The following is a 115,343-nucleotide window of genomic DNA, read 5'->3' on the forward strand; positions in this document are numbered from 1 at the left end:
GCGCTTGTGACATCAATCGCGCATGAAGACCCATTTTTGAATCCCCCATTTCACCTTCAATCTCACTTTTTGGCGTCAATGCGGCAACCGAGTCAATCACAATAATATCAATGGCCCCAGACCGGATTAAATTATCTGTGATTTCCAGTGCCTGCTCCCCATTATCTGGCTGGGAGATGATTAAGTTTTCTATATCTACATTCAGGTTTTCTGCATAAAAGCGGTCAAAAGCATGCTCCGCATCTATAAATGCCGCGATACCGCCTGCTTTTTGCGCTTCGGCGATGGCGTGTAAAGTAAGGGTCGTTTTACCAGAAGATTCAGGACCATAAATTTCTATAACCCTACCACGTGGCAGACCACCTACTCCCAATGCAAGGTCAAGCCCTAAGGAACCTGTTGAGATCACCTCAACATCCTGAACCGCATCATCGCCCATTTTCATTACCGTACCCTTGCCATAGGTTTTATCCATTTTATCAAGGGTAAGCTGTAATGCTTTTAGCTTTGCATCTTTTTCTTTGCTCGTGGTTTCTTTGCTCATAGTTGACTTTAAATACTGTAAACCGCTAAATTACCACTTCTTTTCAAGTACAGCAAAGGAATTATGTCCAAAAATTAGGAATTTTTCCGAATTATATCTTAAAATCTAAACAAGCCTGTAGTGGTAAATATGGACTTCATAGCAGGAATCTTCTACCGGGTCTCAATAAAGAACACCTTTGCCCATAATTTTAAAAATATGTAATTTTGCGGAACTTTTAACCTTAATCTAAGTATAGCATGCAACTGTACAATACCTTAAGCGCAAAAGAAAGGGCCGCTCTTATTGATGAGGCCGGTGATGAACGACTTACCCTTTCTTTTTATCAATATGCCAAAATAGGCAACCCCGCACTTTTTAGAAACCACCTTTTTGTTCACTGGGATGAACTGGAAGTTTTGGGCCGTATTTATGTAGCCCACGAAGGGATCAATGCGCAGCTTTCACTTCCTGCACGGCATTTTTCAGCATTTAAAGATTTTCTGGATGGTATTTATTTCCTTGAAAATGTACGCCTCAATATTGCCATTGAGCAGGATGCAAAATCCTTTTTAAAGCTCAAGGTCAAAGTGCGCAACAAGATTGTGGCAGATGGCCTTGAGGATGACTCTTTTGATGTGACCAATAAAGGTATTCACGTAGACGCGAAGACTTTTAACGACCTGATTGAAGATAAGGACACCGTTCTGGTAGACATGCGCAACCATTATGAAAGTGAGATAGGGCATTTTAAAAACGCGATTACGCCAGATGTGGACACGTTTCGGGATTCGCTTGATCTTATTGAAGCTGATCTTAAGGACCATAAAGAAGACAAGAAACTGGTCATGTATTGTACGGGCGGCATTCGTTGTGAAAAAGCGAGTGCCTATTATAAACATAAAGGCTTTAAACAGGTTTACCAGCTGGAAGGCGGCATCATTGAATATGCGCGCCAGGTGGAGCAACAGCAACTGGAAAATAAATTCCGTGGGAAAAACTTCGTTTTTGACCATCGCCGTGGTGAGCGCATCACAGACGAGATCATATCCCACTGTCACCAGTGTGGCAAACCATGCGACACCCATGTGAATTGTGCCAATGAGGCCTGTCACTTGTTATTTATTCAATGTGAAGAATGTGCCAGCGCAATGAAAGATTGTTGCTCAACAAGCTGTATGGAAATTATGGCACTTCCAGAAGAAGAACAGAAAAAACTGCGGCAGGGCATCCCTAACAGTAATAAGATATTCAAAAAAGGAAGGTCTGAAAAATTGAAGTTTCAACGGGAAAATTTGCCTCTAAAAGGTTAGTTTATCACTGAAATGGGGTGTTTTTCAGCCTTAATTGTCCGTTTTTTTATCCTTTTTAAACGTTATTTATTCTAAAAAATACTGCTCCTGAGGTGCCTGTTTTTTTAGATTTGAGAAACACTTCGGTTAACCGGAGAATGGCAAGAATATTTACTATATTTTTGAATCGCTTAATTCTTTGTGATTAAGCTGAATTTTGTGCGAAATCCTTTCGTCTCAAAAGACAACAAATAAAGATCGCGACATACAGATTTAGCGCTGGTTGTTAGCGGTTTTAAAAAATATAAAATCATGGCGTGTGGAAATTGTGGTACGACCGAAAACGGTCAACCACGTGGATGTAAGAATAATGGTACCTGTGGTACAGATGGATGTAATAAACTCACGGTCTTTGACTGGCTTTCCAATATGGATCTGCCCATGGGGCAAAAACCCTTTGATTTTGTAGAAGTCCGTTTTAAGAACAGCAGGAAAGAATTTTATAAAAATACCGAAAACCTCTCCCTTCATATAGGGGATCTCATCGCCGTAGAAGCCGCTTCTGGTCACGATATAGGTATCGTGAGCCTTACCGGCGAGCTTGTGCGCATACAAATGAAAAAAAAGAGGGAGCCCTATAATACGGATACCTTTAGTAAAATTTACCGGAAAGCTTCCCAGCGCGATGTGGATATCTGGACAGAGGCAAAAGCCCGTGAAGATGCCATGAAGGTACGTTCGCGCCAGATTGCGATAAGGTTAAAGCTGGAAATGAAGATTTCTGACATTGAATTTCAGGGAGATGGTTCTAAAGCCACTTTTTATTATACTGCTGAAGAACGGGTTGATTTCAGGCAACTGATCAAAGAATTTGCACAGGAGTTTCATACCCGTATTGAGATGCGGCAAATAGGTTTCCGCCAGGAGGCATCCCGTCTGGGCGGCATTGGCTCCTGCGGCCGCGAACTTTGCTGTTCTACCTGGCTAACGGACTTTAGGTCTGTAACCACGGGCGCGGCGCGATACCAGCAACTTTCGCTCAATCCTCAAAAACTTGCCGGTCAGTGTGGCAAGCTAAAATGCTGCCTCAACTATGAGCTGGATTCGTACATGGATGCGCTAAAAGATTTCCCGAGGACGGAACAAAAGCTTAAAACCGAAAAAGGCACTGCGGTATGTCAAAAAATCGACATTTTTCAGGGACATTTGTGGTATGCTTACGAAGGCGAGTGGATGAACTGGCACAAACTCACCACAACGCAGGCGAATGAAATCATAGAGGCCAATAAAAAAGGTACCGAAGTGGCAAGTCTTGAGGAATATGCGGCAGAGCTGATAGAAGATACTAAACCTGATTTTGGAAACGTTGTAGGACAGGATAGCCTTACCCGTTTTGACCAGCCGCAACGTACCCGCAAAAAGCGAAAAAAACGCAGTAGTAAGCCTAATCCCGGTTCTCAACGGGATAAGAAAACAGCTGTGAAGCCAGATGCAAAGGTATCTGATGACGCTGCCAAAAAAAGCAGACGATCGCGAAAGCCGAGACGTAATAATAATTCTTCGGCAAAGAAGGCACAGAATAAAAACAACGACACTCAGCATAAGCAGTCAGAATAAATGCGTAGTATTTTTTTATTTTTAATGGCCGTATTCTTATGTTGTTCCTGTGATGATGCAGCTTTTCACACCCAGAAAGATCTGCCCAATTCCTGGCATAAAGATTCTGCCGTGGTGCTAAAGGTTGATAAACTTGATAGTGTGAAGCCCTATAATTTATTTATCACATTGCGCAACGACAATACCTATAAATACAGCAATCTTTTTTTGATAACTCAAATTCAGTTCCCTAACGGTAAAACCCTTACGGATACCTTAGAATATGCCATGGCAAATCCTGATGGTACCTGGTTAGGCACAGGTTTTGGTGATCTAAAGGAAAATAAATTATGGTATAGGGAAAATGTACTCTTTAATGAGAAGGGTGTCTATACTTTTTCCGTACGGCAGGCAATGCGACGTAATGGGGATGTGCAGCCCCTTACAACCCTTGAGGGGATTCATGATGTGGGACTGCGCATAGAAAAAACAAGCAATAAGAAATAATGGCCAAAAAAACGACTTCGAAAAAAGGGAAAAGTCCTCAGAACAATTCAAAATACATCAAGATTTTCTGGGGGATTTTTAGTGGTGGACTTCTAATAGTAGTATTGATATTCCTTTTTGCCAGTTGGGGGCTTTTTGGACCCCTGCCCAGTTTTGAAGAACTGGAAAACCCAGAAAGCAATCTTGCTACAGAAATATTGTCTTCTGATGGGAAAACGCTGGGTAAATTCTATAATGAAAACCGTACTCCGATTAAATATGAAGACCTTCCACAAAACCTTATTGATGCGGTTACCTCCACAGAGGATAGACGTTTTTATGATCATTCTGGAATAGACCTGCGCGGTACGATGCGCGCGGTTGTTTATCTGGGGTCAGAAGGTGGTGCGAGTACCATAACACAGCAGTTGGCAAAGCTCCTATTCTCAGACACGCCAAGCAATAAAATAGAACGCGTACTGCAAAAAGTCAGGGAATGGATTATTGCCGCCCGTCTGGAACGCCAGTATACGAAGCAGGAAATTATTACCATGTACCTTAACAAGATGGATTTTCTTTACAATGCCATTGGCATTCGTTCTGCTTCTCGCATTTATTTTGATAAGGAGCCACGTGACCTGAAACCGGAAGAATCTGCCATTATTGCGGGCATGCTTAAAAACCCCAGGCAGTTTAATCCCTATCGTGAAATATCCAAAGATAACGCATTGGGAAGGCGCAATGTAGTCCTGGGATTGATGGAACAAACCGGTAAACTTACCGCGCAGCAAAAAGATAGCCTCGTCGACCTGCCTGTAAAGGTCACATTTTCTCCGGAAGGACATTCTGATGGTATCGCCACGTATTTTAGGGAATACTTAAGGGCCTTTGTAACAGACTGGATCAAAGAAAACCCTAAAGGCGTGGACAAAGACGGAAACGAGGAATATTATAACATTTATCGCGATGGCCTGGTTATCTCCACCACCATAGATTCCCGCATGCAGCAAAATGCTGAAGAAGCCGTTACTGCGCATATATCAAACCTTCAAAAGGAATTTGATAAACAAAATGAAAAAAACAGCACGGCACCTTTCCGAGATATTACCAAGGATGAAGAAGAAAGGATCATTCAGCGAGCCATCAAAAACAGCGACCGATGGCGAAAAATGAGTGCTAAGGATATTTCCGAAGAACAGATCAAAAAATCTTTCGACATTAAAACGGACATGCGTATTTTCAGTTGGCAGGGGGATATTGACACCTTGATGACACCGCGCGATTCCATATTGTATTACAAACGCTTCCTGCGTTCAGGTTTATTAAGTATTACACCACAGACCGGGGAAGTCAAGGCCTGGGTAGGTGGGATCAATTATAAGCATTTTCAGTATGACCATGTTAAAACAGGTAAACGTCAGGTAGGTTCTACTTTTAAACCCTTTTTATATGCTGCTGCTATAGATCAATTACATCTATCGCCATGTGATACGTTATCTAACGTGCCGTATTGTATTCCCGCCGGCGAAATGGGACTTGAAAAAGACTGGTGCCCAGATAATTCTGGTGGGGAATATGGTGGTATGGTCAGTTTAAAAAGCGCCCTTGCACGCTCTATAAACACAGTTTCGGCAAAATTAATGCATAAAGTAGGTCCCAGGCCAGTCATTGATCTTGCAAAAAAATTAGGTGTGGATACTAGAAATATCCCCGAAGTACCATCTATTGCATTGGGTACGGCAGATTTAAGTCTTTACGATATGGTTTCTGCGTATGCTACTTTTGCAAATCAGGGCGTGCATATTGACCCGCAAATCGTTACGACCATTGTAGATAAAAACGGTACGATTTTATATCAAAATGTTCCACAGGCGGCAGATGTACTGAGCAAAGAATCAGCTTATGTAATGCTTAACCTTATGGAAGGCGTTACGCAGTATGGATCTGGGGTACGTTTGCGTACAGGGGCAAACAATCGTTATGATTTTAAAAATGTGATAACAGATTATCCCTGGGCTTTTACTAACCCTATCGCAGGAAAGACGGGAACAACGCAAAACCAAAGTGATGGTTGGTTTATGGGTATTGTTCCTAATCTTGCCACGGGGGTTTGGGTAGGTGGTGAAGAAAGGTCTGTACACTTTTCCAGTATAACCTATGGACAGGGTGCAACCATGGCACTTCCTATCTGGGCCATTTATATGAAGAAGAATTACGCTCAGGATAGTTTGAAAATCTCTAAAGAAGAATTTGAGCGGCCCGAAAAACTTACCATTGCCGTAGATTGTGATTCTATCGTGAAGAAACCTAAAGATCAAGGCTACATACCAGATGAACTCGATTTTTAAAATTTAATTTTTAAGATTCTTATATAAAAGGGCGCACCATGCGCCCTTTTTTTATTTCCTAATTTGAGCACTAAAACACTCCAAATTATATCAAAAAAGTATTCTTTAAAGATTTCAACTTAAGATTTTGATAAATTGATGGTGTAGCGCCGGCATTTTTGTATTTTTCTTAGATAAAACAATATACATGATAAATAAAACCGTATCCTCGATAGAAGAAGCCTTAAGTGGAGTAAAAGATGGGATGACGATGCTATTGGGAGGCTTTGGCCTAAGCGGTATACCGGAAAATGCAATTGCTCAGTTGGTACGGCTCAATGTAAAAGAACTTACCTGCATTTCCAATAATGCCGGCGTGGATGACTTTGGACTGGGTTTACTTTTAAAAAAACACCAGATCAAAAAAATGATCTCTTCTTATGTAGGCGAAAATGCAGAATTTGAACGTCAAATGCTTAGCGGTGAGCTAGATGTAGAGCTCATCCCACAAGGAACGCTTGCAGAACGCTGCCGTGCAGCACAGGCAGGATTTCCCGCATTTTATACTCCTGCGGGATATGGTACCGAAGTGGCAGAAGGCAAAGAAACACGGGAATTTGATGGTAAAATGTATGTTTTAGAAGAAGCTTTTAAGGCAGATTTTGCCTTTATTAAAGCCTGGAAAGGCGACGAAGCGGGTAACCTTATATTTAAAGGTACCGCGCGCAATTTTAACCCAAATATGTGCGGAGCCGCAAAAATTACCGTTGCAGAAGTAGAAGAACTACTCCCGGTAGGATCCCTGGACCCCAATCAAATCCATATCCCAGGTATTTTTGTACAACGCATCGTTCAGGGAAAAAACTACGAGAAGCGTATTGAACAACGTACCGTACGACAATCTTCCTAAACCCAATCCCCCTAACTCCAGTCCCCCTAACCCCCAAAGGGGGAACTCTTATGGGTGGAACCTAAAATATTTAAGAAAGAAATAATAATAGTAATAATACACTAATAACAACAATAAAATGGCACATTTAAGATTAGGCGATACCGCTCCAGATTTTACAGCAGAAACATCAGAAGGAAAAGTAAATTTTCATGAATGGATGGGTGATAGCTGGGCAATACTTTTTTCACACCCTGCAGATTATACGCCAGTTTGTACTACAGAGCTGGGAAGTGTCGCTAGCTATTCCGAAGAATTTAAGCAACGAAACGTAAAACCAATCGCCCTAAGCGTTGATGGCCTGGATTCTCATAAAGACTGGATAAAGGATATTAATGAAACCCAGAACACTACCGTAAATTATCCACTGATAGCAGATGAGGATAAGAAGGTTTCCAACTTATATGACATGATTCACCCTAATGCAGATAGTACCGCAACGGTACGATCTGTTTTTGTGATCGCACCAGATAAGTCAATAAAGATGATGCTTACCTACCCCGCCTCTACCGGAAGAAATTTTGATGAACTGCTACGTGTTATAGATTCCCTGCAGCTTACGGCGTATCATAAAGTTGCTACCCCAGCCAACTGGAAAGATGGTGAAGACTGTGTGATCGTACCTTCAGTTAAAAATGAGGAGATTAAAGAACTTTTCCCCAAGGGACATACCGAAATAAAGCCTTATTTAAGAATGACCCCACAACCCAATAAATAAAATATGCTAGATAAGACCGGAATTGCCAAGCGCATCGCAAAAGAAGTCAAAGATGGTTACTATGTGAACCTGGGAATAGGAATTCCCACACTGGTGGCCAACTATGTACGCGATGACATAGAAGTAGAATTTCAAAGTGAAAACGGTGTGCTGGGAATGGGTCCTTTCCCAATTGAAGGGGAAGAAGATGCCGATATTATAAATGCCGGGAAACAAACCATTACTACCTTAAAAGGCGCGTCTTTTTTTGATTCTTCCCTAAGTTTCTCTATGATACGAGGCAAACATGTAGACCTTACCATTCTGGGCGCTATGGAAGTTGCCGAAAATGGCGATATCGCTAACTGGAAAATACCGGGTAAAATGGTAAAAGGGATGGGAGGCGCGATGGATCTTGTCGCAAGTGCAGAAAATATAATCGTTGCTATGATGCATACAAACAGGGATGGTGATTCTAAACTTCTTAAACGGTGCTCGCTGCCCCTTACTGGCGTAGGTTGCGTCACTAAAATCGTAACCAATTTAGCAGTTATTGAAGTTGTTGCCGATGGTTTTAAACTTCTGGAAAGAGCTCCTGGCGTATCCGTGGAGGAAATAGTAAAAGCAACTCAAGGAAAACTTCTGATTCCGGAGGGAGAAGAAATTCCGGAAATGGTCTTGTAATATCAACTTTTTGCATTTCTGAATATTTTTTCGAATTATAACCCCGATTGATTCAACTGTATCTTAGTCACTTTTAAACGACAAAATGCATAATTAAGCGCCAATAAACGTTATTTAACAAAATAATTAAGAATTTATTTAACTTTATTTTTGGTTTTAGCTTTTATTTGTTATTTTAGCTATCCCAAATCATAATTAACCCTCCATATTCCTCTTGAACTTGGTATTTGAATTTGATTTTGGATAGTTTAATCTAACAAAAACACTATCATGGTTACAAATCACCCTTCTGCCAGAGAAAATTCATTAACACATAAAATCAGACTAGAACTTCGTGCATTCTTAAATTTGATGTATTTAGCAAAAAAGGTTTTTCTCTTCATGTTTTAGATTCCCTTGGGAATCGAAGCTATCAAAACCTTAGTGTAGTCACTCCTGGGATTACTATAAACCGTGTCTGCCTCGCCAGATTCTACGATTTTACCATTTTGCATGACCAGAAGTTGGTCTGCCATAAACTTGACCACCGCAAGATCGTGGGAAATAAAAAGATAGGTAAACCCAAATTTTTCCTTAAGATCGTTCAGTAAATTGAGCACCTGAGCCTGCACTGAGATATCGAGCGCGCTTACAGATTCATCACAAACAATAAATTTAGGTTTTAAGGCAATCGTTCTTGCGATCCCAATGCGCTGTCGCTGTCCACCACTAAACTCATGTGGATAGCGGTAATAGTGTTCGGGGAGAAGCCCTACTTCTTCCAGTAGTTTTATAGCTTCATTGCGACGCTCTTTTCCGCTGGAATATAAACCATGTACCTGCATGGCTTCTGTAATTGCCTTGCCCACGGTCAACCGCGGATTCAATGATGAATAGGGATCCTGAAATATAATCTGAATATCTTTGCGAAGCGCACGCAGTTCCTTTTTGTTGAATTTTGCAATGTCTTTTCCATTGTAAAAAATCTGACCCTGCGTAGCTTGATCAAGTTGAAGAATGACATTGCCCAGCGTTGATTTACCACAGCCCGACTCCCCTACCAGTCCCAGCGTTTCTCCTTCATAAATTTTAAAACTCACGTCGTTTACCGCATGTACAGCTTCGGTTTTTTTGAAAAAACCAGCGTTACTGTAGAAGGTTTTTTCTACATTTTTTACCTCTATGAGTGGCTTTTTTGCATAAATACGTTTGTGATCTTTCTCCCGTTCTGCTGCAGTGACCACCGCTGTAGGTATGGTTCCTTTCATAAAATCAGCAACGGTGGGCAATTTCCGTAGACGCTCTTCCATTTCTGGTTTTGCGTGAATAAGCGCTTTGGTATATTCCTTTTGCGGGTTCTTAAAAACGGCTTCCGCAGTGCCTTCTTCTACAATTTTACCTTTATACATAACCACAACGCGATCTGCAATCTCGCTGATAAGCGCGAGATCATGCGAAATAAAAATGATACTCATATTGTTCTTCGCCTGCAATTCCTTTAATAGAAAAATAATATCCTTTTGAACGGTAACATCCAGCGCGGTCGTAGGTTCATCAGCAATAAGGATTTCAGGCTCACAGGCAATGGCCATCGCGATCATCACCCGCTGTTTTTGACCGCCGCTTATTTCGTGGGGATATGCTTTAAATACAGCTGCGGGCCTGGGCAATTTAACCTGTTCAAACAATTGCAGCACACGCTCTTCAGCCTCATTTTTATCTAATTGAATATGCTGGTTTAAAACTTCTAAAACCTGATCACCGCAGCGCATGGAAGGATTTAAGGAACTCATGGGTTCCTGAAAGATCATTGAAATGGCATTGCCGCGCAATTTCCTGAACTCTTTTTCATTTTTGCCCAAGAGTTCGTCCCCTTTAAAAAGGATACTTCCAGACGAAATCTGGGTGATTTTATGAGGTAAAAGGCCTAAAATGGCCAAATTAGTTACTGATTTTCCTGAGCCAGATTCCCCAACGATACCCAATATCTCATTGGCTTTGAGTTCAAAACTTATATCTGTAAGCACAGGATTGATGCGCTTGTCCTTTTTAAAGCCTAGACTTAATTTTTCTACTGTAAGGATTGTTTTTTGCTCTTTGTTGGTCATTTTTCTTTTTTACTATATGATATATTAGACTGATATCACTTCATTATCATCAAGCAATTCCTCATTCCGAAATCTAAGTATAAGTTGGGCGATTGCCACTACATCGCGTTCACAATAGGAAATGATGCGCTTCGCATCATTTTCCTGATAATAAACATCTCGTACCTGACTGCCATCAATATCTGTTTTTGGAGAAGGAATATTCAAAATTTTGGTCAATAATTTTAAGGATGTGTAATGTTTGTGATCACCAAATTTCCACAATTCCAGCGTATCCAGGTGTTTTACCTCCCAGGGTTTTTTACCGAAAAGATCAAGTTTATTGGGAATTTGTATTCCATGGATGACCATTCTGCGCGCAATGAAAGGAAAATCAAATTCCTTCCCATTATGAGCACACAAGAGATGATGCGGTTTATCAAAATAACCTTCAAGCAATTCCTTGAACTGCGTTAAAAGTTCGTGCTCACCTCCACTAAAGGTTGTTGTCCTGAAGCTACGCTGCTCATCCTTCAGTTTAAAATATCCCACGGAAATACAAACGATCTTACCAAATTCTGCCCAGATTCCCGCCCTGTCGTAAAATTCTGCCGCCGAGAATTCCTCTTTACGCTGATACTTTGTTTTATTACTAAAGAGTTCCTGATAATCAGCATCCAGCTCATTAAAATTCTCGTGCAGGGGAACGGTTTCTATATCAAGAAATAAAATATGTTCAAGATTGATTTTATGTAGCATCTTCAGTCATTTTTAATGCTTTTTGACCTGTTTTCTGTCAAAAAAGCGAGGTTTGCCGTACCGGGCTTTCATGCTCCAGCAGCCATTTTTTACGCCAGAGACCGCCGGCATAACCGGTAAGTGTGTTGTCGCTACCTATAACACGATGACAGGGGATAATGATCCCTATGGGATTTTTACCGTTTGCCGAAGCTGCCGCAAGAATCACCTTTGTATCTCCCAAAGCCCGAGCCATATCCATATAACTTTGAGTTTTACCAAAAGGAATTTTCTCTAATTGTAGCCAAACTTTTTTCTGAAAATCGGTGCCATTTGGATTCAATTTGAGGTCAAAACTGGTGATTTTGCCTTCAAAATAAAGATTTAACTGCGTTACGGCTGGGGCAAGTTCGGGAGGGATTTGGTCTGTTTTGGTTTCTTCGTGGTCATCATCCCTAAAAAATACGGTTGCGAGTCCGTTCTCATCCCCCGTGAGCTCAATTTTTCCCAATGGAGAATTTATAATTGCGGTTTTCATAGATTTGATTTTCCGTTGAACCTTTTAACGTCCAGCTCTTTTTTATCGCTCTCCATATTTATACCACGGCGTTTTGCTCTTTTTTTCCAACTTTCCCGTGCTTGTTCCTGCATATCTGCGACGGTGTCATTTTCGTCCATGATTTCAAGGCCCAGCAAGGTTTCTATAATATCCTCCATCGTAACCACACCTATGGTATTGCCAAATTCATCTGTCACAAGGGCGATGTGCGTGCGCTGCTGTATAAAGTTTTCAAACAGTTCTGGTATGGGTTTGTTTGCATGCACGATCTTAATATCCCGGCGCAGGTCTTGGAGGGTTTTATCTGCATGGTCTTCCACGATTTCTTCCAGAAGATCATCCTTAAGGATAAACCCGGTAATATTATTTGAATTGTCCTTATATACAGGGATTCTTGAAAACTTAAGATGCCTGTTCTGTTCATGAAAATCCCGTAAACTTGTAGATTCATCTTCGGTAATTACCACGGGAAAAGGGGTCATAACGTCTTTTGCCTGTACAGATTTAAATACCAGGAGATTTTTGATAACCACCATCTCATTATCTTCTAACGCACCCTCCTTTTCTGCCGCATCTGCAAGTGCAATAAACTCCTCGCGGCTCATGGTGCTCACATGGGCAGATTTCCCCACCATTTTAGTGACCTGTGTGAGTATCCACAATATGCCGGTATATTTTAAAAAAATAAGTATGATCTGCAATGACCTCGCGGTAAAATTACCAAGGCTTTTCCAGTAGGTGGCCCCTATGGTTTTCGGAATAATTTCAGAAATCACAAGTATCAGGATAGTCATCAAAGTAGAGACTATAGCAACGAAGCTCAAACCAAAAAATGAAACATCCCAGCCACCTTCCGAAGCCATTTTACCCGCTTGATCGCCCACTAAAATTGCACCCACGGTATGCGCAATTGTATTCAAAGTAAGTATGGCGATGAGCGGTTTATCAATATCCTTTTTGAAATTAGATAAGGTTGTGGCGTATTGTTTACCTTCTTTTGTTTTAATGCGAATAAAGCTAGGGGTGATACTCAATAAAACGGCCTCCAGTATAGAACATAAAAAAGAAAAAAAGATAGATATCAGCGCATAGGCTATTAGTAAAAACATAGCGGTTATTTGGTTTTAGCTAAAGATAATACAAATAGGAAAAACTGAATAATATGTTTTACGAACGCTAAATTGAGGTTCATTCTTAATAGTATTATGAATAAAAAAAATCCTGAAAAATATATTCATAAACCTATTTTTACGCATCACAACGCCGATTTTATCTAATTTGAAGCGTTTTAATTTTTAGTGCTATGCAGGTTGAAATTTGTGCCAATTCCTTTGAAAGTGCCCTTGCCGCCCAGCAGGGGGGAGCAGATCGTATAGAATTATGTACAGAACTTTCAGTAGGAGGTTTAACGCCCAGTCATGGCCTTATCGAGAAGGTAACGAGCGAACTACAAATCCCCGTGCATGTATTGATACGTCCCCGTAGCGGTAACTTTACATATAGCCCGGCAGAACTCGATGTGATGCATCGCGATATTGAATTCTGTAAAATGATAGGCTGTGCAGGTGTTGTGAGCGGAGCGTTAAATAGTGACAATACCATCGCAAAAGAAAAGCTTGAACTACTACTTACAGCGGCTGAGGGTCTTTGCTTTACCTTTCATCGTGCCTTTGACTGGTGCCCAGATGCTATTGTCGCGTTAGATGCACTTCTTCAATTTCCCATTAAACGCTTACTTACTTCTGGTAAAGAACAAACTGCTGCAGAAGGCCTGAGCTTGCTTAATCAACTTTTAGAGAAAAGTAATGATCAAATTGAAATTATGCCCGGGAGTGGTATTAATATTGGTAATATTTCGGCTTTTAAGGCAAATAATTTTAAAAGCGTACATCTTTCTGCCGGAAAGAAAATCCAGGTTTTACAGCGCAAGCCTGACGTTGGCATGCATAGCCTCCGTTTATTTGAGGAAGGAATTGTGAGCACTTCACAAAAAGATGTGATTAGCGAAATCGTTAGCGTTTGCAAGCGCTAAGCTAATTTTTAGAACCTATTTCCCTTAACAATATACACACATCATATTTAACATTTATTTAATCCGTAATTGGTTCGTATATTCCCGAACCAAACGTATTTTTGCGCCTTTAAATTAAGAATATTACCATATTTTGAAAAAAAAGGAACATTTAATAGAACGATTGGGAGTATATCTGGAATGTAAAGAGCAGATAGCTCCGCTTGCTGCACGTATTGTTTCAAATTTAATCCTAACCGGAAAAAAGGGAGTTACCTTTGACAATATGGTATGTGGCCTGGGAGCCAGCAAAAGCACCATTTTTACGCACCTGACCAATCTTCAGGCGGCAAAAAAAATATCTTATTATACCAAGCCCGGTGACCGAAAAAAATACTTCGTGATCTCTCAGGATGCCATGCTACTTTCCATGAACGAGATGATCGAAAAGTGGAACACAGAACGGGAACTCCATATTGAAATCATGCAGTACAAAGAAAATATAAACAATACCCTGGCAGAAGAAGACAAGTTAGACGAGGCCTTTGACCTGGAATTTCATCAGGACTATCTAAATTTTTTAGAGCAGGCATCATCTGGTATGAAAAAATTACGCGACAACCTTACCACCAAAATCAAAAATGACTAATTACTACAAGAAAATGAAGAAAAAAACGTACATCCATATTTTACCTGCACTATTAGGCCTCTGCATTTTGCTGACCAGCTGCGGTCAGGATGAAAAAACTGGTCAGGCAGCGGCTGCTCAACAAATACCACAGTTGCCGGTGATCACTGTTCCTACAAAGACGGTTACTGCTTACAGCACATACCCTACAAGCATAGAAGGCATCGTAAACAGCGAAGTACGCGCCAAGATTGCAGGATATATCACAGAAGTTCTGGTAGATGAAGGTCAAAAGGTCAAAAAAGGCCAGACACTTTTTAAACTTGAAACGCAATCTCTCAATCAAGATGCAGATGCTGCAAAAGCCAGCGTGAATGTAGCACAGGTAGAAGTTGATAAATTAAAACCCCTTGTAGAAAAGGATATCATAAGCAACGTTCAATTAGAAACTGCAAAAGCGCAATTACAGCAGGCCAGGAGCAGTTACAATAGTATCAATGCAAACATCAACTACGCAAATATTAAGAGTCCGGTAGATGGTTACGTGGGAAGCATTCGCCTTAGAAAAGGGAATTTGATAAGTCCGTCAGACCAGATGCCACTCACAACGGTTTCAGACATTAGCGAAGTATACGCCTACTTTTCAATGAACGAGAAAGATTATTTTGACTTTATAAAGGAAGCAAATGGAAGCGATATCAGCGAAAAAATCAAGAACATGCCTGAAATTGAGTTGATACTCGCCAATGGAAGCGAGTATGAACAAAAAGGAAAAATACAGACCATAAATTCTCAAGTCAATACAAATACGGGGTCTATACAGTTTCGTGCCATTTTTGATAATCCTACCCAAATGCTTACTAACGGCAACAGCGGTAAGGTAAAAATCCCAAAGACATATGAAAATGCCATTGTGGTGCCCAGTGCATCAACCTTTGAACGTCAGGGAAGCACATTTGTCTACAAATTTGGAAAAGATAGTATGGCAGTAGCAGCACAATTTGCAATTAAAGCACAGGTAGAAAATTTATTTGTGGTTGCTTCCGGTATTGATGAAGGAGAACAAATCGTAGCTAAAGGTCTTGCAAAACTAAGGGGAGAAACCAAGATCAAACCTCAAGAGGTTCCTTTTGATAGCATTGCAAAACCAATAGAACAAGTTTTTAAATAGACCTCAACGCATCCAGAAATAAAATACCATGCTAAATACATTTATAAATAGGCCCGTACTCTCTACGGTTATCTCTATCATTATCGTGATACTGGGAATACTTGGCCTTACAACGCTTCCTATCACGCAATATCCAGATATTGCACCACCTACCGTACAGGTTACCACGACCTATCCAGGTGCAAACGCGGAAACTATTCTGGAAAGTGTCGTTATCCCCATAGAAGAACAAATTAATGGCGTAGAAGGTATGACCTATCTCACCTCTACGGCCTCAAACACCGGTACTGCGGAAATAACCGTATACTTTGAGCAGGGCATAGACCCTGATATTGCCGCGGTAAATGTACAAAACCGAGTAACCCGTGCAAATGCTGTTTTACCTCAGGAAGTACTTCGTACAGGGGTAATAACCCAAAAACAGCAAACAGATGCCCTGATGTTTCTCTCGTTTTACAGTGAGAATGAGGATTATGATGACACGTTTATTCAAAATTACCTGAAAATAAATGTAATACCAGAATTGCAACGTGTTGATGGTGTAGGTAACGTTAGTGTTTTTGGGTCTAAAGATTATGCTATGCGTATCTGGCTCAAGCCAGAAAAATTGGCCGCATACAATTTGATTCCTACAGATATAACAGCTGCGCTTGCAGAACAAAGTTTAGAAGCCTCTGCCGGAGCTCTTGGAGAGAATAATGGTGAAGCTTTTTCTTACACCATTAAATATGGTGGTCGTTTTAAGACTGAAGATCAATATGCCAATATAGTGATCAAAGCATTGGGTGATGGTCAGTTTTTGACTTTAAATGATGTAGCAGATATAGAACTTGGTGCTCAAAGCTACTCCGCATCATCGTTGACGTATGACAATCCTTCTGTAGTTATGGGTATATTCCAGATCAAGGGATCAAATGCACAGCAAATTATAGAAAGCATTAATGAAGAGCTTAATACTATAGAGTCAGAACTACCTGATGGTATAAAAATATTTGTGCCCTTTAATGCAAATAACTTTCTGGAAGCTTCTATAGATAAAGTGGTCGATACTCTGATCGAGGCATTCGTTTTAGTTTTTATTGTGGTATTTATATTTCTACAGGATTTCAGGTCTACCCTGATCCCCGCCATTGCGGTTCCTGTTTCCATCATTGGTACTTTTTTCTTCTTGAATCTATTTGGTTATTCCATTAACCTTTTGACCCTTTTTGCACTTGTACTGGCCATTGGTATTGTGGTAGATGACGCGATAGTAGTGGTGGAAGCTGTGCATGCCAAAATAGATGAAGGAGAAAATGATGCTAAACGAGCCACTAAAACCGCCATGAGTGAAATCTCTGGAGCTATCGTTTCAATTACTCTTGTACTGGCGGCCGTATTCATCCCGGTGACTTTTATATCAGGGCCTTCTGGGGTTTTCTATGAGCAATTTGGAGTCACCTTGATTATAGCCATCTTAATATCGGCGGTAAACGCCCTTACTTTGAGTCCGGCATTATGTGCTTTGCTTTTAAAGGGTCATGATGAAAAAGAAGGTACAGGAAAGAAAAACTTTATACAGCGGTTTTTTGCCGCCTTCAACCGAGGTTTTAATGCAACAGTAAGAAAATATGGACAATCTGTTCATTTTCTTTACAGAAATAAATGGGTGACGGGCGCTATTCTTGTTCTCTCTGTGGTTGTGATCTACTGGTCGTCTTCTGTAGTTAAGACAGGTTTTGTTCCCAATGAAGATCAGGGGATTATTTTTATGAACGTGGAGTTACCGGCAGGTTCCTCCATTGATAGAACGCACGAGGTCAACAGACAGCTTTATGAAAAGACAAGTAAAATACCGGGTGTTGAAGGCGTATTTGTGATTGAAGGGAGAAGTTTATTGAATGGTTCTGGAAGCAACTATGGTTTTGGTATTGCAAAATTAAACGATTGGGGCAAACGGGATGCAGACTCACTTTCCTTAGAGAGCATAACAGCGAAGATGTTTGGTGCAGCATCACAGATACCCGGTGCTAACATTATCTTTTTTGGACGTCCCAGTGTTCCTGGTTTTGGTAACTCTGCGGGAGTTGAAGTGAATCTTCTTGACCGTAGTGGAGGTAGTTTTGAGCAACTTGACGAAGTCAATCAGGATTTTGTAAACAAATTGACCCAGCGACCTGAATTTCAGTTTGCACAGTCACCATTTAACACAAATTACCCACAATATGAGCTCGAAGTAAATGTTCCTTTGGCAAAAGAGAAAGGGGTTTCCATATCAAGTATATTCTCTACGCTTCAAGGTTATATAGGAAGTATATTTGCCACAGATTTTTCCAGATTTGGTAAACAATATCGTGTTTACGTTCAATCTCTTCCGGAAGACCGTGCAGATAAAGAAGCGTTAAATAGCATCTTTGTACGTACCGATAGTGGTGAAATGACTCCTATCACTGAATTTATAAATTTAAAACGCGTTTATGGCCCTCAGGCAGTAACCCGTTTCAATTTATTTAATTCTACTAAAATCACGGCTTCAATGAACCCTGGGTTTAGTACTGGAGATGGTATCGCTGCTGTCAATGAAGTTGCAAAATCCCTTCCGGCCAACTATGGTACTGCATATTCTGGTCTTTCCCGGGAGGAAGTAAATGCGGGAAATCAGGCAATGCTTATCTTTATGCTTTCCATAGTATTTGTATACTTTTTACTGGCAGCGCAGTATGAGAGCTATTTAGTTCCCTTTGCCATTCTCCTATCTTTACCATTAGGGGTTATGGGGGCTTATATTTCTACACAATTTGCGGGATTACAGAACAATATTTACTTCCAGATCGCACTGATTATGCTATTGGGACTTCTCGCGAAGAATGCCATTCTTATCGTAGAATTTGCACTACAGCGTAGAAAACAGGGAGAGTCTATTCTAAATGCGGCCATAGATGGTGCAGAATCTCGATTGCGACCTATTTTAATGACCTCTTTTGCCTTTATCCTGGGTCTTATGCCACTTGTACTTGCCAATGGGGTAGGCGCTGTAGGTAACCGTTCTATTGGGACAGGAGCCGTGGGCGGTCTCCTCATAGGTACCGTGATAGGTGTTTTTGTAATTCCTATTCTCTTTATACTCTTCCAGTGGTTGCAGGAAAAGATTACCGGTGAGCCTGAGGCAGCAAAAAACAAAACAATAAATGAAGAAAACGCTTAATATGAAAACCAATAGAATATGTACCCTTTTGCTTCTCGCAAGCGTTCCCATCTTACTCAGTTCCTGCTTTGCCGCTAAAGATTATGAGCGCCCAAAAGTAGTAAACGAAGCAAAGTTTAGAACAGATCATATAGAAGATAGTATCATAAATACCGCTACACAAGATTCGCTGAGCATGGCTAATGTATCTTGGACAGATATATTCACAGATCCCGTACTTAATGATTACATAAATCGTGGACTGGAGAACAATATTGATATTCGCGTAGCTATTCAGCAAATACTTGCGGCACAGGCCTATTTTAAACAGGGCAAAGCAGGTTTTTTTCCCACATTACAGGGCAATGCTACTTATACACATCAGGAACTATCCGGGAATAGCCAGTTTGGTAGTCTCTTTTCAAAACTTGATCAATATGAGATAAATACGGCCTTATCCTGGGAAGCAGACATATGGGGAAAAATACGCAGCAACAAGCGTGCGTATCAAGCAAGTTATTTGCAATCTGTTGCCGCCCATAAAGCGGTAAAGACACAGCTCATCGCAAATATAGCTTCCACCTATTATCAGTTGCTTTCTATTGACGAACAAATACGTATAACCCAGGAAACAGTATCCAATAGGGAGAATAGCCTGGAAACTACGAGAGCGCTCAAAGAAGCGGGTAATGTTACCGGTGCGGGAGTAAAACAGACCGAAGCCCAACTTTACACTGCACAGGCCATTCTAGTGGATTTACAGAATCAGGCACGGCTTCTTGAAAACACCATGTCTATCCTGCTGGGTGAAGAACCTCATGAGATCGTGCGTACAGACCTGGATAGCCAGGAAATCAATACAGATCTGACCATAGGTATACCTACCACGCTCTTACGTAACCGCCCAGATGTCATTGCTGCAGAATATGATCTTATCAATTCTTTTGAACTTACCAATGTTGCCCGTAGCAGCTTTTATCCCTCTATCACCTTATCAGCGACGGGAGGCGTCCAAAGCCTGGACCTGGACAACCTTTTCAGTTCAGGGTCTTTATTTGCCACGATTATAGGTGGTCTGGTACAGCCTATTTTTAATGGAAGACAAATACGCACGCAGTATGAAGTAGCAAAAGCACAGCAGGAACAGGCAAAGTTGAATTTTAGACAGGCTATCCTCACGGCGAGCAGAGAAGTTTCTGATGCCTTATATACGTATCAAGCTTCCACCAAGCGGATTACCATAAAAGAAAAAGAATACGATGCTTACCAGACCGCTACAGACTATTCCGAAGAATTACTGAACAACGGTCTTGTCAATTACCTTGAAGTGCTCACAGCCAGGGAAAATGCGCTAAGCTCCCAGCTGGATCTCATTGATGCAGAATATGGTCAGCTTAATGCTATGGTAAACCTATACCAGGCTTTAGGTGGAGGCTGGAAATAAAACCCAGCTTAGACATTACTTATAGGTTTTCCCCCTTTGTATTTTACAAGGGGGAATTTCTTCAAACCTCTGTAATTACTTGTATATTTTACAATACTGAATACCTTTTTGCCCCCCAAATCCCCTTTGTTTGATGAAAAAATTACTTTTTCCTATAATCTCTTTGTTGATTTCACCGCTCTGGTCTCAAAGTTCACCATCCACAAAAAATGGTCAAACAAAGATCTGGAAAGATCTCGCCTATGATCTGGGCGTTGTTTTTAAAGGAGTGCATCATGCTTACAAACAACCACTTCATTGGCAAGGGAATGACTATTTAAAATTGGCAGGAGTTGCCGCTGGAACATTGGGATTTTATCTTGCAGATAATGAAATAAACCATGTTTTTACAAGAAATAAAAAAGAGGTGCCCCCAGTTTTACTTAATTATGGCTGGCGGGCCGGTAAGCCCTTAAATAATTATGGCATCACAGGGGCGGTATATCTCACAGGGCTTATATCTAAAAATACAAAACTGCGACGCACAGGGGTATTGCTCATTTCCAGCGCTACAGCAACCGGCCTTTTTCAGCAATTTATTAAAACAGGTCTGGGCAGGGCGCGGCCATCTACAGGTTTAGGCAAAAACCACTTCAAACCTTTTGATCCCAGTTCGGCTTATAGTTCGTTTCCCTCAGGTCATGGCATCCTTACCTTTACAACTGCACACGCAATTGCAAAACAATTTGATAATAATTGGGTCAAAGCAGGGGTTTATGGCATTGGCGTAATCCCAGGCCTGTCTCGTATCGTGGAAGATGCGCACTGGGCCAGTGATGTATTTTTGAGTTGGGCGATGAGTTATTTTATCGTAGAATCAATTGATCGCTACCTGGATTCAAAGTATGATGAGAAATACAACCCTGGTGAACCGAAAGAAACGTCATTAAATCTTACTTTTAGCGGAAATCGGCTGGGTCTACAATTCAACTTTTAACCTGCTAAACCTTGATCAAAAGGTAAAATAAAAAACTTTCAAGCTATTCCTCTATTGATTGCTTTAAACTAAGATTTCACTTTTATCAAAATCTGCCAATAATTACCCGAAAAAGGGTAATAAATACCCATTTTCGTTACTTTAGTCTAAATCTACCACCTATTTATTCCGAATAAATTCAAATTTCTAAGATCATGACTAAAGCAATTACTTCCATCTTCCTTGCGCTACTGGGTATTATTTTATGCTCAACGAGCTGTAAGGAGGATAAAAAACAAGAAAATCCCATCGTAGAAGAGGTAAGAACCGAAGCAAAAAAGGAACTACCGAAGGTCTTGTACGTGATCGCACCCAGCGGACTCATACTAAGAAGGGATGATAACCTGCAAAGTGACCAACTTGCAAAAATGCCTTACGCAACTAAAGTAGAAGTATTGGATAGACCAGATAATAGTGCTATTGAAGTCGCTAATATTTCAGGAAACATGATAAATATAAAGTTTAACTCCATGAGCGGCTTTGCATATAATGGCTACCTGAGCAGGTTTAAAGTCCCCAATGCCAAAGAAAAATCAGAAGATTACGCTAAACGTCTTCAAGTAGAATATCCTGAAGCAACCTTCAGCACAGAAAATAAAGAAGAAAATGGAGCTCCCGCTACTTCTGTACAATTGAGTATACCTGCGGGGAGTTGGAGCGAAGCTTTTTTAGTTGCCAAACAACTGTTTGATATTTCCACGGAATATAATTTTCCAGGTCTCACCGGGCTTAGCGAAAGTAGTATCAAATCACGTCAGGAACATGGGTTTACCTCAACCCTTGATGCAAAGAGAAGCGCAAATGATCTTACTTCCATAAAGTATATAGAACGTGCACAGCGATTATCAAGAATTGTTCACATTACAAAAGAAGACAACTTTTACATATTGCAAGAATCGGTTTCTACAAAGTAAAACAGACTTTTCAAGTTACTAGTTTGTAATAGGTCATAAAAGAAAAAGGCCCAACCAGAAAAACTGGTTGGGCCTTTTTAAAACCGTTGTTTAATGTATTAGTTGATCACGATTTTCTTCGTAACATTTCTACTTCCAGAAGTGATTTTTACAAGATAAATTCCGCTGCTCAGGTTATTAAGAGCAAGCTGTTGTTTTCTGTAACTCAAATCATAATTATTAGAAAAAACCTCTTTTCCGGTAATATTGAATACCTGTACTGAAGAATCACCAAGATCCACGGTAGAGGATACGGTAACGTTACCATCAGAAACTGTAGGGTACATGCTAAGTTCAGAAGCTAACAATGGCTCGTCTAAAGAAAGCGTTTGCTTATTGATAGAACGTATCGCCCAGCCAAAACTGGTTACAGCCCCATCCGTTACAAGTCTAAAACGTAGAACTACATTATCACCTTCTACAAAAACATTCTCTCCAGAAGGAGTTTGCTGCAATAAATCAAGCGTTTGTGTTCTAAACAGATCATCACTGATCACAGGAGTTTCACCATTTAAAACGCTACTGTATACTTGAAGCCATTCGGGGAAACGCTCAGCATCGTATATATCCAAAGCTTCCCAATTTCTCAAATCTTTAGTAGCCTCAATAATAACATAGTCATATATTCCTCCCGCATCGCCTGGTTCAACAATAGCTACATCTTCGTAATTGAATTCTGCTGATTCTGAAGTTATGTTTATAGGTCGCTTTAATATTACCCTGTATTCTTTATTATCAAGATAAGGATGTTCTGAATTGTTCAGGGCATCCTGACCTACCGTTCCGGCGATATCGTCTATCTTGAATTCTCCATCAAAAGTGAATACATCCTGTGGTTCAAAAACATTGATATTCACGAACTCCTCAGGAGTTTCATAATCAACGATCACAAGATCTGCTTCCGCAGGAATAGACTCCTTGTCACCGCTGGTGATCTGAACGCCTATGGTATGAACGCCTTCGCTAAGATCATTTAATATATAGCTGTTCGTTGTACCTGCTGTAAACTCATTTTGCACAGAAGCGTACAATGAATCATCTACAAAGATATTGACGTCATCTATAAATTCCTGATCTGTATTAAAAACAACTACAGCATTTAAATTTTCAATAGATTGTTGATAAACCTCTACAATAGCTGGTGGTGCAAAATAGCTGGGTGGCTCATATCCATTAAGTTCATCAAGAGTCGCAGACCATATGCCACGACCATGTGTTGCAACAACTACCTGATCGTTAACGATTTTGAATTCCCATACAGAAACGGCTGGAAAGCCTTCAACAATAGACCAGCTATCACCACCGTTTTCAGTTTGAAAAACACCAAGGTCTGTACCTACCCAAAGTACATTTTCATCAAAGGGCATTTCAACCAGACAGTGAATAGCAACATCTGGGAAACCGCGATCCTCACCAAGGGAAATCCCTGAAATATCCTCCCATGTTTGTCCAAGGTCATTAGTTTTCAAAACCTTTGCAGCACCCTGCGAAGAGAAAAGTGCATATGCACGATCTGCATTAGTAGGCGATGTTTCTAAACCGGAAATATATAGGTTGTGTGCTCTTGTATCACGGGGATCAACAAAAGGTTCTGTAGGCTGATAGGATAATCCATTGTCCTGGGAAACATGTAAAACATAACTACCTGTTTCGGTCATCGCGTTTCCTGCCCAAACGATATCAGGATTAGCCACGGAAACATTTACATCAAGTGAGCTTGAAGCACCTACTGAGAAATTATTACCAATTGGGGTAAGTTTCCATTGTTCAGCAAAATTTGCAGATCTCCATACCCCGCTTACAGAAGGGCTGAAAACTACATCAGGATTATTATTTGCATTTGAAATTTTAGAATAAAAAGGAGATGTCCCTGAACCACTTTCACCGTGTTGTGCATAAACGCCATTCTGCCCATCAAAGCGCGCAAAATTATTATACTGGGATCCTACGATAAATTTATCGGTATCTTCATAGTTCCAGATAACTTCAAACCCATCACCACCTAAAACCCTGGTGTAGTTTGTAGCGGGATTTGCCCCATCTTCAAAAGTAATATGTGAGCCATTATCCTGTGCCCCTGCGATATAGGAATCAGCACCATTGCGCTTATCAGCTCCATAATACTGTGTGCTGTTATAACCTATGGCAAGAGAAGACCAGTCACCTTCGGTTGTTGCGGGATCAGCAAGGTAATCTGTTGAGTACACCCCACCATCGTTAGAAAGTACTAATTTAAAATCCTCATCAGTATCCCCTTTGATCCAGGCAATACCATGCTGGTCAACATGCACATAATCATTCAGTTCATTATTGTAACCACCAGCGATAGGTATAAATTCATAATTCAAAGAATCTGTGATCGTCACTTTGTGTACTACTATTCCGCCTACGTAAAAAACATTCTCATCATAAGGGTGCGCAGTAACGATGTTATCATACCAGCCCTGGCCTGAAACCAAATTGCCAGAAGAAGGTGTGCCCTCGTAGCCTAAAAGTGTAAAGGTTTCCCCAGCATCTTTAGTTACATAAAAATCAGTATTGACGGCAGATGCTCCAGAAGGAGAATAAACACTCAATACAACCTCATCTGGGTTTGCTGAAGAAACATCAAGTTCAAAACGCTCATTATTAGGATTGTAATCTTTTCTGTTGAAAACAACATCCCATGTATAACCACCATCTGTACTTTTTACAATACCCAGACGATTTACACCACCGTAAATCACATTGTAATTTCCTGGCGTAGCATTAAGGTCTTGCACATTAGTACTTCCTACACTATCCGTAGGTTTAAAATTTTCTACCCCAAAGGTTTTTTCCCAGCTGGCACCACCATCTGATGTTACATATATACCAGTGGCACTTGCTACTGCAAGACTATCAGCATCGTTAGGGTTAATGGCCAAACGACCTATACCGCCAAAGCTTCTGGTATTATCCAAATACTCCCAGCTGGCACCATCATCTGTTGATTTTAAAAGACCTATTCCACCTATGGCGTCCAGGTTATTAAAAGGCTCTCCCGTTCCTAAAAATATAGTTTCGGGCGCGCTTTCACTAATTGCCACTGTAGAGGTAGCAAGGTTTGGCACCTTATAATCGGTAAGGTTGCTCCAGGTACCACCTGCATCTTCGGTAACCCATAATCCACCACCTACTGATCCTGCATACCATTTATCTGGATTGCTGGGGGATACAAAAACTTTACGCGTACGACCAGGTACATTTGCCGGGCCACGCTCATTCCAAACCGCTGCAGGTGCTTTCATTGCCCTCCTTGACGAAGCACCCCTTTGAGCTTTCTGAAACTCGCGCATTAAATAACCTTCTTTATAGGTTGATTCTTTTGCATCAATAGGCTTCATTATACTGGCAATGTACTCTGCTATAAGCTCAATGCCTTTTTTGCCTTCACCATCTTCTTCGCTTTCTTCGTCATGTTCCTTAAGCTGTTTTTTGCCTTGCAGCGTAATTTCTTTTATAGAAGCGAGGTCGTCGACCGCTTCACCTTTCGGTTTATTCTCGCAGGAGGTAATCATAAAGACCCCCATTAAAAGCATGAATAAATGTGTTGTGTACTTGTGTTTCATATAATATTGGAATTTAGTTGGTTAAATAATTAGAAATTGGTTATTGCTTGTTCTAATCCAGACTATCGCTTAGTTTTACGATAATGGGTTTATTTGAAGCTGTTCCGGCCATCGCATCATCTGGATTATCAGATGTTGGTTTGCGCTCCATGCCTATATAAGGTACTAATTGCAGCGAACTATTGTCATACCATCTTACATCTGTTCCCCTGTAGGAATCTTTTTTGATGATGTTTTGGGTTTTCGATTCTAAAACGGTGTAGTTTAATAGGTGTACCGGACTATCAGGTGTACTTATTTTCTCCAGGTACAATACCAGGGTTTTTGAAGGGTTCAAAACTTTCTGCTTAATGGTATCTTGTAATATCAAACTAGGTTTTTGCTCTTTACTCTTATCCACTTTTGATAGTTCCTGACTATCTTGAGCTTTACACTTTACAACAAAACAGCCCAAAAAGGCAAATAAGCCTAAAAAGTAAATGGCCCGTATAGAAATGGGAAGAAAAATAAAAGTGTTTAGTTTCAAAATAGCTATATAAAGTACACAGAATTAAAGCGTTGCTAAATCTATTGAAAATTATTCAAAAAATTGAACGTTTTGATAAAAAAAATAAATTTTTAGAACCAAACAGAACTTTTCTTTCCAGAATCCCTTTTTTTTAAGCGTTACGGCCAGGTTGAAAACGGTCTTTTTCCCAGCTGTGAATTATAATATTTGGCATCCCCGGTTACTTCCGCTCCCAGCCAATCTGGTTTTTCAAATTCTTCATCGGCAGCGTTAAGTTCTATTTCAGCTACTAATAAACCTTCATTTTCGCCAAAAAATTCATCTATTTCAAAGGTTTTATCGCCGGCTTTAAATAAATACCGGATTTTATCAATACTTCCCGGCTCGCTTAAATTCAAAAGTTTTTCTGCTTCCTGAAGTTCAATTTCTTTTTCCCATTCAAAACGTGTGGTACCTCCCGCATCAGCTGCGCCTTTTATGGTCAAAAAGCCCTGATCTCCATATATGCGTACTCTCACCGTACGTGAAGGTTCACTGTTTAAATACCCCTGGGTAATACGTTTATTAGAAAAGGAATTGTCTTTGAAAGAATGGTTTTTTACCAAAAATTTACGTTCTATTTCAAGCATGTTCATCAGCAATTTTTTGAATTTTATCAGATTCTATTAATGGGTCTGCAAAGCCGTTTTTTGCCACAAAACGCATGGTTTTAGCTATTTTTTCGGGTTTTATACTTTTGTATTTTTTTAAAGGACCTACCAGCAATGGGTTGAGGATCTTGAAAACCTTTGTCGCGATTTTTTCTGCCGTTCGGGTTTCTTCACGATCTCCCGCTAACAATGCAGGTTGCATAAAGTAAATATTGGGAATTGAAAGTTTGAAGATATCACGCTGCATTTCACCTTTTGTCCTGTTGTAAAAAATACGGCTCTCAGCATCTGCTCCCATCGCAGATATGGCAATAAACGTCGATATATTATTGTCCTTGCAAAGTTGCGCCGCATCTAGTGGAATACCGTAATCTATAGCTTTATAAGTTTCTTTATCTTCGGTTTTTGCCTGGGTAGTTCCTATACAGCAAAAAACCACATCCGCTTTAAAACGTTCTTTTTCCCTTTTCAGTTCAAAGAGATTTACCACATGTTCGGTGAATTTTGGATGGCTGAGCTCAGACGCCCTCCGGTGAAAACTTATGACCTTTTCATAATCCTCATCTTCAAATAACTGCTTTGCCAAAATACTTCCCGTAAGACCGGTGATACCTAAAATTATTGCCGTTTTTGCCATAAAAAGGGTGATTTTCTCTATTCCGCGATCACGGAAATGCTTGCTATTGCAGCCAATTTACAACAACCTTACCAACTTTCTAAATCAAAATACCTCCGAAAAGGGTATTGCTGCTTTTAGCGTAATTTTGCAGGAGATGAATCCTGAAGAACAGCCCGCACGCAAGATCATTCATGTGGATATGGATGCCTTTTACGCCTCTGTAGAACAGCTGGACAATCCAGAACTGCGGGATAAGCCCATTGCGGTGGGCGGTAGTTCTGACCGCGGTGTTGTCGCGGCCGCCAGTTACGAGGCCCGTAAATTTGGCGTGCGCAGCGCCATGGCCGGCGGTCTTGCACGCAGGCTTTGCCCTGATCTTATCTTCGTGAAATCCCGTTTTGACCGTTACCGGGAAATAAGCCAGCAAATACGGGCCATTTTTCTTGAATATACAGATATGGTCGAACCTTTATCGCTTGATGAGGCCTATCTGGATGTCACTCAAAACAAAAAAGGAAATCCCAGCGCAACGCTCATTGCCAAACAAATACGCCAGCAGATAAAGGAGAAAACAGGGCTGAATGCTTCCGCGGGGATTTCAGTCAATAAATTTATCGCTAAAGTGGCCAGCGACATCAATAAACCCAACGGACAAAAAACGATCAATCCCGAAGAGGTCATTCCGTTTTTAGAGCAGCTTGAAATAAGGAAGTTTTATGGGGTGGGCAAAGTAACGGCCGAAAAAATGTTCCACCTGGGCATTTTTACCGGCGCAGACCTAAAAAAGAAGGAGCTTGATTATCTCACAGATCATTTTGGCAAAAGCGGTGGTTATTATTACAATGTGGTGCGCGGCATTCATAACAGTGCCGTAAAGCCAAACAGAATACGGAAATCCCTGGGGGCAGAGCGCACCTTTAGTGAAAATATCTCTTCGGAAATATTTATGATGGAACGCCTAGAGAACATCACAGAAGAAATAGAACGCCGACTTAAAAAATCAAATGTTGCCGGTAAAACGGTGACTTTGAAGATAAAATACAGCGATTTTACCCTAAAAACACGTAGCAAGACCCTTAATTATTTCATTAGGGATAAATCTATAATCCTGGAAACCGCAAAAGAACTCCTCTTTCAGGAAAAAATGGAAAATAGTGTGCGTCTGCTGGGTATTACTCTGGGCAACCTCAACACAGAACCTGCAAAGGAAAAGATAAATAAACAGGAAATCGCGGTGCAATTAAAGTTTGAATTTTAGTTCTAAAGCATAAAAAACCCTCTAAAATCGGTTGTTTTTAGAGGGTTTTTTAAAGATTTCAAGTATATTTTAGTCACCGGCAATCTCCCGAATACGCAGGGTATTGACCATTCCTTTTTCAGTAATAGGCATGGCGGCAAGACTTATCACCATATCTCCTTTACTAAGGAAACCACGTTTTTTTGCTATGGTATTTATATCGCGCACAGTTTCATCTGTAGAGACAAACTTATCATAGAAAAAGGCTTTAACACCCCATAAAAGGTTGAGCTGCGATACTATTCTCTCATTAGACGTAAAAACAAGAATATGTGCTTTTGGCCTCCAGGCAGAAATCTGGAATGCCGTATAACCACTGTTAGTCAATGTCGTAATGGCGGTCGCAGAAATTTCATTTGCCATAAGTGCTGCGTGATAACAAATGGATTTAGTTATATAGCGCTTTGTGCGAATGTGTGGGGGTTCTTGTGGCACATGAATAAGCGGTGAATCTTCAACACTACGTATGATAGAAGACATGCGTTCTATCACCTGTACAGGATACTTACCTACAGAGGTTTCCCCACTCAACATTACCGCGTCTGCACCATCCATTACTGAATTCGCCACATCATTTACCTCTGCCCTTGTAGGGGTAAGGCTTGAGATCATGGTTTCCATCATTTGCGTGGCAATGATTACGGGAATTCGTGCTTTCTTTGCACTAAGTACCAATTGTTTTTGAATAAGCGGAACTTCTTCCGCAGGGATTTCAACACCCAGATCGCCACGTGCAACCATAAGGCCGTCACTATAGGAAATGATCTTATCAATATTCTTTACAGCTTCTGGCTTTTCAATTTTGGAAATAATCGGGATTTTATGGTCAGAATGTTCTTTTATAAGTTCCTGAAGTTGAATTAAATCGCCTTCGTGACGCACAAAAGAAAGTGCTAGCCAGTCTACATCCTGTTTAATGGCAAAAATAGCATCTTCAATATCTTTTTCTGTAAGTGCCGGTAAGGAGATGTTTGTATTAGGCAGGTTGACCCCTTTTCTGGAACGTAATGGGCCACCCTGTACTACAACCGTTTCAACTTCGGTTTCCATATCTGTTTTGAGCACTTCAAAGATGAGTTTACCATCGTCAAGTAGGATACGTTCCCCTTTTTTAACGTCTTTGGGAAACTGGGCGTAATTCATGTAAACGCGTTCCTTGGTGCCCTCAAATTCTTCTGCGGTAGAAAAGGTAATTATATCACCAGGTTCTACCATTACCTCTTCTTTCATGATACCCACACGTAATTTAGGGCCTTGAAGATCGGCAAGTATAGCGGTGTTATAGCCAAATTCTTTACTAAGCTCGCGAATCATTTTTATACGCTCCTTTACAGCATCGTAATCTGCGTGGGAAAAGTTAATACGGAAAACATCTACTCCCGCTTTAATCATCTCCTGTAAGACACTTTTCTCGCTGGTTGCTGGACCCAGAGTGGCTACAATTTTAGTCTTTTTTGTATTTGGCATTATTCGAATATTAGGTTTCGTTTTGATTTTAATTGGTTGACATCTATGGTATATGCAGTAACCACTTGTGCTATTTCATTGATCTGCGCAAGCATTTTCTTGGGTGTTGGGGTATCTGAATCTATTTTTAAAAAAAAATCTGTTTTTGATAGTTCAGGAATTAGGCTGATCATTTCAAAATTTTCCTGGGTTTTAAAAAGGCCTTCGTTATCTGTTTGCGTACGCTTTACTCTACATTTATTGCCTACCAGGGTGTAAGACCGGTAATTTTTTGAATCCTCAAAATTAAACAAAGAAAACATGGCCTCGCAACCTTCCTTCCTAAAATCCACATCCTTTAGCCTACGTCTTAACTGCAAACCTAAGTACTTGTTCAGGGAGAAGGCAATTCTATGATCTTCTAAAGAGCAGTGAATGGCAATGAGGCTAAAGTCGAATTCAAGTGCATCGCTAAGAACTAACTTGAGAGGTGGCATAAGCATGCTGATAAGCGCTAAAGATAACTAAACTCACAAACAAAACAGAAAATCTAATTTTAATAAAAGGTAACTTATTAAATCTAGTTAAAATCCTGTGTATCTATTTTAGACTGGAATACATAATACGCACGTTTAGCGGCCTTTTCTTCTGCTTTCTTCTTTGATGTCCCACGGGCTTTTGCTACTTGTTTGTTATCAATGGAAAGCCGTACAGAAAAATGTTTTATAATATCAAGGCCAGAATCTTCATAGGTATCAAAGTGAAAGGGCTTTTTATTTTTTTGACACCACTCGATGACCAGGCTCTTATAGCTTATCACCCTGCCTTCCAGCTTTTCAATATCTACGTATGGCTCAATAACGCGATCACTGATAAAACGTTTTGCATAGGCATAGCCCCTGTCACGATGTATGGCACCCACGAGCGCTTCAAAAAGGTTACCGTGAATGTTCACGCCAAAATTTTCTTTGGGAATTGCCGCCCTTGCAAGGTCGAGTAGGTTGAGATCGCGCCCCAGTTCATTGAGGTGTTCACGGCTTACCACTTTAGATCGCATTTTTGTCAGGTAGCCTTCATCGCCACGTCCTACTTCATTAAAAAGATAGGAAGCGATCACGGCACCCAGCACGGCGTCCCCTAAAAATTCCAGGCGCTCGTAATTAAAATTATTGCCGTTTTTACCTTTAAGGTTCAGGGAACGATGCGTAAAAGCTTCTTCGTAACATTTGAGGTCCTTAGGCGAAAAACCAATGATTTTTTTAAGCTGACCAAAAAAATCCCGTCCTTTTCAGAACGGGAATTAAATATGTTGCGCATAGCATTCATAACGCTATTATTGGCTTATTTTTTTAAACAGTACACAAGCATTGTGCCCACCAAATCCAAAAGTATTGCTCATGGCTACGTTAACTTCTCTCTTTTGCGCTTTGTTGAGTGTCAAATTAAGGGAAGGGTCGATGTCGGGATCTACCGTATTATGGTTGATTGTGGGAGGTACAATACCGTGCTTCATCGCTAAAATGGATGCGATTGCCTCAATGGCACCCGCAGCACCCAGCAAATGCCCGGTCATTGATTTTGTGGAGTTGATATTGATATTTTTTGCATGCTCCCCAAAAACATTGGTTATTGCTTTAAGCTCTGCAACATCGCCCAGCGAGGTAGAGGTACCATGTGTATTGATGGCATCTACTTCCTCTGGTTTCATATTCGCATCGCGAAGGCAATTTTGCATGACCCGCTCCACGCCTATTCCATCAGGATGCGGTGCCGTCATGTGATACGCATCACTGGACAAACCACCGCCCACAACTTCAGCATAGATTTTTGCGCCACGTGCTTTGGCATGCTCGTATTCTTCCAGGATAAGTGCACCTGCACCTTCTCCCAATACAAAACCGTCGCGTGTGGCATCAAAAGGCCTGGAAGCCGTTTCTGGACTTTCGTTACGCGTAGACAGTGCGTGCATGGCGTTAAAGCCACCCATTCCTGCCAATGTAACCGCAGCTTCACTACCACCTGAGACTATGATATCACAATGACCCAGCCTAATATAATTAAGCGCGTCTATCATAGCATTGGCAGCAGAGGCACATGCAGAGACCGTGGTATAGTTGGGCCCCATAAAACCATGTTTGATAGAGATATTGCCCGGGGCGATATCTGCGATCATCTTTGGAATAAAAAATGGGTTGAAACGTGGTGTACCATCACCTGCGGCAAAGTTGAGCACTTCGTCCTGAAAGGTTTCCAGACCGCCTATACCGGCGCCCCAGATCACCCCAACACGAAATTTATCTACCGTATCCATATCAAAACCGGCATCAGCGATCGCCTGGTCTGATGAGACCATGGCATACTGAGCAAACCTATCAAGTTTGCGCGCTTCTTTGCGGTCAAAATGTGCCAGCGGATCAAAGTTCTTAAGTTCGCAAGCGAATTTTGTCTTGAACTTTTCGGCATCAAAATAGGTAATTGGGGCGCACCCGCTCTTACCAGAACGCAGACCGTCCCAATATTCATCAATATTGTTACCGATAGGCGTCAACGCTCCAAGGCCTGTTACTACAACTCGCTTTAACTCCATAAAATGCTTGGTTGGCTGTTTACTTTGCGTTTTCGATATAGGTTATTGCTTGACCTACAGTCGCAATGTTTTCAGCTTGATCATCTGGGATCTGGATATCAAATTCCTTTTCAAATTCCATGATGAGTTCTACTGTATCTAGTGAGTCTGCTCCCAGATCGTTTGTGAAGCTTGCTTCTGCTACGACCTCGTTCTCGTCAACTCCTAATTTATCAACGATAATGGCTTTTACTCTTGATGCAATGTCTGACATAATCTTAAATTTTAAATTTTTATTTAGGTGGCAAAAATAGCAAACTTTACCTTACGACCATTCTAAAGGTCAAAAATGTGAGGTAATTTAAGTATTTTAAATTGATTTTTTATTTAAATGTACTTTAAAAACACAATTATAAACTGTTGCTTTGCACTGCAAATCCTACCTATGAGCCCTACTAAACGCATCGTTATATTTGCCTCCGGAAATGGCACAAATGCCCAGCGCATTATTGAGTATTTTAGCTCAAAACCGGTTGAAATAGCCCTTATTTTGACCAATAAACCTTCCGCTAAAGTGCTTAAAAGAGCAGATAATCTCAACATAAGCGCCATTTGTTTTAACCGGAAATCATTTTACGATACAAATCAGGTACTGGCGATTCTACAGGAAATAAAACCGAATTTAATCGTTTTAGCCGGTTTTTTGTGGCTTTTCCCAGAAAATATCCTAAAAGCTTTTCCAGATAAGGTTATCAATATTCACCCGGCGCTGCTACCAGATTTTGGCGGCAAGGGTATGTATGGCGATCGGGTACACCAAGCAGTGATTGCTTCGGCCAAGAAAGAATCTGGCATTACCATACATTATGTTAGCCGTGAGTATGACAAGGGAAATATTATTTTTCAGGCAAAAACAGCTATTGAGGAGGGAGAAACGCCAGAAACCCTGGCAGAAAAAATTCATGCGTTGGAATATGAACATTTCCCCATAGTAATCGAAAAACTGCTGAAAGAGAGGTAAAATGGGTTGCAGGTTGCTAAATATAAAATTTGCTTTTAGCTTTCAACTCGAAAAAGCTTCAAAAGTTCCTCTCCATAAACCTGCATCCCGACGAGTATTCGATAGGAATGCACAATGCCGAGGGCGGAGTGTTTTAACGCAAATTTGATTGAAAGATTTCCGCAGATTGCTAAAAAGGCAATTGGATTTAGAAAACGCTTGAAATTCTGTCAAAATATATCCTGAGTTTGTCGAAGTGCAGAAATGAAAAACTTAAATTATCTATGGCTAAAAAAGAAAAATTCTATGTGATCTGGCAGGGCAAAAAGCCTGGTATCTATAATAAATGGGCAGATTGTAAAGCCATGATCGCCGGTTTTAAGGGTGCGCAGTACAAAAGTTTTTCTTCTTTTGCGGAAGCAAAAAAAGCCTATAATGGCAATTTTTCTGATTTTAAGAGCAAAAAATCACCTAAAACGGTAGATAAAGCACTATTGGCAAAAATAGGCCAACCCAATTATAACAGTATTTCGGTAGATGCCGCCTCTAGTGGAAACCCAGGGATTATGGAATATCAGGGCGTGGATACCAAATCAAAAAAAGTACTTTTTAAACTGGGGCCTTTTCAGCAAGGAACGAACAACGTGGGGGAATTCCTGGCGCTCGTGCACGGACTCGCATTTCTCAAAAAACACGACAGCGATCGTATTATTTACACAGACTCGCGGACGGCCATGAGTTGGGTGCGCAAAAAAACCTGTAGGACCACACTTAAGGAATCTGCGAAGAACAAACCAGTATTTGATCTTGTGCGACGCGCAGAAACATGGCTAAATACAAACGAATATACTACGGTTATCGTAAAATGGGAAACAAAGGTATGGGGGGAAATTCCGGCAGATTTTGGGAGGAAGTAGATTGCCCTTATGTAAATGAACCATTACGTTGTGCTGAATTTATTTTAGCACTGCACAAACCGCACCACCTGTGAATCCCTGAAATAATTTCTTAGTGACGTTCTAAAATTCAACATAAAAACCTGTAAGTTTTGACTTTAAAATCGTCCTAATATTCCCATTACATTATCATATCTTTGCAAAAAATTTCTGGATGAATAAATTAGTGATTGTGGGCACCTGCGCCTTTGATGAGATTGAATCCCCTTCTGGCAAAAGCGGCCGTATTTTAGGCGGAGCTGCAACGTTCATAGGGCTTGCGGCATCAAATTTTGATGTAGATCCCGCCATTGTTTCTATTGTGGGAGAAGATTTTCCGCAGGAAAATATTGACCTTTTAAAGAATAAAGGCATCAATATGGATGGTCTCGAGGTGGTAAAAGGTGGAAAGACCTTTTTCTGGAAAGGTAAATATCACAATGACCTCAACACCCGCGACACTTTAGTTACTGAGCTTAACACATTAGCTGATTTTCAGCCCCAGGTTCCCAAAGAGTACAAGGATGCCGAAATCGTGATGCTGGGCAACCTGCACCCCATGGTTCAGCTTTCTGTTTTACAGCAAATGGATGCCAAACCAAAACTTGCCATTTTGGATACCATGAACTTCTGGATGGACAGCGCGCTTGAAGATCTAAAAAAAGTAATCGCAGAAGTTGATGTGATCACCATTAATGACGAGGAGGCGCGTCAATTGAGCGGTGAATACTCCCTGGTTACGGCTGCAAAAAAAATCCATGAGATGGGACCTCGCTTTGTGGTGATCAAAAAAGGAGAACATGGCGCCCTGTTGTTTGAAGGTGACGACATCTTTTTTGCCCCTGCCCTGCCTTTAGAAGAAGTTTTTGACCCTACAGGCGCCGGCGATACTTTTGCTGGTGGTTTTGCAGGTTATTTGTGCCAGACGGATGATTTATCGTTTGATAATATGAAGCGCGCCGTAATTCACGGTTCCAATCTCGCTTCTTTTTGTGTAGAGAAATTTGGCACAGAACGTATGCAGGACCTCAGCGAAAAAGAATTGACAAAAAGGCTGTTGCGCTTTAAAAAGTTAACACAGTTCGACATAGAAGTATCTTAAACGTTTTCGCCCCAACTTTTTGGGGCGAATTTTATTTATAGCATTATGAGCGATGCCATTAAGCATGAGTGTGGTATATCAGTAATACGCCTACTGAAGCCTTTAGAATATTATAAGGAAAAATATGGGAGCGCCTTTTACGGTGTGAACAAAATGTACCTTATGATGGAAAAGCAACATAACCGTGGTCAGGACGGTGCTGGCTTTGCAAGTATAAAGTTAGATACTGAACCTGGGGAACGGTACATAAGCAGGCAGCGCTCTGTTGCCCAGCAGCCCATACAGGATATTTTTGCGCAGATCAATTCGCGCATCAATGAAACCCTTGCTGAACATCCTGAATATGCAGATAATGTAGCCCTTCAGAAAAAGCATGTTCCCTATATAGGCGAACTTTTGCTGGGCCATGTACGCTACGGAACCTTCGGAAAAAACAGTGTGGAAAGCGTTCACCCGTTTTTGCGCCAGAACAACTGGATGCACCGTAACCTTATTGTGGCCGGTAACTTTAATATGACCAATGTTCACCAACTCTTTGATAAGTTGGTAGAACTGGGTCAACATCCCAAAGAAAAGGCAGATACCATTACCGTAATGGAAAAAATAGGCCATTTTCTGGATGATGCAGTAGCTAAACTTTACAAAAAGCTAAAAAAAGAAGGATATTCAAAGCAGCAGGCCACCCCGCTTATCGCAGAGCGCCTCAACATAAAAAAAATATTGAGAAAAGCCGCCCGTGACTGGGATGGCGGTTACGCCATGGCCGGTCTTTTAGGCCACGGCGATTCATTTGTACTGCGTGATCCCGCAGGCATACGCCCCGTTTATTATTACCGCGATGAAGAAGTAGTCGTTGTAGCGAGCGAACGTCCTGTTATTCAAACCGTATTCAATGCGCCTTTTGAAGAAGTACAGGAACTGGATCCTGGACATGCGCTCATTATTAAGAAAAGCGGGGAATCTTCCATAGAAGAAATACAGGTGCCGCTTGAAAGAAAAGCATGTTCTTTTGAGCGTATTTATTTTTCCCGAGGAAGCGATGCCGAAATTTATCAAGAGCGTAAAGAATTGGGTCGTTTATTAATGCCCGAAGTTCTTAAAGAAATAAACCACGATACGCAAAACACCGTATTTAGTTTTATACCAAACACCGCAGAAACTTCTTTCTACGGAATGGTCGAAGCGGCGCAGGTAGAACTTGACGAACAAAAAACCGCGGAAATTCTGGCCAACAGGGATACCCTGGATAAAAAAGGGCTACAGAACATCCTTAACCTCAAACTGCGTACAGAAAAAATCGCCATTAAGGATGTAAAATTACGCACTTTTATTACTGAAGACAGCAGCCGCGACGATCTTGTGGCCCACGTATATGATGTCACCTATGGCGTGGTAAAACCTACAGACAATCTTGTTATTATTGATGACAGTATTGTGAGGGGTACAACCTTGAAGAAAAGTATTATCAAAATGCTTTCACGCCTTAATCCCAAAAAGATCGTGGTGGTATCTTCTGCACCGCAAATACGCTATCCTGATTGTTATGGTATAGATATGGCAAAATTGCAGGATTTTATTGCATTCCGCGCAGCGGTAGATCTTTTACGGGATAATGACCAACTCGATACTATAAAACGCGTTTATGATAAATGCTGTGAACAGGTAGCATATAAAGATAAAGATGTAAAAAATTACGTCAAAGAAATCTACGATCCCTTCACAGATGAACAGATCTCTGCTAAAATCGCCCAACTACTGAAAACTGAAAACAATGGTCCAGAGGTAAGCGTTATTTATCAGAAGGTAGAGAATTTACACAAAGCCTGTCCTAAAAATCTAGGCGACTGGTATTTTACGGGAGATTACCCTACCCACGGAGGTAATAGGGTAGTTAACAGAGCTTTTATGAATTATTATGAAGGAAACGATAACCGAGCCTATTAAAACCTTTCTAAATGGATTTTTGTGTAGTACAACAAATATTCAGGCAGTTGGTCTAAAATGTTTTTTAACCAGACAAAACCTACATTATATTAGCAACACCATAGCATAAGTAGGTTAAGTTCATGGTAGATTTGGGACAAAAAGGTGGATCTTTCCACCTTTTTTTTGTGCCAAATCGTAATGGGTGGCGAGCAGCTACAATTAAGCTCTATATAAAAATGCCGTGCGAGCCGCTTAGCCAATACCTCAAGATCTTTCCACCTTTTTTTGTGCCAAATCGTAATGGGTGGCGAGCAGCTACAATTAAGCTCTATATAACAGATGCCGTGCGAGCCGCTTAGCCCAACCTCAAGATCTTTCCACCTTTTCTTTGTGCCAAATCGTAATGGGTGGCGAACTTATATAATTACTTTTCGGTTCTTTTATTGTTTTGGGCGTTTCCCTGCGGGTCGGGCTTTACGTTGTAATCTTTTTGCTCGTACCTCACAAAAAGGATTTTCGCTACAATCCCTAACGCAAAATTAGTTTCTTGGTCATAGAGTAGTTTTTTTGAACCATTTCTCTAGGTCTAAAGTATTTAATTTGGGGCTGCACTATACTCCATATCTTCAGATCTTTCCACCTTTTTTTTGTGCCAAATCGTAATGGGTGGCGAACTCTTTAATTGCTCTTCAATTCATTTATTGTTATTGGGCGTTTCCCTGCGGGTCGGGCTTTACGTTGTAATCTTTTTGCTCGTACCTCACAAAAAGGATTTTCGCTACAATCCCTAACGCAAAATTAGTTTCTTGGTCATAGAGTAGTTTTTTTGAACCATTTCTCTAGGTCTAAAGTATTTAATTTGGGGCTGCACTATACTCCATATCTTCAGATCTTTCCACCTTTTTTTTGTGCCAAATCGTAATGGGTGGCGAACTCTTTAATTGCTCTTCAATTCATTTATTGTTATTGGGCGTTTCCCTGCGGGTCGGGCTTTACGTTGTAATCTTTTTGCTCGTACCTCACAAAAAGGATTTTCGCTACAATCCCTAACGTAAATTTCGTTTCCAGATAATAATTTGAATAAAAAGCCTGGAAGAAATAAAAAAGCCTGATCACAAAATGACCAGGCTTTGATATCATAAAAAAAAATTCTTCTTATTTATTATTCGCAAAACGCTTAGAAACTTCTTGCCAGTTTACTACTTCCCAAAAAGCTTCAATATATTTAGGACGCTCATTTTGATAATTTAAGTAATACGCATGTTCCCAAACATCAAGACCTAAAATAGGTGTCCCGCCACAACCAGTATCTGGCATTAGTGGATTGTCTTGATTTGGTGTAGAGCAGATTTCCACTTTACCACCTTCCTGAACACACAACCACGCCCATCCTGAACCAAATCTTGTTCCAGCAGCTTCGGTAAATTTAGATTTGAAATCTTCAAAGGAACCAAAAGCCTTATCGATAGCGGTTGCAAGATCGCCTTCAGGCTTTCCACCACCATTTGGGCTCATTACTTCCCAAAAAAGGCTATGGTTGTAAAAACCACCACCGTTGTTACGTACTGCTTTGTTTTGCATATCCAGGTTCCCAAGGATATTTTCAATTGATTTTCCTTCTAGATCTGTTCCTTCAATTGCAGCATTCAATTTTTTTGTATATCCGCCATGGTGCTTGTCATGATGTATTTCCATGGTCTTTGCATCAATATGCGGGGTTAGCGCGTCAAATGCGTATTTTAATTTCGGTAATTCAAAAGCCATTATAGTATGATTTTGATTAATATTCAGTTGTCATTCAAATTTAAGCAAACACCTGCAAGGAAGCGGGCTATCTTGTGTTATAAATGTCTTAAGGTTTAGCTGGCCGTCTAAATGAAATATTCTGGTTTAGTCTAAATCTGGTTTTTAGTATCTTCGGGCAATGCAAGAACAACATGCCATTTCGGTCTATAATGCTTCGGCAGGTTCTGGAAAGACCTTTGCCCTCGCCTGCAATTACCTGAGTATTTTATTGCGCAGCAGCAGTCCTTTCAAATACCGTCATATTCTGGCCATAACCTTTACCAATAAGGCTGTCGCCGAAATGAAATCCCGGATTATAGAGAACCTCAAGGAATTTGCTCACGGAAAAGAGCTCGAGCAATCTGCTATGTTCCTGGCGGTAAAAGCTAAAACCGACTTAGATAATGACGTTATCAGCACAAAATCTGCCCAGATCCTCCACAATATCGTTCAGGATTACGCTTCTTTTGATGTGGTGACCATTGATAATTTTACCCACCGCATTATTCGCTCTTTTGCTCGTGATCTTAAGATTCCGCAGAATTTTGAGGTAGAGCTCAACACCACCGAAGTTCTGGAGCGTGCAGTTGATAATCTAATAGAACGTGCCGGCACTGATAAACTGCTCACGCCGATACTGCTTGATTATGCCATCGAGAAAATAGATGACGACAAAAGCTGGGACATTAGTCGGGATTTTTACGACATCTCGCGTTTGTTGCTCAGTGAGAACGATCGCTATAATATAGACTTGCTCAACAAAAGATCGCTTCAGGATTTTGCTTCCCTAAAAAAGCAGCTCAATCAAAAAATTGCACTTTGGGATAAAGAAATTATTCAGCATACCACAGAATTGCTAGAGTTTATACATTCAAAAAATCTACTTCCAGAACACTTTACGGGTAAATACCTGCCAAAGGCGCTTGATAAAGTCAAAGAGGGAAATTTTACGTTCAATCCTGAAGTGGGGTGGATTAAAAACATGGGGGAACAGCCTTTTTATAAACAAAAGGAAAAACAGGAAATCAAAGATATTCTGGATGCGAATGCGGCCGAAATTACCTCTTTATTCAGGCAAATAACCGGTAAAATCACTCAATTATCCCTGTTTCAGGAGCTTTTAAAGAAGATTACGCCGCTTTCACTCCTTCAGGCGATAAATAATGAAGTACAAAAAATCAAAAAAGACAAGAACCTGTTGCTCATTTCTGACTTTAACGAGGTTATAAGCAAAAACATTGCGAACCAGCCCACCCCTTTTATTTATGAGCGGCTGGGGGAACGCTATCAGCATTATTTTATTGATGAGTTTCAGGATACATCGATCCTTCAATGGGAAAACCTTATACCTTTAGTGGATAATGCGGTAAGTACCGGGGAGCGCGTTGAACCTTCTAACAGTATCATGCTTGTGGGCGATCCCAAGCAGGCGATTTATCGCTGGCGTGGCGGTTATGCTGAACAGTTTATCAGGCTTTCGGCGGGTTTTAATCCCTTTCAAAATCCTGATATGGCTCAGGTAAACCTGGAAACCAATTTTAGGAGCCATGAAGAAATTATTAGCTTTAATAACCGGTTTTTTACTGAAATAGCCCAATTTCTTGAAAATCCGGTTTATGAAAATATTTACTTAAAAGGTAATGAACAGGGCAAAAACAATAGAACTGGTGGGCATGTTTCGATCTCTTTTGTTGAGGCACAAACGGTTGAGGAAGCTAAAGAACCATATTTAAGCAAAACGCTGGAAATTTTACAACAAACACTTGCCCGTGGTTACCCGCAAAAAGACATTTGCATCCTGGTGCGCAAAAACGGCGAGGGAATCTTGTTGGCGCAATATCTTCAGGAAGCAAATATACCCGTGATATCCAGCCAGAGCCTGCTTGTCTCTCAGTCGGCAGAGGTTCGTTTTATCGTAAATCTGCTCCGTTTTATGCAGCAGCCCGATGCAAAAGCGATAAGCATCCTATTATTGGAATATTTAGCCGAAAATCGCTTAAAAACGCCCAATAAACATCTGTTTTATGCGGAAATGTTGGAAAAACAAGGTCAGGAATTGTTTGATAAAATTCCGCTTAAAGCGCAAAATTTCAAGCTACAACGTTGCCAGCAACTGCCCCTTTATGAAGCGGTGGAATATATAGTGCAATATTTTGACCTTAATAGCAATGCCGGTGCTTATCTGCAATCTTTTTTAGATGCGGTATTTGATTTTGGCCAAAAGAACGAAAGCGGCCTGCATGGTTTTCTGGACTGGTGGGAAAAAAACAAAGATAAGCTGAGCATTGGAACGCCCCCAGATACCGATGCCGTTCAGATCATGACCATTCATAAAGCAAAAGGACTTGAATTTCCCGTGGTGATTTATCCCTTTGCAGACAGCCTGTTGTACCCTAATGTTGATGAAACCAACTGGTATCCCACAGATCCCGATGCATATGCCGGATTTGAATCGTTGCTGATTTCACAGAAAAAAGGCCTGCTCCATCTGGATGAAAAATCTGCCGAATTGTATCACGATAAGCGCCAGCAACAGCAACTGGACAGCCTTAATATGTTATATGTTGCCCTTACCAGGGCTGTTGAGCAACTTCACATTATATCTAAGATTACCGAAAAAACACAGCCCAAGACGGATCCTACTTCTTTTGCTGAACTTTTTGTAAACTATCTGAATGCGACACAGCAATGGGAAAATGGAAAATTGCAGTATCTTTTTGGCGATCCGGAAAAGACAACGGTCAATAAAACAAAACAGAACAATGACCCGGCGCTATCTTTAATAAGCAGCCCAAAAGAAAGTCATAACCTGATTCTGGTCACGCGCGCAGAGCGCTTATGGGACGAAGATCGCAAGGAATCCATTAACAAAGGGAATTTATTGCACGATATACTTGCGGGAATACCTTATGAAAGTGATATGCCCGCTGCCCTAAAAAATGCACAGGCCACCGGCTTGTTACAAAAAGAGGAACTGGACTCTTTTAAAACGCAGTTACAGCAATTGATTGACCAGCTAAAAGCAGAAGGCTTTTTCAATAAAGAGCATGTAATCTATAATGAACGCGACCTGGCCAGTAATGGAGAGCTTTTAAGGCCAGACCGTGTAGAAATAGATGGTAAGAACAATGCGTACCTTTTAGATTACAAAACCGGTGCGCCACAAAAAAACCATCATGATCAGGTAAACAACTATGCAGAGGCACTGGAAAAAACGGGTATGCGCATTGTTAAAAAGACGCTTGTATATGTGAATGAAAAACAAACCATACACCCTGTTTATTAACCATAATCTACCTTTGTAAAAACTAAATTTATGTACGGAAAGATAAAAGAACATTTAGAAGACGAAATTAAAAGTATAAAAGAAGACGGCCTTTATAAAAAAGAGCGCGTCATCACCTCACCACAGGGAGCTGCAATAAAATTAGATTCCGGCAAGGAGGTCATAAACTTCTGTTCAAATAACTACCTGGGCCTATCATCACATCCCGAAGTTATACAGGCAGCAAAAGACACCTTGGATTCTCACGGTTTTGGTATGAGCTCTGTACGGTTTATCTGCGGCACACAAGACATCCACAAAAAACTGGAGCAGACCATTGCAGATTTTTACGGTACGGAAGACACTATTCTCTACGCAGCGGCTTTTGATGCAAACGGCGGGGTTTTTGAACCATTGCTCACTAAAGAAGATGCAATAATTTCAGACAGTCTTAATCACGCTTCGATCATCGATGGGGTGCGTTTGTGCAAAGCTATGCGCTACCGTTATGAGAACAGCAATATGGAAGATCTTGAAGAACAGCTCAAAAAAGCCAATGAGGATGGAGCACGTCATAAAATTATAGTTACTGATGGGGTTTTCTCCATGGATGGGCTTGTTGCCCCACTGGACAAGATCTGTGACCTTGCCGATAAATACGATGCCATGGTCATGATAGATGAATGTCATGCCACTGGGTTTATAGGTGAAAAAGGAATAGGAACCCTCGAGGAAAAAGGTGTTCTGGGAAGAATAGATATTATAACTGGAACCCTTGGAAAGGCGCTGGGTGGCGCTATGGGTGGATATACCACGGCCAAAAAAGAAATCATAGACCTATTACGCCAGCGTTCGCGTCCCTACCTATTTTCAAATTCGCTTGCACCCGCAATTGTAGGTGCTTCCCTTAAAGTATTTGAAATTCTGGGGGAAAGCACGAAGCTTAGGGACACATTAGAAGAAAATACAAAGTATTTCAAGAAAGGCATCAAGGAAGCTGGTTTTGATATTATAGACGGCGATTCTGCCATTGTCCCTGTGATGCTGTACGATGCTCAGCTATCACAAAATATGGCTGATGCATTACTTGAAGAAGGAATTTATGTCATAGGATTCTTCTATCCTGTAGTTCCCAAGGAAAAAGCCCGTATACGCGTGCAACTTTCTGCAGCTCATACTAAAGAACACCTTGATAAGGCGATAAATGCGTTTAAAAAAGTTGGCAAATCCTTGAAAATCATTGACTAAATAAGGAAACATCGCTAGTAGCGCGTTTTAACGATTTAATAAAATTTTATTACTTTAGGCTTTGTACATAAATTTTAACAACTTACTTTTGCCCTAATTAACACTTAAAATTACAATTAAAATATGAAAAATCTTAGCAGATTACTTTTGTTCGCTGCGCTCGTTTTCTTCGGAACGAATGCTGTGAATGCACAAGACAAGAATAATCCGTGGGGAATATCTATTGGCGTAAATGCTATTGATACTTACCCTGTAGGAGATGCGATGGCCAATGGTATGCGTGGTGAGTTCTTAGATGAATTTTATAACGTAGATGACCACTGGAATATCCTTCCATCAGTTTCTACAATAGAAGTTAGCCGTTATGTAGGTGATGGTTTCATCTTTGGCGTTCGTGGATCTATCAACAAAATTGATAAATTAGGCGACGTTAGTGCAGATGATCTAGCTTACTACTCTGTAGATGGTATGATTGCTTATAGCTTCCGCGATGCTCTTTTTGGAGAAGGTGGTTGGTTTGACCCTTACTTAGGTATTGGTGGTGGTTATACATTCCTAGACGATGTTTCTAGTTTTGGTACTGCTAACGGAACTGTTGGACTTCGTCTATGGTTGTCTGACAATATCAACTTAAACCTTACTTCTACTTACAAGCATGCGTTTGAAGATCGTTACGTGAAGCATTTCCAACATACTGCTGGAATAGGTTTCGTATTCGGTGGTACAGATTCTGACGGTGATGGTATTTATGACGATGAGGATGAATGCCCAGAAACTCCAGGTCTAGCTGAATTTAACGGTTGTCCTGATACTGACGGTGATGGTATCGCTGATAAAGATGATGCTTGTCCAGATGTTGCTGGTCTTCCAGAATTTAACGGTTGTCCTGATACTGACGGTGATGGTATCGCTGATCCAGAAGATGACTGTCCAGAAGTTGCTGGTGTTCCTGCACTGAACGGATGTCCTGATGCTGATGGCGATGGCGTTAAAGATAGCGAGGATGAATGTCCTAACGAAGCTGGTCCTGCTGCAAACAACGGTTGTCCTTACGCTGATTCAGATAATGACGGTGTATTAGACAAAGATGATGACTGTCCAGAAGTTGCTGGTCCTGCATCTAACAATGGTTGTCCAGAAATTACAGTAGAAGTTCTTGAAGAACTTAATGTTCAAGTACGTACTGTATTATTCGATCTTAACAAATCAACAATTCAACAAGATTCTCAAAGTACTCTTGATGATGTGATCGAAACAATGAAAGAATATCCTAACACACGTTTCTTAATTGAAGGTCACACAGACAGTCAAGGTCGTGATGAGTATAACATGAAGTTATCTCAAGAGCGTGCTCAATCTGTAAAAGATTACATGGAAAGCCACGGTCTTCCTGCAACTCGACTTTCTTCTCAAGGATTTGGTGAAGAGCAACCAGTTGCAACGAATGCTACTGCTGCCGGAAGAGCTAAAAACAGACGTGTTGAGTTATCTCTTATAGAAGATAGCAACGAATAATTGTTTTTAAATATATATTGCGAAAAAGCCTCGAGAAATCGGGGCTTTTTTTATTTTTAGGTTATGACCACATTTATTGATGAGCTCGTAGAGCATTTACTTCAAAGTCAGCATAAGCTGTCTTCTATTCAATTGATACTGCCCTCCAAAAGGGCTGGAACATTACTGAAAAAAAATATTGTCAAACGTCTTGAGGGTACAACTGCAATCCTACCTTTAATACGGAGTATTGAAGAATTGATTGTGGACATGTCAGGATTAGCTTCCGCATCGCAGACGCAGTTACAATTTGAAATGTACAAAGCGTACCTGCAAACGCATACTGATAATCCAGATACATTCATTGAGTTTTTAGCCTGGGCACCGGGTGTTCTGGGAGATTTTAATGAGATTGACCGTTACCTGCTTCCTACTGATTTCTTTTTTGATTACCTCACTGCGATCAAAGAAATGGATTACTGGCAAGCAGATCCAGAACCCACAGCAATGGTTAAGAATTACCTTACTTTCTGGGAACAAATAGCTTTGTTTTATGATGCATTTAATAAGGTTCTTCAAGCGCAAGGCTTAGGGTATCAGGGCATGCAATATCGTGAAGCTGCCGCAGCAGCAGAGATATATACCACAAACAGCCGCGATCATTACATATTTGCAGGTTTCAATGCACTTAATAACGCGGAGCAGCACATCATTCAATCTTTTTTAAAAAATAATGCTTCAGAAATTATTTGGGATATAGATAGTCATTTCCTTTCTGACATGAATTATAACGCAGGTCGTTTCATTAGGGAATATCTGAAAGACTGGAAATATTTTAAAGATAACAGCATACACAAAGGACTGGATTGCTATAAAAACAGGAAGGACATACAGTCCATTGCTATATCAGGAAGTATTGGTCAGGCAAAATACGTAGGCCAGCAGATTGCAGGTTTATCTCAGGAGGAACTGGAGAATACTGCAATAGTTCTTGGCGATGAAGCGCTCTTGCTTCCGTTACTTTCTTCACTGCCTGAAAATGTGGTGAACATCAATATTACTATGGGGCTCCCATTAAATCAAGTTCCTGATGCTTCCTTTTTTGACGCATGGTTATCGCTTCATGATAATATACAGAATTCGGCTTTTATTTGTAGAGATTTGCTTTCTTTCCTTACGCAAAGCCACAGCGAACTACTACTTGAAAATTCCACGAGCTCAATACGTAAAAAAATAGAGAGCGAAAATCTGATTCGCATCACGTCTGATGAGTTGATACGTATATGTGTAGGAGAAGAAGATGTTGCAAGAGCATTGTTTCAGTCCTGGGATACGAATGCAAAAAAAGCAATAGATGCCTCACTTGAGGTGATTAAAATGCTGAAAAACAGGCTAATTCCGTCAAAAAACTGGCTACAATTGGAGTATTTGTTCGCTTTTCAGGAGATTTTCGGCCAACTTGCAGATTTGTCTAAATCCTATCAGTACCTGTCAGATATTAAAAGTCTGCTTTATTTCTACAGGGAGTTGCTTTCTAAAGAAACACTAGACTTTAGGGGCGATCCTTACGCAGGTCTACAGATTATGGGAGTATTGGAATCCCGGGTCCTAGATTTCAAAAATGTGATAATTACGGGATTGAATGAAGGCACACTTCCATCCGGTAAAAGCCAGGGAAGCTTTATTCCTTTTGATCTTAAAAAGGAATACAAACTCCCCACCTATCGTGAAAAAGATGCAATCTACGCCTATCACTTTTTTCGGCTTATACAACGGGCAGAACATATTTACCTTGTGTATAACAATGAATCCACAGGAATACACAGTGCAGAGAAAAGCCGTTTTTTGCTTCAGTTGGAAATAGACCAATTACCAAATCATCAATTCACCCAAATTTCGGCGAACGCAGCCGTGACCATTAGTCCAAAAACGCCAAAAACTATTGAAAAAACGCCTGAAATCATTGAAAAACTCAAAGCCCAGGCAGCTTATGGTTTTTCACCTTCGGCCCTAACTACCTATATTAGAAACCCTATAGATTTTTATTACCGTTACGTTCTAGGAATTCCTGAAATAGATGGTATTGAAGATGTGGTGGCTCATAATACCCTGGGTACGATTGTTCATGAAACACTTGAGCAAATTTATACAGATGCCCTAAATCAAGAACTGAACATAGCATTATTAAAGAAAATGCGTGCAGCTGTACCTAAGGAAATACAAAGGCAATTTGAGAAAATCTATAATCTGGAAAATACTAAAACCGGAAAAAACCTGATCATTTACAATGTTGCCCTCAAGTTTGTTTACAACCTTTTAAATAAGGAACAGGAACTTCTAGAAGCTGGCAATACGCTGGTTATAACCAGTTGTGAGCAAAAATTTACAGCTACACTTCAGCAAGAACCTTTCCCCATAAACCTGCGGGGTACGGTGGATCGCATGGACGTAATGAATGAAACCACCAGAATCATTGATTACAAGACCGGAAATGTCACCGCAGCAGAGCTCAAATTAACAGACTGGGAACTGCTCACCGCAGATTACAAAAAACATGCAAAGGCATTTCAGGTTCTCTGCTATTCCTTAATGTTGTTCAAGAAATCTGGTTTGCCAGATAATCTGGAAGCCGGCGTTATATCCTTTAAAAATCTCAATAGCGGCTTTTTAAAGTTTCATGAAAATAAAAGCACAGAGATAAATGAAGGGTTGATGAACAAATTCGAAGGATTTGCCCTTCAATTGATATATGAAATTCTAGACCTAAATACGCCTTTTGTAGAAAAAGAGGTCTCTTAACGCGTAGGCTTTCCATACTTTTAACCTCCTTCTCAAATAATAATGCCTTTTAATTTAATATCTTGCCGTTTGTTATGGAAACCTTTTGCTTCTCAATAAAATAAGCAGTGTTCAATTGAACCTAAAGAAATTACAACCCTATGAAACCCCAGCAAATAATTGATAAACTTGAATATTATACACAGCATAGTCTGGAGAAAGAATCTCAGGGCTGGCTTGAAGAAAAAATAGACCAAATAATTACCGAAGAATCCGTACGCGCGTTTTTTCTTACGTATACCCTGCTAGCGGAGAAGGTTTCTGCCGCGCCGGTTAGTATTACCGGGGAAACTGAAATGGAACTTTATCTCAAAAATCAAAAAGTCAACGCTCTTGAGATAGCACGTATTTATTTCTTAAATAAGATTTTATCTGCAAAACAAGAGGTTTTTGTACCGCAAGTATCAAAAATCATTCAGATCGCAGACACTTCTGAACTTGAAACTTTTTTAAAATATTTAATTTTACTGCCTAACCCAGAGTCCTTTAAAATGGTTGCGGTAGATGCATTGCGCACCAATATCGCTTCGGTATTTGACGCACTTGCCCTACACAATCCATATCCTGCAAAGTATTTTGAGGATAAACAATGGAACCAGATGTTCTTAAAAGCCGCATTTATGCAGCGCCCTTTAGAAAAGATCGTATCAGTAGATGAACGTGCCAATGCTGACCTTACCCGTATCATTTCAGACTACGCGCATGAACGCTGGGCCGCGGGCCGGGATATAGATCCCTATTTCTGGCGACCCGTAAGCGGTTTTATGAACGAGGTATTACTGGCAGATATGCAACGCCTCTTCATGAATGAAAATCCTGCAGTACAAAAAGCAGCGGCGCTTTGTTGTCATTATTCACAAAATGAAGAAGCAAAAAAATTACTAGCAAACAGCCCAGAACTCTATCAACTCGTAGAAAACAATACACTAAACTGGAATACATTATATAATTGATTATGGAAGATAAACTGAGATTTATAGACCCCCATGTGCATATGACATCCCGCACAACAGATGATTATGAGGCAATGGCCGCAGCAGGAATCGTAGCGCTTATTGAACCCTCTTTCTGGTTGGGACAACCCCGCACCCAGGTAGGTTCCTTTCAGGATTATTACAGCAGTTTAGTGGGTTGGGAACCCTTTCGTGCAAGCCAGTTTGGCATTAAGCATTATTGTACCATAGGACTCAACTCTAAAGAAGCCAATAATGAAGCACTTGCAGAACAGGTGATGGAATTGCTTCCGCTTTACGTGCACAAACAAAATGTGGTCGCCATAGGGGAAATAGGCTACGATGATCAGACTGCCGCTGAAGATAAATATTTCAGGATACAACTTGACCTGGCTAAAGAACTCGGCATGACCGTGCAGATTCACACCCCGCACAGGGATAAAAAATCAGGAACGTTAAAAAGCATGGAAGTATGCCTTGAACATGGTCTTGATCCTGCGAATGTCATAATAGATCATAACAATGAAGAAACGGTGAAAGATGTACTTGATCGCGGTTTTAAAGCGGCATTTACCATCTATCCCAATACAAAGATGGGCAATGATCGTATGGTAGAAGTCGTTAAAAAATACGGCAGCAAAGATATAATCGTTGACAGCTCTGCAGACTGGGGCGTGAGTGATCCCTTAGCGGTTCCCAAAACTGCCGCCCTGATGCTTAAAAAAGGGATATCAAGGGAAGATGTTATCAAAACCTGTTACCAGAATGCCCTTGATGCCTACGGAAGAAATGGGAAAATGAAAGAAGCAGACTGGGAAGATCACAAAGGCATTGACCAGACTGAACTTTTTAATGACAACAGTGTGCTACGTGGTCAAAAACCGAAGGTAGATGCAGATAAAATAGTTTGATGAACCCAGCCTTACAAGGATACTTAAGACTGGCGAGACCCGCCAACCTGCCCACTGCAGCGGCAGATATACTAACTGGTGCGGCTGTGGCAGGATTGTTTACAAGTTTACCGCATAACGAGACGATCTGGTATGACTTTGTTGCACTCGTCTTTTCTTCTGTATTCCTATATGCAGGGGGCGTGGTCTTCAATGATTTTTTTGATTACAGGATTGATCAATTGGAACGTCCAGAACGACCTCTTCCCAGTGGGGTCGTAAGCCTGAAAGCGGCGGCAATTTTCGGTGGTGTTTTAATGCTTCTGGGTATACTATTAGCCTTTTATGCAAATTTTATTGCCGGAGCTATCGCCCTTGTTTTGGCACTGGCCATTCTCACCTATGATGCTTTTTCAAAAAAAAGTGCCTTTTTTGGTCCGCTGAATATGGGTCTTTGCCGCAGCCTTAATCTTTTGCTGGGCATGGCCCTTCTAGTGAAGTTCGGCTATTGGCCTATTGTCTTTACACCATTGATCTATATTGGTGCCATAACCATGATTAGCCAGGGCGAGGTACATGGAAATAATAAAAGAAGTGTTGCTTTTGCCGGGGTGCTTTATTTATTTGTGCTTCTAGGAATTCTTGCTGCTACATTTTTCTGGGAGCTCCAAACCTTACAGGCACTACCCTTTTTACTTGTTTTTGCTTTTCTGATTTTCAAACCCTTATATGAGGCGTATCGAGAAAATTCCCCTAAAAACATTAAAAAGGCGGTAAAAGCAGGCGTAATAGCGCTAATTGTCATGGATGCATGTATTGCCGTAGCATTCTCAGAGTGGTGGGTAGGCCTTCTCGTTTTGCTTCTGCTGCCGCTTTCTATAGGAATGTCAAAACTATTTGCCGTCACATAGCATATTTTGATTTTACATCTGCGGAATTAAATTTAGTCGCTAGGCAGGTTTGTCATGAGGAGCAAAAAGGTATTTTCTAATATCTTTGCATCACTAGATTGAAATATTCCTTCAAAAAAACAGTTAATTCAGATACCACAAACCCCAAAATTACTTTTATAAGTCATGCGCATACCACAAAACAGACATCTTACCTTTTGCACAAATATATACGCGGGGGAAAACTGGAAAACCACGTTTTCTGAACTACAGAAATATATTCCCGGAATAAAAAAAGAACTTGCTCCAAATGAATGGTTTGGTCTTGGCCTGCGCCTTTCTTATACGGCAAGCGAAGAACTTGGACTGGGAGAAAAGCTCTCCGACTTTAAAAAGTGGCTTGATGATAATCAGGTTTATGTTTTTACCATGAACGGTTTTCCTTATGGAAACTTTCATCAAATTCCCGTAAAAGATAGCGTGCATGCGCCTGACTGGACTACAGAGGAACGTCTGGAATATACTAAAAAACTGGCACGTCAACTTGCGGTTCTCCTTCCGGAAGGTGCTTCTGGCGGGATTTCCACATCTCCCATCAGCTATAAGCACTGGCATAAAACAGAAGAAAAACAGCATAAAATACTTCAAAAAGGGGCAGAAAATCTGCTAAAATTGGCGATTTTTCTAGAAAACCTGGAAAAGGAAACCGGTCACCATATTCATATAGATATTGAGCCTGAACCAGATGGGCTATTGGAGAACAGTGACGAAATGATCGCACTTTATACCGAATTCCTCATTCCGCAAGCGGAAGAATATTTCAACGAAAAAACCGGCAAAAAAGGTCAAAATCCGACAATTTTGGTTAAAAATTACCTACAGGTTTGCTACGATATTTGTCATTTTTCACTTGCTTTTGAAGAACCGGAGATAACCTTCGCAAAATTTGCCAGAAATAATATTTCAATAGGTAAGATCCAGATAAGTTCAGCCTTGAAGATCCTTTTTGATCCAGAAAATAAAGATCTTTTATGGGATTCCCTTGCACGGTTCAATGAGGCTACCTATCTGCATCAGGTTACAGAAAAAATAGATGGTAAAGTAATCACTTATTCAGATCTGCCGGAAATTCTTTCAGAAAAGAGAGATTTTAAGGAATTACGTGCGCATTTTCATGTTCCCGTATTTCTAGAAGAATTTCAGGGCTTGTTTTCAACGCAGGATTATATTTTAAAAACCTTAGATTATCTGCAAAAACATCCCGTAACACAGCATCTTGAGGTAGAAACCTATACCTGGGAAGTTCTTCCCGAAAGTTTAAAAATAGATTTATCAAGTTCTATTATCCGTGAATTGCAATGGGTGCTGGAGCGCGTAAAAACAAACATATGAACAAGACGGTCGTTATAAATATTGTAGGGCTTACACAGCGGCTCATTGGCAAGCATACCCCTTTTATAAAGTCTTTTCAGGAAAATGCGGCAAGCGCAACTGTTGATCCCGTTTTGCCTGCCGTGACCTGCAGTGTACAATCAACCTATCTTACCGGGAAATGGCCTTCAGAACATGGAATCGTGGGTAATGGCTGGTACAATAAAGAACAGGCTGAGATCAACTTCTGGAAACAGTCCAACAAAATTGTCGAAGGTGACAAAATCTGGGATCATTTAAAAAAAGAAGATCCCACGTTTACCTGTGCAAATATGTTCTGGTGGTACAATATGTATTCTAATGCCGATTATAGCGTTACGCCGCGCCCCAATTATCTGGCCGATGGCCGAAAAATACCGGATTGTTATTCACACCCGGCAGAATTAAGGGATATCTTGCAGAACGAGTTGGGCATGTTCCCATTATTTAATTTTTGGGGACCAAAAACATCCATAAAATGCAGCAGATGGATCGCCGATGCCTCCCTGCGCACTGACGAACTTTACGATCCTACACTCACATTGATTTACCTGCCGCATATGGATTATAATACGCAACGGCACGGCATTGATTTTGACAAGATTGGTAAAGATCTGGAAGAAATAGATGCCGTTGTAAAAGACCTTGTCACCTATTATGAGAGCAAGAATGCCCATGTAATCCTGTTATCAGAATATGGGATTACAGACGTTGACCAACCTGTTCATTTAAACCGAATTCTGCGAAAGGAAGGCTATCTTGGGATACGTATGGAGCGCGGTCTTGAACTTCTGGACGCGGGTGCGAGTAAGGTTTTTGCCGTTTCAGACCATCAGATAGGCCACATTTATCTCAATGATGTATCCCTTAAAAATGCTGTGATCAAACTCATGGAAAATACCCCTGGCGTGGAAAAAGTACTTACGGGTGAAAGTCGGGCCGAAGCACATCTCGATCATGACCGTGCAGGGGATATTGTGGTCGTAGCAGATAGCCATTCCTGGTTTACCTATTATTTCTGGGATGATGATGATAAAGCTCCAGATTATGCGCGTATGGTGGATATTCATAAAAAACCAGGCTACGATCCCGTAGAAATGCTTACCGATCCAAAGGATAAACTGGTCATGCCAAAAGTTGCCTGGAAACTGCTACGCAAAAAAATGGGTTTCCGTCAGGTACTGGATATCATTCCCCTGCAAGCGGAACTTATTAAAGGTTCACACGGCCGTATTCCGGAAGACACCGCGGATCATCCTATTTTTATTACTAATGGAAAGGGTTTCTTAAAAGGAAATCGTATTCGGGCAATTGACGTTTTTGACCTACTGAGAACGCACGTTCAAAATTAGGGTTTCATGAAAACGTTTTTTTACTGTTTTGCAGCGGTATTTGCCATTCTATTTGGATGGGCTGCTTTTTTACAAAACAATGATCCAGATGCCTTCTTATGGTATTGTATCTATGGATCTGCTGCGGTGGGGTGTGTTCTTTTTATAGCTAAAAAATTGAACTTCCTTATCGCTTATATATTGGCCGTTTCTTATGTAATAGGCGCTTTTTTATCATGGCCAGCGCAATTTGAAGGGGTAGCAATAAACGGTGGGGATATAGATAACATTGAACATGCCAGGGAAGCATTAGGTCTTTTGATAAATGCTGCCGTTCTTATAATCCTTGCATTGAGGATTCAGTGGTTGAGAAACAAATGACAATTTTCAGCAATGCAAAAAAATTGATCTTTACTACGCTTTTATCGCAAAGTAAATTCTAGCGGTTACAGATAATTATAAACTTAAAATGAAACTGGTATTGAAATCATTCCAATACCAGTTTACGTTTCAGCTAGTAATTTATTACGCCCCTCCTATCATTAATCTAAATACTTTTATAGACCCAGGAGTACATTTGATAAGCTGTTAATTCTTCTTCGCAATAGCATCATCTACCTCTATAATTTCGCCTTTATTGACAACTCTATCAATAAATTTTGCAATGCTGTCAACGTAGCCGTAGCCTAATCCTGCCCAATCGTGGTTCCCTTCTTGGGCGGTTGCAAGATAATGGGAGGCATTTAGTGCTTTTAAGCGTTCTGCAATCACCTTTGAGCCGTCTAGCGGAAGAAATCCTACATCGGTTAGTTTACAAAAATGATGTGGCGCACTTTCATACGGAACCAAATTATCTTGTTTGCCATGAATTAGATAGGCAGGCACTGCGTTGCCTTCCTGAATATAACGTGCGTCCAGAATAGCACCCGCAAAGGAAACTACCGCTGCAAATTTATAACGCTCTAAATGAAGGTCTGCATAGCCAGGATAGGCTTGCATATAAACAGTATTTAAAACACCCTCAGCACCTGCGCTGCTACCTACAAGAATAATTTTATTTGCATCAAAATTGAAATCCGACCCATTTTTCAAATAATCCACGGCCTCCAAAATATTTCTGGTATTGGCTTCGAAAGTCTCTATTTTTAAATTTGCCGGACAATCACAACCAAAACCATTGCGCTTTCCTGCACGTGTAAGATCATAGCTTATAGAGGCAACTGCGTATCCCTTTGTTGCCATGGTCTGCGCAAATTTGACTTCTTCAGGATTATCACGCTTTCCACCAGAAAAACCACCTCCATGTACGATTATCAGAAGTGGACGATCTGCTGTTGCCCGTGATTCCTTAGCGGTATAAAAATCAAGCTTTAGCGTGTCCTGATACGTGTGTATCGATTTCTCGATATTGGCATATACCTGTCCTACATAGAGTTCCTGGCTATAGGATGTAAGTACGGCAAACATCGTTAGAAAAATTAGTGAATATGATCGCATAATGTAATCTTTAGAATTGGGTTTATAATCTATTTAAATGTAAAGATTCCCATACTGGATATAAACCAAATATGGGAATCTTTTAAAATATACCTATTGATAGAGTTATAATAAATATAACGCTGTAATAGTAAATAAACTAACGTTTATTTTAATAATAATTTTGAATTATAGCTTTTTCCGTCTGCATCTATCTGAAGAATATAAACTCCAGCAGCGATATTAGCTGAACGATTCCATGTAGTTGAGAAGGTTCCCGCAGGCTGCTTAGCGTTTACGATATTTTCAACCAATCTTCCAGAAAGATCATAGATCGCTATTTTAAGATTAGCTGCTTCTTTTAAATCAAATTTGATTTGGGCACTGTTAGATACAGGATTAGGATAAACTGCAAGAGAAGTGTTAAGCACCTCTGAATCTATAGAAAGAACTTGCTCACTCATAATTAGTTCTACGGCACCTACGTAATAGAATTGATTACCGCTTGTATTATTTGCACCGGCGGTTACATTTACACTAATCTCACCATTAGCATCAGCTTGCATATTCTCAATAATCACTCTGTTGCCTCTGTTCCCATTTACTTCTAATGTAGCAGTCTCAACGGTTGCACCGCTTAATGTATAAAGGGTTTCCTTGCTACCAGCTACTCCAGTTCTTGAAGCAAAAATAGAAAACGTGTAAAACATATTCTGTTGAAGACCGCTTAAGGTAAACTCACCTGCTGGGCGTCCTGGGTTTGAATTAAATGTATTTACTGCTCCAAAAAAACTATCACTAGTTGCCGCAGTAGGAAAAGGAATAGCATCTCCTGCATCAGTTGTTCCATTTGAATTGACACCATCAAAAGCTATATTAACATCAAGGGTAATCCCTGTAGCTAAACCATCACTATCTATTAAATCAGCGATGTTTAAATTAGGGGCATTCTGAACATTTGTACTGACATTATTATAGTTACCAGCTGTTTCATTATCTGGTGCACCAAAGTCAATGTAGGCCTTGGTCTGTGCAAAACTTGCAAATGTGCAAGCCAGAAGAAAAAATAATTGTGTAATTGTTTTCATATAGATTTGGTTTAAATTAATAAAATTTACGGTAAAATTAGATGAAATTAATGAATTAACAGGCGTTGTGCGTTAATTTTTTCATTATAAGATACTTGAAGTATGTATATTCCTGCCTTTAATGCGCCTTTTGACCACGTAGCTTTTCCATTCTGTAAAGGTGTTACAGCGCTATAAACAGTTTTGCCTAAAAGATCATAAACTGTGATTAATGCGTCTCCATTTGCCTGTTTATCAAGTTGAATAGTACAACGCTCGTTCACCGGATTAGGATAAATAATAAAATGACCCGCTGTAGTTATTTCATCATCAATACTTAAATCAATATCGCTTTTGACGCGAACATCAATATCCTTATCCACAACTCTATTGAAGAGAACTAAATGACCAGCGGCATTCATGTGCGTACCATCACCTGAATCATACTGCGGTAATATACCATTATTATCTTCCTGACCCAGATCTGTCCAAAAATCAATAGTCATATTCCCAAATTTCTCGTCTACGGCCTGCAGCATCTCCAATTGAATATTTTTCTTTGTGGTATTTGTACCAAAATCTTTAGGCTGTACCGAAGTTACCCATAATGGTATTTCCGCATCAGCAATTTTCTTGCTTATCAAGTCATAATTGTTCATTTGATCTTCAGCGGGGTAACCATATGCTGCGTCATTAGAGGGCATATTAATAATAATTCCACCCGGATTATATGAAAGCGCCTTCGTGACATTGCGCTGCGTATCAATTGTTCTGCTAACGCCATCCTTGATGGGTGTTCCCGTAGGTAAAATATCATAGGTTGAATAACCTCCCTTTCCCAGATTGATTACCTCAAATCTAGTATCTTTTTGATTGAGATAGGTTTTGTATCTATTTACCCAACTGTCATTTATATCATCAGGACCTACCCCTTCAGCGGTTGAAGAACCTAGTACTACGATGCGATAGACTACATCCTCATCTTTAATAATGGAGAATGTACCGTTGCTGGTATCGCTCAACCCGCCTCCAGAAATACGTATTAGGCAAGTATTCGAGATTTGATTGGGAACTTTAAGGTCGTAATAGCCTAAATCTGCAGAGGTCGTGGACACAGTACTCCATGTACCTCCATTATTCCGTGAAAACTCAATAGATACAGTGGTATTTATTTCAGAACTCTCCCAGGTAATACGCTGAGTTTTACCTGCCTCAAGGATATTATCGCCATTAGGATATGTTAAGGTTAACGTAGCTGCAGTGCTGCTGTTCCTGCTGCTAAGAATCTGCTCCTTGTTTTCATAGCCCCAATATGCAGTGCTGGTAAGGTCTTTTGAAAAGCCCAGGGCGGAAATAAATAATAATAACGCTACGTAAATTTTTTTCATTGTTATACTTTAATAATTATTGTGATTGGGGTTACTTTTTTAATTCAAACTCCACTTTTTCAGAGACATTACTGCTGCCTCCCATAAAAGCCTCAAAGATACCCGCTTCTGCTAAAAAATCTAATGTACTATTATAAAATTTTAAATTTTTTGATGAAAGTGTGATTTTTATCGATTTGCTTTCACCTTTTTTCAACATTACTTTTTTAAAACCTTTTAATTCACGCATTGGTGGCGCAATACTACGTACAACGTCGTGTACATAAAGCTGAACGACTTCCTCCCCATCATATTCGCCAGTGTTCTTAACGGTAACGCTTATATCTATCGATTCTCCCATAGTTATACTAGCCTTATTGACTTTCAAATCACTGTATTCAAAAGTAGTGTAGCTTAAACCATGCCCAAAAGCAAACAACGGACTATTAGCTACATCCAGATAATTGGACTTAAACTTGGACCATTCCGCACCTTCGGGTCTTCCGGTGTTTTTCTGAGCATAGTAAATAGGAACCTGACCCACATTTCTGGGCCATGTTGCGGTCAATTTACCAGATGGGTTATAATTGCCAAAGACAACATCTGCAATTGCATTACCTGCTTCTATACCCGGGTGCCATACCTGAAGGATATCAACTGGTAACGCGTTTAAATCTTCAATGGCAAGCGGGCGACCGCTCATTAAAACAACCGCGACCGGCTTACCGGTTTCCAGCAGGGCTTCGATCAGTTTTAATTGTGGTTCTGGGATTGTGATGTTTGAACGGCTGGAAGCCTCCCCGGTCATTTCGGTAGCTTCACCAATGACCGCAACTACCACATCAGCATTTTTTGCATTCGCAACAGCTTCGTCAATCAATTCCTGCGAACTGCGGGAATCTATTTCGGCACGCATGCCAAATACATTTAATTTTTCCGCAAAGACGGAATCATTTGTAATATTTGAACCTTTTGCATATGTAATTTGCGCATCTGGTGCGACATTCTTAAAACCTTCCAGTACCGGGATGGATAATTGTGGATCTCCCGTAGGTGCCCATGTTCCCAGCATATTATTTTTATTGTCTGCCAACGGACCTACCAAAGCGATTTTAGCATTTTTCTTCAGGGGAAGAATTTTTTGGTCATTTTTCAATAAAACGAAAGAATGTGCAGCCAGTTTTCGGGCAAAACCACGTGATTCCTGGGTTAAAATGTCCGTTTTTGCGCGTTTTTTGTCAATATATTTATAAGGATCTTCAAAGAGACCCAGTTTATATTTGGCTTCCAGGACGCGTAGGGCAGCCTGGGTAATATCGTCTTCGGTGACTTTACCTTCGTCAAGGGATTTTTTTAACGTGGTCAAAAAACCTTCGCCCACCATATCCATGTCCAGACCGGCGTTGAGCGCCAAAGCAGAAACCGCCTGAAGGTCACCCAGGCCGTGCGCGCTCATCTCATTTACTGAAGTATAATCTGAAACCACCAGGCCTTTGAAGCCCCACTGGTCACGCAATAAATCAGTTAGCAGCCATTTATTGCCACTGGCAGGAATACCATCTACGTCATTGAAGGAACTCATGACACTGCCCACACCAGCATCTATCGCAGCTTTGTACGGTGGCAAATATTCATTGAACATATTAATACGGCTCATATCTGTAGTATTATAATCCCGACCCGCTTCTGCAGCGCCATAAAGTGCAAAATGTTTTACGGTGGCGATCATGGTTTTTGGATCGGTCAGATCTGTTCCCTGATATCCGGTTACCATTGCTTTGGCAATAGCCGAACCCAAAAATGGATCTTCGCCTGCACCTTCTGCAATACGACCCCAACGCGGATCGCGGGCGATATCCACCATAGGTGAAAAATTCCAGTTTATACCGTCTGCGGTAGCTTCTAAGGCAGCCACTTCTGCACTGTGTTTTATCAGTTCCATATCCCAACTGGCAGACATGCCCAGTGGAATGGGAAACGTGGTCTTATACCCATGAATAATATCTGAACCAAAAAGCAATGGAATCTTCAACCGGGTTTGATTCACGGCGAGGTCCTGCGCTTCTTTTATCTCTTCAGGACCTGCAATACCAAACAAACCGCCCACATTACCGGCTTTGATCTTAGCTTCCACATTACTGCTTACTACAGAACCGGTCGCCACACCTCCACCCGGTGTCACAAGATTGAGCTGGCCTATTTTTTCATCTATGGTCATTTTATCCAGTAATGCCTGTACTTCTGGAATATCACTTGTGGTCTGCGCAAAACTGAAGCTGAACACACTTAAAAAAAGGGTCAGGAAAGATATATATGTTCTCATTATTCAGGTTTATTTAAAGATTTTGAAAAAATCCATGTAAATAGTTCGGGTTCTGCAAAAGCTTGATCCCAACTGTTGTGATTGGCATTATCGTATAAATTCATTTTTGGGTGTGCACCCGCTTTCAGCAGCGCTTCTGTCATTTTTACTGAATAAAGAGGGTCTACCACATCATCAAGTGCGCCATGAAAAATCCAAAGCGGTGTATTCTTAGCATATGCGGAAGCCGTTTCTGGCGCAGCACCACCACAAATAGCGATCGCTGCTGCAAAAGTATTAGGCTTACGGTATAAAATCTCATACGTGCCCAGTCCACCCATGGAAAGTCCACCTACATATATCCTATTTTGATTTATAAACGGTTTATTTTTAAGACTATCAAGTAGGTTCATGACCTGATCAAGTGCCTTTGTAGGTTCTCCGCCATTTTTAAATGCAAACTTTACTCCGGGACCGCTGCGATCTACATCAGCATTTGACCAATAATCATCCTGTGGGCATTGCGGAAAAACCACAACTGCAGGGAATTTTTTTCGGTTTAGGTCGTTCAAAAACAGTTGGCTGCCGTGAATCAGTTGTTTTTCATTATCACTCCCACGCTCTCCCGCGCCATGTAAAAACAATACTAGAGGATACGATTCTGATTCTGAAAAATGTTCAGGATATAAAATCCTATAGTTTAGGGAATCTCCATTTACAACGAAAAACTCCCTTTTAAACTGTTCCTTTTCCTGCCCAAAAGCCAAGGTAACAACTATCATACCTAGTATAAGAACAAGTTTATGTACTATTTTAGTCAATATATCGGTCATTTGTAATCATTTATGGATGTTTTAGGCAGTTTTCTGATTGTTTTCAGTAAAATTAATACCTGAATTCAAGCTTGTCAAGCCCCGCTTGTATTTGTTCATTTTGCATAAATAAATTCCACAATAGGCCTGTACGGTAATTTTCGATCATGATAATTTGGGGTCCTTGATCAATGGCAAGATAGGCTTCGGCAACCCAATCATATTGCGGACTAAAAGCGTCGTAAAATCCCGCCGGGCCAAGTAATTTCTCCCGATTTTCATTAAAATTATAAAGGGCAGCAAGTGATTTTTCTGAAGTATATGGAATACTGCTTATGGCCGCAGTGGGCGAGATCACACCGGCATCATTTCCCGGTCTGTGCGCATTGTATCCTAAACTCCCATCCGCGTTACGGGAATAGCTCGCGGTCAACCCCCATAACTTCTCGCCATAATCACGATAGCCCAACGGATTTTCCACGCAATATGAATAATTAATCAAACTGTGATTGACATTTACATCCCAATAGTTTGAGTATGCATCGGCCAGATTTCTGGGATCAAGTCCTAGATAGGAATAATGTGCCCAGAACAAGGGACCGCCCATTTCTTCTGCGCCATCGTGTTTTACTAGTAGTGGATAGTTATAGGCTGTATTTGCAGATTGAATACCGCCATTACGGGCCCAACCGGCATCATATACGGCCTTTTCAATTCCAAAATCAGTTGAAGCTGCGGCGAGGATATAGGGAAGCAATGTCTCATTGTATCCCCTTAGTTGAAGATTAATACTGAAACCGGTATTCGGACTCCAATGCCAGTATAGAACGTTCTCGTTTTGAGTAAAAAAATTCCATTCTATACTGTTGACAAGATCAAAAGCTTGTTTAGAAAGTTGCTTTTCCCCTGCAGAACCATCCTTTAAATATTCTCCCACAGTGATCAATCCCTGTGCAAGAAAAGCGGTTTCTACCAGATCTGCACCGTCATCTTCTGCGCTAAAGGGAATAACATTTCCGGTAGACCCATTGATCCAATGCGGCCAGGCACCGTGAAAACGATCAGCGTTTTTTAAAAAACCCAAGATTTGAGTAAACCGTGCCACGCCTTCTGGACGGCTAATAAATTGGCGTTCTATACCAACGATAATACTCATCAGGCCAAAACCCGTACCACCAGTAGTTACTATATTTTGATCTTGTGAAGCGTTGGCAGGAATATAACGCTCACGGGCTGCGCCGGAATTTTTTTCGGCAAAATCCCAGAAATACTTAAAAGTTTCCCGTTGGGTAAGATCAAGAAGATCAGCCTCACTGATTTCAGGATCTGATGCAGGAGGCTGGGAATCTTCAGGATCTACAACCGGGGGGACTTCTTCCTGAACTGCGTCTCCACTATCTGAAGAACAGCCCACGAAAAATAGAATTCCTATTATAAATAAGTATTTTGCAAAATTCATGCTATTCAAGATAAGGGCTTGTGAAGCCCAGTTTGCGCAGACCATTCTGCACATCTTCATTATTCATAAAAAGCTTCCATAAAAGTCCACTTCTATAATTTTCGATCATTACGGGGATAGGGCCCTGATCTATTGCAAGATAACGTCGTTCATACCAGTTGTCCTGAAGACTAAAGGCGTCATAAGGACCATATTTTCCAATCAACGTATCTTCTTTAGTATACATAAAGTTCAAAAAACGCTCGCTTTCCTTCGGTGTATAAGGCATGCTGGAAAGTGCTGCCGTGGGCGAAATAACACCCAGATCGTTACTGGGCTGATGACCCGCATATCCATTCATGGAATAGCTTGAGGTCATTCCCCACATATCTTTTCCATAACCTTTAAAACCCTTGGGGTTATCAACCGCATATTTGTACTGTATCAAAGCGTGATTTGTATTCAGCTCCCAATAATCAGCATATTGATCTTTGAGTCCGTTAGGATCAAGCCCTAAATACGAATAATGTGCCCAGAAAAGTGGCCCTACGGGATCATCCCCATCTGGGTAGTGATCAAGCACCGTTTTTAAGCCATACATCATCGTATCATTCTTAATATTTCCACCTCGCGCCCAGCCTTCTTCGTAAATCTTTTTAGTAATGGGGTGTGTGGGAGAAGCTGCAGCCAGCACGTACATTATAAGTGCTTCGTTGTAACCGGTAACGGCAAAGTTCATGTCCCAGGTATACTTGGGCGACCAGTGCCAATAGAGCACATTTTTTCCTTGCGTATACCAGTCCCATTCTACTTCTTCCCAAAGGATATTGATATCTGCTGCAAGTTGTTTTTCGGCTTCATTACCGTCCTGATAATATTCTTTAACGGCAAGCAACCCTTGAACCAGGAACGCTGTTTCTACCAGGTCACCGCCATCATCCTTCTTACCAAAAGGTTTCACTTTTCCTGTGGTTCCATCCAGCCAATGTGGCCAGGCACCGTGAAAACGGTCAGCTTTCCCAAGAAAATCCACCATTTTCTGAAAACGCTCAAAACCTTCCTTTTTAGGTATAAAACCGCGTTCTATACCAGCTAAAATAGCCATAAGTCCAAAACCAGTACCCCCTATGGTGACCGTGTTTTTATCATTGCTGGGATAAACCCCGTCCATGTGGATACGCTCTGATGCCAGGCCAGAATCTGGATTGCCACCATCCCAGAAATAATTTATGGTCTGCTGCTGCACCGTATCCAGTAAGGCTTCCGTAGAAACGGAATCTGCCGCCGTTGTAGCAACGGCAGCAGATTTCTGTTCATTTTCCTTGTTCTTGCAGCTTATGGTTAAAACGATAAGCGCAAGAACCAAAACAATTTTATTCCTATGTGTTTTTAAGTTTACCATCCTGGATTCTGAGTCATTTCTGGTGTTTGTATCAATTGGTTGTTCGGTATGGGAAACAAATAGTTTCTTTCCTGAAAGGGAAGACCCAGTGCTGTCATTACAGCAGCAGCCTTTTTTGTCCTGACGAGATCAAACCAGCGGTCATGCTCCATAGCTAGCTCCAGTCTTCTTTCCAGAAAGATTGCATCGCCTAATGCCGATTGATCTGTAGTTGTAATATCATCTAAATTTACGCGGTTACGCACTTGATTTAAAGGCGCTAAGGCAGCAGCTGATTGACCTAACTCATTTAGCGCTTCCGCGCGAATAAGTAACAGTTCTGCATAGCGAAGTACACGAATATTCTTATCTGTGTCTTCTTGATCTGTATATGCTGAAGAATAGGCTTTCTCATTATATCTAGGATTTTCAACCCCGGCACTTACTTCTCTCCCATCAAATAAAGTTTCCCCCGCAAAAATGATGGTGGCATCCCGGCGAATTGAATCGCCGGCTGCGTTATAGGCATTCAATAAATCTTCAGAAGGTGTGTTAAAGCCCCAGCCCCATCCACCAGCGCCACGGGCACCTTGGGTCATTGAATATTGTTGCACACCGTGTGCAATGATTTCCCCACGGGCCTGAATTTCAAAAAGGGATTCCATTCCATTTTCTGTAGATTCCCTCCATACGGTTGCATAGTCTGGCTCAAGGCCATAAATGCCAGAATTGATCACATTATTGGTCATATCTGCGGCCTCCTGCCATTTTTCCTGGTATAAATATACTTTTGCAAGTAAACCCTGTGCGGCACCCTTTGTGGCGCGGCCAAGATCCTGAGCGGCATATTCACTTTTTAATGGCAAAGCAGCTATTGCATCCATTAAATCCTGCTCAATATACTCGTAAACCTCAGCCTTTGGCGCGCGGGCTATAAGATCTATTTCCTGAATGGGCACATCTCCAAAAGAACGTACCAACCAGAAATAGTTGAGCGCACGAAGAAATTTTGCCTCACCCATGAGGCGGGAACGTAAGTTTTCATCAATATTGGCATCATTTTGAGTAATCTCTATAGATTGTGATGCACGTCCAATTGTTTTATACCATAATTCCCACATACTCCGTATAGAAGGTGATGATGTAGTATAGGTCAAACCATCCAGCAAATTTTTGTCGGCTCCGGTATCTGTGGGCGAACTCCCTTTGTCCGCATTATCTGAAATGATTTCGGTAATACCTAAAAAGGAGAACGCATAACTAAAGTCAGTATGCATACCATAAACGCCGGTTAAAAAGTCAGCTGGTGTAAAATCATCACCACTATCTGCAGCAACTGGGTTTATTACCTCCACTTCTTCTACAAATTCATCACATGAAGTAACTGCGAAGCCCATAAAGAGGCTGCATATACCTAATTTATATATTGTATTCATAATGAGTTTTTTTAATATTATAACTGAAAGTTAGCTCCAAAGATGAACGTTCTCGTTGTGGGATAAGCTGACAATTCTACGCCAGTTGTTCCCTGAGGGTTTCCATCCTGATTCAATTCCGGCGTAAAGCCAGAATAGTTAGTGATCATAAACGGGTTTTGTAAAGTCACATAAAGCCTAGCTTTACTGATAACTGAAAAGTCCTCAAACGTGTAGCCTAAGGTGACGTTGTTCAACCTGAAATAATCACCATCTTCCAACCAATAAGAGGACGCCAATGCATCTCTATTAGAACCTGGCTTTGAAGCTGAAGTATTGTCTGGTGTCCAGCGGCCGTTAAATAAATCAACAGGTATATTCTCAACACCCAGACGTGTATTTGCAAGGCCATTATACACTTTGTTCCCACCTACACCAAAACCATCTACACTAAAGTCAATATTTTTGTAGTTTACACCTATATTGATACCGTAGTTAAATGTGGGGATATAATTTCCGTAGAATTTTTTGTCCCTGTCATCAATAACGCCATCATTGTTTTGATCTACATAACGCAAATGTCCTGCCGCAGCATTACCTATTGAAGCATTATCATCAATTTGCTCCTGTGATTCCCATACGCCGTCAGACTCTAGCAACCACCAGGCGAAGATGGGCTGGCCACCCTGCAATCTCTTCGTGATTTGCCCATTACTCAAATCTCCTCCTATTGCACCATCGTAAGCTGGCTTAACGTTCTGCACCCTATTTTTATTGGTAGAAAGGTTAAAACCTACATTGTAGCTGAAATCCTGACCTATCTGATCCCTCCAGTTTACTAAAAATTCAAAACCGCTATTGGTTATTTCGGCAGCTTCATCAAAGAAATTATTACTGTATTCTGAATTAAGAAGGGGTCTAACTTCAAGGATTGCATTAGTATTTGTACGATCATAATAATCTATGGTACCTGATAACTTACTGTTAAACAGACCAAAATCAAAACCGAATTCCCATTCTTCGGTTACCTCCCACGAAATAGGAAACGCCGGGCTGCCCAAAGCTGCTCCTAAATTTAGACCTTGTGAAGGGCCAAATACATAATTAGTATTGCCACTTCCTGCTTCCGCGACTATAGATTGTACATTAAAAGGAACATTGGCATTACCCAACTTACCCCAACCTGCAAAAAACTTCAAATTAGATAACCAGTCCGTATTTTCCATAAAGGCCTCATTAGACATGGTCCAACCTAAACTCACTGCCGGGAAATAATCAAAGTAATTCCCATCTCCTGTAGCAAAATCACTGGTTCCATCCCTTCTCAGTACACCTCTTACGTAATATTTAGAATCATAATTGTATTCTACCCTTCCAAAATACGACTGTAGGTTTGTAGATTGAAATTCATCCCCTGTAGTCTGATCCACGGAATCATCAAAAATCCTGTCGGTTCTGTAACCAAAACTTCTAAGACGCTTTTGATTGTAAACATCATAAGCCAGGGCTGTAATTCTCTCTCCTCCGCCAAAATTTTCACGACTTAGACCCAGGGTTGCACTAATGTCATGCTTATCAAAGGTCTTTGTGTAAGTAAGGAAACTTTCTAAGTTCCATCTAAAAGATTCAACACTTTGCACTTCATACCTGTTATTTGCGTATTGTGTAGAAACCTCTCCATCACCATCAGGATCTGTGCGTTGCTCATCAAAAAACGCTGCGGTCCTACTAGGATCTCCATTAAGCCATTGGGCCCTTATGTCATTAAAATCATGTCGCTTAGAATAAAACTTGGTAGCCCCAAAACGGGTCGTGAGCATCAAATCATCTGTAAGGTCAAGTTCCGCACTGAGCTGACCCTGTAGCGTGGTTGTGTTTATGTCTTCATCTGCAAAAAATACACTGGCTACTGGATTCCCTGCCTGGTTCAATCTCCCCAAGGTTTCCCCTGGACCCACTTGATAACCTACTACGCCTGTGGTCTGATTCACAAAAGACTGACCAAAGAGTCCATTATCATAATAAACCGGCACTAAAGGCGATTGACTGTAGGCTTGACTAAAGGCGCCAAAAGGTTTTGGTCTCTCTTTTGTATAAGTAATGTTCAAATTAGAAATGATCCTGAATTTATCATCAAACATGTGGTACGTATTGTTATTTCTAATAGTACCCCTTCTATAGGTTGCATCTTGTAGAATACCTTCTTCCTGATACAGGTTATAACTTAAAAAGTAGTCAATATTATCCCCAGCACCAGAAACAGAGAAACTGTTATTGTTGATATTACCTACCTGTAACAATTCATCATACCAATCTGTATCATAGGCCTGATTAGGTGCTAATTGAAAACTTCCTGTTGCTGCACTAGCCTCATTGAAATATTGACGATACTGCGCTCCATTAGCCATATCTACTTTATTAAGGATACTCCGTGCACCATAGTAAGATTCTAACCTAAATACAGGAGCTCCCTTTTTTCCTTTTTTGGTTGTAACCAAAATAACACCGTTTGCTGCTCGTATACCATAAATGTTAGCATAAGAGGCTCCTTTTAAGAAATCTATACTCTCAATGTCATTAGGGCTGATACTTCGTATATCAGAAACCGGCTGGCCATCTACAACGTAGAAAGGGTCCCTACCACCTTCTGATGTACCCAGACCACGCATAATAACCGTAGGGCTTGATCCTGGTGAGTCGTTAGAGACAATGTTTACACCGGCAACTTTACCCTGTACAGATTGTAGGGCACTGGTTGCAGGCTGCTTTGATATTTCTTCAGATTTCACAGAGACTACCGCCCCAGTAATATCGCTCCTTTTCTGGCTACCATATCCTACGACTACTACCTCATCTAGATCACTAGCGGCAGATACCATACCTACATTGATTTCAGATTGGTCTGCGACAGGAACTTCTTTCGTCTCGAAACCTAAATAAGAATACGTTAATACATCCCCGGATGATGCGTTTAGGGAATAATTTCCGTCAAAATCAGTCTGGGTGCCTGTTGTGGTTCCTTGTATTACAATATTGACACCCGGCAACGGCCCCCCGGTATCATCTGTAACTGTACCCGTAATTGTTTTGTCTCCTTGCGCCCAGGCGAGCGAAGTGAACATCATCAGGAAGAAGATGAACTGTAACTTTGTTTTCATACACCTTATTTGTTTGAAATTGGTTTCATTGAATTACTCTCTAAATTTCAACTCAATTTAGTCCTCAAATTTACCTCAAACGTTATCGTTGAAGGGTACATATCAAATACATCAAAAGCATTTAAATACTTAAATCATTAAAAATTAGCTATTTATATCTATAAACAGACTGTTTAACCTTGCCCATATTTAAGGTTTGATGTACTAATGATGTAATTTTTAAGTGGATTTTAGATGTTGTTGTAGAAAAAAATGAATACTGAGAATACCTAATTTTGAAAATAAAGGCAAATTCTGGTGATAAGGTTTTTTTGACTATTTCTTATTTTAAGCGCTTCTAATTATTCTTTCAAAAGTTTTTGATAAGGAATTTTGATAAATTCTTAGTCGTCTTGATATCCAGTTTTTTCCTCAATCTGTATCTGTGAATCTCGACACCACGAACCGTTATTGCCATTAGTGGGGCAATTTCTTTAGTACTCAGATTCATTTTGAGATAGGCACAAAGCTTTAAATCTTTAGTACTGAGATTGGGATACTGCTTTAATAGGTTTTGGAAAAAATCCTGGTTGACATCTTTAAAATTAGCTTCAAAAACTTTCCAGTCATTCTTGCCCTCCACCATTGTACTTATCTTCTGGTCAATGGCGTTATATTTTGACTTACTTTCAAATTTATCTTTTACTTCTGCAAGCTCTTTTTTGACTTCAATCAGAATTTTATTGCGCTGAGCGGCCTGATAAGTTGAATTGGCCAGTTCTTTTCTTTTGATATCAATTTCTTTTAGAAGATTGTTTCGTTCTGCGATTTGCACCTTGCGTTCCTGTTCTTTCTCAATTCGCTTTTCTAATTCACGACGGTGCTGATTCAGTTTATGTTTATTTACGATATAAATAGAGATAATGATGATAACCATTAACATAAGATACAAACCTTTTGCAAACCCACTGAAATACCATGGTGGCCTTATACTAAAGGAAATTATCAGGGGATCCTTGCTTTTTGAACCGTTTACCAGCGTCCAGATTTTTAAATCATAATGACCAGGATCCAGATTTTGAAAATCCACGAATCCATTTTCCATAGGTTTTTCCGTATTATCTCCAAGTTTATAGATAAAGGAAGAACTACTCACAGTAGGTGCTGAAAAGCCCAGCGTTAATAGATCTGCGCGCTTAAAAGAAGGTTCTTCAGACGCTCCATTTATTTGTATGGGATCTGCTGTGTTTTTAAAATATTCCAATTGGGGCTTAGGGATTTCCTCATTCTTCCTATTTCTACGAAATGCATTTAAGTTTAGCGCCGCATACCCATCGTTAAGGGCTATATAAAATATACTGTCATTGATTCGTTCAATATTTTCATAGCCTTTGATAAGATTATCCTCAAGTAAGGGCTCACTGATATAAATACTATCGCCGGCAAAATCAGTATAAATTAACCCCGAACCTTTTCTGTTTTTGAACCAAAAAGCTTCGTTTTCCTGACCTACCAATTCAAAATCGCTGTAGGATCGTAATGCATCAAATTTAAGAATGCTATCCTGTATGGTGTTATAAACAAACCATTCGCCATTATTATAGAAAGAAATTTGATCTTTAATACGATATACATTGGTTTTAAAGGCGGAAAAAACACTATCTCTTCCATAGGTCTTGTAGGAAGTAATATGCTTATCTTTTTGATCAATCTGTACCTTATAAAAATTTTTATAAGGATGACTTGCCCATAATGTAGTCTCGTCTTGAAATACTATTTTATTGAGCGGTACATATAACGTTGAATCTGGATTTTCAATTATTTCAAGATTATCGCTCCCCCTTTTTAAGAGACGCAGACCGTTGTAAGTCGCGCTAATATAGAAGTCATCACTTCCCAGCAAAGCTGTAGTACTATAGCTTCCCGTGAGATCAGAAATTTCATGGAGATCTAAACCTTTTATCTTAAAAATGCCTCTATTGTGATTGGCAATAAGTTGGTCGTCAAGGGCAGAGAACGACCACAGTTGCCCTTGAGATCCTGGTACAAACTCGCGATGGTTGTCCCTAATTAAATGAATTCCCGTATTTGTACCCAGATAAAGGTCATTGCCTTTTATGGCGATATCATAAACGGCACCCAGTTCGCCAGTTTCTTCCAGATATATAGAAATTCCTCCCTGAAGTTTGATTTTATCAAGGCCATTGTCGAGACCCACCCAGAGGTTTCCATTTATCTCATGAAGCGCTAAAACAGTATTGTTCGTAAGTCCATTGCCTCTGTTGTAATAAAGGGTTCTTCCCTTATTGGAGTCAAAAATGAGCAAACCACCCTGTATGGTCCCAAAAGCAATTGTTGAAGTTGTGATTGTAGAGATTTTATTCAGCTCATGGGTAATTAAAAAATCATTTAGCTCGCTATTTTCCCAGGGAACAATCTCCTGATCTTGCATTTTGAAGAGACCATCTGCCTTTGTTCCCAGGATCAGCTGGTCTTCAAAATAAGTGAGCGCGGCAATAGGAACCCCTTCCGGAGTCGTATTTGAAGAAAGAAGTTCTAGTTTGCTTCCTGTTAAAGTGTAAACCTGACCTTTATTTGAACCAATAATCAATTTCCCTTTAACATTTAAAAGGGAAGTAATCAGGAAATCTGGTTTTATCGCCCTTATGGTTTTATTATCATAGATATAAACCTGACCAAAAGAGCGAAAAGCAACGCCATCTTTATAGGGTTCGATCTGCCAGAATTCCTCATTATTGAAACTTGCCGGCTGCAGAAGATGTGTTAAGGAGGTGTAAGAAAGGCTTCCGTAAAGGTCTTTTTCCCAAAAACCAAATTCTTCATAAGAACCGGTATAAATACGCTTCCCAACACATAAAACGGAACGTATAATAGTTTTGTTCGGCAAACTGTACAACTGCCACCGCTGGCCATCATAGCGCAACAGACCTTCATTGTTTGCAGCATAAACAACACCATCTTCAGCACTGCCTACATCCCAGTTTTGGCTTGCCGCTCCATAATCATTTACTGAAAAGTTAGTAACCGGCGGCAATAATTGTTGCGCTTCCATTGTAAAAAAGCACAATAGAAAAACATAACGGATAAACGCAAAACACTTAAAGTAGTTCATTTTTAGGACTAATGCTGCCTAAATGTAACCCAATACCTTAGGATCTCAAAATCTGCCAGCCTTTAAGCTTCATCATAATCTATCGTGATACTTGCGCTCGTGGGATGTGCCTGGCAGGTAAGTACCAGACCTTCGGCAACCTCATCATCAGTTAATATCTGGTTTTTGCGCATGGTTGCGCTACCGTTAGTAACCCTAGCGATACAACTGGCGCAGATCCCACCCTGGCAGGAGTGCGGGGCATCTATTCCCTGACTCAGTGCCGCATCCAGTATAATCTCATCCTGTGGCATATCAAATTCAAATTCCTCGTCATCAACGATTATCTTGATCTTGGCCCGGCCATCAAGGCTCGCACTGACATCACTCTGATCATCGCTTGAAAAAAGTTCAAAATGAATATTGTCTTTAGCAACTTTGTTTTCGGTTAGGACTTCGGTAACCATGTTTATCATTTGCTCTGGACCACAAAGGTAGAACCGATCAAAATCATGCCCCTTAAATTTGTTTTTCACCACGTAGTTGACCGTTGATCGCTCAATACGGCCAAAATGGGTATCTGGTTCCTGTGTACGACTATAAACAAATTCTACATCCAGACGGTCGCCATACTTAAGCTGAAGCGCTAACAGCTCTTTGTAATAAATGGTTTCCTCCAGCGATTTGTTACCGTAAACGAGTACAAATCTACTTTTAGGCTCCTCTTCCAGAATGGTTTTCATGATAGACATTACCGGTGTGATCCCGCTCCCGGCAGCAAATGCGGCATAATCTTTTTTTGCGGAAGTTTCAGGCTCAAATACAAACCTACCTTCTGGTGGATGCACCATAAGCGTCTGGCCCACTTCAAAACTCGAGTTTGCCTCTACCGAAAATGTACCGCCCGGCACTTCTTTTACGGTAACTTTCAAAAGTCCACTTCCCGGTGTTGAACACAGGGAATAGGAACGTCTTACTTCTTTACCGTTTATTTCGGTTTTTAAGGTTATATATTGCCCCGCTTTGAAAGTATAGTCCTGCTTTAATTCTTGTGGGACATCAAAAGTAAGGCTTACCGCCTGGGGCGTTTCACGCTTTATATCCTGTATCTTCAGCGGATTAAAATCTGCCATAAATTCCTTTTTTGTGGGTAAAAATACAAAGCATTCAATATTCTAGCGTAACATTTTACTAATTTTCACACTAATAAAGAAGCAAACCACAGACAACCAAAAACTAAGGGCATGTTCAAACATTTTATCACCCTGCAATGGAAAGGGTTTTTTCGTTCGGCATCATTGAAAGCCAATATTGTCATTAAAATATTTATGGCACTTGGTGCACTTTATTTTATCGCCATGTTCACTTTTGCGGGGATAGGTCTTTTTTATGGTTTGGAAAAAAATGGTTACGAACCCTTACAGACGGTTAACCGCTTTATGATCTATTATCTGGCGGGCGATCTTATTTTCAGGTATTTCTTTCAAAAAATGCCAATAATCAACATAAAACCGCTGCTTTTACTCCCTTTTGACAAGAAAAAGATAGTAAACTACGCACTTGGCAAAACTGCCGTTTCCTATTTCAATCTCGTACACGCATTTTTCTTTATTCCATTTACGGTTGTTTTGCTCCTTAACGGCTATGACCCACAGGGCATAACCTGCTGGTTATTAGGGATAATCTTCCTGTTCTACATAAATAATTTTATCAATATTTTCCTTAATGATGCCCAGGGACTTGTAGCGTTGGTTGCCCTTGGACTTGCCGCGCTGGGCGGTGCACAGTATTATGGTTATTTTGACATTACTGAGTATGCACTTCCTTTCTTTCAAAACTTGTACAGTACCTACTGGTTATTTTTGATTCCGCTGATCGTACTTGGCCTAATGATATATCTGGCACACCGCTACTTTAGCGCACGCTTATACATGGATGCCGGCCTGGCGACAAAAGCGAGCACAGCTTCTACTGAAAATCTGGACTGGCTCAACCGTTTTGGGCGTATTTCCATATTCCTTAAAAACGACATCAAACTTATAAAAAGGAATAAGCGCAGCAAGACCACGGTAATCATGAGCGTTGCCTTCTTGTTTTATGGCCTTCTTTTTTTTACGGGAGGGATAGAAAGTTATAATAATCCTTTTATGAAAATTTTTGCCGGGATTTTTGTCTCTGGAGGTTTTCTGTTCAGTTTTGGTCAATTTGTACCCAGTTGGGACAGTTCCTATTATCCCTTAATGATGACCCAGAACATCAGTTATAAGGAATATCTTACCTCAAAATGGTATCTCATCGTCATGGCTACGGCGGTTAGTACTATTTTAGGAGCAGGATATTTATATTACGGCTGGCAGGCATATGCCGCGATCGTAGTGGGTGGTATCTTTAATATGGGAGTGAATGCGCACGTGGTAATGCTGGGTGGAGCTTTTAACAAATCCCCCATAGATTTAACCAGCGGAAAAAAAGCCTTTGGCGACTCTTCCGCATTCAATCTAAAATCCATTTTGATTTCGATCCCAAAATTTTTACTTCCCATAATTCTCTACGCAGCTGGTCATTTTACCCTGGGACCTACATTTGGCTATGCGCTGATAGCACTTGCCGGCCTGGCCGGTTTTGCCTTTAGGGACTGGATGTTCAAAAAAATTGAGTCGGTCTATAAAGCCGAAAAATATAAAACCATTGCTGCTTACAAGCAAACTACGTAATTCCCCCTTACCCCCAAAGGGGTTTTAATGGATTGCGGAAATGTTTCAGGTTAAATATTAATGATAATAGTAATAGCAATAATATGATACATATTCACGAACTTTCAAAAACTTACAAAGGTGTTACCGTTTTAAATATTGAAACGCTTGATGTCCCACAAGGTCAGTCCTTTGGGCTGGTAGGTAACAATGGCGCGGGTAAGACCACGCTGTTTAGTGCATTGCTGGATCTCATTCAGCCCACTACGGGATTTATTGAGAACAACGGAGTAAAGGTCAATGAAGACGAAAGTTGGAAATCGCATACGGCTTCTTTTATAGACGAAACTTTCCTGATAGGATACTTAACCCCGGAAGAATATTTCTATTTTATTGGTGAATTACGTGGTCAAAATAAGGCTGATGTAGACCGTTTATTGGCTGGTTTTACTGATTTCTTTAATGATGAAATCCTCCACCAACGCAAATACCTGCGGGACCTCTCTAAGGGAAATCAGAAAAAAGTGGGCATTGTGGCTACGCTAATAGGCAATCCTGATGTGATCATTTTAGATGAACCTTTTGCAAACCTGGATCCCACCACACAAATACGCCTTAAGGGAATCATCAAAAAACTTGCGGAAGATACCGGTGTAACCGTACTCGTTTCCAGTCACGATTTACAACATGTCACAGAAGTATGCCAGCGCATTGTCGTTCTTGAAAAAGGAAAACTTGTAAAAGATATCATTACTTCTGAAGCAACACAAAAAGAACTTGAAATGTATTTTAGCAGGGAATCTATTGCTGTGGAAAATGATTATAATGTTATTGAGGATTAGAGGATTATCTGATGTGCGGATGGTTTGATGTGCGAATCTGTTGATTTGAAGATTTGTCGATCTGAACACCCCTTATTCACAAATTTTCTCATCCACACATCTTCTAATTTCCTCATCCACGCATTTCCTCATTCAAAAATCGAAGGTTTCCAGAAACCTGTCAATTACCCGGGGCACTGCATAATCGTGTATATTTTCAATTGGGATCAAAGCGTTCCCTACGTGATCTTCCTGCAATTGAACGATCCAGAATTTCACAAAAAGATGCTGATGCGACAATTTATGCTGAACGGCTTCCGCATTGTATAATTGAATATTTCCTGGATGTATTTTATTGACGTATTCCGCAATATTTTCCTCCTTAAAGGTTTGATTTTTTAGTTGGTCAACAAATTCGGCAAGATCAAGATTGTTTTCACTCTCCAGCAATGGAAATTCAAACAAACCGCGCCAGATTCCCTTGTCCGTGCGTTGTTTTAAAAGCGTAAATTTTCCGTTTAGCATAAAGACAAGGTAATTAAAATATCTATTCCTAACCTTGACCTTTCCTTTTTTGACCGGCAGACTATCAATTTTATTTTCCTTGAGTGCCACGCAACGATCATTAAGTGGGCAGTGTAGGCAATACGGATTTTTAGGCTTGCACTGTATGGCTCCAAATTCCATAATCGCCTGGTTAAAAAGCGCTGGTTCTTTAGGATCTATAAGTTCCTGCGCCAGCGCTTTAAACTCGCGCTGGCCGGCTCCGGTGTTGATAGGCGTATCGATACCAAATACGCGCGACAGCACACGGTACACATTGCCATCTACAACTGCCGCATCCTCTCCAAAACATATGGAAGCAATGGCACTCGCCGTATAATCACCCACTCCCTTTAGTGTTTTTAGGCCTTTATAGGTGTCCGGGAACTTGCCATTGCGCTCGTTACTAACCATTTTTGCGGTGGCATGCAGGTTTCTGGCTCGGGAATAATAGCCTAGCCCCTGCCACAATTTAAGCACATCGTCTTCTGGCGCTTTCGCTAAATCATGTACGGTAGGATATTTTTCGACAAAGCTGAAATAATAAGGCATTCCCTGATCTACACGGGTTTGTTGAAGTATAATTTCTGAAAGCCAAATACTGTAGGGATCTATGGTATTGCGCCAGGGCAGCTCTCGCTTATTAATTAAGTACCAAGAGATCAGCTTGTTAGTTAAATCATTCACAAAATGAAACTTTTTGCGAATTTAGCCGTTTATGTAGTTATATTTAAATCAATTAGGTGTTAAATATAATCAGATAAATTGTTATCTTTGCACCCTTAAAAATTTTAACCCCCCTAAATTAATTTATAATGACTAAAGCAGATATAGTTGGGAAAATCTCTGAAAAGCTAGGAATAGAGAAAAATGATGTTCAGGCAACTATCGAAACATTTATGAGTGAAGTAAAAAACTCATTGGAAAGTGGAGATAATGTCTATCTTAGAGGTTTTGGCAGCTTTATAATCAAAACACGCGCTGAGAAAACAGGTCGTAACATCTCTAAAAACACAACCATTAAAATACCAGCACATAACATTCCCGCTTTCAAACCTGCCAAGGTTTTTGTAGAAGGTGTGAAATCCAATGTGGCTGTAGAAAACAAATAAATATTAATTTTAAATCTAAATTTTTATGCCAAGCGGTAAAAAAAGAAAAAGACATAAGGTAGCGACACACAAACGTAAAAAACGACGTAGAGCTAACCGTCACAAAAAGAAAAAGTAGTTTTAAACTACTTTTTCTTTTATCTCCCCATTACGCAATGGGGATCGTTCATTGACATCTAGAACAGGCTTGTGATATGTGATCACTGCCTTTCTTACCGGTAAATCCTGTGATAAAATAAAATGTTTAATCCATTTGTGTGTGCGCACCTGCGCAGACATGGATATAATTTAATGAAGCGTGAATAATGAATTAATCATTAGATCTAGTTCCACTTCAGTTGATTTTGCCCTTTTAAAAGATGGTAAACTAATAGAATTGCATAAGGATGAAGATGATAACCAGTTTAACGTAGGCGATATTTTTGTTGCTAAAATACGCAAAACGGTTCAAGGACTTAATGCCGCATTTGTCAATGTAGGCTATGAGAAAGATGCTTTTTTGCATTATCATGACCTTGGGCCACAACTTCCCACCTTATTGCAGTTTGTAAAACGTGTAAGCACAGGTAAATTAAAAGAATACTCCTTAAAGAATTTCAATAAGGAAAAAGACATAGACAAAAACGGAAAGATTGCCGATGCTGTCAAGTCTAACCAGCCCTTGCTGGTACAAGTTGTAAAAGAACCCATATCTACAAAAGGCCCGCGGATAAGCAGTGAACTTTCCATAGCAGGCAGATATGTTGTTCTGGTACCTTTCTCAGATAGGGTTTCCATTTCTCAAAAAATAGAATCCAAAGAGGAAAAAACACGTCTTAAGCGTCTGGTTATGAGCATACGCCCCAAAGGTTTTGGGGTGATTGTACGTACCGTCGCAGAAGGCAAGCTGGTTGCAGAACTGGACAGGGACCTACAGAATCTTGTGGACCGCTGGAATGTAATGTGCAAAAAACTGCAAAATGCCAGCCTACCCAGTAAAGTACTGGGCGAGATGAACAGGGCCTCCTCCATCCTTAGGGATCTATTCAATGATTCCTTTAGCGGAATATGCGTGGATGACGAGACACTCTACCATCAACTCAAGGAATATTTACAGGAAATTGCTCCTGAAAAAGAAAACATTGTAAAGCTCTATCAAAACAGTGTCCCCATTTATGAAAAATTTGGGATCGAGCGACAGATCAAAACCTCCTTTGGTAAAACCGTGACCATGAGTCGCGGTGCCTACCTCGTTGTAGAGCATACCGAAGCGCTGCACGTCATTGACGTGAACAGTGGTAACCGTTCCAATAAGGCAAAAAGCCAGGAAGAAACGGCACTTGAGGTCAATATGATCGCCGCGGCCGAGATTGCACGCCAGCTCCGTTTACGAGACATGGGCGGCATTATCGTGATCGACTTTATTGATATGGGCAAGTCTGAAAATCGTAAAAAGCTCTTCAACCTTCTTAAAAAGGAAATGAGCGATGACCGCGCCAAGCATAAAATACTACCGCCCAGTAAATTTGGTTTGATCCAGATTACCAGGCAGCGGGTAAGGCCAGAGATGAACATCAAGACCCGGGAGGTAGATCCTAACGGTGATGGTGAGATCGAAGCCCCAATAGGCGTGGTAAACCGAATTCATACAGACCTTATCAGAATTTTTAAAAATAAAAAAGACTATAAAAAGATCACACTGCACACGCATCCTTTTATAGCGGCCTTCTTGACAAAAGGCTTTCCTTCTGTACGTTCTAAATGGTTTTTAGAATATAAAAAATGGGTAAAAATCATGCCCAGAGATGCTTACACGTATCTCGAGTACCGCTTTACAGATAAAGACGGGAAAGAAATAAACTGAATGATAACCCCCTCCAATAATTTTGGTGGGGGTTTTTTGTTTTCTATAAGTTCCTTTAAATGATATTTTGATCCATTTGTTGGTTTAAAGCGTTTCCCTGCGGGTAAGGCTTTATTGCAATCTTTTTGCTCGTGCATCACAAAAAGGCTTCCTACCGGTAGGGCTGGCAGAGTTACTTCAATCCCTAACACAGAATCTGTTTTCAAAGCATTTTAAATAGTTACTTAGGAGCGAAAAATTGGGTTTAAATAGGACGATTTATGTAATGATATAGAAGTTTTAGGGCGTTTCCCTGCGGGTCGGGCTTTGCGTTGCAATCTTTTTGCTCGTGCCTCGCAAAAAGGCTTCCTCCCGATAGGGGGCTAGCAGAGTCACTGCAATCCCTAACGCGAGATTCATGTCCAGAGCATAAGATTGATTTTGACCCTATGCCTAAATTTGTTTTATTTGGAATCAAAATATTTTTAGGAATGCCCACAGATATACATAACTACATCCAATTATTAGCTATTTTTAAAATATGAAGACAGTTTTTGGGTTTGTAGGTGTACTAATTACCCTATTTATGCTGATTTCTTGTGGTACACATGGTAAGCTACATAAGGAAATCACAGGCACATTTATGGATTCGCTTTGTTTTGAGCAGGGTTTTGCCGGGCTTGCGCTCTATGATCCTGTGGAAAAAAGAATGCTTTACACCCACAATGCCGATAAATATTTTACGCCGGCATCAAATACAAAACTGCTCACTTTTTATACTGGATTATCCATTTTAGGGGATTCGGTACCTGCGTTGAAATATCATGTTTCTGGCGATAGCCTTATTTTTAGTGGGACGGGGGATCCCTCGCTACTTAATACTGATCTCCCTTCTTCTAACATATTGGATTTTTTACGGTATCGCAGGGAATGTCTTTTCTATGAAGTGCCCAGTTATACGGAAACCCATTTTGGCCCAGGCTGGGCCTGGGATGACTATGATTATTATTACAGCGTAGAGCGTGCGGCCTATCCTATTTATGCAAATCGCGCAACATTCACCCAGAACGACTCGCAAGAAGTCCCGGAAGCCTATCCCAAATATTATAAGAAAAACCTAGTTCTGGACTCCTTAAACCTTCAAAAAACATCCCGTTTAAGCCGAAAATTGAACGAAAACACCGTTTTTTATCAAAATATGGTTCGTGATACCTCTTTCCGGCAGGAAGTTCCCCTTAAATATTCCCCAGAACTTTTTGTTGAAGTCCTGGAAGACACGCTTAAAAAGGAAGTTGGTTTAATTTCAAAATACCGCCCATTCAATGGAATCGAAAAAACGCTTTATAGTATTCCTACAGATAGCCTCTATAAACAGATGCTGATGGTAAGTGATAATTTTCTTGCAGAACAGATTTTATTACTTGCTGCCGGCGTACTTACTGATACGCTCAAAACCGGCATCGCCATTGACTATATGAAGGAAAATGCCTTTAAACAATTACCAGATAAACCTATCTGGGTGGACGGTTCTGGCCTGTCGCGTTACAACCTGCAAACCCCGCGCAACATGATCAAGGTCCTGGAGCTGATCACCGAAAAAATGCCGGTGGAGAAAGTGATCCAATTTTTACCCGTTAGCGGAAAAGAAGGGAGTTTAGAAAATTACAGCGGTGCTATTCCCTATCTCTACGCTAAAACCGGTAGTATGAGCAATAATCACAGCCTAAGCGGATTTATAAAAACCAAAAGCGGAAAAATGCTGCTTTTCAGTTTTATGAACAGCAATTATATCGTGCCTTCAGCTACGCTAAAGGAAGGGATGGAAAAAATACTGCTAAAGATTCGTGATCATTATTAGCAATTCTAGAGCTGTTTCTCGCGGGTTTCTGGCTTCCACTTGCGTTTTCAACTAAAAAACTCGCAATGACAAGAATGTCAGATCGAGTGTGCGACGCAGGAGCATTTATCGAGATCGCTTTATAAAAAGTTTCCTTCTCTAGAAGGCATAGACAAAGAAATCCTTAAATTATGCCTTTAATAAAATATTTACTTCCTAAAATGCTGAAAAAACTATTCTCCATCATTCCTGTGCTCCTTTTCGTCGTAGGCTGTTCTACTCAAAAAGAAGCTGTTTCTGCATCAAAAACAGGTGAAAACGAACAAAAACTACCGAATGGTATTAAATATTACGATAAGGTAATCACCGCAAAGGCCATTACAGATGATGGCCTTTTCAAAACCCATCGCGTGGATGAGAAGTTGTATTATGAGATCCCAGATTCTCTTTTTGGGGTAGATATGCTGCTGGTAAGTAGGATTGCCAAGGTTCCCAATAACTTTGGCGGCGGTTATGTTAATGCTGGTTCAAAGGTAAATGAGCAGGTAGTGCGCTGGTCTAAACGGGATAAGCAGGTGGATATGAAAGTGGTGAGCTTTGAAAATCAAAGTGATCCAGAATCGCCCATTAACTATAGCGTAGAGGCAAACAATTTCTTTCCGATACTTTTCAGTTCAAAAATCGTAGCCTATTCTAAGGACTCTACCGCTGTGGTGATTGAGGTTAATGGGCTCTTTGAAGAAGATATTCAGGCATTGAGCGGGATTTCCCCTCGCTTAAAAAAGCAGTACAAAGTAAAGAAATTAGATAAAAGCAGATCGTTTATAGAATCTGTAAAATCATTTCCGAAGAATATAGAAGTACAGCATGTGGCTACTTACGAGGCTGAAGAACCACCCGAAAATGACCAGGCCGGTACGATCTCTTTGCTCATGAACCAGTCAATGATCCTATTGCCAAAAGATAAAATGCAACCGCGAATAGCAGACGATCGCGTGGGCTGGTTTACGACTAAAAAATACGATTACAATTCTGACGAACTAAAGTCTGATGATTATGAGATCATTCGCCGCTGGCGACTGGTACCAAAGGATATGGAAGCTTATAAACGTGGCGAACTTGTAGAACCTGTAAAACCCATCGTTTATTATCTTGATCCGGGTACGCCAGAAAAATGGAGACCGTATTTTAAAAAGGGTATAGAAGACTGGAACGTGGCTTTTGAGGAAGCGGGTTTTAAAAATGCGATCATTGCTAAAGATCCCCCCACAAAAGAAGAAGACCCGGAATTTAGTCCGGAAGATGCGCGTTATTCTGTGGTGCGTTACATTGCCAGCACAACCAGGAACGCGGTGGGACCTTCAGTAAGCGACCCGCGTACCGGTGAAATTATTGAAAGTGATATCATCTGGTACCATAACCATTTACGCTCGTACCGTAACCGTTTTATGATCGAAGCTGGAGCACAAAATCCCAATGCGCGTACGCTGAATACGCCAGAGGCGGAAATAGGCGAAATGATGCGTATGGTGATCGCCCATGAAGTGGGACATGCCCTGGGAATGCCACACAATATGAAAGCAAGTTCGGCTTATCCCACAGATTCCCTTCGAGATGCCAATTTTACTAATAAATATGGCTTAACGCCAAGTATAATGGATTACGCACGCGTAAATTATGTGGCGCAGCCCGGTGATGAAGGTGTGCGCTATATACGCATGATGGGTCCTTATGACCTGTATGCCATTAATTGGGGCTACCGTTATCTGCCAGAAGCAAATTCCGCTAAAGCGGAAAAAAGCACATTAGACCAGTGGATTCTTGTGAAAGCGGGCGATCCTATATATGAATTCGGTAGTGGTCGTGATGGAGTAGACCCGCAATCACAACGGGAAAGCCTGGGTCGCGACCAGGTAAAAGCAAGTGCGTATGGACTGGCAAATCTTAAAAAAGTAGTTCCCAATCTGGTGGAATGGACAGCAAAAGAAGGCGCTGATTATGCGGAACTTGATGAAGTCTACAGCGAACTTACCAGTTTATGGAGAGGTTATATTTATCATGTCATTGCCAATGTGGGAGGAGTTTATGAAACCTTAAAAACTTCTAATCAGGAGGGCGTTGTTTATAACCCGGTCCCTAAAGCAATGCAACAAAAAGCAATTGCCTTTCTCAATGAAAACGCATTTACCACCCCAGAATGGTTGCTTGATGAGAATATCCTGAACCGTATAGAAGCAGATGGAGCTATAGAGCGTGTACAGAACTTACAAACACGCGCCATGAATTATCTGCTTGATGCGGATAGAATCTCCCGAATGAGTGAAAATGAACAGCGCAACGGGAATTCCGCATACGCGCCCCTTTCCATGTTAGATGATGTGCGCAAGGGAGTTTATAGCGAACTATATTCGGGCAAACCTGTAGACGCTTATCGCCGCAACTTACAGCGCTCCTATATAGATGCTGCCGCTGAAATACTGCAGAAAGCAGAAACTGAAGATGGTGAAAATCTTTTGAAATCTGATGTCGTAGCGCTAATGCGTGGTGAATTGCAACGGCTGGCAATAGATCTATACAAACGAAAATCGAGAAGTGGGGATGCTTTGACCACCTATCATTATGAAGATCTGATTGCGAGAATCAACAAGGCATTTGATACTAATGATTAGATAAATTCATACATCAAACTATAAAAACCCTTAGCTTTCTCCTATGCTAAGGGTTTTTTGTGAAGGAAATCTATATAAAACGGATTCTATTCGTTAAAAACTATCAATTAAGATTTTTGTAACGCCTGTCTCCGTTAACTTTATAATAGAAACCAAAAAAAACGAATTATGAATTATTCAGAAGAAATAGGTAAAAAACTAAATACATTACTAGAAAAGAATTACGATGCTGAGGCTGGTTATAAAAAAGCAGCTGAAGACGTCAAAAACCCAACCTTGAAAAGTTATTTTGAATCGAGGGCGAAGGATCGTTACGACTTTGGCCATGCCATTAAAGCGGAATTGAGCAGTTATGGGCAGGAACCTGATAAAGGTACTAGCATTAAGGGTGACTTGCACCGCGCTTGGATGGACTTAAAGTCGGCTTTTAGTTCAGATAAAGAAGAAGCTATTTTAGAAGAAGCCATACGTGGTGAGAAAGCTGCTATTGAAGATTACGATGAAATTATTAATGATAAAGAAGTTCCCCCTTCTACTTCAGAATTATTGATTAAACAAAGAAATCTTGTTCAGGAAGCGCTAACAAAAGCACAAGCTTTAGAAATCGCAGCTGATAATAGCTAATCGATTTCACATCTAAATTTAAAATTAGATAGGGTTACATTTTTTAAAAGCCACGTTCCATGAACGTGGCTTTTCTATGAAATAAAACAAAATTTTTTATTTTTATTAATTCTAAATAAATATTACTAGTTTTGTAGAATACATTTAAAAGTTGGTTGCCGAATAGGATTTGACGAAAATCCCCAAACATTAAATTAATATATAAACTTAAAACTGATCTATGGTAATTTGATCCGTTTTTATGAAATGAGATATGAAAAAAGCTTTGATTTTACTAATACTCCTAACTATTTCAACAGCCTTTTCGCAGGAGGAAAATATTTTATTGGAACGTTCATTCTGGGAAAAAAATCCAGACCTCACCATCGTAAAAGAACAGATTGCGGCTGGGAATGATCCTGCCCAATTTGCAAGTAATGCTTTTGATCCTGCGGTTTTAGCAACCCTAGGCGGAGCGAGTAGTGATGTCATTAGCTATTTATTATCATTTGAAGGCAACGATGTTAATAAAAAAACACATGATAGCCGTACCTATATTTTCTGGGCCGCTTATGCAAACCGCCCTGAGATTATGAAACAGCTTCTTGAAAAAGGTGCAAAGCTTGATGTAACAGATAGCCATGGCTACACTCCCGTTGCGTTTGCCGCGAATGGAGGGCAGACCAATCCTGAAATCTATGATCTTTTTGAAGAATACGGTGTCGTTCTGGCTAATGAAAAAACAGATCATGGAGCCAATTTACTTCTCTTGCTTTCCCCAAATATGGAAACAGCAAAGGATATGGATTATTTTATCACTAAAGGCATCAACCCAAAAGAAAAAGATGATAGCGGTAACGGGATCTTTAATTATGCTGCCCGTAAAGGCAATATTTCATTCCTGCAAAGTCTTGTTGATAGAGATTATGATTACAAAACATTAAATAAAGAAGGTGAAAATGCTTTTCTATTTGCGGCACAGGGTAGCCGTGGGCATACTAATTCCCTTGACCTTTTTGAATATCTTAATGCCTTGGGACTTGATCCAGCAGTAGTCACAAAAAAAGGTGAGACTGCCTTGCACAGTTTGGCCTATCGTTCAAAAGACATGGACGTTCTGAACTTTTTTCTGGAGAAAGGTCTTGATGTTGATCAAGCGAATGCAGAAGGAAATACACCTTTGCTCAACGCGGCCTCAAGAAACAAGTTGGATATTGTAAATTTTCTTTATACTCATTCTAAAAATCCAGAGGCTACCAATGAGCAGGCGCAAACTCCCTTGATGCTGGCATTACAGAATAACAGCCCAGAAGTTGTAGATTTCTTTTTAGAGAAACAAAAAAAGCCAAACGATCAAAAGGACAATAACAATAACTCGCTCGCCTATTATCTTGTTGATGGTTATAGCCCCAGAAATAAAGACGCTTTTAATGCCAAGCTGGACCTCCTAAAAAAGCATAAAATCGCATTAAATACAGTCCAAAACGAAGGAAATACCGCTTTACATATTGCGGCAAAAACGAATAATCCTGACCTCCTCAAAGAAGTTGCTTCATGGAACATCCCTATCAACGCGATAAATGATGAAGGATTAACCGCATTGCATATCGCAGCAATGAAAGCTCAAAATGATGAGGTTTTGAAATATCTTATCGCTCAGGGCGCAGATAAAAATGTAAAAACATCTTTTGAAGAAAGTGCTTACGATCTGGCAAGCGAAAATGAATTGTTAAAGGAAAACGGGGTTGCCATAAAGTTTTTAAATTAAGAAAGTTCAATTTATGAAAAAGTTATATAGAATAGTTCCAGTGCTTTTACTTGTCGGTTTTTTAATCGTAGGCTTCACTGCGGCCGATAAGAAAACCGTAAAATGTCTCATCCAGATGACTAATTATGAGGGTGAAGGTGCTTATATGGTCGTTTCCCTCTTAAATCCAGAAGGCGAATATGAAGAAACACTTTATGTACAGGGAACTGATGATGAGTGGTACAGCGAAATCACCGAATGGTGGCAGTTTTATTCTAAGGAAAGTTCTAATATCGATGGGATTTCCGGCGCGACCGTTAGCGGTGGTGAGCGTAGTGTAAGTGTTCTTCAAATTCCGGTAGATAAAATTGACAAAGGCTATCAACTACGCTTTGAAACATCTGTGGAAGACAAAAAGTATTATAAAGATGACCTTCAGTTTGAACTCACCTCTGAGAATTTAAAAAGCAAAAAAGAAGGTAAAGGCTTTATTCGCTACGTGCGCATGCTTGCTCAATAAACCTTGCCCATGACGCGTTCGCTATGGCGGTATAGCCATTTTATCCTGGCTCTCACCTCTTCCCTTTTTTTATTGATCGCAACCCTTACCGGAGCCATTCTTGCGGTAGAGCCCATTGCTCATCAGGCCAAGGGGTATGCTGCCAGTAATTTAGAAGAGGTTCCGCTGGCTCAAACGCTAAGGATATTAAAGGAAAACTACGAAGAGGTTTTCACCTTAGAAGTTGAACCCTCAGGATTTGTAAAAACTTCGGTTTTAAATGCAAATTTTGAAAGTCTGGATCTTTACATAGATCCGCTTACGGGAGAATCCCTGGGCAAAGTTGCGCCGCGCTCTTCCATTTACCAGTTTGCCACTACCCTACATAGATCGCTATTTTTAAAAGGATTGGGCCGCTTTTTTGTTGGTCTGGTCTCTTTATTGCTTTGCCTGATCGCCATTTCCGGTATTTTATTGCTGGCACAGCGGCAAGGTGGGTTCAAACAATTCTTTTCTAAAGTAAGGGATCGCAATTTTGCCCAGCGCTACCATGTCATTTTGAGCCGGTGGTTTATCCTGCCCATTATTATTATCGCTACCACAGGCGTTTATCTTTCCGCGGAAAAATTCTCCCTGCTTCCCGATACAAAAACAGTCAAAACACAGATAAAATCACCTGATTTTAAGGTGATTTATGATCATATTTCGGATATTCCGCTGTTTCAGGAACTCAAACTTGCCGATGTACGTAAAGTGGATTTCCCATTTTCTACAGATCCCGAAGAATATTACAACATTGCCCTGGAAGATCAGGAAATTGAGGTAAATCAGCAAACAGGGGCAGTAATAAGCCGTAGAGATTACCCATTTGTGACCTTAGCTACCCGCTTTAGCTTGCTTACCCATACCGGTACGGGAAGTGTTTTATGGTCGGTAATACTTTTGCTCAGTAGTTTATCCATTTTATTCTTTATGTATTCTGGTTTTGCGATCAGTCTGAAAAATCGAAAAAAGGGCTTTTCCATAAAAAAAATGCCGCCTAAAGAAGATTGTGAATATATCATTCTGGTGGGTTCAGAAATGGGAACCACTTTTACCTTTGCGCACCAACTTTACAACGCACTGAGCGCTTGTGGCAAAAAGACTTTTCTGGCACCGCTCAATGCATATACCACATTTAAAAATGCCAAAAAAATATTTATACTTACCGCTACATACGGTAAAGGCGATGCTACCACAAATGCCCGAAAATTCACCCAATTATTACCTAAAATCGCCCAAAATCAGGTAGATTTTGCCGTTTTGGGCTTTGGTTCTACCCAATATCCCGACTATTGTAAATTTGCCGTTGACATTGACTATTTATTGCAACAGCAGCCTTCCTTTAAGCAATGTTTGAAACTGCATAAAATCAATGAGCAATCTGCTGAAAGCTTTCAATCCTGGGTTCACGCGCTGGCTGATGTGCTTGGCATCCCTTTGCAGATTAAGCATCAAAAAACAGCAAAAAAGGTCGAAAAACAACGACACTTCGAAGTAATACGCCGTAGTGAACTTAATGTGGATGACACTTTTCTGCTTTGGCTAAAGCCGAAAAAGAAAGCCAAATATCAATCTGGGGATTTGCTTGCGATTGTTCCGCCAGGACAGCAGCTTGCAAGGCAATATTCTATCGCTAAAGTGGACAAAAATATAGTGCTCAGCGTCAAAAAGCACGAACAGGGAATTTGTTCGCCTTATCTGAGCAGTTTATGGAAGGGTGACAAATTAAAAGCTAGCATTCAGCAGAATATACATTTCCATTTACCAAAAAATAACTCCCCGGTATTTATGGTTGCAAACGGTACGGGAATCGCCCCTTTTTTAGGAATGCTTAGCAGCCGGAAAAATCGAAATAGTATATTACTCTGGGGAACCCGTACAAAATCGTCTTCAGAACTTTATAGAACACTTCTGGAAAAACACCTCGCAACTAACAAAAACCTGACCTTTGAAAAATGCTATTCCCGAGAAGGTAACAAAACTTATGTTCAGGACCTGGTTTTACAAAATCAAGAAAGATTGATAACTACGTTTGAAAAGGGTGGCACGCTCATGCTTTGTGGATCATTAGCCATGCAGCGCGATGTACTATCAACTGTAGAGCAACTATTGCAAAAAGCCAATAAACCTGCCCTATCCTACTACGAAGAAAAAGATCAGGTAAAACTGGATTGTTACTGATTAAGTCCTTCTTTATCAAACCTATTATCTGGCTATTTAAATTAATTATAAATAATTTCACATATCTATTTGTATTTAGTCTAAATAAGGTTATTTTTGCCTAAAATTCATTTAATGCCGCGAATAATACTCTTATTTCTAATTTTAATTTCTGGGATAGCTCATGCGCAGTATGATATTCAGGGCATTGTAAAAGACCAGAATGGCTATGTGGTAACTGGTGCGGAAATCATAGTATCTAAATCTGGTTTGAAGAAGAGCACATTCTCAAATGCTTCTGGTACTTATATTCATAAAGATATGAGTTCCGGAACTTATGTAGTCCAAATAAATAAAGACGACTATATAGAATATCAACAGGTAATCGTGACCGATGATCATGTCAACTTTGATATTCTCATCAATGATCTTTCTGATTATGAACTCGGCGATGTGGTTATTCAAATTGAATCCATCAAGTCTGAAATTGAAAAAAAAGGATTTGCCGTAAATGTTATAGAAACCGAAGCAGCTTCCTATCAAAACTTACAGACTAATGAACTGCTTAACCGATCGGTGGGAGTAAAAGTGCGGCAAAATGGGGGCATGGGCTCTTCGGTAGATTATAATTTAAATGGACTATCTGGAAATTCGATCAAGATGTTTATAGACGGAATTCCTATTTCCACTTATGGTTCTTCCTTTGACCTCAACAGTATCAACCCTGCGATGATTGAACGTATAGAGGTTTACAAAGGTGTTGTTCCCGGTGAACTTGCAGATGATGCGCTGGGCGGTGCCATTAATATTATCATGAAGAAAAACCGGTCCAACAATCTGAGCGCCTCGCTGTCTTATGGATCGTTCAACACCACCCAGGCCAACTTTAACGCTACTTACAATTCAAAAACTTCAGGTTTTTATACACGTGCCTCTGGCTTTTACAATTATTCTGACAATGATTATGAAGTCTGGGGAAAATTCGTTCGCAATATTTTACCGAATGGTCGCTACGATTATGTCAGGGCAAAACGCTTTAATGATGCTTTCCGTTCGTATGGAGGTGTTGTAGAACTGGGTTATAATCAGGTAAAATGGGCAGATAATTTTTCTGTGGGCTATACCAATTCAGATTCTTACAATGAGATTCAGCATGGTGCATTTATGTCTATTCCTTACAAAGGCAGGTTTGTTGAGGCGCATGCAGATGTGTTCAACTTAACCTATAACAAAGCGAATATCGTTGATGGCCTGGATGTGAACTTTCAGGGCATCTACAGCAAGCGTAAAACAACAGTAAACGATACCGTACCATATAATTATAACTGGTTTGGCGAATTGAGCCGTGATCTGGACGGAGATCCTATTTTACGCCCACAGGGCGCGCAGCAGGGTGAACCTACTATCGCAAATATAAACAGGGAGATTTTCTCCTTTAGAAGTGGTATAGCCTATAGCCTTTCGGAACAGCACAAATTCATTTTCAACCATCTTTTTTATGATATCGCCAGGGAGGAAGATGATGAGATCAAGTCTGATCTGCAACGCAATTTTATAGGGACACGCGACCTGCGGAAGAATGTTTCTGCGCTTACCTATGAAATGCGCTTATTGGAAAACAGGTTCAAATCGACTGTTTTCGGTAAATATTACCAGCAAAATGTCCAAAAAATGGATCCTATTGCCGAAAATCAAAATGGGGAAACAGTACGTGTTGAAAAATATTTCAGCAATAAGACCAGTACACTGGGGTATGGCACTGCGGTTTCATATTTAGCCATGCCTGCATTAGTCCTTCTAACCTCTGCGGAAAAAGCGGTACGCCTGCCCTCTGAAAATGAAGTTTTTGGCGATGTGGGCGAGAATATTGTCGAAAATCCAGGAATAGACGCAGAACGTAGCAATAATTTCAATCTGGGCTTTAAAGCCGGTCTTTACAAAATAGGGGAACACAAATTTTCAATAGGTGCTTCTGGTTTCATTCGCGATACACGGGATAAGATTGTAAGACAAACCCAAACCAACCTCAATGATGCGATTCAAACCGCCCCTTTTGAAAATTTGGGACGTACAAAATCCATCGGTTTTGATGCAGAACTCAGCTATATTTTTAGGGATAATCTCAATGTGCTTGTCAATTTTTCAAAGTTTGATACCCGTTACAATACAAAATACGATATGAATGGTGAAGTACTCAGCCTTTATGACGTGCAGATTCCCAGCGAACCTTTTATGACTTCAAATGCTAATGTAAACTATCATTTTGAAGACTTTGTTCAAGACAACAGCGTCCTGAGCGTATTTTATAACCTTAGTTATGTAGACTCATTTTACAATATCTGGGTGCCCCAGAAAGTCAGTGGTATTGATCAGTTTAAAGTTCCCGCGCAACTCATTCAAGATGTAGGGGTAAGTTATGCTTTCCCGAACAAGAACCTAGTAGCAAGCCTTGATATCAAGAATATATTCAACAAACAGGCCTACGATAATTTTGCCGTTCAGAAACCGGGCAGGGCCTTTTACCTCAAACTAAACTATACACTTAATAATTTCTAAAATTAGATCTATGAAAAATCGATTCAATAAATTTTTTACTTATGCCGCGCTGGCAGGGCTTTTAGGCTTTTCAGTAAGTTGTAGCAATGATGACTCCATTGATGATCAGACCGGTGGTGAAACTGAAAACCCCACAACAGAAGATAGCCGGTGGTTTACGGTAGCTGGTGCAATTATGGATGAAACCCGGGAAATGGCAATGGCGGGACCATTCTATATTCCATTTCAAAAGAAGATGCACAAAATCCTGATTTTGAAGTTGACGTTTTCAAAGGTTATCAGGTACGTTCACAGCGTACGGCGAGATTACAATCTTCAGTAGATGGAGCTACTATGTTCAATATCGCTTATGGTGGTGATATAGGCGGTGAATTTTCTAAATATAACGTAGAAGGCGGTGCAGATTTTGTTCCCACTGGTGGAGTGGTAAATATTTCTCAATATGCAGGAACGTCCCCGCGATGGGTAAAGCTTTTTGACGGTGATAAAACAGGTGTTGCTGCAAGTGTAACTTCCCCACAAGTCAATGAGGGCGATACTTATGAATATACCAGGGGTACAGCGACGCTTGTGTCTATAGATATGGAAGATGTACTTATTTCTAAAAACAATTCGTTTGAAATCCCTTTACAGCCAGAAGAAGAATTGCTGGGTCACTACATTTTCAGATTGGATGCACCTGTTCTCAATGCTGCAAAAGATAAACTTATTGTAGGAACCTGGATGGGTAAAACAGACCCTGCAACTGGAGAGCGCGATGCGAATCCTTATGAAAGATTAGGTTCAAAATCTGTAATTGTTGACTATCCCTCACTAGAAAACCCTACAATCATAACGTCCACAGTGGGTCACGGTGATACCAGTGGATATCGTAGTTTTAATAGTTTTTTAGGCGATGACGGCAGTATTTATCAGGCTACACAAAGGGATTCTGAAGGATCTCATATCTTAAAAATCAATGCAGATAATACGTACGACAACACGTATGTCTTTAGTCTTGATAATGCCCTAAGTATTACCAATTCATACATTGAAAGCTGGAGATATGTTGGGAATGGTATCGCTTATGTTATGTACACCCATGACGGTGCGAGCGCGTCAAATTTCAATACGGGTCAGCAACAGAGCTTTCTTGCCCGTGTAGATCTTAATGCACGTACAGCAACACGCGTAGATCTTCCCTATGATCCAGACATGTACTTTTTCCAGTACCAGGGGTTTGCGGTAGACGGTGATAATGTATATGTAAGCATCTCCCCTGTGGGAAAAGATGGTAACATTTACATTTTAAATAGCGTAACGGGCGATGTTACTAAAGGTGCAAAATTGCTTAATGAAGCAGGCAACCACTTTATAGGCGTATTTTAAAAAATCTTTTCATCGAGATTTGGAAGGTTGGGCTTTTTAAAAGTCTGACCTTTTTTTTGTTTTAGATCGGGAACATTTGTGTTTAAGACTGGTATAACTTTTAAAAACTTTCCTTTTTAACTGTCGTAATAATCCATAATTTTAAAGTCATTTTCCTGAAACTACGACCTATACAATTTCCTTGTTTTAAGCATATAATTCAGCCAAAAACAATGAAAAAAGCAATAAAATAAGCAAAAACGCATGTATTTAATATTTGATACCGAAACCACTGGCTTACCCAAAAACTGGAATGCCCCCATAACTGACGGTGACAACTGGCCGCGCGCGATCCAGATTGCATGGCAGTTGCATGATGGGATGGGGAATATGATAGATCACCAGGATTACCTCATTCGCCCAGATGGATTTGATATCCCTTATGATGCAGAGCGTATTCATGGGATTTCAACAGAGCTCGCCAGGCGCGATGGCTTTCCACTGGCCGAGGTTTTGGGCAAATTTAGGGATGCCCTTGAGACAACCAAGTTTGTCGTAGGTCAAAACGTAGGTTTTGACATCAAAATTATGGGTGCAGAATTTCATCGTCTCGATGTACAAAACCAATTACAGGAACTGCCCGTACTGGATACCTGTACCGAAAAAACCGCCCAACTTTGCGAAATTCCCGGTGGTCGCGGAGGAAAATTCAAGCTACCCACCCTTACCGAACTGCATGAATATCTTTTCAACACACCCTTTTCTGAAGCGCACAATGCAACGGCAGACGTTGAGGCAACCACGCGCTGTTTTCTGGAATTGGTACGCAGGCATGTGTTTACTAAAGAAGAATTAGATGTAGAGCCTGGATATTTTGAAGAATTTTCAGAAGCCAATCCACAGCTTATAGACCTTGTAGGCCTCAAACATATCAATCTGGAAAAGGCCTCTGCAAAAATCAGAAAGGAACTGGAGAAAGCGGAGCGCTCTGATATTACTTCGGCAGAGATCAGGGTAAATGTGGAGCAGATGGCAGAAGTGGATTTTGTGCACCTGCACAACCACTCGCAGTTTTCTATCCTTCAATCCACTTCAAGTGTTGCAGATCTGGTAAATGCAGCAAAAAAACACAGGATGCCGGCAGTGGGCATCAGCGATATGGGCAATATGATGGGCGCTTTTCATTTCGTCAAGGCCATTACCGCTTACAATAAAGATCTTCAAAAGAAAAATGCTGCGTTAATTGAAGCTGGCGAACCCATTACAGATAAACCAATAAAGCCCATTGTGGGTGTTGAACTTAATGTGTGTGAAGATCATACAAACAAAAGCCAAAAAGATAATGGTTACCAAATCGTCTTCCTGGCAAAAAACAAGCGCGGTTACCACAACCTCGCTAAAATGTCATCGCTTGCCTATACAGATGGGTTTTATTACATCCCGCGTATAGATCGCAAGATTGTTGAAAAGTACAAAGAAGACCTTATCGTCCTTACAGGAAACCTGTATGGGGAAGTGCCCGGTAAAATCCTCAACGTAGGTGAAAATCAGGCAGAAGAAGCACTTTTATGGTGGAAAAAGACCTTTGTTGATGATCTTTATATTGAACTCATGCGCCACGGCCAGGAGGATGAAAACCGGGTAAATTCCACGCTGGTGGAGTTTTCTAAAAAACATGATATCAAAACGGTTGCCACAAACAACACATTTTATATTGAAAAATCTGATGCCGAAGCTCATGACGTTTTACTTTGCGTAAAAGATGGTGAAAAGGTCGCTACCCCTAAAGGCCGTGGTCGAGGATATCGCTTTGGCCTGGACAACGATCAATATTATTTTAAGACCGCCGAAGAGATGAAGGCGCTCTTTAAAGACCTGCCGGAAGCGATCAGCAACGTGCAGGAAGTAGTCGCAAAGATTGAAGCTTTTGACCTTGCCAGGGACGTATTATTACCCGCGTTTACCATTCCGGAAGAATTTATTGTTGCCGAGGACAAAACAGACGGTGGGAAACGAGGGGAAAATGCCTATTTACGCCATATAACGTTCCTGGGTGCAAAAAAACGTTATGGTAAAGATCTGGATGAAAAGATACGGGAACGGGTAGATTTTGAGCTTTCGGTTATTGAAAATACAGGTTATCCCGGTTATTTTCTCATCGTGGAAGATTTTATACGCGAAGCACGAAACATGGACGTTTCGGTGGGTCCCGGTCGGGGTTCTGCAGCCGGGAGCGTGGTAGCGTATTGCCTCTGGATAACCAATATTGATCCGCTTAAATACGATCTGCTTTTTGAGCGTTTCCTCAATCCGGATCGTGTGAGCATGCCAGATATTGATATTGATTTTGATGACGAGGGCCGCAGTCGCGTCATGGATTATGTGATCGAAAAATACGGGGCCAATCAGGTAGCCCAGATTATCACCTACGGAACCATGGCTGCAAAAAGTTCGATTCGGGATACCGCACGCGTCCTTGACCTTCCGCTGGGCGATGCAGACCGTATCGCAAAACTGATCCCCACGATGTCCAAACTCAACAAGATTTTTGGACAAAGCGATAGTGATCTCAAGAAAAAATTCCGCAGTGATGACCTGATAAAAGTCAATGAATTGCTCAACCTCGCCGAAGGGGATGATCTGGAGGGACAAACTTTACGACGCGCGCGTCAGCTGGAAGGTTCTGTACGTAACACGGGTATTCACGCCTGTGGGGTAATCATTACGCCAGACGATATTACCAATTTTGTACCGGTTTCCACCGCTAAAGATTCTGATTTATATGTGACCCAGTTTGATAACAGCGTGGTAGAAGAAGCCGGACTCCTAAAAATGGACTTTTTAGGACTAAAAACGCTCACGCTGATCAAAGATACCGTGAAACTGGTAAAGCATAAACACGGTATTGATCTGGACCCGGATAATTTTCCGCTTGACGATGAGAAAACATATGAGCTCTTTCAACGCGGGGATACGGTAGGGATTTTTCAGTATGAATCCCCGGGGATGCAAAAACACATGCAGGCCTTAAAACCTACCGTTTTTGAAGATCTTATTGCGATGAACGCCCTGTACCGCCCGGGACCCATGGAATATATTCCCAGCTTTATTGCCCGTAAGCACGGTGATGAGGAAATTGCATACGACCTTCCCATCATGCAGGAATATCTTGAGGAAACCTATGGGATTACCGTGTACCAGGAGCAAGTGATGCTGCTTTCACAAAGTCTCGCGGGTTTTACAAAAGGTGAGGCCGACGTACTGCGGAAGGCTATGGGTAAAAAAATATTATCTGTTCTTGATAAGATGAAACCCCAGTTTTTATTGGGAGGCGAGAAAAACGGCCATCCCAAGGAAGTTCTGGAAAAAATATGGAAAGACTGGGAAGCTTTTGCCGCATATGCTTTTAACAAATCACATTCCACCTGCTATGCATGGATTGCCTACCAGACCGCTTATTGTAAGGCCCACTATCCTGCCGAATATATGGCTGCGGTATTGAGCAATAACATGAGCGACATCAAACAGGTTACCTTTTTTATGGAAGAATGCCGCCGTATGGGACTCGAGGTTCTGGGTCCAGATGTGAATGAATCGTATAGGAAATTCACCGTAAACGACCGCGGCGCGGTTCGTTTTGGTATGGGAGCCGTAAAAGGCGTGGGAACAAATGCGGTACAGACTTTAGTGGATAATAGGAAAGACGGTCCTTATAAGAGTGTTTTTGATCTTGCCAAGCGTATCGACTTACGTGCGGCCAATAAAAAAGCCCTGGAAAGCCTTGCGCTTGCCGGTGGTTTTGATGGTTTTAATACCTCGCACCGCGCGCAATATTTTAAAGATGAAGGTGACGGGATTACTTTTCTTGAGAAAGCGGTAAAATACGGCGCCCGTTATCAGGAGAATGAAAATTCGGCACAGGTTAGCCTTTTTGGCGATGCAAGCGAAGTACAAATCCCTGAGCCGGTAGTTCCTCCCTGCGAAGAGTGGGGCACCATGGAAAAACTCAAACGGGAAAAAGAAGTGGTAGGTATTTACATTTCGGGGCATCCACTGGATGATTATAAAATTGAAATGGAAAATTTCTGTAACGGAAAAGTGAGCGATTTTCACAACCTCAACGAGTCCCTGAACCGGGAAGTCACCTTTGGAGGTGTAATTACCGAAGTGCAACATCGCGTTTCAAAAAACGGAAAGGGCTGGGCCGCGTTTTTTATTGAAGATTTTAGCGACTCCTTTGAGTTCCGAATGTTTGGCGAGGATTATCTAAAATTCAGGCATTTCCTGATCCCCAATAGTTTTGTGCACGTTCGTGTTTTTATCAAAGAAGGCTGGACCAACAGGGATACAGGCAAAAAAGGCGATCCCCGTATTCAGTTCAACAACTTTATGCAGTTGCAGGATTCTATGGAAACCTTTGGCAAAAAACTTACCATAAACCTGGATCTCAAAGATGTGCAGGAAGATCGAATCAATATGCTTCGCGAAATTTTACTGAATCACCGGGGTGATCAAAACCTGTATTTTTATGTATTTGATACAAAGGAAAAAATGTCCTTGCAAATGCCCAGCCGTAAAAAGAAAGTGAAAATCTGTAATGAATTACTGACACAGCTAAAACAGAAAAACCTGAATTATAAGTTGAATTAATCCCCTTATCCCCCGGAAGGGGAACAAAAATGGTCTAAAACCTGACTATTTTAGACCATTTTTCACCTGTTTTAAAGCCAAATTAGGCAGTTTTCTAGTAGTCACTATTGGTTACAAAGGCAATATGTTTGCTGTCGCTTGACCAACTAGGTACATTGATAGTGCCCTGGCCACCGTAGATATAGGCAATGATGTTTGGCGTTCCGCCACTTATGGGCATTAGTCGCAGGGTGCAGTGCTTATAAAAAGGATGATCTCCTGAGGGAACATCTTTTGAGAACGATAGAAAGGCGATCCATTTTCCATCTGGAGAAATATGTGGAAACCAATCGTTATAATTTTTATCAAAAGTGAGTTGTTCGGGACTGCTTCCATCGCTATTCATTCGCCAGAGCTGCATTGCTCCCGTACGGTTAGAATTGAAATATATATGTTTTCCATCTGGAGCATATTCTGAACCGTCATCCAGACCCTTTGTATCTGTAAGTTGTGTTTCTTTTTGACTCTTGACATCAATAGCATAGATATCATATTTTTCATTGCGCCACCCGGTAAAAAGCAAGGTGTTCTTATCTGGCGAGATACTGTGCAAATAAGAGTTACCTACTCCATCCTTAGTGATTTTTCGCGGAAGTGAATCCCCTTTTGAGTTCATTAAATAAATGGAAGAATCCTCATTGTCTTTCGGATTATGGTTACTAATACCTATTAGGTTTTCATCAAAAGAAAAAACATGATCGTTGTTGTTATTTGTGGCAAAACCGGTATTGATCTGATGCACGGTATTAGTCTCAAAATTATAACGGTACAAAAACCCATTGCTGTTATAAACAAGCTCCCTATCAGCGTTTACCCAGTTGGGCGCCTGAAGGGAATGTGCTGATTGAAATAGGATTTTACGCTGACCTGTTTCTACATTCATTGTTTCCATATTGCTGCCCAGGTAGTATTGATAGGCAACTTTAGACGGCGGCATAGGTTTAATGATGCGTACGTTGTTAAATATGGCTTTAGCCATGGCATTTTCGTCATGCGCACAAACAAAAAGCCCCACAAAAACCTCGTTTCTGAGCCCTATTTTGCCAATTTCCACTGTTGTAAATGCTTCGCCCCATTTCGCAGTACTCATATAATAGGTGTCGCCGCGACGCTCCAGTTGGATCACATTGGGAAGAGAATCTGTAGACTTTACCTCACCGGTAACACTGCCGGCTTCCTTACGGTATTGCAGGGAAGCAAGGCCATCAGCATGTACAACGGCGCTAACATGTTTTGCGTTTCCACTTAAATTATCCCGAATACTCCACCCGATTTTTCGGTGCGGATCGCCGGTTTTATTCAAAAATTCAACCTGCGCCCTGAGAATAAAGTCTCCTTGTATGGATTTATATAAATATTGGAATTCATCCTGTTCACCCCATAAATTCGTTCCAGATCCAGAAATGGTATAGGTCTGGTTTTTAGTGTCATAAGCAACCATACCATCTGTAACAGGATCACCTATATTCGCCTGGTTTTCAAAAATGCCAAATTCTGATAAGCTGCTATTTCCAGATTGACTCCACAAATGGGAGATAGAACTAAAAAGCGCTAAAGAGATTAAAAAGGTAACGTTGTAGTTTTTCATGATTTTGATTTCAATTGAGTAATTTAAAGTACTGAATATACCTTATAGCACCACAGTGCGCATTTAGTCATCAATAGCGCTAAGCACGATCTGCCTGAATTTCCAGGTGGTCTGGTCATTTGGAATATCCTGGGTTTGCTTCATGATTATACCGATCAATTTTTCGGCTGGATCTGCAAAATATTGGGTGTTGAAATAACCGCCCCATTCAAAAGTGCGGGGACTGCCCTTCCCGCCCATTTCGGTTCCCTTAGCATTCACTACGCTAAATGCCAAACCATGATACGATCCTGATCCTGCCCAAATATCACCTATCTGATTGCTTAAAATCACGTCTACCGTTGTGCGGCTGAGTAAACGCGTTCCATTAAGTTCACCTCCATTGAGATACATTTGTAGAAAAGTAGCGTAGTCAATCGCTGTACTCGATAAACCAGCACCCCCGGAAAAGAACGTGTTATCGCCTTTTTTTGGATAGTCAACATCGTAAAAACCGCCCTTATAATTCTTCCAGGTATTGTCATTATAAGTCTGTACTGCCACAAGACGTTCCTGTTTTTCTTTTGGAAGGTAGAACCAGGTATCACTCATACCTAAGGGTTCAAAAATGTGCGTACGCAAATAAACATCCAGGGGCATCCCTGACAAAATCTCAATCAGATAACCTACCACATCTATACTTTCACCATAAGTAAACTTCTCACCCGGATTGTGGTGCAATGGGAGTTGGGCTAATTTTTTTATATTTTCCCCAATTTTTACTGATTTTGTGGTAAAAAGATCTGTAATCCCTGCTTCCTGATAAATTTTTTTAAAACGGGCATCACCATCTATCTCGCCATATCCTATACCAGACGTGTGAGTAAGTAAATTTCTAATGGTAATGGGCTTGTCTGCCGGAATCGTCTTATACGTACCATCTGGCAACAAGGTATCCAGCACTTGCGCATTCTCAAATTCAGGAATATATTTTGAAATGGGATCGTCCAGTTGAAATTTGCCCTGTTCCCAGAGCATCATAAGGCCTGTAGACGTAATTGCTTTCGTTTGAGAAGCGATCCTAAAAATAGCATCTCTTTCAAGTGGTTTGCTGATTTGTGCATCCCCCTTTCCAAAGGCTTTGTAGTAAACGATTTTTCCTTCCCGGGCTACAAGTGCCACCATCCCCGGCACCTGGTTTTGATTGATCGCTGCTATAGCCATAGAGTCAATAAGCCCCAAACGCTCTGAAGACATACTGACATTTTTAGGGGCGGCCTCCTCCAAGGGTGGTGAGTTCTTGAGGGAAGTGGTTTGTGCAAAAAGAGGAATTGTAGAAAAAAGAACGAATAATAAAAAGTAATTTTTTAAAGACATAAACCGGTAGCTTAATTTAAGTACCTTAAAGATAACGTTATTTATTTCATTGGAGTGAAAGAGATTACAGGTTCATCTAATTGGTCAGCCATTATGGCAAACCTTTTTACTTGAGAACATTAATTTCTAGAAACAAAAAACCCTCAATATCAAAAAGATAAAGAGGGTTTCTGTACTCGGGACGGGACTTGAACCCGTACGACCTAATGGTCATTGGATTTTAAGTCCAACGTGTCTACCAATTCCACCACCCGAGCGTGATGTACCTTTCAAAATAAGCTTTTTTTACTGATATGCAATTAAAAACAAGCTTTTATAAAAAACCCTCTATCGCCAGGCGATAAAGGGTAGAGAGCGAAAGACGGGATTTGAACCCGCGACCCCCACCTTGGCAAGGTGATGCTCTACCCCTGAGCTACTTTCGCATAATCGCTATTGTGATCAATGCGGATGCAAATTTAAAAGATTTCTACAATACAGCAAGCATTTTGTAAAAAGAATTTTCATTTTAAAAACATCTTCCCTAATATACCGCTCAAGGATTTCAGGTCAAGGTATTTAGCTCTTAAAGAAATGAATTAAATCCAGATTCTGATTTGAAAACTACCTTAAATAGGTGATTTTCTCCTTAAAACACACGATTTTTAGCTATGAAACCTTGTTTTTTGCGTTCCGTAATAACATTCTCTTGATTTCATTGAGCTTCATCAATGCCTCTACCGGCGTGAGCGTATCTATGTCTATGTGCAGGATCTCCTCTTTGATTTCTTCCAGTAACGGGTCGTCGAGGTTAAAAAAACTGAGCTGCATTTCATCTTCGGTGGCTTTTTTAAGCTTTTCACTATTGCCCTGCCTACCATGTGATTGTTCTAACTGAACTAATATTTTATTTGCCCTGTGCAGTACCTGCTGAGGCATGCCCGCCATTTTCGCAACGTGTATACCAAAGCTGTGCGCACTGCCACCGGCGACCAATTTCCGAAGAAAAAGCACATTATCCTTTAGTTCTTTAACCGAAACATTAAAGTTCTTGATCCTTGTAAAAGTATCACCCATGTCGTTGAGCTCATGGTAATGCGTTGCAAAAAGTGTCTTGGGCCGTGCGGGATGTTCATGAAGGTACTCACTGATCGCCCAGGCAATGGAAATCCCATCGTAGGTGCTGGTACCGCGCCCTATCTCGTCTAGAAGCACCAGGCTGCGCTCAGAAATATTGTTGAGAATATTTGCGGTTTCGTTCATTTCTACCATAAAAGTAGATTCTCCCATGGAGATGTTGTCACTGGCGCCAACACGTGTGAATATTTTATCCACAAGACCCATACGTACCGCTTTGGCCGGTACAAAAGATCCCATTTGTCCTAACAAAACAATAAGTGCCGTTTGTCTCAGTATAGCAGATTTACCAGACATGTTAGGGCCGGTGATCATGATCATCTGTTGGGCTTCCCTATCCAGGAAAACATCATTGGCAATATAAGGCTCGCCCAGCGGCAACTGCTTTTCGATTACGGGATGACGCCCTTCTGTAATCTCCAGTTCCTGGGAATCATCAATAACCGGACGCACATAATTATTAGCTTTGGCGACACAGGCGTAGGAACATAGACAATCCAGTTCTGCAATACCGGCCGCATTGGCCTGCACCGGTGCTATAAACTGGGATATCCATTGTACGAGTTGGTTAAAAAGCTGCTGTTCAATGGCCAGAATGCGTTCTTCTGCACCTAAAATCTTGGCTTCATACTCTTTGAGTTCTTCTGTAATATAGCGCTCTGCACTTACGAGCGTTTGTTTGCGTATCCATTCTGGTGGGACTTTGTCTTTATGGGTGTTACGCACTTCTATATAGTAGCCAAAAACGTTGTTGCTGGCTATTTTAAGCGAAGTAATACCGGTACGTTCGGTCTCGCGCTGCAACATATTGTCCAGATAACCTTTTCCCTCATGCGCAAGATTGCGCAGCTCGTCAAGTTCATCGTGAAAACCGCCCGCGATCGTATCCCCTTTCAAAACATTGACCGGAGCATCTTCGTTGAGCGTTTCCTTGATCTTGGCACGCAGATGTTCCAGGTTGTTGAGATTTCCTCCCAAAATTTGCATGGCTTCATTTTCTGAATTTTGGGCGAGGGCTTTTACCGGCACCATGGCTTCCAGCGAATTTTTGAGTTGGACGACCTCCCGCGGACTCACCTTTCCGGTGGCCACTTTACTGATAAGCCTTTCCACATCTCCTATCTGTTTGAGGTGCTGTGTGATTTTATTGTAAATCTTGTTGTTTTCTAAAAAGTAGGAGACCACCTCATGCCTTCTGGTAATCGCGTCTTGATTTTTTAGCGGAAGCGCGAGCCAGCGTTTTAAAAGCCTTCCGCCCATAGCGGAAGTGGTTTTATCAATCACATCAAGTAACGTGATCGCCTGTGGACTCGTACCCCGATACAGTTCAAGATTGCGAATGGTAAAACGGTCCATCCAGACATAGGCATCTTCTGCGATACGGTTGATGCGGCTTATATGCTTAAGTTTATGATGTTGCGTCTCACTGAGATAATGAAGTGCTGCACCAGCAGCAATCACGCCCTCCTCGAGTTGCTGTACCCCAAAACCCTTAAGCGATTTTACTTCAAAGTGCTTGTAAAGCGATTCATAGGCATAATCGGTCTGAAAAATCCAGTTTTCCAGGTAAAAAACGTGGTATTCTTTACCAAAATCTGCCAGAAATTCCTTTTTACAGCTTTTGCTGATCAGTAATTCACTGGGGTTGAAATTTTGTAAAAGCTTGTCTATGTAGGCCACATCGCCCTGCGTGGTCAAAAATTCACCTGTGGAAACATCAAGAAAGGAAATGCCCAGCACTTTCCTGCCATAATGCAGCGCGGCCAGAAAGTTGTTGCTTTTGGATTGCAGCACCTCGTCGTTAAGCGCGACGCCCGGGGTGACCAACTCTGTAACACCGCGCTTCACGATATTTTTGGTCATTTTGGGATCTTCGAGTTGGTCGCAAATGGCCACGCGGCAACCGGCCTTGACAAGTTTTGGTAAATAGGTGTTAAGGGAATGGTGCGGGAAACCGGCCAGTTCGGTACGCTCGCCGCCATTGTTGCGATTAGTCAGTACAATTCCCAGGATCTGCGCGGCCTTGACCGCATCTTCGCCAAAAGTTTCATAAAAATCCCCTACACGGAAAAGCAACAAGGCATCAGGATATTTGTGTTTTATCCCGTTATACTGCTTCATTAAAGGAGTGACCTTTTTGATTTTCTTTGAAGACATGCTGTTTTTACGTGTTTTTAGGCAGTTTTACCCGTTTTTTAGCTGATTTGCCGCAATAAAAGAAATATGTTTCTTCTGGAAATCAACTCAAAGATTAAAAGCGAATTTACAAAAAAGCTTTTCGGATAAACCTTTACCCGTACGGAGTTATCCTTTATTTTTGAACACTTTTGGAGAAAGAAAAAGGAGTTATAAAGCGATATAGCGGCCAAGGCCCTCAATTCTGAATCTAAAATTTTAAACTACCTACACCTTATGAGCAGAAAATTAGCAAACAGCGAACTGGATAGAAAAACCGTGGATGAATTTAAAGATTCGTCAAAAACCCCGCTTATCATTATCCTTGATAATGTGCGAAGCCTGCACAATATAGGTTCTGTTTTTCGCACCGCAGATGCATTTCTGATCGAAAAAATCTACCTCTGTGGTATCACCGCTTCCCCACCGCACCGGGACATTACGAAAACCGCACTGGGGGCGACCAAAACAGTGCGCTGGGAACATCACACAAACACCTCTGAAGTCATTGAGGAACTTCAGCAGTCAGGGGTTAAAATACTTGCCATAGAACAAGCGGAGAACGCCGTCATGCTCAATGATTTTGCCGTGAAAAGTGGTGAAAAGTACGCGGTTATTTTTGGCAATGAGGTAAAAGGCGTGCAACAGGAACTCGTCAATGCGGCAGATGCTATTATTGAAATTCCGCAGCTTGGTACAAAGCATTCACTTAACATATCTGTGAGTGCCGGGGTTGTAATCTGGGATCTTTTTGTTAAAATAAAATTTAAATAGAATTACGATATGCATTTCGTGCGAAATATTCGCAATATAACGTATCAATATACAATTAAATGTTAATTTCCTTCTTCTAAAATGCTATAACTTTCATTTTTACTGAAACTAATTCAGTCAATTATGAAAACAGACTTTGATTATTCCTCTTATCAGCAAGGGGAACGTTATGGGATGCATTTTGGATTATACATGGGGATCATTATAGGTGTGGTTATAACCCTTGCCGCAGTTTGCACGTTCTCCGTATTTTGCTAATGAAATATATTCTTTAAGATTTGCTCATCTCACGGATCACTTGTATATAATCTTCCCGACTGCTTACAAAATCCAGTTCTGAAATATCTATTATCCTGACATTGTCTTGTTGCTTTGTCTTGATAAATTGAAGGTAACCTTCATTTATCTTTCCCAGATAATCGCCTGAGATCTGCTGCTCATACTCCCTCCCTCTTTTCTTAATATTTTGAAGTAAACGTTCTGTATTTTGATACAGATATACATACAAACTCGGTTTTGAAAGTTCGCGGTACATCATACCGTGCAATTTTTTATAGAGGTTAAATTCCTCGGCGCCCAGTGTAATCTGAGCAAAGATGAGCGATTTGTAACTGTCATAATCTGCAATCATAAAATCCTTAAAAAGGTCAAACTGACCTATATCATCAAGCAATTGCTGGTAACGGTCTGCCAGGAAAGACATCTCCAGGGGAAAAGCGTACCGGGATTGATCCTCGTAAAATTTGGGCAAAAAAGGGTTTTCCTTAAAACGTTCCAGTATGAGTTTTGCATTGAATTCTTCGGCAATAAGGTTTGAAAGCGTGGTCTTACCAGCGCCTATATTACCTTCAATCGCAATAAAATGATGTTTTTTGAGGTTATAGCTCGACCCTGGATCAATAAGTTTATCTGTAAGCTGCTCACACTCTGACTTATCATCAGTTTCAGCAAGTAGATCTTTTATGCTATTTCTGAATTTAGGATGCACCAGACCAGACGCTATATCCGTTAGCGGAAGCAGTACAAATCGCCGTTCGTGCAAACGTGGATGTGGGACCTGCAGTTGGCCTGTATTAATCACTTCATTACCATAAAAAAGCAGGTCAATATCTATGGGACGGTTTTGATATGTTTTTGCCCGTTTATAGTCAGGATCCCGGGTTCTGCCCAGTTCCTGCTCAATGGCAAGCACAGTATTCAAAACTTCGTCACTCGTAAGTCTGGTACTGATTTGTAAAACAGCATTTAAAAAATGGGGGCCTTCAAAACCCCAGGAAGGGGTTTTATAGACTGGCGAAATAGCATTAATGAAACCCACACGTTCATAGAGCAGGTTAACGGCCAACTGTAAATTTTTAAAGGTATCGCCCTGGTTGCCTCCCAGTGATAAGTATATGTGTGTTAAGGTTTTAATCTTCTGAAATTGTTAATTATTTTAAGAGCAATTTAAGTAAAAAAGAGCCTATAAACGGTTATTTTTGGGCTTACTACGCGAAATTTAGATCCAATTTGTTGCAAGAATCACGAACACAGCGGGATGCCTTTTTAGCCTACCGTATTTATTTTATTCTGGGGGCACTTTTCATTTGTTCGCTGGTGGTCTCCAATCTTATCTTTCAAAAATTTTTTTACTGGGATTTTTTCGGGATTTACCACTTTGAGATTTCCGTAGGCATACTTCCCTATCCCATTACTTTTTTGATCACTGATCTTATCAGCGAGATCTATGGTAAGAAAAAAGCAAACCAGGTGGTTACCACAGGTATTTTTGCCTCCTTGTTCTCCTTGTTGATCATTTGGATTTCAGACGTGGTCCCAGCCACGGACTGGTCCCCTATTAACGATACCTTATTTGGTAAGGTGTTTGGCGCTACGGTTATTGCCGTGCTCGCCTCTATGATGGCTTATCTGTTTGCGCAATATGTTGATATACAGGTTTTCCATTTCTGGAAAAGGGTCACTAAAGGCAAACATTTATGGCTACGCAACAACTTTTCCACCTTTTTTAGTCAGTTTATTGATACCGCTACCGTATTGTTGCTGCTCTGTTCTTTCGGAAAAATTGAATGGGAACGCTTCTGGGCGTTATTAGAGGCAGGGTTTTTGTTCAAAGTACTCATAGCCATTTGTGACACACCATTTTTATATTTGGGTGTCTATTACTTTAGAAAGCGCTTTAAGCTCAAACCTGAAGAAGAACTGGGCAATACGCTTGACAAATTTCAACTGGAAGAAAAAATTTAAGACACTCCAATCATTATGAAAAAAGCATTGAAAATTATAGGGATCGTTCTCGGTATCCTGATCCTCATCTTAATCCTCACCCCTATAATTTTTAAGGGCCAGCTGGAAAGCCTGGTTAAAAAAGAGATCAATAAGAACCTAAATGCAACGGTGGCCTGGGAAGATCTGAGCCTTAGCCTTTTTTCCAGTTTTCCCGATGCCGCTCTTACTATTAACGATTTTAGCGTGATCAACAAAGAACCTTTTGCCGGTGACACGCTGGCTAGTGGCAAAGAACTTAGATTACAAATGGGGATACCGCAACTGTTTAAAAGCAGCAACGGGATCAAAATTGATGCACTTGCACTCAACGATGCCTTTATAAACATTAAAGTGGATAGCCTGGGTAAAGCCAATTATGACATTGCAAAAGTTGATACTTCAACGCAAACTTCTCCTAAACCTTCCGCAGAAAATACTTCAACGACTCCTTCTGAAGGTATACAGTTTGGTGTACAGCATTATGAAATAAACAATTCGCGCCTCAATTATCTTGATGAGAGCACCAATACCTTTTTAAGGCTAAAAGAACTGAACCACGAAGGCAACGGTGACTTTTCTGCCGTGACCTCAACCTTAGAAACGAAGACAAATGCTTTAGTATCCTTTGATTTTGATGGCACAAACTACCTGAACAACAACAGCGTGCAACTGGATGCAGCTATCGCCATGAACCTTGATAAAATGCGTTTTACTTTTAAAGATAATAAAGCGCTTGTAAATCAATTGCCTCTTGTTTTTGAAGGTTTTGTACAGGTCAATGAGACTAATAATGAGATGGACCTTACTTTTAAAACCCCATCCAGTGACTTTAAAAACTTCCTTGCTGTTATTCCAGAAGAGTATGCAAAAAACCTTGATGGTGTTACGACCTCTGGCGATTTTCAGGTGGATGGGCGTATCAATGGGATTGTGGATGATGAAAATATCCCTATGCTTGATATTAAAGTGTCCTCTAACAATGCTTCCTTCAAATATCCTGACCTGCCCAAAACCGTAGAAAATATCAACATTGACGCCCAACTCAAAAATGAAACGGGCAAACTGGAAGATATTTATCTCAATCTGGGCAACCTTACCTTTCAGATAGATCAGGATAGATTTGCCGCTAAAGGCCGTATTGAGCGTCTTACCACAAATCCACTGGTAGATATGGCGCTAGATGGCAAGTTGAATCTGGCCAATCTGGAAAAAGCATATCCGCTTGAACTGGAGCAGGATCTTAATGGTTTGCTCAGCGTAAACCTGACCACTACTTTTGATATGGAAAGTGTGGAAAAAGAACAGTTTCAGAATATTAAAAGTCAGGGAACGGCAAGTTTGCGCGATTTCAAATATACATCCCCAGAGTTGCCCAATGCGTTTCTTATCAGTGAAACCAACCTGAAATTCAACACCAGCACCATAAGTCTTGAAAAATTAAATGCCAAGACGGGAAACACAGATATTTCGGCCACGGGAACACTTGAAAACCTGATTCCTTTTATGGTTTCAGACCAGGATCTTAAAGGCAGGTTCAATGTACAATCAAATACGGTTGACCTGGCAGATTTCAGCATAGCGGAAACCGAAGAAACACAAACTACAGAAGAAAAAACCACTAAAAACGCCCCAAAAGATCAAAAAACAGTCGAAAACACCCCTAAAACGGGTGAGGAAGCCATAAAAATACCCTCTTTTCTGGATGCTGGGATTGATTTTGCCATAGGCACGGTGATCTATGATAATATCAAACTTTCTAACGTAAAAGGTTCTATCCTTATCGTAGATGAAACTGCCACCTTGAAAAATGTGACTTCAGATATTTTTGGCGGAAACATTGGTCTTGCCGGTAATGTGAGCACAAAGGGCGAAACCCCTCAGTTTGATATGAAAATCGATCTGAAAAAGATAGATATCGATCAATCGTTTGCCGGTCTCAATTTGCTGAAAGGCCTTGCTCCCATCGCAAAAGCCCTTCACGGAAACCTAAATACCGATTTTCAGCTTAAAGGAAACCTCAATAATGACCTAACCCCAATTCTAAATTCGCTGGCGGGAAATGCTTTTGCCCAGTTATTGACCGCGAAAGTTGATCCCAAGGAAATGCCTTTGCTAAGTGCTTTAGATGATAAGTTGACCTTTATAGACCTCAGCGATATAAACCTGGACAACCTTAAAACAACGCTAAGTTTTGATGAGGGTAAAATAGCTGTAAAACCTTTTAATTTTGATGTCAAGGGTATAAATGTAAACGTAAGTGGTAGCCACAACTTTGACAATACGATGAATTATACCGTAGGCCTTGATGTTCCCGGCAAAATGCTGGGCAGCGAGATAGGCAGTAAACTGGCTGGTTTGAGCAGTACAGATCTTAATAACTATAAGGTTGAAATTCCGGTTTCCCTTACAGGAAACTTTAGCAGTCCCAAGGTAAGTGTAAATACCCAGGGCGCGATCAGCAACCTGACTCAGCAGATCATTGCCTCGCAAAAAGCCAAATTACAGGAAAAGGGAGAAGATAAAATAAAAGACGCGCTGGGCAATCTACTGGGAGGTGATAAAAAAGAGGATGCCGCAACTACGCCACCACAGACTAAAAAAGATTCTTCCCAGGCCGAAGTGAAAAACGCGGTTAAAAACGTACTTGGTGGTCTGCTTAACAAGAAAAAGAAGGATACAACTGGGAATAACTAAAGCTGTATCTTGAATACTGTAAACTGTATACTGTAGCTCTTGATCTATCTGCAGTATACATTATACATTTAAAAAACATTGGATCAAACCTACAAGGAGGCTTCCTTCCGTCAGCAATACCTTGCAGGTTTTTTATTTTGCATTTTTCATTGGTCGTCCAGAAGTCCTAATTCGATTACAGGATCCCAGAAAAGGGTTTTAAAATCCTGAACCTTATCATCGGTTATAATAATTCCTTCTTCTTCAAGCATTTTTTGCATAAGGTTTGTACCGGGAAAATGGTGTTTGCCGGTAAGTAAACCGTTTCGGTTGAGAACGCGGTGTGCGGGAACATCTTCAAAGTTACCAGCATTATTCATGGCCCAACCTACCATACGTGCGCTTCCGGCAGCGCCTAAAGCTTTTGCGATAGCTCCATAACTTGTCACCCTTCCATAGGGAATTTGACGCGCCACATCATATACTCTATCAAAAAAACCGCTGTTGTCTTTCGCCATTGCTACCTTTTATTTATCAGTATAATACATACGAATAAGGGTCAAAATGACTAAAATAAGCATTAAAACCGCCATAAAGTAATTAGTATACTTCGTCAGGTTCATGGCTTTGCGCTCTATACGTTGAAAGCACAATACATAAATGTAAAGGGATGTAAAAGTACCCGCAGCGGCGGCCAGCATAAAAGTCGCGATTGCCACGACATGATAAGAAACCTGTCCGCTTACATTAAGCGCCGCACCCAGTGCACAGAAGTAAGGGATGGGCAGGATATTGATGGCAGAAATCAAAATCCCTTTTCCCAGACTGCGCATACCGCGGTGTTTTACCGGTTTTACCCGTTTTACTTTTGCCTTTTTTGCAGTAATCAAAAAGTAGATCCCCATAAGGATAAAAATGACCATACCGGTACGCAGCAACATGTTGCGCACATATTCATTATTGAATATATATTTAGCGAGCAATATGGCGATAAGCGCTTGAAACAGTACAACAATACATGCGCCCACAGCAACCAGTGTGCCATTCTTTTTACCGCCCTGCAAACAGGATTTGGCCACGGTCATATTGACCAGTCCCGGTGGCAATACGCCAGCGAAAGCGGCTAGATAAGTTATTATGAAAAGTTTTGTTATTTCCAAGGTAGCAGGGAGCCTAGTTGATCTTAAATTTTATATACGTAATCCGTTTTTGCTTTTCAAGATACTGTTTCTCGTAGAATGTTTGAATACCTACGACCTCCTCAGGGGCTTCATGGTTACTGTAAATATCGTGATGCGCATAAAGTACCTCGTGCCCCGCGCCGTGCAATAGCCCCAGGGTATACCCATGCATAAACTCACTGTCTGTCTTTAAATGTACGATACCTTCTGAATGTAGAACCTTTTTATAATTTTCCAGAAAATCGGCATTGGTCATACGATGCTTGGTGCGCTTGTATTTGATCTGAGGATCAGGAAAAGTGATCCAGATTTCCGAAACTTCATTTTCGGCAAAGGCGTAGGCCAAAAGCTCGATCTGCATGCGTATAAAACAAACATTGTTCAGGTCTTCCTCTATGGCGGTTTTTGCACCGCGCCAAAAACGGGCACCCTTGATGTCTATACCTATAAAATTCTTTTCTGGGTAGCGTTGCGCAAGGCCCACGCTATATTCTCCCTTGCCACAGCCCAGTTCCAGTACAATAGGCGCATCATTATTGAAGAACTCTTTCCATTTTCCCTTCCATTTAAAATCTTCCTGCAGTAGTTCTTCCCTACTGGGCTGGATTACGTTTGTGAATGTTTCGTTTTCGCGAAAGCGTTTCAGTTTATTCTTGCTGCCCAATGTGTAGTGTGTAAGTTCTTTATTGAAATAATGCTTAAAAAAGATCCTTTTTAGATTGAAAACTGGGATTTTGCCCTATATTTTGAATAAAAATGAAAGAAAATTTCTCTATCCAATAAGGCTAAAAACCTCATTTTGATGACAAAACTCCTCGATAAGACCATTTTTTAATGATTTGATAAAATTAAGGAAACTTTTATCAATAGAAAGTAATTAAACTTTGTCTTATGCATAAAAACAAAACCATTCTGGTAGCGCCACTTAACTGGGGACTGGGTCATGCAACCCGGTGCATCCCCATTATACGCCTGCTTATCAAAGACGGTTTTGAGGTTTTGCTGGCCAGTGATGGTGATGCACTCGCCCTGCTTGAGAGGGAATTCCCTGAACTGGAGTCTTTAGAGCTGCCTTCATATCAAATAGAATACCCTAAAAACGGGTCCAGCTTCAAATGGAAAATGCTCCTGCGAAGTCCTAAAATCTTAAAAGCCATAAGGGGTGAGCATAAAATCGTTCGAGATCTTGTGAATAAAAACAAGATACAAGGCGTTATTTCTGATAATAGGTTTGGCTTGTACCATGCAGCAATACCCACGGTATTTATAACCCACCAGTTACAGGTACTCAGCGGTAATACTACAAAACTCACCTCTGCCCTACACAGGCGGTACATAAAGCGTTTTGACACCTGCTGGGTTCCAGATTTTGAAGGTGGAATAAACCTGACCGGAAAATTGGGCCATCCCAAATTTTTCGATATTCCCATCACCTACATAGGTCCATTGTCACGCTTAGAAGTGGTTAAAATCCCTATGGAATATGATATTCTTGTACTATTGTCTGGACCCGAACCGCAGCGAACAGAGCTGGAAGACATTCTATTGCACGAACTCAAAATCTATAAGGGGAAAGTACTTTTTGTACGTGGAAAAATTCATCCGGAAAAAACAATACGCGCCCAGAACCATATCAAGGTTGTGGATTTTATGGAAAGTACAGATCTTGAAAAAGCCATTAATGCCAGCAAATTGATTCTCTGCCGCTCAGGATATACCACCATCATGGATCTTGCAAAGCTGGGCAAAAAAGCCTTCTTTATCCCTACTCCGGGCCAGACCGAACAAGAATATCTTGCCAAGCGCTTAAAGAAAATGGGAAAGGTGCCCTTCGTAAATCAGAACGAATTTAAGGTAAAGAATTTGAGCCAGACAAAGCTTTACAGCGGCTTTGACGCTTCAATCCATAGCCAGGTCATCGAGAACCTCGATGGGAAGTTCTTCAGCCTTTTCAAGGGTGAACGAAAACTCAGATCCCACACCAAAGTCGCTCTCTACATAAATCTTCTCGTCATGGGCCTCTATAATATGTTTCACAATAGATAGGCCTAAACCCGAGCCTCCTTCCCGGCGCGAACCACTTTTGTCAACGCGGTAAAACCGCTCAAATAATCTGGGGATATGTTCTGATGAAATCCCCTCGCCATTATCTGTAACCCGAACGATGACTTTGTTCTGGATCAGGTTTTCAACCGTGACCTCCGTGGTACCGTCCTGTTTTCCATATTTTATAGAATTGACGATAAGATTTGTAAGTAATTGCTGAATGCGCTCCCGGTCTGCATTCACTAAAATTGATTTTGTGTAAGGCCGGTCAAACGTAAGGGTGATGTTCTTTTTTGCTGCCTTCATCTCGAGCAGTTCAAATGTACTTTTAACCAACTCTATAATATCAAAATACTCGTAATACAGGTTCATGTTGCCCACTTCTAGCCTGGAGATCATATCGAGATCGCTTACAAGATAAATCAGGCGTTCTGTGGCCTTTTCGGCGCGCTGTAAATATTTTTTACGTACGCTTTTGTCTTTCATGGCACCATCCAGAAGGGTAAGCACATAACCTTGCACCGTAAAAAGCGGTGTTTTCAATTCATGGGCAACATTCCCCATAAATTCCTTTCGGTATTCTTCCCTGATCTTTAGAGATTCTATTTCCAGCTTTTTACTTGCGGCAAAACGTTCTACTTCTTTAGTGAGTGTAGACATATCTGTAGTGATCTGTCCGCGTTTAAGGGTCGTGGCATCCAGTAAAGAAACATCATCGTAAATCTTCTTGACCCGTTTGTATATAAATTGCTCTACCCGTATCTGCAAAATGACAAAACAAAATGCAAAACAAATAAGTGCAAAACCCACGGGCCATTGCCAATACAATAGATCGTGATCATATAAAAAAACGCTCAGAATGAGCGTTAGGAATATGGTTATATAGGAAGCAGAGTATGTAGCAAACCTATACGACTTTTTGAAATTGGTAGCCATTATTCAACAAATTTATACCCTACGCCTTTAACGGTTTTAAATTTTTTATCCCCTATTTTTTCACGCAGTTTACGTATGTGCACATCTATGGTGCGCCCTCCCACAACAACTTCATTGCCCCAGACGCGATCTAAGATATCCTCCCTCTTAAAGACCTTGCCGGGTTTTGAGGTAAGGAGTGACAAAAGTTCAAACTCCCGTCGTGGAAGAACCATTTCTTTTTTATCCTTGATGATTTTATATTCTTCCCTGTTGATGACAAGATCACCAAAGGTAAGTGTGGTCTCTTTTTCGGTATCTTCTTTTAAACGTCTTAAAAGTGCCTTTACCTTACTTACTAAAACTTTTGGTTTGATGGGCTTTGTAATATAATCATCTGCACCGGCATCAAAACCCGCCATTTGCGAATAATCTTCTCCACGCGCGGTGAGAAATGTGATTATTGTTTCAGAAAGCGAGGGGTTCTTACGTATTTGCTCACAAGCTTCAATGCCGTCCATTTCTGGCATCATGACATCAAGAATGATCAATTGCGGCTGATGCTTGGCGGCCAGTTTTACAGCTTGTTTTCCGTTTTCTGCCGTTAAGACCTGATACCCTTCGTTATTGAGGTTATAGCCTACAATTTCTAAAATATCTGGCTCATCGTCAACTAATAAAATCTTAATATCCTTCTTTTTCATCGTACAAGGGTTTAAAACCAAGGTAAAGATACCATTAAATTGGTTTGGATTACCCAGTTGTTAAATTCATAACATTTAGGTAATATGGACAGCATCAGTTTAATAACCTTGAAAATTCCCTATTGGCATTGTAAATGTTTAGAGCCAGTAGGTTGGCCTATAATTCTAACGGCACATTTTTAATATCTTTGCACAGCTTTATAGACACTTATGCAAAATATTCCATTTTATGAGATAACCACCGTTGATGCTTTTAAGCAAGCGGCATTGCAAGTATTTAGAAAGCAGTATAGCACGAATGATACGTATCGTAAATTCTGTGGCCTTTTATCTATCAAGAAGGAGGAAATACGACTGGTGGAGCAAATTCCATTCATGCCCATTTCTTTTTTTAAGGAGCATGAGGTACTCTCCTCTTCACAACCGGTTCAAACGGTTTTCAGCAGTAGCGGCACCACGGGATCAACAACAAGCAAACATTTTGTAACCGACCTTTCACTTTACGAGGCCAGTTTCACCGAATGTTTTTCGCAACATTATGGCCCTGTCACAGACTACACCGTGCTGGCATTATTGCCTTCCTATTTAGAACGAACCGGCTCGTCGCTCATTTATATGGTAGATCATTTTATTGCACACAGTAAAAAGCCGGAAAGCGGATTTTACCTCAATGATCTCGAAAAACTGGCAAAAACACTTAAAAAACTGGATGAAAAGGGCGAAAAAACACTGCTTATAGGGGTTTCTTTCGCACTGCTGGATCTTGTTGAAAAGTATGAATTTCAGTTGAAAAATACCCTTGTTATGGAAACCGGGGGCATGAAGGGCCGCCGTAAAGAAATGGTGCGTGAAGAGTTGCACGAACTACTTCAAAAAGGTTTTGGCGTAAACCAAATTCATAGTGAATACGGTATGACCGAACTCCTTTCCCAGGGCTATTCTAACGGTGACGGCATTTTTACCACGCCACCATGGATGGATATTCAAATACGGGACACAGAAGATGCCCTTTCCAGTGTGGCATTGGGTAAAACCGGCGGAATCAATGTCATAGATCTTGCAAATGTCAATTCGTGCGCTTTTATCGCCACCCAAGATCTGGGGCGCAAATTAGATGGAAACCGTTTTGAGGTTTTAGGACGTTTTGACACATCAGATATCAGGGGATGCAACCTGATGGTTCTTTAAATACAAGTCCCATTTGTTAAGCAAAAGGCATTTCAAAAATACCTTAATCAATATATGCAATAATACTACAGCTGTCCTAAAGTTATAGTTTTGTTAAGTATTTACTTTTGTGTAATATTTTTGCAAAATAAGCGTCTATATAGTGTAACCTTTAAAAAGGTTTTTCATAAATGATTGGTTAGTTAAGTGGAAAACCCGATGCTCCTAAAAAGCATCGGGTTTTTTAATATCCAAAGGTTTAGAAAAACGCCTTATTTCCTTACAAAACGGTCGGTTTTGACGATTTTCTACTAATTAACAGACCTTAATGGAAACAAATAATACCAGCCAAACTACTCGGTAACCCTGATCACAAAATAGTTCTTCTTTCCGCTTTGTAGCAGAATAAATCTATTGTTGATCAAGTCATCGTTTTTCAGAACATAAGAATCATCCACTTTTTCTTTGTTAACCGAAATCGAATTTTGTTTCAACGCCCGCTTGGCTTCTCCATTAGATTTTAAAAAATCCGTTTTTTCAACAAGTGCACTTATAATATCTACTCCTTCGTTAATTTCTGACGGAGTGATTTCCGCTTGTGGAACTCCTTCAAAAACATCTAAAAAAGTCTTTTCATCAAGTTTTTTTAAATCGGCACCAGTTGAGTTTCCGAAGAGTATTTCCGAAGCTT

At 40.7% G+C, this 115,343-nt stretch carries 82 protein-coding genes, 2 tRNA genes and 3 pseudogenes (2 of these 87 cut by a window edge); 48 read left to right on the forward strand and 39 right to left on the reverse strand.

What is annotated here, in order from left to right; translation table 11 throughout:
• Positions 1–544 carry the 5' portion of a recombinase RecA gene (recA, locus tag P162_RS07050; protein ID WP_031426559.1) on the reverse strand. Its footprint begins 479 nt before the window's first position, so 544 of the gene's 1,023 nt are visible here — the first part of the coding sequence; its start codon is at positions 542–544; its stop codon lies off the left edge, out of view.
• A 239-nt stretch (positions 545–783) separates the two neighbouring features.
• On the opposite strand from recA, the gene P162_RS07055 reads away from it, so the two are divergent.
• From P162_RS07055 to P162_RS07085, 7 genes are all read left to right on the forward strand, one after another.
• Positions 784–1,836, forward strand: a complete 1,053-nt coding sequence (locus P162_RS07055) for a rhodanese-related sulfurtransferase (RefSeq protein WP_031426560.1) — start codon at positions 784–786, stop codon at positions 1,834–1,836.
• A 291-nt stretch (positions 1,837–2,127) separates the two neighbouring features.
• Positions 2,128–3,432, forward strand: coding sequence for a stage 0 sporulation family protein (locus tag P162_RS07060; protein ID WP_035916936.1), 1,305 nt, complete (start codon positions 2,128–2,130; stop codon positions 3,430–3,432).
• Positions 3,433–3,918, forward strand: coding sequence for a gliding motility lipoprotein GldH (locus P162_RS07065; protein ID WP_031426562.1), 486 nt, complete (start codon positions 3,433–3,435; stop codon positions 3,916–3,918). It abuts the gene before it with no gap.
• Complete coding sequence (locus P162_RS07070; protein WP_031426563.1) at positions 3,918–6,245, forward strand: penicillin-binding protein 1A; 2,328 nt, start codon at positions 3,918–3,920, stop codon at positions 6,243–6,245. The genes P162_RS07065 and P162_RS07070 overlap by 1 nt, the downstream gene beginning before the upstream one ends.
• 187 nt (positions 6,246–6,432) lie before the next feature.
• Positions 6,433–7,134: a CoA transferase subunit A gene (locus P162_RS07075; protein WP_031426564.1), complete on the forward strand. Its 702-nt coding sequence runs from the start codon at positions 6,433–6,435 to the stop codon at positions 7,132–7,134.
• 118 nt (positions 7,135–7,252) lie between these two features.
• Positions 7,253–7,891, forward strand: a complete 639-nt coding sequence (locus P162_RS07080) for a peroxiredoxin (protein ID WP_031426565.1) — start codon at positions 7,253–7,255, stop codon at positions 7,889–7,891.
• A gap of 3 nt (positions 7,892–7,894) precedes the next feature.
• Positions 7,895–8,554 carry a 3-oxoacid CoA-transferase subunit B gene (locus P162_RS07085; protein WP_031426567.1) on the forward strand — a complete coding sequence of 220 codons (660 nt, stop codon included), beginning with the start codon at positions 7,895–7,897 and terminating at the stop codon, positions 8,552–8,554.
• Positions 8,555–8,940: 386 nt separating this feature from the next.
• Here P162_RS07085 and P162_RS07090 read toward each other — a convergent pair whose 3' ends face one another.
• The 4 genes from P162_RS07090 to P162_RS07105 are packed head-to-tail and all read right to left on the reverse strand — an operon-like array spanning position 8,941 to position 13,026.
• On the reverse strand, positions 8,941–10,641 hold the full coding sequence (locus tag P162_RS07090; protein ID WP_031426568.1) for an ABC transporter ATP-binding protein: 1,701 nt from the start codon (positions 10,639–10,641) through the stop codon (positions 8,941–8,943).
• 24 nt (positions 10,642–10,665) lie between these two features.
• Positions 10,666–11,379, reverse strand: coding sequence for a 3'-5' exonuclease (locus P162_RS07095; RefSeq protein WP_031426569.1), 714 nt, complete (start codon positions 11,377–11,379; stop codon positions 10,666–10,668).
• A gap of 37 nt (positions 11,380–11,416) precedes the next feature.
• Positions 11,417–11,896 (reverse strand): methylated-DNA--[protein]-cysteine S-methyltransferase, encoded by a 480-nt coding sequence (locus P162_RS07100; RefSeq protein WP_031426570.1) that lies wholly within the window; start codon positions 11,894–11,896, stop codon positions 11,417–11,419.
• Complete coding sequence (locus P162_RS07105; RefSeq protein ID WP_035916940.1) at positions 11,893–13,026, reverse strand: CNNM domain-containing protein; 1,134 nt, start codon at positions 13,024–13,026, stop codon at positions 11,893–11,895. The genes P162_RS07100 and P162_RS07105 overlap by 4 nt, the downstream gene beginning before the upstream one ends.
• Positions 13,027–13,220: 194 nt before the next feature.
• On the opposite strand from P162_RS07105, the gene P162_RS07110 reads away from it, so the two are divergent.
• The 7 genes from P162_RS07110 to P162_RS07140 all read left to right on the forward strand — a co-directional run bounded on the left by P162_RS07110 (position 13,221) and on the right by P162_RS07140 (position 22,263).
• Positions 13,221–13,949, forward strand: a complete 729-nt coding sequence (locus tag P162_RS07110) for a copper homeostasis protein CutC (RefSeq protein ID WP_031426572.1) — start codon at positions 13,221–13,223, stop codon at positions 13,947–13,949.
• A gap of 133 nt (positions 13,950–14,082) precedes the next feature.
• Complete coding sequence (locus P162_RS07115) at positions 14,083–14,577, forward strand: GbsR/MarR family transcriptional regulator (RefSeq protein WP_031426573.1); 495 nt, start codon at positions 14,083–14,085, stop codon at positions 14,575–14,577.
• A gap of 13 nt (positions 14,578–14,590) precedes the next feature.
• Complete coding sequence (locus tag P162_RS07120; protein WP_031426574.1) at positions 14,591–15,727, forward strand: efflux RND transporter periplasmic adaptor subunit; 1,137 nt, start codon at positions 14,591–14,593, stop codon at positions 15,725–15,727.
• Between the two features lie 28 nt (positions 15,728–15,755).
• A complete protein-coding gene (locus tag P162_RS07125; RefSeq protein WP_031426575.1) occupies positions 15,756–18,911 on the forward strand; it encodes an efflux RND transporter permease subunit in 3,156 nt (1,051 codons plus the stop codon).
• A complete protein-coding gene (locus P162_RS07130) occupies positions 18,895–20,334 on the forward strand; it encodes an efflux transporter outer membrane subunit (RefSeq protein WP_241077744.1) in 1,440 nt (479 codons plus the stop codon). The genes P162_RS07125 and P162_RS07130 overlap by 17 nt, the downstream gene beginning before the upstream one ends.
• Before the next feature lie 133 nt (positions 20,335–20,467).
• Entirely contained in the window at positions 20,468–21,310 is an 843-nt protein-coding gene (locus P162_RS07135) for a phosphatase PAP2 family protein (RefSeq protein WP_031426577.1), read from the forward strand.
• Positions 21,311–21,504: 194 nt separating this feature from the next.
• Positions 21,505–22,263, forward strand: coding sequence for an SH3 domain-containing protein (locus tag P162_RS07140; RefSeq protein WP_031426578.1), 759 nt, complete (start codon positions 21,505–21,507; stop codon positions 22,261–22,263).
• Between the two features lie 98 nt (positions 22,264–22,361).
• Here the strand turns inward: P162_RS07140 and P162_RS07145 are convergent, their stop codons facing one another.
• The 4 genes from P162_RS07145 to P162_RS07160 form a co-directional block, all read right to left on the reverse strand.
• Positions 22,362–25,892: a T9SS type A sorting domain-containing protein gene (locus P162_RS07145; protein WP_035916945.1), complete on the reverse strand. Its 3,531-nt coding sequence runs from the start codon at positions 25,890–25,892 to the stop codon at positions 22,362–22,364.
• A gap of 52 nt (positions 25,893–25,944) precedes the next feature.
• Positions 25,945–26,262: a hypothetical protein gene (locus P162_RS07150; protein WP_164076230.1), complete on the reverse strand. Its 318-nt coding sequence runs from the start codon at positions 26,260–26,262 to the stop codon at positions 25,945–25,947.
• A gap of 296 nt (positions 26,263–26,558) precedes the next feature.
• Entirely contained in the window at positions 26,559–27,029 is a 471-nt protein-coding gene (locus P162_RS07155) for a CYTH domain-containing protein (protein WP_031426583.1), read from the reverse strand.
• Positions 27,022–27,687, reverse strand: a complete 666-nt coding sequence (locus P162_RS07160; protein ID WP_031426584.1) for an NAD-dependent epimerase/dehydratase family protein — start codon at positions 27,685–27,687, stop codon at positions 27,022–27,024. The genes P162_RS07155 and P162_RS07160 overlap by 8 nt, the downstream gene beginning before the upstream one ends.
• 136 nt (positions 27,688–27,823) lie before the next feature.
• On the opposite strand from P162_RS07160, the gene dinB reads away from it, so the two are divergent.
• Complete coding sequence (gene dinB, locus P162_RS07165; RefSeq protein ID WP_031426585.1) at positions 27,824–28,927, forward strand: DNA polymerase IV; 1,104 nt, start codon at positions 27,824–27,826, stop codon at positions 28,925–28,927.
• A gap of 69 nt (positions 28,928–28,996) precedes the next feature.
• Here dinB and pyk read toward each other — a convergent pair whose 3' ends face one another.
• From pyk to P162_RS07190, 5 genes and pseudogenes are all read right to left on the reverse strand, one after another.
• The gene (gene pyk / locus P162_RS07170; protein ID WP_031426586.1) at positions 28,997–30,433 is read right to left on the reverse strand and encodes a pyruvate kinase; all 1,437 of its coding nucleotides are present in this window, start codon (positions 30,431–30,433) and stop codon (positions 28,997–28,999) included.
• Complete coding sequence (locus tag P162_RS07175; RefSeq protein WP_031426587.1) at positions 30,433–30,909, reverse strand: IPExxxVDY family protein; 477 nt, start codon at positions 30,907–30,909, stop codon at positions 30,433–30,435. Before P162_RS07175 ends, pyk begins: the two co-directional genes overlap by 1 nt.
• Positions 30,910–30,992: 83 nt before the next feature.
• Positions 30,993–31,738: pseudogene (gene rnc, locus P162_RS07180) on the reverse strand (ribonuclease III).
• Positions 31,739–31,745: 7 nt separating this feature from the next.
• Positions 31,746–32,999 (reverse strand): beta-ketoacyl-ACP synthase II, encoded by a 1,254-nt coding sequence (gene fabF / locus P162_RS07185; protein ID WP_031426588.1) that lies wholly within the window; start codon positions 32,997–32,999, stop codon positions 31,746–31,748.
• 19 nt (positions 33,000–33,018) lie between these two features.
• On the reverse strand, positions 33,019–33,252 hold the full coding sequence (locus P162_RS07190) for an acyl carrier protein (RefSeq protein ID WP_031426589.1): 234 nt from the start codon (positions 33,250–33,252) through the stop codon (positions 33,019–33,021).
• A 171-nt stretch (positions 33,253–33,423) separates the two neighbouring features.
• Between P162_RS07190 and P162_RS07195 the strand changes: the two genes are divergently transcribed.
• The 4 genes from P162_RS07195 to P162_RS07210 all read left to right on the forward strand — a co-directional run bounded on the left by P162_RS07195 (position 33,424) and on the right by P162_RS07210 (position 37,959).
• On the forward strand, positions 33,424–33,999 hold the full coding sequence (locus P162_RS07195; RefSeq protein WP_031426590.1) for a phosphoribosylglycinamide formyltransferase: 576 nt from the start codon (positions 33,424–33,426) through the stop codon (positions 33,997–33,999).
• A gap of 263 nt (positions 34,000–34,262) precedes the next feature.
• Positions 34,263–34,895 carry a viroplasmin family protein gene (locus P162_RS07200; RefSeq protein ID WP_031426591.1) on the forward strand — a complete coding sequence of 211 codons (633 nt, stop codon included), beginning with the start codon at positions 34,263–34,265 and terminating at the stop codon, positions 34,893–34,895.
• A gap of 193 nt (positions 34,896–35,088) precedes the next feature.
• The gene (locus P162_RS07205) at positions 35,089–36,015 is read left to right on the forward strand and encodes a PfkB family carbohydrate kinase (RefSeq protein ID WP_031426592.1); all 927 of its coding nucleotides are present in this window, start codon (positions 35,089–35,091) and stop codon (positions 36,013–36,015) included.
• A gap of 45 nt (positions 36,016–36,060) precedes the next feature.
• Positions 36,061–37,959: an amidophosphoribosyltransferase gene (locus tag P162_RS07210; RefSeq protein ID WP_031426593.1), complete on the forward strand. Its 1,899-nt coding sequence runs from the start codon at positions 36,061–36,063 to the stop codon at positions 37,957–37,959.
• Positions 37,960–39,096: 1,137 nt separating this feature from the next.
• Here P162_RS07210 and P162_RS07220 read toward each other — a convergent pair.
• Positions 39,097–39,705 carry a superoxide dismutase gene (locus P162_RS07220; RefSeq protein ID WP_031426595.1) on the reverse strand — a complete coding sequence of 203 codons (609 nt, stop codon included), beginning with the start codon at positions 39,703–39,705 and terminating at the stop codon, positions 39,097–39,099.
• A 160-nt stretch (positions 39,706–39,865) separates the two neighbouring features.
• Here P162_RS07220 and P162_RS07225 point away from each other — a divergent pair, with 160 nt between their 5' ends.
• The 10 genes from P162_RS07225 (at position 39,866) to P162_RS07270 (ending at position 54,426) form a co-directional block, all read left to right on the forward strand.
• Entirely contained in the window at positions 39,866–43,012 is a 3,147-nt protein-coding gene (locus P162_RS07225) for a UvrD-helicase domain-containing protein (RefSeq protein WP_031426596.1), read from the forward strand.
• A 30-nt stretch (positions 43,013–43,042) separates the two neighbouring features.
• On the forward strand, positions 43,043–44,239 hold the full coding sequence (kbl, locus tag P162_RS07230; RefSeq protein WP_031426597.1) for a glycine C-acetyltransferase: 1,197 nt from the start codon (positions 43,043–43,045) through the stop codon (positions 44,237–44,239).
• 123 nt (positions 44,240–44,362) lie between these two features.
• A complete protein-coding gene (locus tag P162_RS07235; protein WP_031426598.1) occupies positions 44,363–45,754 on the forward strand; it encodes an OmpA family protein in 1,392 nt (463 codons plus the stop codon).
• Positions 45,755–45,817: 63 nt separating this feature from the next.
• Positions 45,818–48,532 carry a PD-(D/E)XK nuclease family protein gene (locus P162_RS07240; protein ID WP_031426599.1) on the forward strand — a complete coding sequence of 905 codons (2,715 nt, stop codon included), beginning with the start codon at positions 45,818–45,820 and terminating at the stop codon, positions 48,530–48,532.
• A 140-nt stretch (positions 48,533–48,672) separates the two neighbouring features.
• Positions 48,673–49,524 (forward strand): EboA domain-containing protein, encoded by an 852-nt coding sequence (locus P162_RS07245; protein WP_051907816.1) that lies wholly within the window; start codon positions 48,673–48,675, stop codon positions 49,522–49,524.
• Between the two features lie 2 nt (positions 49,525–49,526).
• Positions 49,527–50,435, forward strand: coding sequence for a TatD family hydrolase (locus tag P162_RS07250; protein ID WP_031426602.1), 909 nt, complete (start codon positions 49,527–49,529; stop codon positions 50,433–50,435).
• Entirely contained in the window at positions 50,435–51,325 is an 891-nt protein-coding gene (gene eboC, locus P162_RS07255) for a UbiA-like protein EboC (protein ID WP_031426603.1), read from the forward strand. The genes P162_RS07250 and eboC overlap by 1 nt, the downstream gene beginning before the upstream one ends.
• A 165-nt stretch (positions 51,326–51,490) precedes the next feature.
• The gene (gene eboE / locus P162_RS07260) at positions 51,491–52,696 is read left to right on the forward strand and encodes a metabolite traffic protein EboE (protein WP_031426604.1); all 1,206 of its coding nucleotides are present in this window, start codon (positions 51,491–51,493) and stop codon (positions 52,694–52,696) included.
• Complete coding sequence (locus tag P162_RS07265; protein ID WP_031426605.1) at positions 52,693–54,066, forward strand: alkaline phosphatase family protein; 1,374 nt, start codon at positions 52,693–52,695, stop codon at positions 54,064–54,066. Before eboE ends, P162_RS07265 begins: the two co-directional genes overlap by 4 nt.
• A gap of 6 nt (positions 54,067–54,072) precedes the next feature.
• Entirely contained in the window at positions 54,073–54,426 is a 354-nt protein-coding gene (locus P162_RS07270) for a transmembrane 220 family protein (RefSeq protein ID WP_031426606.1), read from the forward strand.
• Positions 54,427–54,633: 207 nt separating this feature from the next.
• Here the strand turns inward: P162_RS07270 and P162_RS07275 are convergent, their stop codons facing one another.
• The 11 genes from P162_RS07275 to P162_RS07325 all read right to left on the reverse strand — a co-directional run bounded on the left by P162_RS07275 (position 54,634) and on the right by P162_RS07325 (position 72,685).
• A complete protein-coding gene (locus P162_RS07275) occupies positions 54,634–55,542 on the reverse strand; it encodes an alpha/beta hydrolase (RefSeq protein ID WP_031426608.1) in 909 nt (302 codons plus the stop codon).
• A gap of 146 nt (positions 55,543–55,688) precedes the next feature.
• Positions 55,689–56,609 (reverse strand): T9SS type A sorting domain-containing protein, encoded by a 921-nt coding sequence (locus tag P162_RS07280; RefSeq protein WP_031426609.1) that lies wholly within the window; start codon positions 56,607–56,609, stop codon positions 55,689–55,691.
• 47 nt (positions 56,610–56,656) lie between these two features.
• Complete coding sequence (locus P162_RS07285; protein ID WP_031426610.1) at positions 56,657–57,976, reverse strand: GDSL-type esterase/lipase family protein; 1,320 nt, start codon at positions 57,974–57,976, stop codon at positions 56,657–56,659.
• A gap of 31 nt (positions 57,977–58,007) precedes the next feature.
• Positions 58,008–60,278, reverse strand: a complete 2,271-nt coding sequence (gene bglX, locus P162_RS07290; protein ID WP_031426612.1) for a beta-glucosidase BglX — start codon at positions 60,276–60,278, stop codon at positions 58,008–58,010.
• Entirely contained in the window at positions 60,278–61,090 is an 813-nt protein-coding gene (locus tag P162_RS07295; protein WP_031426613.1) for a prolyl oligopeptidase family serine peptidase, read from the reverse strand. The genes bglX and P162_RS07295 overlap by 1 nt, the downstream gene beginning before the upstream one ends.
• 52 nt (positions 61,091–61,142) lie before the next feature.
• The gene (locus P162_RS07300; RefSeq protein WP_031426614.1) at positions 61,143–62,528 is read right to left on the reverse strand and encodes a glucoamylase family protein; all 1,386 of its coding nucleotides are present in this window, start codon (positions 62,526–62,528) and stop codon (positions 61,143–61,145) included.
• Between the two features lies 1 nt (position 62,529).
• Positions 62,530–63,909, reverse strand: a complete 1,380-nt coding sequence (locus tag P162_RS07305) for a glucoamylase family protein (RefSeq protein ID WP_031426615.1) — start codon at positions 63,907–63,909, stop codon at positions 62,530–62,532.
• On the reverse strand, positions 63,903–65,324 hold the full coding sequence (locus P162_RS07310) for a RagB/SusD family nutrient uptake outer membrane protein (protein ID WP_031426616.1): 1,422 nt from the start codon (positions 65,322–65,324) through the stop codon (positions 63,903–63,905). Before P162_RS07310 ends, P162_RS07305 begins: the two co-directional genes overlap by 7 nt.
• A 17-nt stretch (positions 65,325–65,341) precedes the next feature.
• The gene (locus P162_RS07315) at positions 65,342–68,461 is read right to left on the reverse strand and encodes a SusC/RagA family TonB-linked outer membrane protein (protein ID WP_031426617.1); all 3,120 of its coding nucleotides are present in this window, start codon (positions 68,459–68,461) and stop codon (positions 65,342–65,344) included.
• A gap of 349 nt (positions 68,462–68,810) precedes the next feature.
• Positions 68,811–71,573, reverse strand: coding sequence for a hypothetical protein (locus P162_RS07320; protein WP_031426618.1), 2,763 nt, complete (start codon positions 71,571–71,573; stop codon positions 68,811–68,813).
• Positions 71,574–71,635: 62 nt separating this feature from the next.
• Positions 71,636–72,685 carry a ferredoxin--NADP reductase gene (locus P162_RS07325; protein WP_031426619.1) on the reverse strand — a complete coding sequence of 350 codons (1,050 nt, stop codon included), beginning with the start codon at positions 72,683–72,685 and terminating at the stop codon, positions 71,636–71,638.
• A gap of 111 nt (positions 72,686–72,796) precedes the next feature.
• On the opposite strand from P162_RS07325, the gene P162_RS07330 reads away from it, so the two are divergent.
• Positions 72,797–74,266, forward strand: a complete 1,470-nt coding sequence (locus tag P162_RS07330; RefSeq protein WP_031426620.1) for a DUF5687 family protein — start codon at positions 72,797–72,799, stop codon at positions 74,264–74,266.
• 83 nt (positions 74,267–74,349) lie between these two features.
• On the forward strand, positions 74,350–75,087 hold the full coding sequence (locus P162_RS07335) for an ABC transporter ATP-binding protein (RefSeq protein ID WP_031426621.1): 738 nt from the start codon (positions 74,350–74,352) through the stop codon (positions 75,085–75,087).
• Between the two features lie 132 nt (positions 75,088–75,219).
• Here P162_RS07335 and mutY read toward each other — a convergent pair whose 3' ends face one another.
• Positions 75,220–76,296, reverse strand: a complete 1,077-nt coding sequence (mutY, locus tag P162_RS07340) for an A/G-specific adenine glycosylase (protein ID WP_031426622.1) — start codon at positions 76,294–76,296, stop codon at positions 75,220–75,222.
• 128 nt (positions 76,297–76,424) lie between these two features.
• Here mutY and P162_RS07345 point away from each other — a divergent pair, with 128 nt between their 5' ends.
• The 11 genes and pseudogenes from P162_RS07345 to dnaE all read left to right on the forward strand — a co-directional run bounded on the left by P162_RS07345 (position 76,425) and on the right by dnaE (position 96,653).
• Positions 76,425–76,721 carry an HU family DNA-binding protein gene (locus P162_RS07345; RefSeq protein WP_031426623.1) on the forward strand — a complete coding sequence of 99 codons (297 nt, stop codon included), beginning with the start codon at positions 76,425–76,427 and terminating at the stop codon, positions 76,719–76,721.
• Positions 76,722–77,019: 298 nt separating this feature from the next.
• Positions 77,020–78,564 carry a ribonuclease E/G gene (locus P162_RS07350; RefSeq protein ID WP_031426624.1) on the forward strand — a complete coding sequence of 515 codons (1,545 nt, stop codon included), beginning with the start codon at positions 77,020–77,022 and terminating at the stop codon, positions 78,562–78,564.
• A 520-nt stretch (positions 78,565–79,084) separates the two neighbouring features.
• On the forward strand, positions 79,085–80,401 hold the full coding sequence (locus P162_RS07355) for a D-alanyl-D-alanine carboxypeptidase (protein WP_031426625.1): 1,317 nt from the start codon (positions 79,085–79,087) through the stop codon (positions 80,399–80,401).
• Between the two features lie 200 nt (positions 80,402–80,601).
• Positions 80,602–83,049: a zinc-dependent metalloprotease gene (locus P162_RS07360; protein ID WP_031426626.1), complete on the forward strand. Its 2,448-nt coding sequence runs from the start codon at positions 80,602–80,604 to the stop codon at positions 83,047–83,049.
• Between the two features lie 168 nt (positions 83,050–83,217).
• A complete protein-coding gene (locus P162_RS07365) occupies positions 83,218–83,673 on the forward strand; it encodes a ferritin-like domain-containing protein (protein WP_031426627.1) in 456 nt (151 codons plus the stop codon).
• 253 nt (positions 83,674–83,926) lie between these two features.
• Entirely contained in the window at positions 83,927–85,420 is a 1,494-nt protein-coding gene (locus tag P162_RS07370; RefSeq protein ID WP_031426628.1) for an ankyrin repeat domain-containing protein, read from the forward strand.
• 13 nt (positions 85,421–85,433) lie between these two features.
• A complete protein-coding gene (locus P162_RS07375) occupies positions 85,434–85,919 on the forward strand; it encodes a DUF2271 domain-containing protein (protein ID WP_031426629.1) in 486 nt (161 codons plus the stop codon).
• 9 nt (positions 85,920–85,928) lie between these two features.
• Positions 85,929–88,121: a PepSY domain-containing protein gene (locus P162_RS07380; RefSeq protein ID WP_031426631.1), complete on the forward strand. Its 2,193-nt coding sequence runs from the start codon at positions 85,929–85,931 to the stop codon at positions 88,119–88,121.
• 114 nt (positions 88,122–88,235) lie between these two features.
• Positions 88,236–90,656 (forward strand): TonB-dependent receptor, encoded by a 2,421-nt coding sequence (locus P162_RS07385; protein ID WP_031426633.1) that lies wholly within the window; start codon positions 88,236–88,238, stop codon positions 90,654–90,656.
• Between the two features lie 10 nt (positions 90,657–90,666).
• Positions 90,667–92,024 (forward strand): annotated as a pseudogene (locus tag P162_RS07390) (hypothetical protein).
• Positions 92,025–92,267: 243 nt separating this feature from the next.
• Positions 92,268–96,653: a DNA polymerase III subunit alpha gene (dnaE, locus tag P162_RS07395; protein WP_031426635.1), complete on the forward strand. Its 4,386-nt coding sequence runs from the start codon at positions 92,268–92,270 to the stop codon at positions 96,651–96,653.
• Between the two features lie 94 nt (positions 96,654–96,747).
• Here dnaE and P162_RS07400 read toward each other — a convergent pair whose 3' ends face one another.
• The 5 genes from P162_RS07400 to mutS all read right to left on the reverse strand — a co-directional run bounded on the left by P162_RS07400 (position 96,748) and on the right by mutS (position 102,909).
• Complete coding sequence (locus tag P162_RS07400) at positions 96,748–98,280, reverse strand: TolB family protein (RefSeq protein ID WP_031426636.1); 1,533 nt, start codon at positions 98,278–98,280, stop codon at positions 96,748–96,750.
• Positions 98,281–98,343: 63 nt separating this feature from the next.
• On the reverse strand, positions 98,344–99,636 hold the full coding sequence (locus tag P162_RS07405; RefSeq protein ID WP_031426637.1) for a serine hydrolase domain-containing protein: 1,293 nt from the start codon (positions 99,634–99,636) through the stop codon (positions 98,344–98,346).
• A gap of 173 nt (positions 99,637–99,809) precedes the next feature.
• Positions 99,810–99,893, reverse strand: a tRNA-Leu gene (locus P162_RS07410).
• 96 nt (positions 99,894–99,989) lie between these two features.
• Positions 99,990–100,061 (reverse strand) — tRNA-Gly (locus P162_RS07415).
• Between the two features lie 223 nt (positions 100,062–100,284).
• Complete coding sequence (gene mutS, locus P162_RS07420; RefSeq protein ID WP_031426638.1) at positions 100,285–102,909, reverse strand: DNA mismatch repair protein MutS; 2,625 nt, start codon at positions 102,907–102,909, stop codon at positions 100,285–100,287.
• A gap of 255 nt (positions 102,910–103,164) precedes the next feature.
• Between mutS and P162_RS07425 the strand changes: the two genes are divergently transcribed.
• Together P162_RS07425 and P162_RS17945 are read left to right on the forward strand one after the other, a co-directional pair.
• Complete coding sequence (locus tag P162_RS07425; protein WP_031426640.1) at positions 103,165–103,701, forward strand: RNA methyltransferase; 537 nt, start codon at positions 103,165–103,167, stop codon at positions 103,699–103,701.
• A 123-nt stretch (positions 103,702–103,824) separates the two neighbouring features.
• Positions 103,825–103,959, forward strand: coding sequence for a hypothetical protein (locus P162_RS17945; protein WP_262493913.1), 135 nt, complete (start codon positions 103,825–103,827; stop codon positions 103,957–103,959).
• A 13-nt stretch (positions 103,960–103,972) separates the two neighbouring features.
• Here the strand turns inward: P162_RS17945 and folK are convergent, their stop codons facing one another.
• A complete protein-coding gene (gene folK, locus P162_RS07430; protein ID WP_031426642.1) occupies positions 103,973–105,115 on the reverse strand; it encodes a 2-amino-4-hydroxy-6-hydroxymethyldihydropteridine diphosphokinase in 1,143 nt (380 codons plus the stop codon).
• Between the two features lie 98 nt (positions 105,116–105,213).
• Between folK and P162_RS07435 the strand changes: the two genes are divergently transcribed.
• Both P162_RS07435 and P162_RS07440 read left to right on the forward strand, forming a co-directional pair.
• On the forward strand, positions 105,214–105,945 hold the full coding sequence (locus P162_RS07435) for a queuosine precursor transporter (RefSeq protein WP_410471162.1): 732 nt from the start codon (positions 105,214–105,216) through the stop codon (positions 105,943–105,945).
• Between the two features lie 15 nt (positions 105,946–105,960).
• Complete coding sequence (locus tag P162_RS07440; RefSeq protein ID WP_031426645.1) at positions 105,961–108,660, forward strand: AsmA-like C-terminal region-containing protein; 2,700 nt, start codon at positions 105,961–105,963, stop codon at positions 108,658–108,660.
• A 146-nt stretch (positions 108,661–108,806) separates the two neighbouring features.
• On the opposite strand, the gene P162_RS07445 is transcribed toward P162_RS07440, so the two are convergent.
• Genes P162_RS07445 through trmB form a run of 3 tightly spaced genes read right to left on the reverse strand, consistent with a single transcriptional unit; the run spans position 108,807 to position 110,484 of the window.
• Positions 108,807–109,157: an MGMT family protein gene (locus tag P162_RS07445; protein WP_031426647.1), complete on the reverse strand. Its 351-nt coding sequence runs from the start codon at positions 109,155–109,157 to the stop codon at positions 108,807–108,809.
• Positions 109,158–109,166: 9 nt separating this feature from the next.
• A complete protein-coding gene (locus P162_RS07450) occupies positions 109,167–109,799 on the reverse strand; it encodes a LysE family transporter (RefSeq protein WP_031426648.1) in 633 nt (210 codons plus the stop codon).
• Between the two features lie 13 nt (positions 109,800–109,812).
• Positions 109,813–110,484, reverse strand: coding sequence for a tRNA (guanosine(46)-N7)-methyltransferase TrmB (gene trmB, locus P162_RS07455; protein WP_031426649.1), 672 nt, complete (start codon positions 110,482–110,484; stop codon positions 109,813–109,815).
• An 812-nt stretch (positions 110,485–111,296) separates the two neighbouring features.
• On the opposite strand from trmB, the pseudogene P162_RS17865 reads away from it, so the two are divergent.
• Positions 111,297–111,635, forward strand: a pseudogene (locus tag P162_RS17865) (glycosyltransferase); the annotation flags it as partial.
• Between the two features lie 84 nt (positions 111,636–111,719).
• Here the strand turns inward: P162_RS17865 and P162_RS07465 are convergent.
• Together P162_RS07465 and P162_RS07470 are read right to left on the reverse strand one after the other, a co-directional pair.
• Positions 111,720–112,802: a sensor histidine kinase gene (locus P162_RS07465; protein WP_031426651.1), complete on the reverse strand. Its 1,083-nt coding sequence runs from the start codon at positions 112,800–112,802 to the stop codon at positions 111,720–111,722.
• Positions 112,802–113,485 (reverse strand): response regulator transcription factor, encoded by a 684-nt coding sequence (locus P162_RS07470; RefSeq protein ID WP_031426652.1) that lies wholly within the window; start codon positions 113,483–113,485, stop codon positions 112,802–112,804. The genes P162_RS07465 and P162_RS07470 overlap by 1 nt, the downstream gene beginning before the upstream one ends.
• Positions 113,486–113,695: 210 nt before the next feature.
• Here P162_RS07470 and P162_RS07475 point away from each other — a divergent pair, with 210 nt between their 5' ends.
• On the forward strand, positions 113,696–114,673 hold the full coding sequence (locus tag P162_RS07475; RefSeq protein WP_031426653.1) for an acyltransferase: 978 nt from the start codon (positions 113,696–113,698) through the stop codon (positions 114,671–114,673).
• A gap of 332 nt (positions 114,674–115,005) precedes the next feature.
• Here P162_RS07475 and tyrS read toward each other — a convergent pair whose 3' ends face one another.
• Positions 115,006–115,343: the 3' portion of a tyrosine--tRNA ligase gene (gene tyrS, locus P162_RS07480; protein ID WP_031426654.1), read on the reverse strand. The gene runs 961 nt beyond the window's last position; the window shows 338 of its 1,299 coding nt (coding positions 962–1,299); its start codon lies off the right edge, out of view — the gene reads right to left on this strand; its stop codon occupies positions 115,006–115,008.

Source organism: Flavimarina sp. Hel_I_48, from assembly GCF_000733945.1.
In the GTDB taxonomy this organism is placed as follows: Bacteria; Bacteroidota; Bacteroidia; order Flavobacteriales; family Flavobacteriaceae; genus Leeuwenhoekiella.

Coding starts and splice junctions, on each gene's coding strand:
- P162_RS07055 (WP_031426560.1), top strand. CDS start 784: ATGCAACTGTACAATACCTTAAGCGCAAAAGAAAGGGCCGCTCTTATT.
- P162_RS07060 (WP_035916936.1), top strand. CDS start 2,128: ATGGCGTGTGGAAATTGTGGTACGACCGAAAACGGTCAACCACGTGGA.
- P162_RS07065 (WP_031426562.1), top strand. CDS start 3,433: ATGCGTAGTATTTTTTTATTTTTAATGGCCGTATTCTTATGTTGTTCC.
- P162_RS07070 (WP_031426563.1), top strand. CDS start 3,918: ATGGCCAAAAAAACGACTTCGAAAAAAGGGAAAAGTCCTCAGAACAAT.
- P162_RS07075 (WP_031426564.1), top strand. CDS start 6,433: ATGATAAATAAAACCGTATCCTCGATAGAAGAAGCCTTAAGTGGAGTA.
- P162_RS07080 (WP_031426565.1), top strand. CDS start 7,253: ATGGCACATTTAAGATTAGGCGATACCGCTCCAGATTTTACAGCAGAA.
- P162_RS07085 (WP_031426567.1), top strand. CDS start 7,895: ATGCTAGATAAGACCGGAATTGCCAAGCGCATCGCAAAAGAAGTCAAA.
- P162_RS07090 (WP_031426568.1), bottom strand. CDS start 10,641: ATGACCAACAAAGAGCAAAAAACAATCCTTACAGTAGAAAAATTAAGT.
- P162_RS07095 (WP_031426569.1), bottom strand. CDS start 11,379: ATGCTACATAAAATCAATCTTGAACATATTTTATTTCTTGATATAGAA.
- P162_RS07100 (WP_031426570.1), bottom strand. CDS start 11,896: ATGAAAACCGCAATTATAAATTCTCCATTGGGAAAAATTGAGCTCACG.
- P162_RS07105 (WP_035916940.1), bottom strand. CDS start 13,026: ATGTTTTTACTAATAGCCTATGCGCTGATATCTATCTTTTTTTCTTTT.
- P162_RS07110 (WP_031426572.1), top strand. CDS start 13,221: ATGCAGGTTGAAATTTGTGCCAATTCCTTTGAAAGTGCCCTTGCCGCC.
- P162_RS07120 (WP_031426574.1), top strand. CDS start 14,591: ATGAAGAAAAAAACGTACATCCATATTTTACCTGCACTATTAGGCCTC.
- P162_RS07125 (WP_031426575.1), top strand. CDS start 15,756: ATGCTAAATACATTTATAAATAGGCCCGTACTCTCTACGGTTATCTCT.
- P162_RS07130 (WP_241077744.1), top strand. CDS start 18,895: ATGAAGAAAACGCTTAATATGAAAACCAATAGAATATGTACCCTTTTG.
- P162_RS07135 (WP_031426577.1), top strand. CDS start 20,468: ATGAAAAAATTACTTTTTCCTATAATCTCTTTGTTGATTTCACCGCTC.
- P162_RS07140 (WP_031426578.1), top strand. CDS start 21,505: ATGACTAAAGCAATTACTTCCATCTTCCTTGCGCTACTGGGTATTATT.
- P162_RS07145 (WP_035916945.1), bottom strand. CDS start 25,892: ATGAAACACAAGTACACAACACATTTATTCATGCTTTTAATGGGGGTC.
- P162_RS07155 (WP_031426583.1), bottom strand. CDS start 27,029: ATGCTTGAAATAGAACGTAAATTTTTGGTAAAAAACCATTCTTTCAAA.
- P162_RS07160 (WP_031426584.1), bottom strand. CDS start 27,687: ATGGCAAAAACGGCAATAATTTTAGGTATCACCGGTCTTACGGGAAGT.
- dinB (WP_031426585.1), top strand. CDS start 27,824: ATGAATCCTGAAGAACAGCCCGCACGCAAGATCATTCATGTGGATATG.
- pyk (WP_031426586.1), bottom strand. CDS start 30,433: ATGCCAAATACAAAAAAGACTAAAATTGTAGCCACTCTGGGTCCAGCA.
- P162_RS07175 (WP_031426587.1), bottom strand. CDS start 30,909: ATGCCACCTCTCAAGTTAGTTCTTAGCGATGCACTTGAATTCGACTTT.
- fabF (WP_031426588.1), bottom strand. CDS start 32,999: ATGGAGTTAAAGCGAGTTGTAGTAACAGGCCTTGGAGCGTTGACGCCT.
- P162_RS07190 (WP_031426589.1), bottom strand. CDS start 33,252: ATGTCAGACATTGCATCAAGAGTAAAAGCCATTATCGTTGATAAATTA.
- P162_RS07195 (WP_031426590.1), top strand. CDS start 33,424: ATGAGCCCTACTAAACGCATCGTTATATTTGCCTCCGGAAATGGCACA.
- P162_RS07200 (WP_031426591.1), top strand. CDS start 34,263: ATGGCTAAAAAAGAAAAATTCTATGTGATCTGGCAGGGCAAAAAGCCT.
- P162_RS07205 (WP_031426592.1), top strand. CDS start 35,089: ATGAATAAATTAGTGATTGTGGGCACCTGCGCCTTTGATGAGATTGAA.
- P162_RS07210 (WP_031426593.1), top strand. CDS start 36,061: ATGAGCGATGCCATTAAGCATGAGTGTGGTATATCAGTAATACGCCTA.
- P162_RS07220 (WP_031426595.1), bottom strand. CDS start 39,705: ATGGCTTTTGAATTACCGAAATTAAAATACGCATTTGACGCGCTAACC.
- P162_RS07225 (WP_031426596.1), top strand. CDS start 39,866: ATGCAAGAACAACATGCCATTTCGGTCTATAATGCTTCGGCAGGTTCT.
- kbl (WP_031426597.1), top strand. CDS start 43,043: ATGTACGGAAAGATAAAAGAACATTTAGAAGACGAAATTAAAAGTATA.
- P162_RS07235 (WP_031426598.1), top strand. CDS start 44,363: ATGAAAAATCTTAGCAGATTACTTTTGTTCGCTGCGCTCGTTTTCTTC.
- P162_RS07240 (WP_031426599.1), top strand. CDS start 45,818: ATGACCACATTTATTGATGAGCTCGTAGAGCATTTACTTCAAAGTCAG.
- P162_RS07245 (WP_051907816.1), top strand. CDS start 48,673: ATGAAACCCCAGCAAATAATTGATAAACTTGAATATTATACACAGCAT.
- P162_RS07250 (WP_031426602.1), top strand. CDS start 49,527: ATGGAAGATAAACTGAGATTTATAGACCCCCATGTGCATATGACATCC.
- eboC (WP_031426603.1), top strand. CDS start 50,435: ATGAACCCAGCCTTACAAGGATACTTAAGACTGGCGAGACCCGCCAAC.
- eboE (WP_031426604.1), top strand. CDS start 51,491: ATGCGCATACCACAAAACAGACATCTTACCTTTTGCACAAATATATAC.
- P162_RS07265 (WP_031426605.1), top strand. CDS start 52,693: ATGAACAAGACGGTCGTTATAAATATTGTAGGGCTTACACAGCGGCTC.
- P162_RS07270 (WP_031426606.1), top strand. CDS start 54,073: ATGAAAACGTTTTTTTACTGTTTTGCAGCGGTATTTGCCATTCTATTT.
- P162_RS07275 (WP_031426608.1), bottom strand. CDS start 55,542: ATGCGATCATATTCACTAATTTTTCTAACGATGTTTGCCGTACTTACA.
- P162_RS07280 (WP_031426609.1), bottom strand. CDS start 56,609: ATGAAAACAATTACACAATTATTTTTTCTTCTGGCTTGCACATTTGCA.
- P162_RS07285 (WP_031426610.1), bottom strand. CDS start 57,976: ATGAAAAAAATTTACGTAGCGTTATTATTATTTATTTCCGCCCTGGGC.
- bglX (WP_031426612.1), bottom strand. CDS start 60,278: ATGAGAACATATATATCTTTCCTGACCCTTTTTTTAAGTGTGTTCAGC.
- P162_RS07295 (WP_031426613.1), bottom strand. CDS start 61,090: ATGACCGATATATTGACTAAAATAGTACATAAACTTGTTCTTATACTA.
- P162_RS07300 (WP_031426614.1), bottom strand. CDS start 62,528: ATGAATTTTGCAAAATACTTATTTATAATAGGAATTCTATTTTTCGTG.
- P162_RS07305 (WP_031426615.1), bottom strand. CDS start 63,909: ATGGTAAACTTAAAAACACATAGGAATAAAATTGTTTTGGTTCTTGCG.
- P162_RS07310 (WP_031426616.1), bottom strand. CDS start 65,324: ATGAATACAATATATAAATTAGGTATATGCAGCCTCTTTATGGGCTTC.
- P162_RS07315 (WP_031426617.1), bottom strand. CDS start 68,461: ATGAAAACAAAGTTACAGTTCATCTTCTTCCTGATGATGTTCACTTCG.
- P162_RS07320 (WP_031426618.1), bottom strand. CDS start 71,573: ATGAACTACTTTAAGTGTTTTGCGTTTATCCGTTATGTTTTTCTATTG.
- P162_RS07325 (WP_031426619.1), bottom strand. CDS start 72,685: ATGGCAGATTTTAATCCGCTGAAGATACAGGATATAAAGCGTGAAACG.
- P162_RS07330 (WP_031426620.1), top strand. CDS start 72,797: ATGTTCAAACATTTTATCACCCTGCAATGGAAAGGGTTTTTTCGTTCG.
- P162_RS07335 (WP_031426621.1), top strand. CDS start 74,350: ATGATACATATTCACGAACTTTCAAAAACTTACAAAGGTGTTACCGTT.
- P162_RS07345 (WP_031426623.1), top strand. CDS start 76,425: ATGACTAAAGCAGATATAGTTGGGAAAATCTCTGAAAAGCTAGGAATA.
- P162_RS07355 (WP_031426625.1), top strand. CDS start 79,085: ATGAAGACAGTTTTTGGGTTTGTAGGTGTACTAATTACCCTATTTATG.
- P162_RS07360 (WP_031426626.1), top strand. CDS start 80,602: ATGCTGAAAAAACTATTCTCCATCATTCCTGTGCTCCTTTTCGTCGTA.
- P162_RS07365 (WP_031426627.1), top strand. CDS start 83,218: ATGAATTATTCAGAAGAAATAGGTAAAAAACTAAATACATTACTAGAA.
- P162_RS07370 (WP_031426628.1), top strand. CDS start 83,927: ATGAAAAAAGCTTTGATTTTACTAATACTCCTAACTATTTCAACAGCC.
- P162_RS07375 (WP_031426629.1), top strand. CDS start 85,434: ATGAAAAAGTTATATAGAATAGTTCCAGTGCTTTTACTTGTCGGTTTT.
- P162_RS07380 (WP_031426631.1), top strand. CDS start 85,929: ATGACGCGTTCGCTATGGCGGTATAGCCATTTTATCCTGGCTCTCACC.
- P162_RS07385 (WP_031426633.1), top strand. CDS start 88,236: ATGCCGCGAATAATACTCTTATTTCTAATTTTAATTTCTGGGATAGCT.
- dnaE (WP_031426635.1), top strand. CDS start 92,268: ATGTATTTAATATTTGATACCGAAACCACTGGCTTACCCAAAAACTGG.
- P162_RS07400 (WP_031426636.1), bottom strand. CDS start 98,280: ATGAAAAACTACAACGTTACCTTTTTAATCTCTTTAGCGCTTTTTAGT.
- P162_RS07405 (WP_031426637.1), bottom strand. CDS start 99,636: ATGTCTTTAAAAAATTACTTTTTATTATTCGTTCTTTTTTCTACAATT.
- mutS (WP_031426638.1), bottom strand. CDS start 102,909: ATGTCTTCAAAGAAAATCAAAAAGGTCACTCCTTTAATGAAGCAGTAT.
- P162_RS07425 (WP_031426640.1), top strand. CDS start 103,165: ATGAGCAGAAAATTAGCAAACAGCGAACTGGATAGAAAAACCGTGGAT.
- P162_RS17945 (WP_262493913.1), top strand. CDS start 103,825: ATGAAAACAGACTTTGATTATTCCTCTTATCAGCAAGGGGAACGTTAT.
- P162_RS07440 (WP_031426645.1), top strand. CDS start 105,961: ATGAAAAAAGCATTGAAAATTATAGGGATCGTTCTCGGTATCCTGATC.
- P162_RS07445 (WP_031426647.1), bottom strand. CDS start 109,157: ATGGCGAAAGACAACAGCGGTTTTTTTGATAGAGTATATGATGTGGCG.
- P162_RS07465 (WP_031426651.1), bottom strand. CDS start 112,802: ATGGCTACCAATTTCAAAAAGTCGTATAGGTTTGCTACATACTCTGCT.
- P162_RS07470 (WP_031426652.1), bottom strand. CDS start 113,485: ATGAAAAAGAAGGATATTAAGATTTTATTAGTTGACGATGAGCCAGAT.
- P162_RS07475 (WP_031426653.1), top strand. CDS start 113,696: ATGCAAAATATTCCATTTTATGAGATAACCACCGTTGATGCTTTTAAG.